The organism is Leclercia sp. M-A074-M, from assembly GCF_965195605.1.
Classification (GTDB): Bacteria; Pseudomonadota; Gammaproteobacteria; order Enterobacterales; family Enterobacteriaceae; genus Enterobacter.
In genome coordinates, this window is sequence record NZ_CBDAHM010000003.1 from 169,218 (window position 1) to 284,560 (window position 115,343).

At 57.4% G+C, this 115,343-nt stretch carries 97 protein-coding genes and 1 riboswitch (1 of these 98 only partly in view); of the genes, 32 read left to right on the plus strand and 65 right to left on the minus strand.

Annotation, left to right across the window (positions count from 1 at the left end; all coding sequences use genetic code 11):
- From wzxC to ACOKCT_RS07645, 17 genes are all read right to left on the minus strand, one after another.
- Nucleotides 1-116: the start of a colanic acid undecaprenyl disphosphate flippase WzxC gene (wzxC, locus tag ACOKCT_RS07565; protein ID WP_103180213.1), read on the minus strand. 1,363 nt of this gene lie to the left of the window's left edge; the window shows 116 of its 1,479 coding nt (coding positions 1-116); it begins with the start codon at nucleotides 114-116; its stop codon lies off the left edge, out of view.
- Nucleotide 117: 1 nt separating this feature from the next.
- Nucleotides 118-1,512 (minus strand): undecaprenyl-phosphate glucose phosphotransferase, encoded by a 1,395-nt coding sequence (gene wcaJ, locus ACOKCT_RS07570; RefSeq protein ID WP_103180214.1) that lies wholly within the window; start codon nucleotides 1,510-1,512, stop codon nucleotides 118-120.
- A gap of 49 nt (nucleotides 1,513-1,561) precedes the next feature.
- A complete protein-coding gene (gene cpsG / locus ACOKCT_RS07575; RefSeq protein WP_263951655.1) occupies nucleotides 1,562-2,932 on the minus strand; it encodes a colanic acid biosynthesis phosphomannomutase CpsG in 1,371 nt (456 codons plus the stop codon).
- A gap of 111 nt (nucleotides 2,933-3,043) precedes the next feature.
- Nucleotides 3,044-4,480 (minus strand): mannose-1-phosphate guanyltransferase, encoded by a 1,437-nt coding sequence (gene cpsB, locus ACOKCT_RS07580; RefSeq protein ID WP_103180216.1) that lies wholly within the window; start codon nucleotides 4,478-4,480, stop codon nucleotides 3,044-3,046.
- Between the two features lie 3 nt (nucleotides 4,481-4,483).
- The gene (wcaI, locus tag ACOKCT_RS07585; protein WP_103180217.1) at nucleotides 4,484-5,707 is read right to left on the minus strand and encodes a colanic acid biosynthesis fucosyltransferase WcaI; all 1,224 of its coding nucleotides are present in this window, start codon (nucleotides 5,705-5,707) and stop codon (nucleotides 4,484-4,486) included.
- Nucleotides 5,704-6,177: a GDP-mannose mannosyl hydrolase gene (locus ACOKCT_RS07590; RefSeq protein WP_103180218.1), complete on the minus strand. Its 474-nt coding sequence runs from the start codon at nucleotides 6,175-6,177 to the stop codon at nucleotides 5,704-5,706. Before ACOKCT_RS07590 ends, wcaI begins: the two co-directional genes overlap by 4 nt.
- A gap of 2 nt (nucleotides 6,178-6,179) precedes the next feature.
- Entirely contained in the window at nucleotides 6,180-7,145 is a 966-nt protein-coding gene (gene fcl, locus ACOKCT_RS07595) for a GDP-L-fucose synthase (protein WP_420193336.1), read from the minus strand.
- A gap of 2 nt (nucleotides 7,146-7,147) precedes the next feature.
- Entirely contained in the window at nucleotides 7,148-8,269 is a 1,122-nt protein-coding gene (gene gmd / locus ACOKCT_RS07600) for a GDP-mannose 4,6-dehydratase (protein ID WP_103180220.1), read from the minus strand.
- Between the two features lie 27 nt (nucleotides 8,270-8,296).
- Nucleotides 8,297-8,845 carry a colanic acid biosynthesis acetyltransferase WcaF gene (wcaF, locus tag ACOKCT_RS07605; RefSeq protein ID WP_156654872.1) on the minus strand — a complete coding sequence of 183 codons (549 nt, stop codon included), beginning with the start codon at nucleotides 8,843-8,845 and terminating at the stop codon, nucleotides 8,297-8,299.
- A 15-nt stretch (nucleotides 8,846-8,860) separates the two neighbouring features.
- Nucleotides 8,861-9,607 carry a colanic acid biosynthesis glycosyltransferase WcaE gene (gene wcaE, locus ACOKCT_RS07610; protein WP_103180222.1) on the minus strand — a complete coding sequence of 249 codons (747 nt, stop codon included), beginning with the start codon at nucleotides 9,605-9,607 and terminating at the stop codon, nucleotides 8,861-8,863.
- 11 nt (nucleotides 9,608-9,618) lie between these two features.
- On the minus strand, nucleotides 9,619-10,839 hold the full coding sequence (wcaD, locus tag ACOKCT_RS07615) for a colanic acid polymerase WcaD (protein ID WP_420193337.1): 1,221 nt from the start codon (nucleotides 10,837-10,839) through the stop codon (nucleotides 9,619-9,621).
- On the minus strand, nucleotides 10,814-12,031 hold the full coding sequence (gene wcaC / locus ACOKCT_RS07620) for a colanic acid biosynthesis glycosyltransferase WcaC (RefSeq protein WP_420193338.1): 1,218 nt from the start codon (nucleotides 12,029-12,031) through the stop codon (nucleotides 10,814-10,816). Before wcaC ends, wcaD begins: the two co-directional genes overlap by 26 nt.
- On the minus strand, nucleotides 12,028-12,516 hold the full coding sequence (gene wcaB / locus ACOKCT_RS07625; RefSeq protein WP_103181109.1) for a colanic acid biosynthesis acetyltransferase WcaB: 489 nt from the start codon (nucleotides 12,514-12,516) through the stop codon (nucleotides 12,028-12,030). The genes wcaC and wcaB overlap by 4 nt, the downstream gene beginning before the upstream one ends.
- A 2-nt stretch (nucleotides 12,517-12,518) precedes the next feature.
- On the minus strand, nucleotides 12,519-13,358 hold the full coding sequence (gene wcaA, locus ACOKCT_RS07630) for a colanic acid biosynthesis glycosyltransferase WcaA (RefSeq protein WP_420193339.1): 840 nt from the start codon (nucleotides 13,356-13,358) through the stop codon (nucleotides 12,519-12,521).
- Between the two features lie 20 nt (nucleotides 13,359-13,378).
- On the minus strand, nucleotides 13,379-15,541 hold the full coding sequence (gene wzc / locus ACOKCT_RS07635; protein ID WP_420193340.1) for a tyrosine-protein kinase Wzc: 2,163 nt from the start codon (nucleotides 15,539-15,541) through the stop codon (nucleotides 13,379-13,381).
- Nucleotides 15,542-15,543: 2 nt separating this feature from the next.
- Nucleotides 15,544-15,987: a low molecular weight protein-tyrosine-phosphatase Wzb gene (wzb, locus tag ACOKCT_RS07640; RefSeq protein ID WP_103180226.1), complete on the minus strand. Its 444-nt coding sequence runs from the start codon at nucleotides 15,985-15,987 to the stop codon at nucleotides 15,544-15,546.
- Between the two features lie 5 nt (nucleotides 15,988-15,992).
- The gene (locus tag ACOKCT_RS07645; protein ID WP_103180227.1) at nucleotides 15,993-17,129 is read right to left on the minus strand and encodes a polysaccharide export protein; all 1,137 of its coding nucleotides are present in this window, start codon (nucleotides 17,127-17,129) and stop codon (nucleotides 15,993-15,995) included.
- A 691-nt stretch (nucleotides 17,130-17,820) separates the two neighbouring features.
- On the opposite strand from ACOKCT_RS07645, the gene ACOKCT_RS07650 reads away from it, so the two are divergent.
- Entirely contained in the window at nucleotides 17,821-19,404 is a 1,584-nt protein-coding gene (locus ACOKCT_RS07650) for a TerC family protein (protein ID WP_420193341.1), read from the plus strand.
- 39 nt (nucleotides 19,405-19,443) lie between these two features.
- Here ACOKCT_RS07650 and asmA read toward each other — a convergent pair whose 3' ends face one another.
- The 3 genes from asmA to udk all read right to left on the minus strand — a co-directional run bounded on the left by asmA (nucleotide 19,444) and on the right by udk (nucleotide 22,637).
- Nucleotides 19,444-21,297, minus strand: a complete 1,854-nt coding sequence (asmA, locus tag ACOKCT_RS07655) for an outer membrane assembly protein AsmA (protein WP_420193342.1) — start codon at nucleotides 21,295-21,297, stop codon at nucleotides 19,444-19,446.
- A 27-nt stretch (nucleotides 21,298-21,324) separates the two neighbouring features.
- Nucleotides 21,325-21,906 (minus strand): dCTP deaminase, encoded by a 582-nt coding sequence (gene dcd, locus ACOKCT_RS07660; RefSeq protein ID WP_103180230.1) that lies wholly within the window; start codon nucleotides 21,904-21,906, stop codon nucleotides 21,325-21,327.
- An 89-nt stretch (nucleotides 21,907-21,995) separates the two neighbouring features.
- On the minus strand, nucleotides 21,996-22,637 hold the full coding sequence (gene udk, locus ACOKCT_RS07665; protein ID WP_032612454.1) for a uridine kinase: 642 nt from the start codon (nucleotides 22,635-22,637) through the stop codon (nucleotides 21,996-21,998).
- Nucleotides 22,638-22,980: 343 nt separating this feature from the next.
- Between udk and ACOKCT_RS07670 the strand changes: the two genes are divergently transcribed.
- Complete coding sequence (locus tag ACOKCT_RS07670) at nucleotides 22,981-26,310, plus strand: diguanylate cyclase (protein ID WP_159339567.1); 3,330 nt, start codon at nucleotides 22,981-22,983, stop codon at nucleotides 26,308-26,310.
- Here ACOKCT_RS07670 and alkA read toward each other — a convergent pair.
- Nucleotides 26,278-27,144, minus strand: a complete 867-nt coding sequence (gene alkA / locus ACOKCT_RS07675) for a DNA-3-methyladenine glycosylase 2 (protein ID WP_159339568.1) — start codon at nucleotides 27,142-27,144, stop codon at nucleotides 26,278-26,280. The genes ACOKCT_RS07670 and alkA overlap by 33 nt on opposite strands.
- A 133-nt stretch (nucleotides 27,145-27,277) precedes the next feature.
- Here alkA and yegD point away from each other — a divergent pair, with 133 nt between their 5' ends.
- The 7 genes from yegD (at nucleotide 27,278) to baeR (ending at nucleotide 39,827) form a co-directional block, all read left to right on the plus strand.
- Complete coding sequence (gene yegD / locus ACOKCT_RS07680; RefSeq protein WP_103180233.1) at nucleotides 27,278-28,630, plus strand: molecular chaperone; 1,353 nt, start codon at nucleotides 27,278-27,280, stop codon at nucleotides 28,628-28,630.
- Between the two features lie 224 nt (nucleotides 28,631-28,854).
- On the plus strand, nucleotides 28,855-30,087 hold the full coding sequence (locus tag ACOKCT_RS07685; protein WP_103180234.1) for an MdtA/MuxA family multidrug efflux RND transporter periplasmic adaptor subunit: 1,233 nt from the start codon (nucleotides 28,855-28,857) through the stop codon (nucleotides 30,085-30,087).
- Nucleotides 30,087-33,212, plus strand: coding sequence for an MdtB/MuxB family multidrug efflux RND transporter permease subunit (locus ACOKCT_RS07690; protein WP_420193343.1), 3,126 nt, complete (start codon nucleotides 30,087-30,089; stop codon nucleotides 33,210-33,212). Before ACOKCT_RS07685 ends, ACOKCT_RS07690 begins: the two co-directional genes overlap by 1 nt.
- The gene (gene mdtC, locus ACOKCT_RS07695; RefSeq protein ID WP_420193344.1) at nucleotides 33,213-36,290 is read left to right on the plus strand and encodes a multidrug efflux RND transporter permease subunit MdtC; all 3,078 of its coding nucleotides are present in this window, start codon (nucleotides 33,213-33,215) and stop codon (nucleotides 36,288-36,290) included.
- Entirely contained in the window at nucleotides 36,290-37,705 is a 1,416-nt protein-coding gene (locus tag ACOKCT_RS07700; protein ID WP_156654879.1) for an MFS transporter, read from the plus strand. The genes mdtC and ACOKCT_RS07700 overlap by 1 nt, the downstream gene beginning before the upstream one ends.
- Nucleotides 37,702-39,105: a two-component system sensor histidine kinase BaeS gene (gene baeS, locus ACOKCT_RS07705; protein ID WP_103180238.1), complete on the plus strand. Its 1,404-nt coding sequence runs from the start codon at nucleotides 37,702-37,704 to the stop codon at nucleotides 39,103-39,105. Before ACOKCT_RS07700 ends, baeS begins: the two co-directional genes overlap by 4 nt.
- Nucleotides 39,102-39,827, plus strand: coding sequence for a two-component system response regulator BaeR (gene baeR / locus ACOKCT_RS07710; RefSeq protein WP_103180239.1), 726 nt, complete (start codon nucleotides 39,102-39,104; stop codon nucleotides 39,825-39,827). Before baeS ends, baeR begins: the two co-directional genes overlap by 4 nt.
- 37 nt (nucleotides 39,828-39,864) lie before the next feature.
- Here the strand turns inward: baeR and ACOKCT_RS07715 are convergent, their stop codons facing one another.
- Together ACOKCT_RS07715 and ACOKCT_RS07720 are read right to left on the minus strand one after the other, a co-directional pair.
- The gene (locus tag ACOKCT_RS07715) at nucleotides 39,865-40,608 is read right to left on the minus strand and encodes a MerR family transcriptional regulator (protein ID WP_420193345.1); all 744 of its coding nucleotides are present in this window, start codon (nucleotides 40,606-40,608) and stop codon (nucleotides 39,865-39,867) included.
- Nucleotides 40,609-40,716: 108 nt separating this feature from the next.
- On the minus strand, nucleotides 40,717-41,943 hold the full coding sequence (locus ACOKCT_RS07720) for a diguanylate phosphodiesterase (protein WP_103180241.1): 1,227 nt from the start codon (nucleotides 41,941-41,943) through the stop codon (nucleotides 40,717-40,719).
- Between the two features lie 305 nt (nucleotides 41,944-42,248).
- Between ACOKCT_RS07720 and ycgZ the strand changes: the two genes are divergently transcribed.
- The 5 genes from ycgZ to yegS all read left to right on the plus strand — a co-directional run bounded on the left by ycgZ (nucleotide 42,249) and on the right by yegS (nucleotide 46,520).
- Nucleotides 42,249-42,488 carry a regulatory protein YcgZ gene (gene ycgZ / locus ACOKCT_RS07725; protein ID WP_103180242.1) on the plus strand — a complete coding sequence of 80 codons (240 nt, stop codon included), beginning with the start codon at nucleotides 42,249-42,251 and terminating at the stop codon, nucleotides 42,486-42,488.
- Nucleotides 42,489-42,625: 137 nt separating this feature from the next.
- Nucleotides 42,626-42,943 carry a hypothetical protein gene (locus ACOKCT_RS07730; RefSeq protein ID WP_156654881.1) on the plus strand — a complete coding sequence of 106 codons (318 nt, stop codon included), beginning with the start codon at nucleotides 42,626-42,628 and terminating at the stop codon, nucleotides 42,941-42,943.
- A gap of 39 nt (nucleotides 42,944-42,982) precedes the next feature.
- Nucleotides 42,983-43,261 carry a biofilm development regulator YmgB/AriR family protein gene (locus tag ACOKCT_RS07735; protein ID WP_103180244.1) on the plus strand — a complete coding sequence of 93 codons (279 nt, stop codon included), beginning with the start codon at nucleotides 42,983-42,985 and terminating at the stop codon, nucleotides 43,259-43,261.
- A 172-nt stretch (nucleotides 43,262-43,433) separates the two neighbouring features.
- A complete protein-coding gene (yegQ, locus tag ACOKCT_RS07740) occupies nucleotides 43,434-44,795 on the plus strand; it encodes a tRNA 5-hydroxyuridine modification protein YegQ (RefSeq protein ID WP_103180245.1) in 1,362 nt (453 codons plus the stop codon).
- Between the two features lie 825 nt (nucleotides 44,796-45,620).
- A complete protein-coding gene (gene yegS, locus ACOKCT_RS07745; RefSeq protein WP_159339571.1) occupies nucleotides 45,621-46,520 on the plus strand; it encodes a lipid kinase YegS in 900 nt (299 codons plus the stop codon).
- A gap of 85 nt (nucleotides 46,521-46,605) precedes the next feature.
- On the opposite strand, the gene ACOKCT_RS07750 is transcribed toward yegS, so the two are convergent.
- The 9 genes from ACOKCT_RS07750 to thiM form a co-directional block, all read right to left on the minus strand.
- Entirely contained in the window at nucleotides 46,606-47,379 is a 774-nt protein-coding gene (locus tag ACOKCT_RS07750) for an ABC transporter ATP-binding protein (protein ID WP_103180249.1), read from the minus strand.
- A 9-nt stretch (nucleotides 47,380-47,388) separates the two neighbouring features.
- Nucleotides 47,389-48,252, minus strand: a complete 864-nt coding sequence (locus tag ACOKCT_RS07755; protein WP_103181111.1) for an ABC transporter ATP-binding protein — start codon at nucleotides 48,250-48,252, stop codon at nucleotides 47,389-47,391.
- Complete coding sequence (locus ACOKCT_RS07760) at nucleotides 48,224-49,129, minus strand: ABC transporter permease (RefSeq protein WP_103180250.1); 906 nt, start codon at nucleotides 49,127-49,129, stop codon at nucleotides 48,224-48,226. Before ACOKCT_RS07760 ends, ACOKCT_RS07755 begins: the two co-directional genes overlap by 29 nt.
- The gene (locus ACOKCT_RS07765; RefSeq protein WP_103180251.1) at nucleotides 49,126-50,163 is read right to left on the minus strand and encodes an ABC transporter permease; all 1,038 of its coding nucleotides are present in this window, start codon (nucleotides 50,161-50,163) and stop codon (nucleotides 49,126-49,128) included. Before ACOKCT_RS07765 ends, ACOKCT_RS07760 begins: the two co-directional genes overlap by 4 nt.
- Nucleotides 50,160-51,776, minus strand: a complete 1,617-nt coding sequence (locus tag ACOKCT_RS07770) for an ABC transporter substrate-binding protein (protein ID WP_290503208.1) — start codon at nucleotides 51,774-51,776, stop codon at nucleotides 50,160-50,162. Before ACOKCT_RS07770 ends, ACOKCT_RS07765 begins: the two co-directional genes overlap by 4 nt.
- 36 nt (nucleotides 51,777-51,812) lie before the next feature.
- Nucleotides 51,813-52,967 (minus strand): mandelate racemase family protein, encoded by a 1,155-nt coding sequence (locus tag ACOKCT_RS07775; RefSeq protein WP_103180253.1) that lies wholly within the window; start codon nucleotides 52,965-52,967, stop codon nucleotides 51,813-51,815.
- A 309-nt stretch (nucleotides 52,968-53,276) separates the two neighbouring features.
- Nucleotides 53,277-54,329: a class I fructose-bisphosphate aldolase gene (fbaB, locus tag ACOKCT_RS07780; protein ID WP_103180254.1), complete on the minus strand. Its 1,053-nt coding sequence runs from the start codon at nucleotides 54,327-54,329 to the stop codon at nucleotides 53,277-53,279.
- Between the two features lie 118 nt (nucleotides 54,330-54,447).
- Nucleotides 54,448-55,248 (minus strand): bifunctional hydroxymethylpyrimidine kinase/phosphomethylpyrimidine kinase, encoded by an 801-nt coding sequence (thiD, locus tag ACOKCT_RS07785; protein ID WP_156239338.1) that lies wholly within the window; start codon nucleotides 55,246-55,248, stop codon nucleotides 54,448-54,450.
- Nucleotides 55,245-56,015, minus strand: coding sequence for a hydroxyethylthiazole kinase (thiM, locus tag ACOKCT_RS07790; protein ID WP_420193346.1), 771 nt, complete (start codon nucleotides 56,013-56,015; stop codon nucleotides 55,245-55,247). The genes thiD and thiM overlap by 4 nt, the downstream gene beginning before the upstream one ends.
- A gap of 35 nt (nucleotides 56,016-56,050) precedes the next feature.
- Nucleotides 56,051-56,147: riboswitch (TPP riboswitch) on the minus strand.
- Nucleotides 56,148-56,480: 333 nt separating this feature from the next.
- Between thiM and ACOKCT_RS07795 the strand changes: the two genes are divergently transcribed.
- From ACOKCT_RS07795 to ACOKCT_RS07805, 3 genes are all read left to right on the plus strand, one after another.
- The gene (locus tag ACOKCT_RS07795; RefSeq protein ID WP_103180263.1) at nucleotides 56,481-56,942 is read left to right on the plus strand and encodes a hypothetical protein; all 462 of its coding nucleotides are present in this window, start codon (nucleotides 56,481-56,483) and stop codon (nucleotides 56,940-56,942) included.
- 242 nt (nucleotides 56,943-57,184) lie between these two features.
- Nucleotides 57,185-58,567: a diaminobutyrate--2-oxoglutarate transaminase gene (locus tag ACOKCT_RS07800; RefSeq protein WP_156654884.1), complete on the plus strand. Its 1,383-nt coding sequence runs from the start codon at nucleotides 57,185-57,187 to the stop codon at nucleotides 58,565-58,567.
- Between the two features lie 18 nt (nucleotides 58,568-58,585).
- Nucleotides 58,586-60,052, plus strand: coding sequence for a pyridoxal phosphate-dependent decarboxylase family protein (locus ACOKCT_RS07805; RefSeq protein WP_103180267.1), 1,467 nt, complete (start codon nucleotides 58,586-58,588; stop codon nucleotides 60,050-60,052).
- A 42-nt stretch (nucleotides 60,053-60,094) separates the two neighbouring features.
- Here the strand turns inward: ACOKCT_RS07805 and ACOKCT_RS07810 are convergent, their stop codons facing one another.
- The 3 genes from ACOKCT_RS07810 to ACOKCT_RS07820 are packed head-to-tail and all read right to left on the minus strand — an operon-like array spanning nucleotide 60,095 to nucleotide 63,881.
- Nucleotides 60,095-62,296 (minus strand): polysaccharide biosynthesis tyrosine autokinase, encoded by a 2,202-nt coding sequence (locus tag ACOKCT_RS07810; RefSeq protein WP_159339579.1) that lies wholly within the window; start codon nucleotides 62,294-62,296, stop codon nucleotides 60,095-60,097.
- Nucleotides 62,278-62,742, minus strand: a complete 465-nt coding sequence (locus tag ACOKCT_RS07815; protein ID WP_103180270.1) for a protein tyrosine phosphatase — start codon at nucleotides 62,740-62,742, stop codon at nucleotides 62,278-62,280. The genes ACOKCT_RS07810 and ACOKCT_RS07815 overlap by 19 nt, the downstream gene beginning before the upstream one ends.
- Nucleotides 62,742-63,881: a polysaccharide export protein gene (locus tag ACOKCT_RS07820; RefSeq protein WP_156654886.1), complete on the minus strand. Its 1,140-nt coding sequence runs from the start codon at nucleotides 63,879-63,881 to the stop codon at nucleotides 62,742-62,744. The genes ACOKCT_RS07815 and ACOKCT_RS07820 overlap by 1 nt, the downstream gene beginning before the upstream one ends.
- A gap of 499 nt (nucleotides 63,882-64,380) precedes the next feature.
- Here ACOKCT_RS07820 and ACOKCT_RS07825 point away from each other — a divergent pair, with 499 nt between their 5' ends.
- Complete coding sequence (locus tag ACOKCT_RS07825) at nucleotides 64,381-64,713, plus strand: RcnB family protein (protein WP_103180272.1); 333 nt, start codon at nucleotides 64,381-64,383, stop codon at nucleotides 64,711-64,713.
- Between the two features lie 81 nt (nucleotides 64,714-64,794).
- On the opposite strand, the gene apbC is transcribed toward ACOKCT_RS07825, so the two are convergent.
- The gene (gene apbC / locus ACOKCT_RS07830; protein ID WP_103180274.1) at nucleotides 64,795-65,904 is read right to left on the minus strand and encodes an iron-sulfur cluster carrier protein ApbC; all 1,110 of its coding nucleotides are present in this window, start codon (nucleotides 65,902-65,904) and stop codon (nucleotides 64,795-64,797) included.
- Nucleotides 65,905-66,069: 165 nt separating this feature from the next.
- On the opposite strand from apbC, the gene metG reads away from it, so the two are divergent.
- Nucleotides 66,070-68,103, plus strand: coding sequence for a methionine--tRNA ligase (metG, locus tag ACOKCT_RS07835; protein WP_156654887.1), 2,034 nt, complete (start codon nucleotides 66,070-66,072; stop codon nucleotides 68,101-68,103).
- 105 nt (nucleotides 68,104-68,208) lie between these two features.
- Here the strand turns inward: metG and ACOKCT_RS07840 are convergent, their stop codons facing one another.
- From ACOKCT_RS07840 to ACOKCT_RS07850, 3 genes are read right to left on the minus strand one after another with little or no spacing between them, the layout of a single operon-like run.
- Nucleotides 68,209-68,679, minus strand: a complete 471-nt coding sequence (locus ACOKCT_RS07840; RefSeq protein ID WP_103180277.1) for a DUF1456 family protein — start codon at nucleotides 68,677-68,679, stop codon at nucleotides 68,209-68,211.
- Between the two features lie 46 nt (nucleotides 68,680-68,725).
- On the minus strand, nucleotides 68,726-69,445 hold the full coding sequence (gene btsR, locus ACOKCT_RS07845) for a two-component system response regulator BtsR (RefSeq protein WP_103180279.1): 720 nt from the start codon (nucleotides 69,443-69,445) through the stop codon (nucleotides 68,726-68,728).
- Nucleotides 69,439-71,127, minus strand: coding sequence for a sensor histidine kinase (locus tag ACOKCT_RS07850; RefSeq protein WP_103180281.1), 1,689 nt, complete (start codon nucleotides 71,125-71,127; stop codon nucleotides 69,439-69,441). Before ACOKCT_RS07850 ends, btsR begins: the two co-directional genes overlap by 7 nt.
- A 219-nt stretch (nucleotides 71,128-71,346) precedes the next feature.
- Here ACOKCT_RS07850 and mlrA point away from each other — a divergent pair, with 219 nt between their 5' ends.
- Entirely contained in the window at nucleotides 71,347-72,081 is a 735-nt protein-coding gene (mlrA, locus tag ACOKCT_RS07855; protein ID WP_103180283.1) for an HTH-type transcriptional regulator MlrA, read from the plus strand.
- 59 nt (nucleotides 72,082-72,140) lie between these two features.
- Complete coding sequence (locus ACOKCT_RS07860; RefSeq protein ID WP_072036698.1) at nucleotides 72,141-72,254, plus strand: protein YohO; 114 nt, start codon at nucleotides 72,141-72,143, stop codon at nucleotides 72,252-72,254.
- Here the strand turns inward: ACOKCT_RS07860 and ACOKCT_RS07865 are convergent.
- The 8 genes from ACOKCT_RS07865 to bglX all read right to left on the minus strand — a co-directional run bounded on the left by ACOKCT_RS07865 (nucleotide 72,229) and on the right by bglX (nucleotide 82,870).
- Nucleotides 72,229-72,966 carry an ABC transporter permease gene (locus ACOKCT_RS07865; RefSeq protein ID WP_159339581.1) on the minus strand — a complete coding sequence of 246 codons (738 nt, stop codon included), beginning with the start codon at nucleotides 72,964-72,966 and terminating at the stop codon, nucleotides 72,229-72,231. The genes ACOKCT_RS07860 and ACOKCT_RS07865 overlap by 26 nt on opposite strands.
- Nucleotides 72,963-73,898: an ABC transporter ATP-binding protein gene (locus ACOKCT_RS07870; protein ID WP_103180286.1), complete on the minus strand. Its 936-nt coding sequence runs from the start codon at nucleotides 73,896-73,898 to the stop codon at nucleotides 72,963-72,965. Before ACOKCT_RS07870 ends, ACOKCT_RS07865 begins: the two co-directional genes overlap by 4 nt.
- The gene (locus ACOKCT_RS07875; protein ID WP_103180288.1) at nucleotides 73,891-75,048 is read right to left on the minus strand and encodes an ABC transporter permease; all 1,158 of its coding nucleotides are present in this window, start codon (nucleotides 75,046-75,048) and stop codon (nucleotides 73,891-73,893) included. Before ACOKCT_RS07875 ends, ACOKCT_RS07870 begins: the two co-directional genes overlap by 8 nt.
- Before the next feature lie 19 nt (nucleotides 75,049-75,067).
- Nucleotides 75,068-75,985 (minus strand): ABC transporter substrate-binding protein, encoded by a 918-nt coding sequence (gene osmF, locus ACOKCT_RS07880; RefSeq protein WP_103180290.1) that lies wholly within the window; start codon nucleotides 75,983-75,985, stop codon nucleotides 75,068-75,070.
- A 70-nt stretch (nucleotides 75,986-76,055) separates the two neighbouring features.
- On the minus strand, nucleotides 76,056-77,291 hold the full coding sequence (locus ACOKCT_RS07885; protein WP_159339582.1) for an MFS transporter: 1,236 nt from the start codon (nucleotides 77,289-77,291) through the stop codon (nucleotides 76,056-76,058).
- 50 nt (nucleotides 77,292-77,341) lie between these two features.
- Nucleotides 77,342-78,901, minus strand: a complete 1,560-nt coding sequence (locus ACOKCT_RS07890) for an MFS transporter (RefSeq protein ID WP_159339583.1) — start codon at nucleotides 78,899-78,901, stop codon at nucleotides 77,342-77,344.
- The gene (locus tag ACOKCT_RS07895) at nucleotides 78,898-80,250 is read right to left on the minus strand and encodes a glycoside hydrolase family 28 protein (RefSeq protein ID WP_159339584.1); all 1,353 of its coding nucleotides are present in this window, start codon (nucleotides 80,248-80,250) and stop codon (nucleotides 78,898-78,900) included. The genes ACOKCT_RS07890 and ACOKCT_RS07895 overlap by 4 nt, the downstream gene beginning before the upstream one ends.
- Nucleotides 80,251-80,572: 322 nt before the next feature.
- Nucleotides 80,573-82,870: a beta-glucosidase BglX gene (gene bglX, locus ACOKCT_RS07900; RefSeq protein WP_156654890.1), complete on the minus strand. Its 2,298-nt coding sequence runs from the start codon at nucleotides 82,868-82,870 to the stop codon at nucleotides 80,573-80,575.
- Nucleotides 82,871-83,059: 189 nt separating this feature from the next.
- Between bglX and dld the strand changes: the two genes are divergently transcribed.
- Nucleotides 83,060-84,817, plus strand: coding sequence for a D-lactate dehydrogenase (dld, locus tag ACOKCT_RS07905; RefSeq protein ID WP_103180298.1), 1,758 nt, complete (start codon nucleotides 83,060-83,062; stop codon nucleotides 84,815-84,817).
- Nucleotides 84,818-84,920: 103 nt separating this feature from the next.
- Nucleotides 84,921-85,475 carry a GNAT family N-acetyltransferase gene (locus ACOKCT_RS07910; RefSeq protein ID WP_103180299.1) on the plus strand — a complete coding sequence of 185 codons (555 nt, stop codon included), beginning with the start codon at nucleotides 84,921-84,923 and terminating at the stop codon, nucleotides 85,473-85,475.
- A gap of 99 nt (nucleotides 85,476-85,574) precedes the next feature.
- On the opposite strand, the gene pbpG is transcribed toward ACOKCT_RS07910, so the two are convergent.
- A complete protein-coding gene (gene pbpG / locus ACOKCT_RS07915) occupies nucleotides 85,575-86,495 on the minus strand; it encodes a D-alanyl-D-alanine endopeptidase (protein ID WP_103180301.1) in 921 nt (306 codons plus the stop codon).
- Nucleotides 86,496-86,662: 167 nt separating this feature from the next.
- Complete coding sequence (locus ACOKCT_RS07920) at nucleotides 86,663-87,250, minus strand: Yip1 family protein (RefSeq protein ID WP_103180303.1); 588 nt, start codon at nucleotides 87,248-87,250, stop codon at nucleotides 86,663-86,665.
- A 155-nt stretch (nucleotides 87,251-87,405) separates the two neighbouring features.
- Between ACOKCT_RS07920 and ACOKCT_RS07925 the strand changes: the two genes are divergently transcribed.
- Complete coding sequence (locus ACOKCT_RS07925; protein WP_159339586.1) at nucleotides 87,406-87,966, plus strand: DedA family protein; 561 nt, start codon at nucleotides 87,406-87,408, stop codon at nucleotides 87,964-87,966.
- Nucleotides 87,967-87,969: 3 nt separating this feature from the next.
- Here the strand turns inward: ACOKCT_RS07925 and ACOKCT_RS07930 are convergent, their stop codons facing one another.
- From ACOKCT_RS07930 to dusC, 3 genes are all read right to left on the minus strand, one after another.
- Nucleotides 87,970-88,743 carry an SDR family oxidoreductase gene (locus ACOKCT_RS07930; protein ID WP_103180306.1) on the minus strand — a complete coding sequence of 258 codons (774 nt, stop codon included), beginning with the start codon at nucleotides 88,741-88,743 and terminating at the stop codon, nucleotides 87,970-87,972.
- Between the two features lie 52 nt (nucleotides 88,744-88,795).
- Nucleotides 88,796-90,214, minus strand: coding sequence for a multidrug resistance outer membrane protein MdtQ (gene mdtQ, locus ACOKCT_RS07935; protein ID WP_420193347.1), 1,419 nt, complete (start codon nucleotides 90,212-90,214; stop codon nucleotides 88,796-88,798).
- A 197-nt stretch (nucleotides 90,215-90,411) separates the two neighbouring features.
- Nucleotides 90,412-91,344, minus strand: coding sequence for a tRNA dihydrouridine(16) synthase DusC (gene dusC / locus ACOKCT_RS07940; protein ID WP_159339588.1), 933 nt, complete (start codon nucleotides 91,342-91,344; stop codon nucleotides 90,412-90,414).
- 233 nt (nucleotides 91,345-91,577) lie between these two features.
- Between dusC and ACOKCT_RS07945 the strand changes: the two genes are divergently transcribed.
- The 4 genes from ACOKCT_RS07945 to sanA all read left to right on the plus strand — a co-directional run bounded on the left by ACOKCT_RS07945 (nucleotide 91,578) and on the right by sanA (nucleotide 94,523).
- Nucleotides 91,578-91,976 (plus strand): CidA/LrgA family protein, encoded by a 399-nt coding sequence (locus ACOKCT_RS07945; RefSeq protein WP_103180316.1) that lies wholly within the window; start codon nucleotides 91,578-91,580, stop codon nucleotides 91,974-91,976.
- A complete protein-coding gene (locus ACOKCT_RS07950; RefSeq protein WP_103180317.1) occupies nucleotides 91,973-92,668 on the plus strand; it encodes a CidB/LrgB family autolysis modulator in 696 nt (231 codons plus the stop codon). Before ACOKCT_RS07945 ends, ACOKCT_RS07950 begins: the two co-directional genes overlap by 4 nt.
- 128 nt (nucleotides 92,669-92,796) lie before the next feature.
- Nucleotides 92,797-93,681 carry a cytidine deaminase gene (cdd, locus tag ACOKCT_RS07955; RefSeq protein ID WP_156654898.1) on the plus strand — a complete coding sequence of 295 codons (885 nt, stop codon included), beginning with the start codon at nucleotides 92,797-92,799 and terminating at the stop codon, nucleotides 93,679-93,681.
- 128 nt (nucleotides 93,682-93,809) lie between these two features.
- On the plus strand, nucleotides 93,810-94,523 hold the full coding sequence (sanA, locus tag ACOKCT_RS07960) for an outer membrane permeability protein SanA (protein ID WP_103180320.1): 714 nt from the start codon (nucleotides 93,810-93,812) through the stop codon (nucleotides 94,521-94,523).
- A gap of 119 nt (nucleotides 94,524-94,642) precedes the next feature.
- Here the strand turns inward: sanA and mglC are convergent, their stop codons facing one another.
- From mglC to ACOKCT_RS07995, 7 genes are all read right to left on the minus strand, one after another.
- Nucleotides 94,643-95,653 (minus strand): galactose/methyl galactoside ABC transporter permease MglC, encoded by a 1,011-nt coding sequence (gene mglC, locus ACOKCT_RS07965; protein ID WP_103180322.1) that lies wholly within the window; start codon nucleotides 95,651-95,653, stop codon nucleotides 94,643-94,645.
- A gap of 15 nt (nucleotides 95,654-95,668) precedes the next feature.
- Nucleotides 95,669-97,189 carry a galactose/methyl galactoside ABC transporter ATP-binding protein MglA gene (gene mglA / locus ACOKCT_RS07970; RefSeq protein ID WP_103180324.1) on the minus strand — a complete coding sequence of 507 codons (1,521 nt, stop codon included), beginning with the start codon at nucleotides 97,187-97,189 and terminating at the stop codon, nucleotides 95,669-95,671.
- Nucleotides 97,190-97,260: 71 nt separating this feature from the next.
- Nucleotides 97,261-98,259 (minus strand): galactose/glucose ABC transporter substrate-binding protein MglB, encoded by a 999-nt coding sequence (gene mglB / locus ACOKCT_RS07975; protein ID WP_103180326.1) that lies wholly within the window; start codon nucleotides 98,257-98,259, stop codon nucleotides 97,261-97,263.
- A 291-nt stretch (nucleotides 98,260-98,550) separates the two neighbouring features.
- On the minus strand, nucleotides 98,551-99,573 hold the full coding sequence (gene galS / locus ACOKCT_RS07980; RefSeq protein WP_103180327.1) for an HTH-type transcriptional regulator GalS: 1,023 nt from the start codon (nucleotides 99,571-99,573) through the stop codon (nucleotides 98,551-98,553).
- A 155-nt stretch (nucleotides 99,574-99,728) separates the two neighbouring features.
- A complete protein-coding gene (gene yeiB, locus ACOKCT_RS07985; protein WP_103180329.1) occupies nucleotides 99,729-100,886 on the minus strand; it encodes a DUF418 domain-containing protein YeiB in 1,158 nt (385 codons plus the stop codon).
- A gap of 17 nt (nucleotides 100,887-100,903) precedes the next feature.
- Entirely contained in the window at nucleotides 100,904-101,572 is a 669-nt protein-coding gene (folE, locus tag ACOKCT_RS07990) for a GTP cyclohydrolase I FolE (protein WP_103180331.1), read from the minus strand.
- Nucleotides 101,573-101,689: 117 nt separating this feature from the next.
- The gene (locus tag ACOKCT_RS07995) at nucleotides 101,690-102,823 is read right to left on the minus strand and encodes a YbfB/YjiJ family MFS transporter (protein WP_420193348.1); all 1,134 of its coding nucleotides are present in this window, start codon (nucleotides 102,821-102,823) and stop codon (nucleotides 101,690-101,692) included.
- A 140-nt stretch (nucleotides 102,824-102,963) separates the two neighbouring features.
- On the opposite strand from ACOKCT_RS07995, the gene fghA reads away from it, so the two are divergent.
- On the plus strand, nucleotides 102,964-103,800 hold the full coding sequence (gene fghA / locus ACOKCT_RS08000; protein WP_156654899.1) for an S-formylglutathione hydrolase: 837 nt from the start codon (nucleotides 102,964-102,966) through the stop codon (nucleotides 103,798-103,800).
- Between the two features lie 100 nt (nucleotides 103,801-103,900).
- Here the strand turns inward: fghA and cirA are convergent, their stop codons facing one another.
- From cirA to yieE, 3 genes are all read right to left on the minus strand, one after another.
- Nucleotides 103,901-105,871 (minus strand): catecholate siderophore receptor CirA, encoded by a 1,971-nt coding sequence (gene cirA / locus ACOKCT_RS08005; RefSeq protein ID WP_159339593.1) that lies wholly within the window; start codon nucleotides 105,869-105,871, stop codon nucleotides 103,901-103,903.
- Between the two features lie 293 nt (nucleotides 105,872-106,164).
- A complete protein-coding gene (locus tag ACOKCT_RS08010) occupies nucleotides 106,165-107,634 on the minus strand; it encodes an amino acid permease (protein WP_103180338.1) in 1,470 nt (489 codons plus the stop codon).
- A gap of 178 nt (nucleotides 107,635-107,812) precedes the next feature.
- The gene (gene yieE / locus ACOKCT_RS08015) at nucleotides 107,813-108,682 is read right to left on the minus strand and encodes a DNA-binding transcriptional regulator YeiE (RefSeq protein WP_103180339.1); all 870 of its coding nucleotides are present in this window, start codon (nucleotides 108,680-108,682) and stop codon (nucleotides 107,813-107,815) included.
- 123 nt (nucleotides 108,683-108,805) lie between these two features.
- On the opposite strand from yieE, the gene ACOKCT_RS08020 reads away from it, so the two are divergent.
- From ACOKCT_RS08020 to ACOKCT_RS08030, 3 genes are all read left to right on the plus strand, one after another.
- On the plus strand, nucleotides 108,806-109,852 hold the full coding sequence (locus ACOKCT_RS08020) for a YeiH family protein (RefSeq protein WP_103180341.1): 1,047 nt from the start codon (nucleotides 108,806-108,808) through the stop codon (nucleotides 109,850-109,852).
- Between the two features lie 65 nt (nucleotides 109,853-109,917).
- Nucleotides 109,918-110,778, plus strand: a complete 861-nt coding sequence (gene nfo / locus ACOKCT_RS08025; protein WP_420193349.1) for a deoxyribonuclease IV — start codon at nucleotides 109,918-109,920, stop codon at nucleotides 110,776-110,778.
- Nucleotides 110,778-111,854: a sugar kinase gene (locus ACOKCT_RS08030; RefSeq protein ID WP_159339665.1), complete on the plus strand. Its 1,077-nt coding sequence runs from the start codon at nucleotides 110,778-110,780 to the stop codon at nucleotides 111,852-111,854. Before nfo ends, ACOKCT_RS08030 begins: the two co-directional genes overlap by 1 nt.
- A 35-nt stretch (nucleotides 111,855-111,889) precedes the next feature.
- On the opposite strand, the gene ACOKCT_RS08035 is transcribed toward ACOKCT_RS08030, so the two are convergent.
- From ACOKCT_RS08035 to ACOKCT_RS08045, 3 genes are all read right to left on the minus strand, one after another.
- Entirely contained in the window at nucleotides 111,890-113,143 is a 1,254-nt protein-coding gene (locus tag ACOKCT_RS08035; protein WP_103180345.1) for a NupC/NupG family nucleoside CNT transporter, read from the minus strand.
- A gap of 90 nt (nucleotides 113,144-113,233) precedes the next feature.
- On the minus strand, nucleotides 113,234-114,169 hold the full coding sequence (locus ACOKCT_RS08040) for a pseudouridine-5'-phosphate glycosidase (RefSeq protein ID WP_180210013.1): 936 nt from the start codon (nucleotides 114,167-114,169) through the stop codon (nucleotides 113,234-113,236).
- Nucleotides 114,162-115,097: a pseudouridine kinase gene (locus ACOKCT_RS08045; RefSeq protein WP_159339595.1), complete on the minus strand. Its 936-nt coding sequence runs from the start codon at nucleotides 115,095-115,097 to the stop codon at nucleotides 114,162-114,164. The genes ACOKCT_RS08040 and ACOKCT_RS08045 overlap by 8 nt, the downstream gene beginning before the upstream one ends.
- Between the last annotated feature and the right edge of the window lie 246 nt (nucleotides 115,098-115,343).

The window sequence follows — 115,343 nt, forward strand, 5'->3', positions numbered from 1 at the left end:
TGGCTATCGATAATGCGCGCCAGCACCGTCATCTGCACCAGCCCAAGGCCGATGATGATCACCGTCGCGATAGCCGACCACTTTGCCCCGCTGAGGGTTTTTTCACGTAAGCTCATGTCAGTACGCCGCTTTGTTCACAAAGCCCTTGAAGATGGTCAGAAAGACGATCTTGATATCGAACCAGAGGCTCCACTCGCGGATGTACTCGAGGTCGAACTCAATGCGTTTTTCCATTTTCTCCAGGGTGTCAGTTTCGCCGCGCCAGCCGTTGATCTGCGCCCAGCCGGTGATACCCGGCTTCACCTTGTGGCGCAGCATGTAACCTTCGATAAGCTGACGATACTGCTCGTTATGCGCTACCGCGTGCGGGCGTGGGCCGACAATGGACATCCCACCGGTAAACACATTGATAAACTGCGGCAGTTCATCAAGCGAGGTGCGGCGCAGGAAGTTACCCACGCGGGTGACGCGCGGATCGTTTTGCGTCGCCTGGGTCACCACGTTGTCGTTTTCCATCACCTTCATGGAGCGGAATTTCCACACCATGATCGGCTTACCATCCATACCGTAACGGGTCTGGCGGAAGATCACCGGCCCCTTTGACGTGAGCTTCACCGCCAGCGCAATGGCGCACAGCACCGGGGAGATCAGCAGCAGGATCAGGGATGACAGCACGATGTCCTCCACGCGCTTCAGCACCCGGTTGAGGCCAGAGAGCGGCGTGTCATACAGGGGCACTACCGGTACGCCGTTCACCTCTTCGATACGGGAATGCAGAATGTTAAAGGTGAACACGTCCGGGATGAGGATCACCGAGCAGGTGGTGTCTGCCAGCTTACGCATCAGGGTTTTGATACGGGCCTCGTCGCTCATCGGCATGGCAATGTAGACGTTATGGATCTTGCCCGCTTTGGCATCGTCAATCAGCTGCGAATAGTTACCGGCCCAGTCCGAAGAGACGCCACCCGGCTGCGCGTCGTGATAAACGCCCACCACGTCAAAGCCCAGCCACGGCTCTTTGCGAAAACCGTCAAGCAGCGCCAGTCCGGCCGGCAGGCTCCCGGCTACCGCCACCCGGCGGGTGTTGTAACCCCGGTTACGCAGCCAGCCCGCGCCAAAGCGGATCAGAGAGCGACAGACCACCATCCCCACGCTGGTTAGCAGATACCAGGCAAAATAGGTAGCAAAGCGATTATCGAAGTCGTTGTTGAAGGCCACCAGCCCGAAGCTGAAGACCAGGCTTAAGGTCCAGTTCTGCAACAGCAGTTGCAGCTCGGTGGTGATTTTGACGCCCCGCCATGAACGGTAGAAGTCGGTCATGCCGCCGATCATCTGGAAGACGACCAGCGCGATCAGCGCCATCAGCAGATGCATGTAGAGGAACGGCAGCCCGCTGATTTTACACACCATCCACAACCCACCGAACATGATGGTGATATCAGAAAAACGCTGCACCATAGAGATTAACGATGCATTCGTTTTGGCTCGCTCGCGCTTTTTTAGATTTGTCATCGTTGTTCCTGTTTCAGGGCCCCCTCCCCCAACGGGAGAGGGGGAAAGGTTACTGATTCAACAGCGCCATAATGTCCTGTGTTCGCGCCGCCATCAGCGCCGCATCGGCACGGGATTCTACGTTCAGGCGCACCACCGGCTCGGTGTTGGACGAGCGCAGGTTGAAGCGCCACTGCGGGAAGGTCATGCTGATACCGTCTGTACGGTCGATCTCCAGCGCGTGCAGGGCAAAGTGATGCTCCACCCGGGCAATCGCCTCGGCAGGTGCCGCCAGCGTGCTGTTGATCTCGCCGCTCGCCGGGAAGGCCGCCATGCGGTCGCGCACCAGTTCACCCAGCGACTGGCCCTTCAGGCACAGCAGCTCGGTCACCAGCAGCCACGGGATCATCCCGCTGTCGCAGTAGGCAAAATCGCGGAAGTAGTGATGGGCGCTCATCTCGCCGCCATAAATCGCGTCTTCTTCGCGCATCCGCTCTTTGATAAAGGCGTGACCGGTTTTGGACATCACCGGTGTGCCGCCTGCCGCGGAGACCACATCCACCGTATTCCAGGAGAGGCGCGGGTCATGAATGATGCGCGAGCCGGGGTTTTTCTCAAGGAAGGCTTCCGCCAGCAGGCCGACGATATAGTAGCCCTCGATAAACTGCCCCTTTTCGTCGAACAGGAAGCAGCGGTCGAAGTCGCCGTCAAAGGCGATGCCCATATCCGCGCCATGTTCAATCACTGCATTGCGGGTATCGTCGCGGCACTCCGGCAGCAGCGGGTTTGGAATACCGTTCGGGAAGGTGCCGTCCGGGGTGTTGTGCACTTTGACGAAGGTGACCGGCACGTTAAGCGCCTTAAAGCGCGCTTCCAGGGTATCCACCACCGGGCCTGCGGCGCCGTTGCCGGAGTTGATGACCAGCTTCAGCGGTTTGAGGTTCGCCACATTGATGTAGCCCAGCAGGTGATCGATGTAAGCATCACGCAGATCGATTTTCTTATAGCTGCCGCGCGTTGACTCGTTCACCGGTGGGAAGTCGTTGGCTTCCGCCAGACGCTGTACGTCGCGCAGGCCGGTATCGCCGCTGATCGGGCGCGCACCCTCGCGCACCAACTTCATGCCGTTATAGTCCATCGGATTATGACTGGCGGTCACTTCGATCCCGCCGTCCACGCCTAAATGGAAGGTGGCAAAATAGATCTCTTCGGTACCGGAAAGGCCGATATCCAGCACATCCACACCCGCGTCCTGCAACCCTTTAGCCAGCGCCAGTTTTAACGCTTCGCTGGTCAAACGGACGTCGCCGCCCAGCACGATGGTTTTCGGCTTTAAATATTCGCCATACGCGCGGCCAATGCGCCACGCAATGTCCTCATTCAGCTCTTCACCGAGCTTGCCGCGAATGTCGTAGGCTTTAAAACAGGTTAACTTTTGCATCATTACCCCTTTTTCAGGCAACAGTTGGCCCGCCCGATATACAGGCCAATTTGATTTTTTTGTTTTCGTAGGCCCGGTAAGCGCAGCGCCACCGGGCAAAATGCGTGAGTGCTACACCCTGCCGTATCTGTCCTCAAATCGGACGATATCGTCCTCTTCCAGATAGGAGCCGGAGCGCACTTCAATCAGATCGAGAGGGATTTTCCCAGGGTTTTCCAGGCAGTGCGTCGCCCCCAGCGGGATATAAATCGATTCGTTTTCACCGAGCAGGGTTTCAACATTGTCGATAGTGACTTTGGCGGTACCTGCCACCACTACCCAGTGTTCCGCCCGGTGATGATGCATCTGCACCGACAGCCCCTCGCCCGGTTTAACGGTGATGCGTTTCACCTGATAACGGTCACCTTCGTCGATGGAGTCATATTTGCCCCACGGACGATAGACTTCGCGGTGAATGTGGTGCTCATGGCGGCCATCGGCCTTGATCTGCTCCACCACTTTTTTGACGTCCTGCACCGCGTTGCGATCGGCAATCAGCACCGCGTCTTTGGTCTGTACTACAACCAGATCTTTAACGCCGACGGTGGTGACCAGGCCCGATTCGGCATAGACATAGCTGTTCTCGGTTTTATGGCTGATCACATCCCCGTGATGGACGTTACCTTCCGGCGTGTGCGCGCTGATCTCCCACAGGGATGACCAGGAGCCGACGTCGCTCCAGCCCGCATCCATCGGCACCACCACCGCATCGGCGGTACGTTCCATTACCGCGTAATCCACCGACTCCTCCGGGCAGGCAAGGAACGCGGCTTCGTCCACGCGGATAAAGTCCAGATCCGGGTCGACGGTGGCCATTGCGCGTTCGCAGGCTTCCAGGATGTCCGGGCGATACTTTTGCAGCTCTTCCAGATAGCGTCCGGCGCGGAACAGGAACATACCGCTGTTCCAGTAGTACTCGCCGCTGGCGACGTAGGCCTGCGCGGTTTCCAGATTCGGTTTCTCAACGAACTGCGCGACGTCAAAGGCCAGGCTGTCGCCCTCCCCCGGCGTGACGTTACCGCGACGGATATAGCCATAGCCGGTCTCCGGCAGGTCCGGCACGATGCCGAAGGTGACCAGCTTGCCGCTTTCGGCATAAGGGATGGCGGCACGCACCGCATCGCGGAACGCCTCTTCCTGCTGGATGACGTGATCCGCCGCCAGCACCAGCATCAGCGGATCGCAATCCGGGCTGCTGCGCTTCGCCGCCAGCGCGGCGAGAGCGATGGCCGGGGCGGTATTGCGTCCGGCCGGTTCAAGAATGATATTTTCGGTGAGCTTGTTCAGCTGTCGCAGCTGCTCGGCGACGATAAAGCGGTGCTGTTCATTACAGATCACCACCGGGCTTTCGCAATCGACGCCATTAAGACGGTTTACCGTGGTCTGCAGCATGGTGAGCTCCCCTTTCAGGCAGAGGAACTGTTTCGGATAGAGCACGCGGGAGAGTGGCCATAACCGGCTACCTGAGCCACCCGCCATCACAACCGGGTACAACGTATTCTTATTCATGATTTATCCCCGAATATCTGCAATAAACTGGTTCAGCACGTTCTCTTTCTCGAGCGTGCGTTCGGCATAGTCACGCGCGATGGCGTTCTCTTTGGGCATATTCAGCGCCTGTTCGATCCCGCCCACCAGGGCGGATACCGACTCCGGCTCAACGCACACCGCGATCCCCGGCAGGGTGTCGCACAGCTGGCCCAGCTCGGTATGGGCCTCGGCGGTGATCACCGCGTTGCCGCCCACCGCCAGAATGTTGGTCAGCTTGGAGGGCAGAACGGCATCCGCCGCGCCGCGCTTTTGCACAACCAGATGGCAATCGGCCATCTTCAGCAGCGCCGGTAAGGCCTCGTAGGGCTGCAGCGGCAGGAAAGTGATGTTCTGCAGGCCACGTTCCTGGGCCATCTTTTGCAGCCGCGCTTTGCCACCCCCCTGGCCGACAATCACAAACTGCCAGGGCTGGTCGCGGAGCTGCTCAGCGGCATCAATAACGTTCTCAAGCCCCTGCTTCTCACCGATGTTGCCCGAATAGAGAATGATTTTTTTGGCTTCTGGCAGACCCAGCTGCTCGCGCAGGGCCGCCGCCTCAACAGCAGTCACATCGCGAAAACGGGCCACTTCCGACCAGTTTGGAAAGAAGATCACCTTCTCCGCTGCCACGCCCTTCTCCTGCGCTTTGTTCATCATCGAGCGGGAGATGGTCGAGACGTAATCGACGTTATGCAGGCTGCTGCGCTCGAAGGCGCTGGCCAGTTTCGCCACTTTGCCGCCCTTGCCTTTCCCGGCCATTCCCAGGCCCAGCATGGCGTCCACTTCGTAATCCTGAATGTGCAGCAGGGTGCGGGCGCCTGAGAGCTTGCCCAGCAGGCGCATACCTGGGGTGCAAAACAGGGTCGGCACCACGCCGATAATGCGATCCGGCTTCCAGCGACGTTGCGCCATCAGCGGGAAGAAACTGCTCAGGGCAAAGCTGCCCAGATGAATCAACCGCTTTAAGGTCGAGGGCTGCTTTGGCACGTAAAGCGGACAGCGCCAGACGGTCGCGGCCCCCTCTTCGCGGCGGTAGCGCCAGCTGGAATAGTGCTCGTCCACCTGCCACTCCGGGTAATAAGGTGGTGCGGTAATGACCCGCACCTCATGACCCTGACGGGCCATCCACTCCACCATCTCGCCGGTGTACTTACCGATCCCGGTCAGCTCCGGGGAGTAGTTAATGCCGTATACGAGAATTTTCATAAACCCGGCACTCCGGCCTGCTTCAGAAAATAGGCCCGGCTGTTGTCATGGACGTTATCGCTGGCCAGCAGCGCGTCGGGCGTCAGCCAGCGATAGTCGTCATGCTGCGCATCAGGCAGATGCAGCTCTGCCTGATTGACCTTCAGGCGAAAACCGAGCACCACATAGTGGGTGGTGAAATCGGTGCCGGAAAAGTTGTCGTCATAGAAGTGCTGCCAGACCCCGTAGAACTGCCCTGCCGTCATCGGCAGACGGAGCCCCAGCTCCGCCTGCGTCAGACGCGCAAAGGCATTTTCCAGCGTCTCATCTTTCTGCACCCGCCCACCTGGCACGAACCAGTAGCCCTGTGCCGGACGATTGGTGCGCTGTCCGAGCAGGAACTCGCCACGCTCGTTCTCCACAATCAGATCGATGGAGATCAGCGGCGTGGAACGCACTACCGTGGCAAAATCTTCCTGACTTAAAAACATAGTTACCCCCGGAAGCGGTGCTGATTTTCCAGGAACCACTGATAGGTGCTGGCCAGCCCCTGGGCCAGCGTCACCTCGTGGAACCAGCCCAGCTGGTGCAGATGGGTCACGTCCAGCAGCTTGCGCGGGGTGCCGTCGGGTTTAGTGGCATCGAAGGCCACGCGGCCCTTGTACCCCACCACCTCAGCGATGGTTTCAGCCAGTTCGCGGATAGTGCAGTCCACCCCGGTGCCAACGTTGATATGCGACAGCATCGGCTCGGTATTCTCCTGCCACACCTCGCGGGCCAGCTCCATCACATGAATGCTGGCGGCAGCCATATCATCCACGTGCAGGAATTCGCGCATCGGCGTACCGCTGCCCCACACCACCACTTCCGGTGCGTTGCTGACGGTGGCTTCATGGAACCGGCGCAGCAGCGCCGGGATCACATGGGAGTTGCTCGGGTGGAAGTTATCGTTCGGGCCGTACAGGTTGGTCGGCATCACCGAACGATAGTCGCGGCCATACTGGCGGTTGTAGGACTCGCACAGCTTGATCCCGGCAATCTTGGCAATCGCGTAGGGCTCGTTGGTTGCCTCAAGCGTGCCCTGCAGCAGCTCGCTCTCGGCAATAGGCTGCTTCGCCATCTTCGGGTAGATACAGGATGAGCCGAGGAACAGCAGCTTGTTCACGTTGTGCAGGTGCGCCGCGTGAATGATATTGCTCTCGATCATCATGTTCTCGTAGATGAAATCCGCCGGATAGGTATTGTTGGCGACAATCCCACCCACTTTTGCCGCCGCCAGATAGACCTGGTCGATGCGCTGTTCAGCAAAGAAAGCCTCGACTGCTTGCGCATCCAGCAGGTTAAGCTCGTCACGGGTGCGCAGCACCAGCTCGACGTTGCCACGCTGCTCCAGCTGGCGAACAATCGCCGAACCCACCATCCCGCGATGTCCGGCAACAAAAATACGTTGTTTGGTCATTCTCAGGACTCCAGCGCGATGGCAACCTCGTAGCCGTGGGATTTAAGCAAGGAGTGTTTTTTCGCCGCTTCGAGATCTTTTGCCACCATCTCGGAGACCATCTCCTGCAGCGTGGTTTCTGGTTTCCAGCCCAGTTTTTCGTGCGCCTTGGTCGGGTCGCCCAGCAGGGTTTCTACCTCGGCAGGACGGAAGTAGCGCGGGTCAACTTCCACAATCACGTCGCCCGGCTGTACGCCCGGTGCGTCGTGGCCGGTGACGGAGACCACAATGCCTTTCTCGTCCACGCCGGTGCCTTCGAAGCGCAGCTTGATGCCCAGCTGAGCAGCGGCCATCTCAACGAACTGACGCACGGAGTACTGCACGCCGGTGGCGATAACGAAGTCTTCCGGTTTTTCCTGCTGCAGCATCATCCACTGCATTTTTACGTAGTCTTTGGCATGGCCCCAGTCACGCAGGGAGTCCATATTGCCAAGGTGGAGCTTCTTCTCCAGGCCCTGGGCGATGTTGGCGATCGCGCGGGTGATCTTACGGGTCACGAAGGTCTCGCCACGGCGCGGAGACTCGTGGTTGAACAGGATGCCGTTGCAGGCGTACATGCCGTAGGATTCACGGTAGTTAACGGTGATCCAGTAGGCGTACATTTTTGCCACTGCATACGGGGAGCGCGGGTAGAACGGCGTCGTCTCTTTCTGTGGGATCTCCTGCACCAGGCCGTAGAGCTCGGAGGTGGAGGCCTGATAGAAACGGGTCTTCTTCTCAAGACCGAGGAAACGAATCGCTTCCAGCAGACGCAGGGTGCCGATGGCATCCACGTCAGCGGTATATTCCGGGGATTCGAAGGAGACGGCCACGTGGCTCATCGCGCCCAGGTTATAGACTTCATCCGGCTGGACTTCCTGCAGAATACGGGTCAGGTTGGAGGTATCGGTCAGATCGCCGTAGTGCAGATGGAATTTCGGGTTCGCCGCGTGCGGATCCTGATAGATATGATCCACGCGCTCGGTGTTAAAAGAGGAGGCACGACGTTTGATTCCGTGCACTTCGTAGCCTTTTTCCAGCAGGAGTTCCGCCAGATAAGAACCATCCTGTCCGGTTACGCCGGTGATGAGAGCGACTTTAGACATGTTTATTTTCTCCAGACTTATCAGAAGTTATTCAGTTTCAACGCGTTCGCGTATCACCACTGCGGGATTGCCACGGCAAAGTTTGTTTGCCGGTAGCGACTTAAAAACACTGCTGCGCGCACCAATAACGGTGCCATTGCCAATGGAGACGCCGGGGGCGACAAATACGTCGGTCGCCAGCCAGCATTTCTCGCCAATGGTGATTGGCTGCGCGTTAATATCAAAATGTTGACTCATATAATCGTGGCTGCCGGTACAGAGGTAGCATTTCTGAGATACCACTGCATTCGCGCCAATCGAAATTTCACCCAGCGTATATAACACCGCGTCGTCACCAACCCAGGCGTTATCCCCAAGGGTTAATTTCCATGGGTAAGTAATTTTTACCGACGGGCGAATCACTACGTTTTTTCCGATTTTTGCACCGAAGCTGCGTAATAAAAATGCGCGCCAGCGATACATAATTTGTGGGGACCAGGCAAATAATGTCGCCTGTACCGCCCACCATAACTGCACCTTAATCCCCCCTGCGCCACGGAATCCTTTTGGCACAGAGAAGCCGCTTAATTCCTGCATACTTTTTCCTTATATTCAGACTTTGTTATATAAGGCTTTGGTTTTACCCGTGGTTTTAAGGCGCAATAAATAAGATAATTCCGCCCATACGCCCGGCACGCGTAATATGTCGCGCTGCACCTTGCGGGCATCCTGGCATAATTCCAGATTATTCGACGTTGACACGCCGCCCATCGAAAATTCAGAAACCAGACCTGGCAGACGTTTAAAAGGATATCCGGCTTTATACAGCCGAGCGGCCAGTGCGTAATCCGATGAAACGCGGTACTGCAGATCGTACGGGTACGTTTTTAACCCGCTCAGCGGGAAGAAAATCGCCTGATGGCTGGCCGGCAGGCTGTGATAAATATACCAGCCCGGTTTCGCCGTACGGCGTACTTTATTTCCATCACCGAAATCAAGTAACGCATCGCCCATGTACATGGCGTTATCCTGAACTCGAACGAGTTGACGAACAAACTGCGCTACGTCGTCATGAAAAATATCGCCAGAATTAAGGAAGATGGCATAGCGCCCCTGCGCCATGTCGATACCTTTATTCATGGCATCGTAGATACCGCGATCTTTCTCGCTGATGTAGCGTAAGTTATATTCACCATTCAGTTTTTCGAGGAATTCTGCGGTGCCGTCGTTCGAACCACCATCCACCACAATCCATTCAAAGTTGAGGCTGGGATCGCCTGCCAGATTACGCAGCGACCGCCAGGTTTTTACCACGCCCTCGTAGTTACGAAAGGCGACAGTAATAACGCTTAGTAACATAAACCACCTCGTTATGAATGCGTAATATTAAGCGCCTTGCGCAAAATAAACGGGCATACAATCAAAAATGCATACTCTGGGCTAAATATTGACCCGGTAAAAAACAGCGATACTGGCGTAAAGAGGTAAAGCTGTACGCGAAAATTCTGATTATCACCAAAGGCGCTGATCATCATTTTGAAAACTTTAAACAGATACCACGCCGTGAATAATACTGCGAACCATGAAAAATAAATAATCAGCAGATACAAGCCATTGTCTATTGTTTTTCCGACGTCCGCACCGTTAAAGATTCCGAATGATGCGACATATTCATAAAGTGAGCCAAATCTGACTACACCGTCAATATGGGTTAAAGAGTACCCCACCATCACCAGCGGACCGATAATACGGTAATAAGAGGATGATCCTTCGGTGCCCAAATCACCCAGACGCTCGGAAATATACGGAAAGGCAAATACCACCCCGACTAAAAAGACGGACAATGAAATGATCGCTAAAGGTAACTTTTTCCTGATCGCCTCTTTATTCAGATACTGGAACGCCCACTCCAGAAGGTAAAACAGAATAAACGTCATAACCCCGGAGAACGATCCTGACAGAACGATTCCTGTAAGAATCATAGCATCGCTCTTGGGCGTTTTGATACCAAACTGTTTGATGCTGAGCCAAATTGAGATTAACGCCAGAGCGAAGAATGCCGGTTCAAAATAGAGCGCTGTGGTACGTTTGCCGCCAAATTTAATGAAATTCAGTACATAGCTATTACTGTAAATAAGATATTTCGAAATTATTTCCATCAGGCTACTGCCACCGGTCAGAATAATTTGCGCCATCTCCAGTGCGGCGAGGGTGACAATGATTCCAATGACCAGATAAAAGAACCTGAGGATCTTCCGATAATTGTGCGGCGAGACGGTTTTAAAGCGGATACTCCACACCATGCCGATAATGATGACGATATAAACAAACAGCATGGTGGAAGTAACGTATTTACTGGCATCCAGCGACTGACCAAAAATGTAGTTGAAGGCCGTCAGCCCCGCCCCCAGCCCCAGCGCTATCATCAGCTTTTTCACGCTGATTTTGTCGACAAACAGCAACAGCAGCAGCGGTAAAAAGGTCACGATAGTGATGGGGAAGCTCTCTCCCAGCTGGGCAATCTTGACGTTGACCAGCAGGTAGATGAGCGGCAGCAGCAGATAGCTACAGATTCTGATAGAACGAGACATACTCCTCCAGCATCTGTTGTCCACTGTAGGCCTGGCGGCTGCGGGTGCGGAATGCCTCAAGGGAGGTGCCAAATACCGCCTGGGCGATATCCGCTTTCGCCAGCTGCACCAGAGGCAGCACTTCCTCTTCGCTGAAGGTTTTGCCCCCCGATTTTTCCAGTACTTCCCGCGCGGCGTCGCTGTGGGTGGCGATCACCGGTACTCCGATGGAGAGCGCTTCGCACAGGATCAGCGGGTAGTTATCCACCCTGGAGCTGAACACCAGCGCATCCATCCCGTTCAGGGCGCTCATCAGTTTGCGTTTGTCGGTTTCGAAGCCGTGGTTCACCACGTTCGGCCCTTCAAACGGCGAGAATTTGCCGAAGGTGTGCAGCTCGATCTTGCCGCCAAGCGCCATCATATCCCGCACCAGCTGCTGGTTGGTTTTGCCGTCGTAGCGCAGATCGTGAGCGACGACGGCAATTTTCGGCTTGCCGGCGGTAACGGCGACCGGGGTCAGCTCTGCCAGAATCGCCTCTGTCGCCACGTCGATACCGTTATTGATGATCCGGCAGCGCCCTGCCCCGTACAGGCTGTTAAAAGCGTCGGCCACATGCTGGCTGGGGGAGATGAACTGGCAGCCCAGCGCCAGCATGTCACGGAACAGCTGACGCTTGCCATCTACCAGCTTATGGGCGCGATCCACCTTCACCGGCGGATAGTTGCTGAGCGTCGGGCACTTCTGGCAGTTCGTTTTCCAGCCTTCGCAGCCGTCGGTAAAGGCGCAGCGGCCAGTGACGCTCCAGTGATCGTGCAGGGTCCAGACGAACGTGGTGTCGGGTTTGTGCGCCTGCACCTTCTGGCAAAACGCCACGACCTCTTCCAGTTTCAGCCAGTAGCTGTGCAGGACGTGAAAATGGAGCACTACCGGGCCCGGCGTGCGGGTAACGGTGCGATAGAGGCGGTTAAGATTGCCAAAGAGATCGCGGTTAAACAGACGGAACAGGGCAATATTGGCCACCGAGGTCAGGCGCGGGGTATGTTTCACCACCTGCGGGTAGCGATCGTGGCTGACGCTTTTTTTACCGCCCTTGCCGTAGCCGTAGATAAAGCGCGACTGAAGTCCTTTTTGCAGCGCGCGCTGGTGCAGATCCAGCGCCACACCTGCCGCCCCGCCCTCGGCGAGACGGACATTAAATTGCAGAATGTTCATTTGATCACCTTCACGCGGGCCTTCTCGCCCACCACCAGCGCGTTGTCGGGGATGCTGTCCAGCACTACGCTTCCTGCCCCCACGGTGACGTTATTACCGACGGTGATATCACCGATCATCACCACGTTGGCACCCAGCTCAACGTTATTGCCGATGACCGGACAGGCCAGGCTGTCCGGGCCGCGGTTACCGAGGGTCACCCCGTGGCGGATGGTAAAATCATCCCCGGCGACCACGAATTTATTGATCACCACGGCATAGCCGTGGTGAATGGTGAAGCGGCGGCCGATGGTGGCCGCAGCCTGGATTTCGTAGCCGAAAATGCACTCGGTGATGAGGCGGTAAAGCACCAGAACCGGCGCCGCCCAGAGATTGTTAAGGACGTTTTTTTTGCGCCACACCGAGCAAAAATGGGCCACCCGGTAGGCCAGCACCATGCAGCAGGGGCGCAGGCTCCAGCTGTTTGCGCGACAATCTTCCAGCACCATTATTTCCCCCGCAGTCCGTCGGCCAGACGCTTACCGTTACGGACCGAAATCAGCGTCAACAGGGTGCGCCAGTTCATCCGCTTATTGCGGATCTGATACAGCGTAAAGAGCTGATACTTGCGGCTGGCGCGGTCGAACTTATCCCGGTGCTTGCGGTAGAAGTGGAAGTAGCCGGAAAACTTCTTCGGCGACGAGGTGATCTGCATTTCACCATGATTGATGTGCAGGATCTGGGTGGCTTCTTCTACCTTCCACGGCTCGCCATACTCCACCACCATCCGCAGGAAGATGTCGTAATCCTGGGCGGCGGCCAGTGACGTATCGAACAGGCACTCCTTGAAGCGCCACGCCCAGGTAAAGACCTGATTGCCGATAATGTTGCGCTTGTAGAACAGGCTGCGGGAGTACGGCGATTTTGGGTACAACGGCAGGCTGGCGGGCTGAGAGTAGACCTCCCCCTCGCAAACATAGTCGTTGGCGTACAAAAAGGCGTGGGTAACCAGGTGATGCTGATGCGCCAGGAAGGTAGACAGCCGGTTTGGCGTCCACTCGTCGTCATCGTCAATACCGGTCAGATACTGGCCAGAGGCCTGCAAAATAGCCTGATTGCGGACCGCGCAGGCGCCGGAGTTAATGGCGTTATGGGTGTAGATCACCCGCGGGTCGTCCAGGTCAGCGACAAACTTCTGGAGCTGCTCGTACGAGGAGGAGCAGTCATCGACGATGATCAATTCCCAGTGGTCATAATCCTGGCGTAATACCGATTTTATCGCACGGATCGCCAGCTGCTGACGGTTCCATGTCGGCATATAAATGGAAATCAAAGGACGTGGTGTCATGGTGTTCCCCGAATGGCTCATTACTTGCTGTCCGACTTATATTCGTACTCGTAATACCCGTAATCCTGATACCCGGTGGCGCGGCGGAAGATGGAGTTGAGGATCACCCCTTTCACCGCAATGCCGTTCTGTTCGAAGCGGCTGAGGCTGGTTTCGACCTCTTTCAGGGTGTTCACCGCGTAGCGCGCCACCATCAGCGTGGTGCCCGCATGGCGACCGACAATTGCCGCATCCGTTACCGCGAGGATTGGCGGGGTGTCGATCAGCACCAGGTCATAGTTTTCACTGGCCCACTTCACCAGCTGGGTAAAGCGTTCGCTCATCAGCAGTTCCGATGGGTTCGGCGGCACCTGTCCGCGCGTGACCAGGTCAAAGTTAGGGATGGAGGTCGGCTTCGCGCACTGGCTGATATCGCCCTTGCCCAGCAGGATGTCCGACAGACCGTTTACGTTGTTCGTGCCGAGCAGCTCGTGGGTATAGCCCTTACGCATATCGCAGTCGATCAGCAGCACGCGCTTGTTGGTCTGGCTGACTACCGCCGCCAGGTTGGCGCAGACAAAGGTCTTGCCGATGGAGGGGCTGACCCCGCTGAGCATCAATACGTTGTTGCTGGCTTGCATCATGGCGAAGTGCAGGCTGGTGCGCAGGCTGCGGATAGCCTCGATAGCCAGATCCGTCGGATTGCCGACTGCCAGCAGCTGGCTCTGCTTGTAACGTTTGATGCCATTGGACGTTTTGACGCTGTCACGCGATTTCTGCCACTCCGACAGCGGGATGCTGGCGTAGACGTTGATGCCGTGCTCCTCCAGAACCTGCGGGCTTTCGATCCCACAGTTAAACAGGGAGCGCAGCAGTACGCCGACGATGGAGAGCATCAGACCGAGAATAATGCTGCCGAGAATAATCAGCGCCTTCTTCGGCTTCAGCACGCCCGGCTGGGTGATGGCCGGGTCGACAATACGCACATCGCCAACGGTGCTCGCCTCGGTGATCTTCAGCTCCTGCTGTTTGTTCAGCAGCTGCATATAGACCTGCTGGCCAGACTCCACGTCGCGGGTCAGACGCAGGATCTCCTGCTGAGTCTTTGGCATCGCGGTGACGCGGTTATTGAGTTTGGCTTTTTCCTCTTCCAGCGTCTGGCGTTTTTCCAGCAGCGTACGGTAGGCCGGATGGCGTTTGGTGTAGAGTTTGGAAATTTCCGCCTCTTTAAAGGTCAGCTCGTTGATCTGGGCGTCGATATTGACCATCGAATCCAGCACCGACTTCGCTTCGAGCGGCAGGTCGACGGAGTCTTTATCCTGACGGAAAGCGTTGAGCTTGTTCTCGGCCTGATCCAGATGGGCGCGCACTTCCGGGAGCTGTTTCGCGAGGAAGTCGAGGCTTTTTGACGCCTCTTCCGACTTACGCTTCACGTTCTGCGCCTGGTAGTTGCGGGTAATGCTGTTGAGAATGTCGCGGATCTTGTCCTTATCCTCGCCGGTAAAGGTCAGTCTCAGCACCCCGGTATCCTTTCCGGTTTCGGTGACCGACAGGTTGCCCTGCAGATTATTGATCATCCCGAGCATTGAGAATTTGCTGACGGTGAACTCGCTGCCGCTCTGGGCATGGATGTCGCTGACCATCATGCTGACGCCATCTTTATTCAGCATCTCCCCCACCTTGCCGCGGGCGCTAAACCCGGCGTCGCTGGTAAGCTGATACTGATCTTTCCCCAGCACTTCAAGGGTAAACTCCTGGCTGGCGCCCCCGGCAGGAAGCTGGAAGGTGGTCACTTTAACCGTATCATTCTGACGGCCCATCAACCGGTCCCAGCCCGCACCAAACACCGGGAAGGTGTTTTTAGTGACGCCGATGTCGAGATCCAGATCGTCCACGGTTTTTCCCAGCACCAGGCGGGACTGGATCAGCTCAATTTCCGCCTGTGAGGCGGGCGGCTTGTTTGCCAGCGCCGAACCGATGTCCTGCACCAGCGAATTGCCGGTGTTTTGCTCTATTTGTACCAGCGCGTCGGCGCTGTAGATCGGGGTGGCAAAAAAGGTGTAAATCACCGCCGCAACGGCAAAGAGCGCGGTGATGCCAATCACCCACCAGCGCGCCTCGACCACGGTTCCGATCAGACGACCAATATCAATTTCATCACTGCCCGCACTCGGGGCGGCAGAAGGTTTTACGTTTGCTGTCATTATTATCCCTGCTGAACGTTCAGTGCCTCTGCCCACTGGCGGGCAGACTGGTCGAGTAAGGTGTAAACCGCCTCAAACGCTTCATGGCTTTTGCGGTACGGGTCGGGGATCTCACGCTCGTTGTCCCAGTGACCAAACAGCATCACTTTGCCGCGCATCTCCGGTGCGATATCGCACAGGGCATGAATGTGGCGTTTTTCCATCGCGAGGATCAGGTCGTAGTCCCGGCACAGGCTGGCCGTCACCTGACGGGCGCAATGCCCGTCGAGTGAAAGCTGATGCTCTGCCGCAACCTGACTTGCACGCTCATCGGCCCCTTTGCCCACCAGCGCGCCCAACCCGGCTGACGCCACGGTGAGCTGCGGTTGGTACTGCTTAAGTAGCCGCTCAGCGGTAGGGGAACGGCAGATATTCCCCACACAAACCACCAGAATTTTGTTAAACATCGTTATCACCAGTTGTGGTACTGATGTACCGTGTCGGTCATGGTATGGATATTGTTGATGGTCGGCATCAGCTGGTTCATCACACGGTTCCAGCGCGTTATCGGCGCGGTGGTGACATAGACCACGTCATACGGCTGGAGGCGGAAGCCGGTCGCCATCACCAGTGAGGTGGCATCAGACATATCCAGCTGGTAGACGTTGGCAATCTTGCCCTTCGCATTGTTTCCTGTAATCGGACGGATCACGAAGATACCGCTGGCGTCGGAGGTGCTCATATCCAGCCCTTCCGCGTTGCCCAGCGCTTCGGTCAGGGTCATACCGCTCAGGTCCATCTTGAGGGTGCTCTGTTTCTTCACTTCACCCATCACGAACACTTTCAGGTCGTCATTGCGCGGCACGAACAGGATGTCGCCCGGATAGAGCAGACGGTTCTGGCTCAGATCGCCGTTCTGCATCAGCGCCTGCAGGGAGATACGCTCCTCTTTGCCTTTATGGGTCAGCACCACATTGCGCCAGTCGGCGCCATCAGTGAGCCCGCCCGCGGAGTTGATGGCGTCAAGCACCGTCAGCGGCACGTTGGTGATCGGCTGTTGGCCGGATTTATTCACCTGGCCGGAGACATAGACTTTCTGCGAACGGAATGCGGCGATATTAACGTCCACCTGCGGGTCAGCGATGTACTGCGCTAAACGGCCGGTAATATCACTACGGATCTGTGCGAGCGTTTTGCCCGCCACGCGAAGTTTGCCGACATAGGGATAGAACATGGTGCCATCTGCCTGAACCCAGTTACCGGTATCGCTGGAGCTACGATACTGCCCCGCCGGGGTGGTCAGCTCCGGGTGATCCCAGACGGTGACGTTAATCACGTCCCCGGGCCCGACGCGGTACTGGTAGTTGGCGATCTCCTGGTCGAGATCGACATTCGGCCGTGCGACAATCGGGCGAGGGCGTAATTGTTCAACCAGCTGCGGGGTCATGGGATAAACGTTAACCATGCGGTTGATGTCAAAATCAGCATCCTGCTGTTTAATCACATCCTTACCGGAAGTTGAGATATTGCTGCCGGGGAAGATCGTACAACCACTCATCAAGGTCACAGAGACCAATAATGGCATCAATTTCATTTTGGATTTCATCATTGATTATTTATCACTATGGCAGAGTAATTATCCTGTGCATTTAAATAAGTGCGAAGGCGTATTACTTTTAGCATGCAGTCAATAAAAGAGAAATATAACTGGCATCAGTCCTAAAAGAAGCTTATTCGCTCTCAGGCTATTGACAGAATAATCGAGGCTGATTAACACGCTTTCAGGCACGCTACCGCCCTTGGCTTTCAGTTACCAATCTACTGTTTAAACAGCTAGTTAGGGGCAAGCACCCTCTTTGACAGGGTTTAATGAGAAAATATAACGGGCAGGATTAATCCGAACACGATATACATTTTTCAGGTCATTAAACCGACACAGAAATAGCACCAAAAACGACCGCTATTTGATGCTGAAAGAATTGTTGCAGCTATCTGAAAAGCAGGCAAGGAATCATCAACGAAGGCGTGGCTTTTAAGAATAATATTAACGGTCGCATTTCCGTGTTTTTAGGAATAGCTTTATATTGACATTATTAAATAACACCATTGACCCTGCGATATTTCTTATTTTTATTGATTCGGAGTTATTCCGATATTAACGCACAGAATGCAGGGTTTATTACCGGCCAGATAAGGAAAATCTATGCAGATAAATGCCTGGCCGGCATTGCATTTTTCTGGCGCAGTATCCATGATCGAAATGTGACAATTGTCATATAACGAAAGGTATTACGCTCACTATGGAATGGATAGCAGATCCATCAATATGGGCCGGTCTGGTCACCCTGGTGGTGCTGGAACTTGTGCTCGGTATCGATAACCTGGTCTTTATCGCCATTCTCGCCGAAAAACTGCCCCCTGCTCAGCGCGACCGCGCCCGCATCACCGGTCTGTTAATGGCGATGGTCATGCGCCTGCTGCTGTTGGCCTCTATCTCCTGGCTGGTGACCCTCACCCGCCCGCTGTTTACCGTCCACGGCTTTGGCTTCAGCGCCCGCGATCTGATCATGCTGTTTGGGGGATTTTTCCTGATCTTCAAAGCCACTGTCGAACTCAACGAAAGGCTGGAAGGCAAGGACAGCGAGAACCCCACCCAACGCCGTGGGGCGAAGTTCTGGGCGGTGGTGGCGCAAATCGTGGTGCTGGACGCCGTCTTCTCGCTGGATTCAGTCATCACCGCCGTGGGGATGGTCGATCATCTGCCCGTCATGATGGCCGCCGTCATTATTGCCATTGCGCTGATGGTGATGGCCAGCAAGGCGCTGACGCGCTTCGTTAACGACCACCCGACCATTGTCATTCTCTGCCTGAGCTTCCTGCTGATGATTGGCTTTAGTCTCGTGGCGGACGGTTTTGGTTTCCATATTCCGAAGGGGTATCTCTACGCCGCGATCGGCTTCTCGGTGATAATCGAGGCGCTGAACCAGCTGGCGATTTTCAACCGCCGTCGCTTTCTCTCCGCCAATCAGACGCTGCGCCAGCGCACCGCCGAGACGGTGATTCGTCTGCTGAGCGGTAAAAAGGAGGATGCCGAGCTGGATGCGCAGTCCGCCTCCCTGCTGGCCGACCATGACAACAGCCCGATCTTCGCTCCTCAGGAGCGGCGGATGATTGAGCGGGTGCTCCACCTGAACCAGCGCTCCGTCAGCAGCATCATGACCTCGCGCCATGATATCGAGCATATCGACCTCAATGCCCCGGAGGCGACCATCCGTGCGCTGCTGGATAAAAACCAGCACACCCGCATTGTGGTCACCGGTAGCGACCGGGAAGAGGAGCTGCTGGGGGTGGTTCATGTGATTGATCTGCTCAATCAGCAACTGCGCGGCGAGCCGTTAAACCTGCGGGTGCTGATCCGTCAGCCGCTGGTCTTCCCGGAGGTGCTGCCGCTGCTGCAGGCCCTGGAGCAGTTCCGCAACGCGCGCACCCACTTTGCTTTTGTGGTGGATGAGTTTGGTTCCGTGGAGGGGATTGTCACCCTTAGCGACGTGATGGAGACCATCGCGGGTAACCTGCCAAACGAAGTGGAAGAGATCGACGCCCGGCATGATATCCAGAAGAACGCCGACGGAAGCTGGACCGCGAACGGCCATATGCCGCTGGAAGATCTGGTGCAGTATGTGCCGTTGCCGCTGGATGATAAGCGCGAATATCATACCATCGCCGGGCTGCTGATGGAGAACCTGCAGCGAATCCCCCAGCCGGGGGAAGAGGTGAAGGTGGGTGATTACGCGCTGAAAACGCTGGAGGTGGAGAACCACCGGGTGCAGAAGGTACAACTAATCCCGCTGATCACGGAGGATGATGTGGATTACGAGGTGTGATGCGGTTCCCCTCACCCTCTCGGGTGAGGGGAGATAGCGCTACTGAAGCTTATCCAGCAACTTCTTCACATCTTTCCCGTTCTTCGACTCTTTATTCTTCACTGCCCAGTCGCTCAGACGACGTTTCGCTTCATCCTGGAGATGCTTACGCAGCAGCTGATCCACCTGCAGGGTGTAGTTCAGCGCCTGCCATTTGCCGTAGACATTCAGCGGGATCGGCGTCGTTTTCAGGAAATCGACCAGCTTACCTTCGCCAAGCCAGCCCTCCAGCACCCGAACTTTGAAGCGGGTGTCGGCGGTCTCCTTAACCAGATCCAGCGTGCCGTTGCCTTCGAGCATCAACATTGGTGATTCGCCCTGCATCCCCTCCAGCGTCACCTGCCCCTTATTGAGGGTCAGATCGGTGACAAAGCTGTCCAGACGGGTCGCATTGTCAAAGTTGTCTTTGACCTTCACGTTACTGCTGCGCTCCACCGCCTGCTGCACCAGCTGCTGGAAGTTAAGCCCTTCCATGCGGGTATTGTGCATTTCCAGATGCGCCTTACCCTGCCAGTTATGGCGGAAGGCTTCCGCGTCAATCTTGCTGCCGGAGAAGTCCCCGGCCAGGTTCAGGCTGCCGGTCAGCGCAATCGGATAATTAAAGGCCTTCAGGATGGTGCCGATCTCAATGTTATCGAGACGCGGCTGGAAGGTGGTCTGGGCGGTGGCTTTACGCACGTCGAGCGTACCGGGCAAGGAGAGCTGCCCTTCCCCCAATTTACCGCTCAGTTCCGCAATGGTCAGAAGCCCGTTCTCGTTGCTCATCTGGCTGCTGACCTGGGTGAAGTCCATCCCACGCCAGCGTACGCTGTTGGCTTTGAGCTGGATATCGGCACTGAAGCCACGCAGACCGTTGTAATCAGGCTGGTCCAGACTGGAGGCGATAACCGGGCGCTGGGCTCTGGCCTGATTTTGCCCCTGCTGTACCGCCTGATTGTTTGCCGCTGCGGTCGCCTGCGCCGGGAGCAGATTTTCCAGATTAAGCCTGTCGAACTGCAGATTCATGTTCCACTGCGGGTCGGTACCCAGGATCACGCGGGCCTGCCCAGTGAGGGCACTGTCATTAGCCTGCAAATTGAGTTGATTGAGCGCGAGCTGTTTCTGCTCCTCGCGCCACTGAACCTGTAAGGTGCCCTGCCCGCTGATGCCCTGCGCCGGCAGATCGACGCCGGTCAGTTGCCAGGTGAGCTGCTCAATGTCGGCGCTCAGCAGATGCGGATAGTCAGAGGCGTTGACGTTAGCGCTAAATGCGAGGTTCAGATCGCGCTGATTGCGGTTCACGCGGGCGCTAAAATCGATTTTGCCTTTGTGGTGTTCATCCTGTTCCATCTGCAGGTTGAGATTGCGAACCGTGACCTGCTCGTCCCCCTCGTGCTGGAACACCAGCAGGCTGTCAGCCACCTTCAGACGGCCAATATCGAATGACCAGCCGGTATCCTCGGCTTTATCCGGCAGCGTGTTTTCACGCGGGGCCACCGGCGCATCGGCATTACGTACCGCTTCAGACTGCGGGGTCAGCTGGATCACCGCCCCTTTGAGCATCACCTCATTGACCTGCAACTGATGCGACAGCAGCGGCATTAACGCCACGTCAAGGCGCATATTGTCGGCAGTCACCATCGGCACCGACGCCCCCGGCGCGGTGAGGGACATGCGTCCGGAAAGGATGCTAAGCTGCGGCCAGACGTGCCAGCGCAGCGGGCCATCCAGCTTCAGGACATAGCCGCTGCGCGCCTCCACCTGACGCACCATGTAGGTGCGAAAGTCATTGGGATTGACCAACAGAACCAACGCTGACAGGCCTGCAATCAGCACCACCAGCAAAATCATCAGCGTTGTCAGAACTCTTCTCATGGCTTCCTCAATGGACCGGATTTAAGCTCAATCTTTATCAATACGACTGGCGACAGCACCCTGCTGATCGCGATATTTAGCATCCTGGCGGCGGTTGTAAGGACGTGCCGCCGGGCCGGTTAACGGCTCGAAACTCAACGCGCCAATCATCATGCCCGGACGCAGCGCCAGGGGCAGTTTACCGGCGTTGAAGAACTCCAGCACGATACGCCCTGACCAGCCCGGATCGATACGGTGCGCAGTCACGTGTACCATCAGCCCCAGACGCGCCAGCGACGAACGTCCGTCGAGCCAGCCAACCAGATCCGCAGGCAGGGTGATGGATTCAAAGGTGACGGCCAGCGCCAGTTCACCCGGATGTAAATAGAACGCCTCGCCGTCGTCCAGCACGATTTCGTCGCTCATCACCCGATCGAGTGCGGCGCTGACTTCATCTTTCGGCCCACTGAGGTCGATAAAGGGCGCGGTATGGCCGCTAAAGGTACGAAACTTATTCCCCAGACGGACATCGACAGTCACGCCGTTAATGCGCTCGACTGGCGGGCGCGGGGTAATGCTCAGACGTCCTTCGTCCAGCCAGGCTTCAATATCTCGGTCACAAAGACGCATCACTTTCTCCTTTCGTGCAGCGCGCCCTCAGGCCACCAGAGCCGGAGGGCGAGCCCGGTTATCTTTGAACGGTACACAATTCGCGCGTGTTATTCAAAAAACTGGCTGATTTTCGCTTTCAGAATATCAATAGCGATGCGGTTTTTACCCCCGCGCGGCACGATGATATCGGCGTACTGTTTGGACGGTTCAATAAACTGCAGGAACATTGGGCGGACCGTTTTCTGGTATTGCGCCATCACCGAATCCATTGAGCGGCCGCGTTCGTTCACGTCGCGTTTGATGCGGCGCATCAGGCAGATATCCAGCGGGGTGTCGACAAAAATCGAGAAGTTCATGGATTCGCGCAGACGGGCGTCGGTGAGCAGCAGGATCCCTTCGAGGATAATGACCTTTTTCGGCGCAATGCGCACGGTTTCCTGCAGACGGGTGTGTTCAACATAGCTATAGACGGGCAGCTCAATGGCAGTGCCGTTCTTCAGGGCCTGAAGATGCTGGAATAACAAGCTGTGGTCCATCGCGCTGGGATGGTCATAGTTGGTCTTGACACGCTCTTCCATCGACAGATGGCTTTGATCTTTGTAATAGCTGTCTTCTGGAATAACGCCGATGTGCTCATCACCGACCTGTTCACGTAATTCACGGTAAAGCGTACTGGCAATGAGACTTTTACCTGAAGCCGATGCGCCGGCGATGCCTATAATGACGCACTGATGAGACTTATCAGTCATAAATTTTGCGACCTGAGTAACCTGGATGTAAGGAAGGACGACGCCTGAGCGTCAAACGCGGCAATTATAGGGATTTCATCGGCCTGATACCAGCCGAATAGAAATGTTATGCGAGACACGTTCAAAGTCCGTGCAGATTACTCCTGATACAAATTTTTTCGGCTACTTTTCCAGCGCCAAAGATGAATTTTTTGCAGGATAAGTATTTAATAATGCTGTGATGTCAATTTATGAGCGCATACCATATAAATTGTAAATTGTTTGTACTAGCATGATCAAAATTAAAAAATGAACTCGTCTGGAGAAGACTCCTGGCGGCATGGTGTCTTCGGATAGAGCGGTAATGAATAAAAAATACCAGCGCGTTTTGGTCACTACGCCACATCCTTTACTACGGCTTGTCAGTCTTGGACTGGTTACCTTTATATTCACACTTTTCTCGCTCGAATTAACGCGTTTAGGCACTTTTTTAGCACCTTTATGGTTCCCGACCTCAATTATGATGGTGGCGTTTTACCGCCACGCCGGAAAGATGTGGCCCGGGATCGCCCTCGCCTGTAGCGTCGGGAATATCTTCGCCACCTGGCTTATCTTCTCCTGGGACACCGTCAACCTGTGGTACACGGGCATCAACGTTGTGGAGGCCTTTGCCGGTGCTTTACTGCTGCGCAAACTGCTCCCCGCCTACAACCCCTTACAGAATCTCGGAGACTGGATCCGTCTGGCGATCGGCAGCGCGCTTATCCCGCCCCTGCTGGGCGGCGTACTGGTCTGGCTGCTGGTCCCAAGCGACGAGCCGCTGCGCACCTTTATGGTCTGGGTGCTGTCAGAATCTGTCGGCTCGCTGGCGCTGGTGCCATTAGGCCTGCTGTTTAAGCCGCACTATCTGCTGCGCCATCGCAACCCGCGCCTGCTGTTTGAAACCCTGCTGACCATGGCAGTGACGCTGATTCTGAGCTGGATCGCTCTGCATTTTTTGCCCTGGCCCTTTACGGCCATCATTGTTCTGCTGATGTGGAGCGCCGTGCGTCTGCCGCGTCTTGAAGCCTTCCTGGTCTTCCTGGTGACGGTAATGATGGTGTCGTTGATGATTGCCAAAAATCCGGTTCCGCTGACCACGCAAAATTTTGGCGCGATGACCAACGCCCCATGGTTGCCCTTCCTGATGATGCTGCTGCCCGCCAACGTAATGACGATGGTGATGTACGCATTTCGCGCCGAGCGTAAGCACATTACCGAGAGCGAAGAGCGTTTTCGCAACGCGATGGAGTATTCCGTTATCGGTATGGCGCTGGTCAGCACCGACGGGCAGTGGCTGCAGGCGAACAAAGCGCTGTGTCAGTTCCTCGGCTACTCCCAGTCCGAGCTGCGTTCCCTTAGCTTCCAGCAACTTACCTGGCCGGAAGATTTAGAGAGCGATCTGGAGCAACTGGATCAACTGCTGCAAGGCAAAATCAACAGCTACTCGCTGGAAAAGCGTTACTACACCCGTAGCGGCGAGGTGGTCTGGGCTCTGCTCGCGGTCTCCCTGGTACGTCACGCCGATGGTACCCCGCTCTACTTTATTGCCCAGATTGAAGATATTAACGACCTCAAGCATACCGAGTGGGTGAACAAGCGACTGATGGAACGTATTACGCTTGCCAACGAGGCTGGCGGAATTGGTATCTGGGAGTGGGACGTCAAACCCAACGTTATCAGCTGGGATAAGCGCATGTTCGAGCTGTATGAAGTGCCTGCCCATGTTAAACCCACCTGGCAGCTCTGGCATGAGTGCATGCTGCCGGAAGATCGTGCCATGGCGGAACAGGTGGTACGGGATTCGCTGGCGGCCCGCGTTCCGTTCAAGCTGGAGTTCCGTATCCGGGTAAAAGACGGTATCCGCCATATTCGCGCCCTGGCGAACCGGGTGCTGAATAAGCAGGGTGAAGTGGAGCGCCTGCTTGGTATCAATATGGATATGACCGAGGTGAAAGAGCTGAACGAGGCGCTGTTCCAGGAAAAAGAGCGCCTGCATATTACCCTCGACTCCATCGGCGAAGCGGTGCTCTGTACCGATATCAATATGAACGTCACCTTTATGAACCCGGTGGCGGAGAAGATGAGCGGCTGGCTGCAGGAAGAGGCGCTGTCGCAGCCGATCCTCTCGGTCCTGCATATCACCTTTGGCGATAACGGCCCGCTGATGGAGAACATCCATAGCGGAGATATGTCCCGTAGCGATATCGAACAGGATGTGGTGCTGCACAGCCGCAACGGCGGCAGCTACGATATTCACTACAGCATTACCCCGCTAAGCACCCTCGACGGGCAGAACATCGGCTCGGTGCTGGTTATTCAGGACGTTACCGAATCGCGTAAAATGCTGCGCGAGCTGAGCTATAACGCTTCTCATGATGCCCTTACCCACCTGGCGAACCGCGTCAGTTTTGAGGCTTCCCTTAAGCGGATGTTGCACACCGTGCAGGAGACGCGCCAGCGTCACGCGCTGGTGTTTATCGATCTGGACCGCTTTAAAGCCGTCAACGACACCGCAGGCCACGCGGCGGGGGATGCGCTGCTGCGGGAGCTCTCCTCCCTGATGCTGAGCATGCTGCGTTCTACCGATATGCTGGCCCGTCTGGGCGGGGATGAGTTTGGCCTGCTGCTGCCGGACTGCAACACCGAAAGCGCGCGCTATATTGCCGGTCGCATCATCGACGCCATCAATGGGTATCACTTTATGTGGGAGGGCCGCCTGCACCGCATCGGCGCCAGCGCCGGGATCACCCAGATCGACGAGCGCAATAACCAGGCCTCAGAGGTGATGTCCCAGGCCGATATCGCCTGCTACTCGTCGAAGAACAGTGGCCGTGGCGTGGTGACGGTGTATGAACCGCAACAGGAGCGAATGCTGAACGCGCCGGGCACCATCTCGCTGGACGAGCAGTGGCACATGATCAAAGACAATCATCTGCTGATGATTGCCCGCAGCGTCGCCTCGCCGCGTATCCCTGAAAGCAGCACCTTCTGGATGCTTGCCCTGCGCCTGTGGACCAACGACGGCGAGATGCTCGAAGAGCAGGCTTTCAGGGCGGGGCTGGCGGAGCCGGAGTTAATCCACGCCCTGGACAGACGTATTTTGCAGGAGTTTTTCCGCAACTTCGCCACCCCATTGACCAACAAAGGCACCGGGGTCGCCCTGCCGCTCTCCATGGCCGGTCTTGCCAGCGCCACGCTGGTGGATGAACTGCTGGAGATGCTGCGCGCCTGTCCGCTGCAGCCGCGACTGCTGCATCTGATCGTTAACGTCAGCGTCCTGACGCAGGAGGATGACAATACCCACCACAATCTGCAGAAGCTGCGTGAAGCCGGATGCCGTATCATCCTGAGCCATGTGGGCCGCGATATGGAGGTGTTCAACCACCTGAGCGCGCAGATGGCCGATTATCTCCTCCTCGATCCCGAGCTGGTGGCGAACGTTCACGGAAATCTGATGGATGAGATGCTGGTGACCATTATCCAGGGCCACGCCCAGCGGCTGGGCATCAAAACAATCGCCGGGCCGAGCAATCAACCGATCATGATGGATACCCTCTCCGGCATTGGCATCGACTATATCTACGGCAATACCATTGGCGAGCCGCAGCCGCTGGAGCTGCTACTGAATACCAGCTATTTCGGCATCAACTGACGGCGACCAGCCGTCGGTATACCAGATATGCAGCAGGGCGTACGAGCGCCACGGCTGCCAGCGTTCAGCATAGCGGCGGATTTGCGCCGGCGTCATGCCGGCAAAGCGCTGCTTAATCAGATAATCGTCCGCCAGAAAGACATCTTTTGCCTGCCAGCCGCGCAGGGCAAAGTAGTTTGCCGTCCAGCGGCCAATTCCGGGCCGGGTCTGTAACCCTTTAATCGCGCTTTCAATATCGGCCGGGGTCTCTGTCGGGAAATCCCCTGCCATGACCGACCGGGCCAGATGGATCAGCGACTCTGCGCGTTTCAGCGGCATGCCCAGCGCTTTCAGTGCCAGCGGATCGGTTTGTGCTACCGCGGCAGGCGTCGGGAAACAGCAATAGCCCGGCGCCTCCGGCAGGGGGTCACCACATAGCGCCACCAGCTTCGCAGTGAGTTTCGCGGCCATGGCCACGCTGACCAGCTGCCCGAGGATGGCGCGCACGCCCTGCTCCCAGGTATCCATCGAGCCCGGCAGGCGCAGGCCAGGCCGCGCGGCGCCGAGCGAGCCCAGCGCCTGAGCGATCTGCTGCGGATCGCAGTGCAAATCGAACAGGCGGGTAAGCCGTGCCAGGCACAGTTCAGCGATGGGCAGCAGGCCCTCGCTGAGCACTACTTCCAGCGTGCCCCCGGGCTGTGGCGTAACGCGGATCAGCCCCCGGTGTCCCTGGCAGGCAAAGCTGCGGGTGTAGTCGGTGGGGGTCACGGTTTCAATCCCGGCGACCGCGCGATCGCCAAGAAATTTCAACATCCATTGCCAGTCATAGGGCGGCTGCCAGGTGAGGGTAAACATCGTCGCTCCTTATTTTGTCCTGTCACAGCATAAACGGAGATTGCCACCTGCGCCTTGCTTTCATATTCCTGTTGTCGCCAGCCAGACATTTCGCTACAGTCTCGCCCCTTCTCAATGGCATGGGGACGCTGAAGTGTTTATCGGATTTGACTATGGCACCGCCAACTGTTCAGTTGCGGTGATGCAAAACGGGCAGCCGCAGCTGCTGAAAATGGAAAATAACAGCACGCTGTTGCCGTCGATGCTCTGCGCGCCGACCCGCGAGGCGGTGAGCGAGTGGCTGTACCGCCATCATCAGGTGCCGGCTACCGGCACAGAAACCCAGGCGCTGCTGCGTCGGGCTGTGAGCTTTAACCGCGAAGAAGATATCGACGTCACCCCGGCCAGCGTACAGTTTGGCCTCTCTTCCCTGGGTCACTACATTGAGGATCCGGAAGAGGTCTACTTTGTGAAGTCGCCAAAATCTTTCCTCGGCGCCAGCGGCCTGAAGCCGCAGCAGGTGGCGCTGTTTGAAGATCTGGTCTGCGCCATGATGCTGCATATTCGCCAGCAGGCCCAGACTCAGCTGACGGATACGATCACCCAGGCGGTGATTGGCCGGCCGATTAACTTCCAGGGGCTGGGCGGCGATGACGCGAATCAGCAGGCGCAGGGGATTCTGGAACGCGCCGCGCAGCGTGCCGGTTTCCGCGATGTGGTATTCCAGTATGAGCCAGTCGCTGCCGGTCTCGATTTTGAGGCGACGCTTGAGAGCGAAAAACGGGTACTTGTCGTGGATATCGGCGGCGGAACCACCGACTGCTCGCTGCTGCTGATGGGCCCGCAGTGGCATCAGCGCCGGGATCGCGAGAACAGCCTGCTGGGGCACAGCGGCTGTCGTATTGGCGGTAATGACCTGGACATCGCCCTGGCCTTTAAGAGCCTGATGCCGCTGCTCGGCATGGGCGGGCAGACAGAAAAAGGCACCGCGCTTCCGATCCTGCCGTGGTGGAACGCCGTGGCGATAAACGATGTGCCGGCGCAAAGCGAATTCTACAGTGTCGCCAATGGCCGTTTTCTTAACGATCTGATCCGCGACGCTCAGGATGGCGACAAAGTGGCGCTGTTGCATAAAGTGTGGCGTCAACGTCTGAGCTACCGGGTGGTACGCAGCGCGGAAGAGAGCAAAATTGCCCTCTCCGAGGCCGCAGAACACGCCGTAACGCTGCCGTTCATCAGCGATGAGCTGGCGACGGCCATCAGCCAGCAGGGGCTGGAGGCGGCGCTGGCGCATCCGTTACAGCGCATCCTCGAGCAGGTGCAGCTGGCGCTGGATAACGGCAATGAGAAGCCGGACGTGATCTACCTGACCGGCGGCAGCGCCCGTTCGCCGCTGATCAAAAAAGCCCTGGCGCAGCAGTTGCCGGGCATCCCGATTGCCGGGGGTGATGATTTTGGCTCTGTCACCGCCGGGCTGGCGCGCTGGGCGCAGGTGGTCTTCAGCTAGGCTGGAAATGCCGGGCGGCTACGCCTTACCCGGCACGCAGACCGCATCCAACCCGTAGGCCGGGTAAGGCGCAGCCACCACCCGGCATGCAGACCGCACCGGCCTTGCCCCGCGCCATTCGGACAATTCCCGACAGTCTTTCATATTTCCTCCATTTTTCCGCTCAATTGCCTCACTAAACTAGTATTATTTTCCGCACTGTTTCAGGACGAGAACATATAACGATGAAAGGCCGCAATAAATCCCGCTGGGTAATCGCCGCTGGCATCATTGTGGTGGCCCTTGCCGCCGCGTGGTACTGGCATCAACACGCTTCGGCTCCTGCCGGTGCATCCAGCCAGGCGCAGCGCCCGGCAGGCGGTGGACGTCACGGCATGCGCGGCGGCGCTCTGGCGCCGGTTCAGGCCGCCACCGCAGTCAGTAAATCCGTGCCGCGTTATCTCTCCGGGCTCGGCACCATTACCGCCGCCAACACCGTCACCGTGCGCAGCCGCGTCGACGGGCAACTTATCGCCCTGCACTTCCAGGAAGGACAACAGGTGAAGGCTGGCGATCTGCTGGCCGAAGTCGATCCCAGCCAGTTCAAGGTTGCGCTGGCCCAGGCCCAGGGACAGCTGGCTAAAGATCAGGCCACCCTTGCTAATGCCCGCCGGGATCTGGCCCGTTATCAGCAGCTGGTGAAAACCAACCTCGTCTCCCGCCAGGAGCTCGACGCCCAGCAGGCGCTGGTGAGCGAAAGCATGGGGACCATTAAGGCAGACCAGGCCGCTGTCGCCAGCGCGCAGCTCCAGCTCGACTGGAGCCGCATCACCGCCCCTATCGACGGACGCGTGGGATTAAAACAGGTGGATATCGGCAACCAGATCTCCAGCGGCGATACCACCGGGATCGTGGTGCTCACCCAGACCCACCCTATCGATCTGGTGTTTACCCTGCCGGAGAGCGATATCACCACCATTATCCAGGCGCAGAAAGCTGGTAAAAGCTTAACCGTGGAGGCCTGGGATCGCGCCAACAAGCAGAAGCTCAGCGACGGCACCCTGCTGAGCCTCGATAACCAGATCGACACCACCACCGGCACCATCAAGCTGAAAGCACGGTTTAACAATCAGGACGACGCCCTGTTCCCGAACCAGTTTGTTAACGCCCGCATGCTGGTCGCTACCGAAGAGAATGCGGTGGTGATCCCAACGGCAGCGTTGCAGATGGGTAACGAAGGCAACTTCGTCTGGGTGCTGAACAGTGACAACAAGGTCAGCAAGCACCTGGTGAAACCGGGCATTCAGGACAGCCAGAGCGTGGTCATTGCCGCCGGGCTGTCGGCAGGCGACCGCGTGGTGACCGACGGCATCGACCGTCTGACCGAAGGGGCAAAAGTGGAGGTCGTAGAATCCCACGCCGACACCCCTGCCGATCCTGGCAAACGCGAAGCTAAAAAACAGGGAGAGAACGCCTGATGCAGGTGATGCCCCCGAGCGCTACAGGCGGGCCGCCGCGTCTGTTTATCCTGCGCCCTGTCGCCACCACCCTGCTGATGGTGGCGATCCTGCTGGCGGGGATCATTGGCTACCGCTTCCTGCCGGTCTCTGCCCTGCCGGAAGTGGATTACCCCACCATTCAGGTGGTGACGCTCTACCCCGGCGCCAGCCCGGATGTCGTCACTTCCGCCATCACCGCCCCGCTGGAGCGCCAGTTTGGGCAGATGTCGGGCCTGAAGCAGATGTCCTCCCAAAGCTCCGGCGGCGCGTCGGTGGTGACGTTACAGTTCCAGCTCAGCCTGTCGCTGGATGTCGCCGAGCAGGAGGTGCAGGCCGCTATCAACGCTGCCACCAACCTGCTGCCGTCCGACCTGCCTAACCCGCCGGTCTACAGCAAGGTGAACCCGGCGGATCCGCCGATCATGACCCTCGCCGTCACCTCCTCTGCCATGCCGATGACCCAGGTGGAAGATATGGTGGAAACCCGCGTGGCGCAGAAGATCTCCCAGGTCTCCGGCGTCGGGCTGGTGACCCTCTCCGGCGGCCAGCGTCCGGCGGTTCGCGTGAAGCTCAACGCCCAGGCGATCGCCTCCCTGGGGTTGACCAGCGAAACCATCCGCACCGCCATCACTAACGCCAACGTTAACTCGGCGAAAGGCTCGCTCGATGGTCCGACCCGGGCGGTGACCCTCTCCGCTAACGACCAAATGCAGTCCGCGGATGAGTATCGTCAGCTGATTGTCGCCTACCAGAACGGGGCGGCGATCCGGCTTGGCGACGTGGCGACCGTCGAGCAGGGGGCAGAAAACAGCTGGCTCGGGGCGTGGGCCAACAAACAGCAGGCGATTGTGATGAACGTCCAGCGCCAGCCGGGGGCTAACATCATCGATACCGCCGACAGCATTCGTGCGATGCTGCCCACCCTTATCGATAGTCTGCCAAAATCGGTGAGCGTTAAGGTGCTGTCGGATCGCACCACCAACATTCGCGCGTCGGTGAGCGATACCCAGTTTGAACTGATGCTGGCGATTGCGCTGGTGGTAATGATCATCTACCTGTTCCTGCGCAACGTTCCGGCGACCATTATTCCGGCGGTGGCGGTGCCCCTGTCACTGGTGGGCACTTTCGCCGTTATGGTGTTCCTCGACTTCTCGATCAATAACCTGACGCTGATGGCCCTGACCATCGCCACCGGCTTTGTGGTGGATGACGCTATCGTGGTAATCGAGAACATCTCCCGCTATATCGAAAAAGGCGAGAAACCGCTGGCGGCGGCGTTGAAGGGGGCCGGTGAGATCGGCTTCACCATTATCTCCCTCACCTTCTCGTTAATTGCGGTGCTGATCCCGCTGCTGTTTATGGGCGATATCGTCGGGCGTCTGTTCCGGGAGTTTGCGGTGACCCTGGCGGTGGCGATTTTAATCTCAGCGGTGGTGTCGCTCACCCTGACGCCGATGATGTGCGCCCGCATGCTGAGCCATGAATCTCTGCGCAAGCAGAACCGTTTCTCCCGCGCCTCGGAGCGGATGTTCGAGCGGATTATTGCCGCTTACGGACGCCTGCTGGCCAAAGTGCTGAACCATCCGTGGGCGACCCTCGGCGTGGCGCTGGGTACCCTGGCCCTGAGCGTGCTGCTGTGGGTGATGATCCCAAAAGGCTTCTTCCCGATCCAGGATAACGGCATTATTCAGGGCACGTTGCAGGCCCCGCAGTCGGTGTCGTTCGCCAGCATGGCCCAGCGCCAGCAGGCGGTCTCAGAAGCGATCATGAAAGATCCGGCGGTGGAGAGCCTGACCTCGTTCGTCGGCGTTGATGGCACCAACCCGTCCCTCAATAGCGCTCGCCTGCAAATCAACCTCAAGCCGCTGGACGATCGCGACGACCGGGTGAACACGGTGATCGACCGACTGCAAAATGCAGTGGCGAAGGTGCCTGGCGTGGAACTCTACCTGCAGCCGACGCAGGATCTGACCATTGACACCACGGTGAGCCGCACTCAGTATCAGTTTACGTTGCAGGCCACCAGCCTCGATGCGCTCAGCACCTGGGTGCCACAGCTGGTGGATGAGCTCCAGCAGCTGCCGCAGCTCTCGGACGTCAGCAGCGACTGGCAGGACAAAGGCCTGGCGGCCTATATCAATGTCGATCGCGACAGCGCCAGCCGGCTGGGCATTAGCATGGCGGATGTGGATAACGCCCTGTACAACGCCTTCGGCCAGCGACTGATCTCCACCATCTATACCCAGGCTAACCAGTACCGGGTGGTGCTGGAGCACGATACCCGGCAGACGCCGGGGCTGGCAGGACTGGATTCGGTGCGCCTGACCAGCAAAGATGGCGGGATTGTGCCCCTGAATGCAATTGCCAAAGTGGAAGAGCGCTTTACGCCGCTGGCGGTGAACCATCTGGATCAGTTCCCCTCCACCACCATCTCGTTTAACGTGCCGGACGACTACTCGCTGGGCGAAGCGATTCAGGCCATTACCGATACGGAAAAACGTCTCAGCTTCCCGACCGATATCCAGACCCACTTCCAGGGCAGTACGCTGGCGTTCCAGGCGGCGCTCGGGAGCACCATCTGGCTGATCGTGGCCGCGGTAGTGGCGATGTACATCGTGCTGGGGGTGCTCTATGAGAGCTTTATTCATCCCATCACCATCCTCTCGACCCTGCCCACCGCGGGTGTGGGTGCGTTGCTGGCGCTGATGCTGGCGGGCAACGAGCTGGATGTGATTGCCATCATCGGCATTATCCTGCTGATCGGCATCGTCAAGAAGAACGCCATCATGATGATCGACTTTGCCCTTGCCGCCGAGCGCGAACAGGGCATGCCGCCGCGGGAGGCGATCTATCAGGCCTGTCTGCTGCGTTTCCGTCCGATCCTGATGACCACCCTCGCCGCGCTGCTCGGCGCCCTGCCGCTGATGCTCAGCACCGGGGTCGGGGCCGAACTGCGCCGTCCGTTGGGGATTGGCATGGTGGGCGGTCTGCTGGTGAGCCAGGTGTTAACTCTGTTTACCACACCGGTGATCTATCTGCTCTTTGACCGCCTGGCCCTGTGGAGCAAAAGCCGCTTCCCGAAACGTGAAGAAGAGGAGGCGTAAGTGAAGTTTTTCGCCCTCTTCATTTACCGCCCGGTGGCGACGATTTTAATCTCCCTCGCCATCACCCTCTGCGGCGTGCTCGGCTTCCGGCTACTGCCGGTGGCCCCGCTGCCGCAGGTGGATTTCCCGGTGATCATGGTCAGCGCCTCGCTCCCCGGCGCCTCCCCGGAAACGATGGCCTCGTCGGTGGCAACGCCGCTGGAGCGCTCGCTCGGGCGCATCGCCGGGGTCAACGAGATGACCTCCAGCAGCTCGCTCGGCAGTACGCGCATCATTCTGGAGTTTAACTTTAACCGCGACATCAACGGCGCGGCGCGCGACGTGCAGGCGGCGATCAACGCCGCGCAAAGCCTGCTCCCGAGCGGCATGCCGAGCCGTCCGACCTACCGCAAAGCCAATCCGTCCGATGCGCCGATTATGATCCTGACGCTCACCTCGGACACCTACTCCCAGGGGCAGCTGTACGACTTCGCCTCCACCCAGCTGGCGCAGACCATCGCCCAGATCGAGGGCGTGGGCGATGTGGACGTCGGCGGTAGCTCCCTGCCCGCGGTGCGCGTGGGGCTGAACCCGCAGGCGCTCTTTAACCAGGGCGTCTCGCTGGATGACGTGCGCAGCGCCATCAGCAACGCCAACGTGCGCAGGCCGCAAGGGTCGGTGGAGGATGGCAGCCGCCGCTGGCAGATCCAGACCAACGACGAGCTGAAGACCGCGGAGGAATATCAGCCCTTAATCATCCACTACAATAACGGCGCGGCGGTGCGCTTAAGCGACGTGGCAAGCGTCACCGACTCGGTGCAGGACGTGCGCAACGCCGGGATGACCAACGCTAAGCCCGCCATTTTGCTGATGATCCGCAAACTGCCGGAAGCCAACATTATTGAGACGGTGAACAGCATCCGCGCCCGTCTGCCGGAGCTGCAGGAGACCATTCCGGCGGCCATCGATCTGCAGATTGCCCAGGATCGCTCCCCCACCATTCGTGCCTCGCTCGAAGAGGTAGAGCAAACGCTGATTATCTCGGTGGCGCTGGTGATCCTGGTGGTATTTCTCTTCCTGCGCTCCGGGCGGGCGACGCTGATCCCGGCGGTGGCGGTCCCGGTGTCGCTGATTGGCACCTTCGCCGCCATGTACCTGTGCGGCTTTAGCCTCAACAATTTGTCTCTGATGGCCCTGACCATCGCCACCGGCTTTGTGGTGGATGACGCCATCGTGGTGCTGGAGAACATCTCCCGCCACCTCGAAGCGGGGATGAAACCGCTGCAGGCGGCGTTGCAAGGCTCGCGTGAGGTGGGCTTTACGGTGCTCTCCATGAGTCTCTCCCTGGTGGCGGTGTTCCTGCCCCTGCTGCTGATGGACGGACTGCCGGGGCGTCTGCTGCGTGAGTTTGCGGTCACGCTGTCGGTGGCGATCGGTATATCGCTGCTGGTGTCGCTGACGCTCACGCCGATGATGTGCGGCTGGATGCTGAAACGCAGCCCGCCGACGTCGCAGCCGCGCAATCGGGGCTTTGGTCGGATGCTGATGGCGTTGCAGTCAGGCTACGGTAAATCGCTGAAGTGGGTGCTGAACCACACCCGGATCGTCGGGCTGGTGCTGATCGGCACTATCGCCCTCAACGTCTGGATGTATATCACCATTCCAAAAACTTTCTTCCCGGAGCAGGACACGGGGGTGCTGATGGGGGGAATTCAGGCCGACCAGAGCATCTCCTTCCAGGCGATGCGCGGCAAATTGCAGGATTTCATGAAGATCATCCGCGAAGACAAAGCCGTGGATAACGTCACCGGCTTTACCGGCGGCTCGCGGGTCAACAGCGGGATGATGTTTATCACCCTCAAGCCCCGTGACGAGCGTAACGAAACTGCGCAGCAGGTGATCGACCGCCTCAGGGGCGCGCTTTCGAAAGAGCCGGGAGCAAATATGTTCCTGGTGGCGGTGCAGGATATCCGCGTGGGCGGGCGCCAGTCGAATGCCAGCTACCAGTACACCCTGCTGTCAGACGATCTTGCCGCCCTCAGAGAGTGGGAGCCGAAGATCCGCAAAGCGCTGGCAGCGCTGCCGGAGCTGGCGGACGTTAACTCCGACCAGCAGGACAACGGCGCGGAGATGGCCCTGACCTACGATCGCGAAACCATGTCGCGGCTGGGGATTGACGTCAGCGCCGCCAACAGCCTGCTGAACAACGCCTTTGGCCAGCGGCAGATCTCCACCATCTATCAGCCGATGAACCAGTACAAGGTGGTGATGGAGGTCGATCCCCGCTATACGCAGGATATCAGCGCTCTGGATAAGATGTTTGTGATTAATAACGACGGTAAGGCGATCCCGCTCTCCTATTTCGCCCGCTGGCAGCCCGCTAATGCGCCGCTGTCGGTCAACCATCAGGGGCTGTCGGCGGCCTCGACCGTGTCGTTTAACCTGCCGACCGGGAAATCCCTCTCGGAAGCGAGCGACGCCATCAACCGCGCCATGACCCAGCTTGGGGTACCGTCCACCGTGCGTGGCAGCTTTGCCGGTACCGCCCAGGTGTTCCAGGAGACCATGAACTCACAGGTGATCCTGATTCTGGCGGCGATCGCCACGGTCTATATCGTGCTTGGGGTGCTGTATGAGAGCTATATTCATCCGCTGACGATCCTCTCCACCCTGCCCTCGGCGGGCGTGGGCGCATTGCTGGCGCTGGAGCTGTTTGGCGCCCCGTTCAGCCTGATCGCGTTGATCGGTATTATGCTGTTAATCGGCATCGTGAAGAAAAACGCCATCATGATGGTCGACTTTGCCCTGGAGGCACAGCGCAACGGCAACATGACGCCGCAGGAGGCGATCTTCCAGGCCTGTCTGCTGCGTTTTCGCCCGATTATGATGACCACCCTGGCGGCGCTGTTCGGCGCTCTGCCGCTGGTAATTTCCAGCGGGGATGGCGCGGAGCTGCGCCAGCCGCTGGGGATCACCATTGTTGGCGGGCTGGTGATGAGCCAGCTGCTGACGCTCTATACCACCCCGGTGGTCTATCTGTTCTTTGATCGCTTACGGGTGCGTTTTTCACGTAAACAGAAAGAGACGGTAACAGGCTAATGACGGATCTCCCCGCGAACGTTCGCTGGCAGCTGTGGATTGTCGCCTTCGGCTTCTTTATGCAGTCGCTGGATACGACTATCGTCAACACCGCCCTCCCCTCAATGGCGAAAAGCCTTGGGGAGAGCCCGCTGCATATGCATATGGTGATTGTCGCCTATGTGCTGACGGTGGCGGTGATGCTCCCCGCCAGCGGCTGGCTGGCGGACAAAGTGGGGGTGCGCAATATCTTCTTTACCGCCATCGTGCTTTTTACCGCAGGCTCCCTGTTCTGCGCCCGGGCGGAGACGCTCAACGAGCTGGTGATGGCCCGGGTGTTGCAGGGCGTCGGCGGCGCGATGATGGTGCCGGTAGGCAGGCTGACGGTGATGAAGATCGTCCCGCGCGAGCAGTACATGGCGGCGATGACCTTCGTGACCCTCCCCGGCCAGGTGGGGCCGTTGCTGGGCCCGGCGCTGGGCGGTGTTCTGGTGGAGTACGCCTCCTGGCACTGGATCTTCCTGATTAACCTGCCGGTGGGGATTATCGGGGCGATTTCCACCCTGATGTTGATGCCGAACTACAAAATGCAGACCCGGCGTTTCGATCTGGGTGGCTTTTTCCTGCTGGCGGCGGGGATGGCGACCCTGACCCTGGCGCTGGATGGGCAAAAGGGGCTCGGGATCTCCTCCCTGGCCCTCGCCGGACTGGTGGCCATCGGCGTGGTGTCGATTCTCTGGTATCTGTGGCACGCCCGGGGCAATGACCGGGCGCTGTTCAGCCTGACGCTGTTTAAGAACACCACCTACCGGCTGGGGCTGCTCGGCAGCCTGGCCGGACGCATCGGCAGCGGCATGCTGCCGTTTATGACCCCGGTCTTTTTGCAGATTGGCCTCGGCTTTTCGCCGTTTCACGCCGGGCTGATGATGATCCCGATGGTGCTCGGCAGCATGGGGATGAAGCGCATTGTCGTGCAGGTGGTGAACTACTTCGGTTATCGCCGGGTGCTGGTCGCCTCCACCCTGGGGCTGGCGCTGGTGAGCCTGCTGTTTATGGGCGTTGCGCTGCTGGGCTGGTACTACGTTCTGCCGCTGGTGCTGTTCTGCCAGGGGATGATCAACTCCATCCGCTTCTCCTCCATGAATACCCTGACGCTGAAAGATCTGCCCGATGAGCAGGCGAGCAGCGGCAACAGCCTGCTGTCGATGATCATGCAGCTGTCGATGAGCGTGGGCGTGACGATTGCCGGGCTGCTGCTGGGCTTGTACGGGCAGCATCAGCTCACCGCCGACAGTGCCGTCGTCCATCAGGTATTCCTCTACACCTACCTGAGCATGGCGCTGATTATCGCCCTGCCAGCCTTTATTTTCGCCCGGGTTCCGGATGATACCAGCAAGAATGTCGTCATCAGGCGGCGCAAAAGGAGTGAAAGATGAAGTTCTGGCGACCGGGTATCACCGGCAAGCTGTTTCTGGCCATTTTCGCCACCTGTATGGTCCTGCTGATCACCATGCACTGGGCGGTGCGGGTCAGCTTTGAGCGCGGCTTTATTGACTACATCAAACACGGTAACGAGCAGCGTCTGCAGGGCCTGAGCGATGCCCTGGCCGAGCAGTACGCTCTCCACGGCAACTGGCGCTTTTTACGCAACAACGACCGCTTTGTCTTTCAGATCCTGCGCTCGCTGGAGCACGACACCGACAGCGATCGTCCCGGACCCGGCATGCCGCCCCACGGCTGGCGCACCCAGTTCTGGGTGATCGACCAGGAGATGCGCGTGCTGGTCGGCCCGCGGGCTCCGGTGCCGCCGGACGGCACGAAGCGGGCCATCACCGTCAACGGCGCGGCCGTGGGCTGGGTGATCGCCTCCCCGGTCGAGCGGCTGACGCGCAATACCGACATCAATTTTGATCGACAGCAGCGCCAGACCAGCTGGCTGATAGTGGCGCTCTCCACCCTGCTGGCGGCGCTGGCGACCTTTCCGCTGGCGCGCGGCCTGCTGGCCCCGGTTAAACGGCTGGTGGACGGCACCCACCAGCTGGCTGCGGGGAATTTTTCCACCCGCGTCGATACCCGCAGCCAGGACGAACTGGGCAAGCTGGCGCAGGACTTCAACCAGCTCGCCAGTACCCTGGAGAAAAACCAGCAGATGCGCCGGGATTTTATGGCGGATATTTCCCACGAGCTACGCACCCCGCTGGCGGTGCTGCGCGGCGAACTGGAGGCGATCCAGGATGGCGTGCGTAAGTTCACCCCAGAATCGGTCGCCTCTTTACAGGCGGAAGTGGGCACCCTCACTAAACTGGTAGAGGATCTGCATCAGCTGTCGATGTCCGACGAAGGGGCGCTGGCCTACCAGAAAGCGCCGGTGGATGTGATCAACATTCTGGAAGTCGCCAGCGGCGCCTTTCGGGAACGCTTTGCCAGCCGCGACCTGCGCATTGAGCTCTCGCTACCGGAAAACGCCGTAGTGTTTGGCGATCGCGACCGGCTGATGCAGCTGTTTAACAACCTGCTGGAAAACAGCCTGCGCTATACCGACGCGGGCGGCGCGCTGCGGATCGCCGGCAAGTGCGAAGAGCAGCGCTTTACGCTGACCTTCGCCGATACCGCCCCTGGCGTCACGGACGACCAGCTCAACAAGCTGTTTGAGCGTTTTTACCGCACCGAAGGCTCCCGCAATCGTGCCAGCGGCGGCTCCGGCCTGGGACTGGCGATCTGCGTCAACATCGTTGAAGCCCACGGCGGCACCCTCCGCGCCGCCCATTCGCCTTTTGGCGGGGTTAGCATTACAGTAGAGCTACCGCTGGAACGCGATTTATCGAGAGAAGCATGACTGAGTTACCCATTGACGAAAACACACCCCGCATTCTGATTGTGGAGGACGAGCCTAAGCTTGGGCAGTTATTAATCGACTATCTGCGGGCGGCGAGCTACGCTCCGTCGCTTATCAGCCACGGCGATCAGGTCCTGCCATATGTACGCCAGACCCCGCCGGATCTGATCCTGCTTGACCTGATGCTGCCGGGCACCGACGGCCTGACCCTGTGCCGCGAAATCCGCCGCTTCTCTGAAGTGCCGATTGTGATGGTCACCGCCAAAATTGAAGAGATTGACCGCCTGTTAGGTCTTGAGATCGGTGCCGACGATTACATCTGCAAACCCTACAGCCCGCGCGAAGTGGTGGCCCGGGTGAAAACCATTCTGCGCCGCTGTAAACCGCAGCGTGAGTTGCAGGTGCTGGATGCCGAAAGCCCACTCATCATTGATGAAGGTCGTTTTCAGGCAAGCTGGCGCAGTAAGTTACTGGATCTCACCCCGGCGGAATTTCGTCTGCTGAAAACCCTCTCCCATGAGCCGGGGAAGGTGTTCTCCCGCGAGCAGCTGCTGAACCACCTGTATGACGATTACCGGGTGGTGACGGACCGCACCATCGACAGCCATATCAAAAATCTGCGCCGCAAGCTTGAAGCGCTGGATGCCGACCAGTCGTTTATTCGCGCAGTGTATGGCGTGGGGTATCGCTGGGAAGCGGATGCGTGCCGGATTGGCGGGTGATAAGAGAGAACGTTACCCGCTGCGGCGGGTAATGGCATCAGACGGCGTCAGCCGCCCCGTGTGCCGTAATGACATACCCCTGATTTTGCCAGTGCTCCAGCTGCTGGCGCTGTTCGTCTGATAATGTCTCGCCTGCCCAGACGAGAATATGTTGGCCCGGGAAGAACTCCGGATGGGGTAACGCCAGAGGTTCAGCAAATACGTTGATGCGCCAGCCCCGATGCGAAAGGCGCCACGCTTCCAGCCACAGGCGGGTTCGGTCCTCAATACCCCAGCCTATCAGTAACGCATCCCTGCCTGCTTTCGCACGCGACTCCGTCAGGCTGGTGACCGCCTGCTCGATCAGAATACCGTCCAGCAGGCTGCCCATCGCCCGCGCGGTGGCGTGATCGAGACGGAGAGTGGCCCGCACGGGAATAAATACATGGTCTACCAGCGCATCCACGGAGTGGTGCTGACAGAAAATCGCGATCTGCGCGCGGGATTTTGCCGGGTTGACCTGCCTCAGGGTGGCAATCATCTCTTCCCGCAGCACGCGCCAGTCTCCCTGCTCGGGGGCTTTATCCCCGTCAAGCAGGGCTTTTACCTTACCAACCGGTACGCCACGCTCAATCCAGCGCTTGATCTCCTCAATGCGCTGGAGGTCGTCATCATCAAATTGTCGATGTCCGCCTTCACTGCGCTGCGGTTTTAGCAGGCCATACCGACGCTGCCATGCACGCAGGGTGACGGGGTTGATGCCGCAACGTTCTGCCACATCGCCAATACTGTAAAAGGCCATCGATTCCTCATGACTGATCGATATATTCATTGTTCAAGGTAACGAATCTCGCCGGGCTGTACAACTCGTTATATTGTACAACAGAATTGTAACACTGCCCGGCGAAGGTTAGCGCACGACTTCCTCGCGCGGCTCAGGCCACGAAACTGGCGGGATGCCGGCCAGTTCAGGGTGGGCAAACAGGTGCCCCTGGAACTGCGAAACGCCGGCAGATTCGAGCCACATCCACTCTTCTGGCTGCTCAATGCCCACCGCGGAGATCAATATTTCCAAAGCTGTACAACATTTGATGATGGCGAGCACAATCGCCTGCCTTGGACCACTCTTGTGCACGTCGCGGATCAGGTCCCGGTTGATCTTAATTCTGTCTGGCTGGAACTGCGCCAGCAGCAATAAGCCGGCAAACCCGCCACCGAAGTGATCGATCGCCACGCCGATACCTGCGGCTTTTAGCTCACGTACCGCGCCGGTGAACTCGTCCAGACGGGAGATAACCTCGTGCTCGGTAAACTCTACCACAATCTGCTCGGCTACCAGCCCGTTGGCTTCTATCTCCTGGAGCAGATAGTTGACCGCATTGGGAACATTGACCAGCGTCATCGGTAAAAGGTTCACTGACAGGCTCTGTTCCCCCAGCCCCAACTCGCTTGCCATCGCGAAAGCAACGCTCTTGCTTTTGAGGTCAGCTTCGTAGACAGCATCCCCTTCGAGCCCCTCAAACCAGTGCTGGGCAGACTCCCCGTCCGGGGTGCGGATCAGGGCTTCGAAGGAGACAATTTCACGGGCCAGCGGGTCGATAATCGGCTGGAACGCGAAGTTGCACGTATTGCTTAAACGCCCCTGCAGCGCGCGTACGCTGGGAGCGTCATTATCCGGGACAAATACCCAGTGATCCCCTGACGGCAGCTCAAAGTAGTTCTCTTTCTCACTCTCCTCGACGAAGGTTCTGAAGAACTGCAGCGCCCTGTCGTTGTAGGTCATCTGGTACTTTGTGGTGCCCTTATCCAGCACGTTTTGCATCACCTCGTGACGGTCATAGTGGCGCAGATCGAAGAGTTCCATGCCGTACTTGCCGAAGCGTCGGGCGCGGGAGTAATCGCACAACAGTTCCACCACGTTGTGGTGACGCGGGTCTTCACAGATCGCGCGGTAAATGGCTCTTACCTTCTCCTCAGGTCCTTCGAGCAGCTGAAAAAAGAGCTTGCCGGTAAACAGGAGAATGCCGCTTACGCCGGCCTCTCTGTTTTTTACATTCGCTGCAACAACCATGTCTTCCAGCACGGTAACCGGTACGTCGTCACGAAAATGACTACGGTAAATGATGGTAGTGAGCATCGGGTTTCCAATAAGAGGAGGTGAATGAAAGTCCACAGTATCAGATGGTTGGCTGCACGTCTTGGCAGCCTGCCCAGACGGGAAAATAGCCCGTCACCTGTACCCGCCTTAATGACGAAAATCGTCGACAATGTACAATCTTTTTAGACTGTTTTACACAATTTGTATTTTTTAAGATGTTGAATAGAAACACTTAGCACGTATTGATCAAAATATATTTGTTAACTTGTACAATTAGTATGTACAGTATTTACCAGTTAACAAGATATTAACCATTTAAATACAGCGGAATTCAGGAGTGACATATGCGCGAGAACGGGTACACACCGAACACAGCCAATGCCATTGCCCAGTACTTTAACAAAGCAAACCAGCCCTCCCAGCAGGAGACGCTGGGTCAAATTGTGGTTGAAATTCTACGGGAAGGAAAAATCCTTAACCGAAAGGCGATTTGTACCCGTCTTCTTCACCGCATGGAACAGGCGTCGGATCGGGAAGAGGAGAGCCGATATCAAACTCTGGTTGGCCTGCTGTTTGAACGTTAAGCGATACGCCACAGCAGCTGATTACCTTGTTTTTTGAGTCAGTTTTTTCTTTGCAACAGTTTTTTTATACTGTCGCCACAGACTGACTTTATGCCGCTTCTCTCCTGGCAGGAAGATGCGGCGACAGAGACGTAGTTATGAACAGAAGTGACCATGAACGACTGACTGATGAACTTATTGGCGAAGCCACGTTTTCTTTACTGAAAGATAATGGCCCCATCAGCATGAAGCTGTTGCTGGAGAGGCTGCAGCAGATGTTATCGGTAGAGCAGGACGGGCAGCGCCGGAATGCGCTTTCCCAAATTATTCTGGAAATTTCCAATGATGGAAAAGGGAGCGCCCGGCGTAATAACCAAAGTGAACAACAGGCGTGGGACACGGATGGTCGACACAGCAGCAGCAATGTCTATCCTCTGTTTGGCAATAGCCCGCAAGCCAACAGAAATAAGCATTAACTGCATAATTAACTTATATAACTGAACCGGTGTGACACTATGAGCCAGGCTATGCTCCAGAATAATGATTTTTACGACGAACTGCCCAATGCTGCATTGTCCAACTACTTTCGCAGTGCTGGCGGTTTGCTGGCCGAAGAGTGGGCGCTGCTTCAGACTGTAACGGGTGCCATTCTGGATGCGAAGGAACCGCTGACTAACAAAGCGATTATTTTACGTTTGATCCGCGAAATTGAATCGACGCGCGACGTTGTCCGTGCCGATGTCATTCGTAAGACCCTGGAAATCATTGTCGATCACACCCAGGACGACCTCTGATTCCCCACGCCTGAGCTGATGCCGACGGTACTGTCCTGCCGTCGGCGTTTACTCACTCAATGGTTTACCTCCCCTTCCCGCAGCGCTACAATGCCCGCCCTTAATGTATGGGATCTCCTCCCGGCGCCCACCTTGTGCGCGCATCTGACCTGTCATCAGAACGAGAACGAACATGTTTAAACCGGAACTCCTCTCCCCGGCGGGAACGCTGAAAAATATGCGTTACGCTTTCGCCTACGGCGCCGATGCCGTTTATGCGGGCCAGCCGCGCTACTCCCTGCGCGTGCGTAATAATGAATTTAACCATGAGAATCTGCAGCTCGGCATCAACGAAGCCCACGCGCAGGGTAAAAAATTCTACGTGGTGGTCAACATCGCGCCGCATAACGCCAAGCTGAAAACGTTTATCCGTGACCTGAAGCCGGTGGTGGAGATGGGGCCAGACGCGTTGATCATGTCGGACCCGGGTTTGATCATGCTGGTGCGGGAGCACTTCCCGGAGATGGACATTCATCTCTCGGTACAGGCCAACGCCGTAAACTGGGCGACGGTGAAATTCTGGAAGCAGATGGGGCTGACCCGCGTGATATTGTCCCGCGAGCTGTCGCTGGAAGAGATCGAAGAGATCCGCACCCAGGTGCCAGACATGGAGCTGGAGATATTCGTTCACGGCGCGTTGTGCATGGCCTACTCTGGCCGCTGCCTGCTCTCCGGGTATATCAACAAGCGTGACCCGAACCAGGGCACCTGCACCAACGCCTGCCGCTGGGAGTATAACGTTCAGGAAGGTAAGCAGGATGAGGTAGGCAATATCGTGCATAAGCACGAGCCTATTCCGGTGCAAAATATTGAACCGACGCTGGGTATCGGGGCTCCGACCGACAGCGTGTTTATGATTGAAGAGGCCCAGCGCCCGGGTGAATACATGACCGCGTTCGAAGACGAGCACGGCACCTATATTATGAACTCCAAAGATCTGCGTGCCATTGCCCACGTGGAGCGCCTCACCCAGATGGGTGTGCACTCCCTTAAAATCGAAGGCCGCACCAAGTCCTATTACTACTGCGCGCGTACCGCCCAGGTTTATCGCCAGGCGATTGACGATGCGGCTGCAGGTAAACCGTTCGACAGTACCCTGTTGCAAACGCTGGAAGGGCTGGCGCACCGCGGTTATACCGAAGGCTTCCTGCGACGCCATACCCATGACGATTACCAGAACTATGAATATGGCCACTCGGTTTCTGAACGCCAGCAGTTTGTCGGCGAGTTCACCGGCGAGCGCAAGGGCAACCTTGCGGCGGTGGCGGTTAAAAACAAGTTCCTCGTAGGCAACAGCCTGGAGTTGATGACCCCGCAGGGCAATATCAACTTTACCCTGGAGCATATGGTGAATGGCAAAGGCGAGTCGGTCACCGTCGCACCGGGAGATGGACATACCGTCTGGCTGCCGGTCCCGGAAGAGATTGCCCTGGATTATGCGTTACTGATGCGTAATTTTAACGGCGAAAATACCCAGGCGCCGCACGTTAAGTAATGAAAGCGGGTTATTTTTTGGTATGAGATGATTCTTAGAATTCGATCACATACCGCTGCGTTTGATGAGGGTATTATTGCCAACGCTGAAAAACATAACCCATAAATGCTAGCTGTACCAGGAACCACCTCCTTAGCCTGAGTAATCTCCCTTACGCAGGCTAATTTTTTTGTCTAAAAACCCCTTCTTTTTTCTACCCAGTATCGTAACGACCTCAAAGCCCGCCCTTAACGTAAATTTCTTTCTTTTTTCGCCGGGAAGTGACTTAATTTATCAATTTATTAAAGTCAGGTTATTCATAAACATGTCTGATGCTATTCTTCTTATGAAGGAAATTTCACTTAAGGAGAAGGAGGAAATATGTACTGGGTGGTTGAAAAAAGGATGGTTTGCCCTCGTACTGGAACAATTTTTATACATGTACTCACCGTTAAAAATCTCAGGCTGATAATCTGGTACAAGGGAGATTATTTTATCAGCGTCGGCTCGGTCCTTGTGACAAGTCCCTTCGGTATTGTTATCGACGGTAAAATCAGAGCACTAAACATTCTTCGTACATTCCCTTATAACCCCACGCTTTGGTCATCATTTCTGAAAAGTTCCGGCTGCCCTGGCAATGAGGGGGCGCTGATCACCCGCTGTATGCATCGTCGCGACTGCGTCTTTGCATTATGTCCCTATGGCGCGATAACGTCTTAATATCCTGACCGAGTGGCGCAAACTTAGGATCGCCACTCATTTAATTTTTCGCCTTTCGTCCTCTTCTTACCCGCTTTTCTCCGCGCTGCGATACACTTCTTGAAGATCAGCACAGGAGCAACGTGGATGGCGACCTATCCGGCAAGTTTATTAATTCTCAATGGTAAAAGCGCGGGCAACGATCTTTTGCGCGAGGCGGTTACACTGTTACGCGACGAAGGCGTTCAAATCCACGTGCGCGTCACCTGGGAAAAAGGCGACGCGGCACGCTATATCAATGAAGCCCGCACGCTTGGCGTCGAGACGGTCATTGCGGGCGGTGGTGATGGCACCATTAACGAGGTGGCGTCCGCATTAATTAATCTGCAGGGCGATCACCGTCCCGCGCTGGGTATACTGCCCCTCGGCACAGCGAACGATTTTGCCACCAGCGCAGGCATCCCGGAGGCGCTCGATAAAGCCCTGCAGTTGGCTATCGCCGGAAAAGCCACGGCGGTAGATATTGCCCGGGTCAACGACAAAACCTGCTTTATCAATATGGCGACGGGGGGATTTGGCACCCGTATTACCAGCGAAACCCCGGAAAAACTGAAAGCGGCATTGGGTGGGGTCTCGTACCTGATCCATGGTCTGGCGCGATTAGATACCCTGAAACCCGATCTGTGCGAAATCCGCGGCGAGAACTTCCACTGGCAGGGTAACGCCCTGGTGATTGGCATCGGCAATGGCCGTCAGGCAGGCGGCGGTCAGCAGCTTTGCCCGGAGGCGCTGATCAATGACGGGCTGCTCGGGGTGCGTATCATCACTGGCGATGAGCTACTGCCTGCCCTGTTCACTACTCTGACCAAAGCGGAAGAGAGCCCGCATCTTGTGGATGGCGAGTCGGCGTGGTTCGAAATTCAGGCGCCGCACGGCATGACCTTTAACCTGGATGGCGAGCCGCTGAGCGGGGACCACTTCCACATCGCCCTTTTGCCGGGGGCGCTCAATTGTCGGTTGCCGCCGGACTGTCCGCTTCTGCGCTGAGTTGCCCGGCGGCGCTGCGCTTGCGCGAGTCTACGGGTTTTGTAGGCCGGGTAAGGCGAAGCCGCCACCCGGCAAACAGACCGCACTAATAGACCGCCACCTCCCTCGCCATCTCGCGGCTGTACTGCTGGCTGGCGCTGACCAGCATTCGGGTGTAATCGGTTTTAGCCTGCCCCGCCACCAGGTCATCCACCGTCAGCGTTTCCAGAATTTTGCCGTACTGCATCACCGCCACCTTCTGGCAGAGATGGGCGATCACCCCCAGGTCATGGGTCACCATCAGGTAGGTGAGTTTCGACTCGCGCTGCAGTTCCGCCAACAGGTTTAAGATTTCTGCCTGTACCGAGACGTCCAGCGCTGAGGTAGGTTCATCCAGCAACAGCACCTGCGGCTCCAGGATCAGTGCCCTGGCAATGGCCACGCGCTGGCGCTGGCCGCCGGAGAGCTGATGCGGGTAGCGGTCGCGGAAAGCGCGATTGAGACCAACCTTGTCCAGCAAGCCGTGAATACGTCGCTCCCGGTCGTTGATGCCGTGAATTTGCAGCGGCTCTTCCAGAATATCGCCGATGGTGTGCCGGGGGTGCAGCGAACCGTACGGGTCCTGAAATACCATCTGCACCAGACGGCAGCGTTGCGGGCTGATGCGCCGCTCCAGCGCCTGGCCGTTAATCGCCAGCGCCCCCTCCCAGTGGGTGAATAATCCTGCCAGGCACTTTAACACCGTGGTTTTACCGGAACCCGACTCCCCTACCAGGCCATAAATCTCCCCTGGCTGCACGCTGATATTGACGTCGTACAGAACCTGGCTGCGTTTTTCCCCTTCACCAAAAGCCAGATTCAGGTTTTTTACCTCGATCATCTTCGCTCCTTATTCGGTCAGCCAGCTGGCCTGGCGCTGCAACACCGGCAGCACCGGACGGCGGTGATTCATCTCAGGCAGGGCATTGATCAACCCCTGCGTGTAGGGGTGCTTCGCGTTGTGCAGATCGTGGGCGGCGATGGACTCCACCACCCGCCCGGCGTACATCACCAGCACCCGGTCACAGAAGCTGCGCACCAGGTTGATATCGTGACTGATAAAGATCAGCCCCAGCCCGCGGGACTGGACTAAATCGTCCAGCAGGCCCAGCACCTGTAGCCGCACCGAGACGTCCAGCGCTGACGTCGGCTCATCGGCAATCACCAGCTCCGGGTCGGTGATCAGCATCATGGCGATCATGATGCGCTGCCCCTGCCCGCCGGAGATCTCATGCGGATAGAGCTGATAGACCCGCTCCGGCTGGCGAATGCGCACTACATCGAGCATCTCCAGCACTTTGGCTTTCGCCTCGGCCTTACGCCCAGGATGATGAGTCAGCCAGGCCTCGGCAATCTGATCCCCAACGCAGACCACCGGGTTCAGGGAGTACTTCGGATCCTGCATGATCATCGAGATGCGCTTGCCGCGGATGCCGCGCATCTGCGCCTCGCTGACGCTGCGTAAATCGACATCGCCAAACTGCATTCGGGTGGCAGTGATCTGCGCCTTTGCCGGGTGCAGGCGCAGCAGCGCCCGCCCGACGGTGGATTTCCCGGAGCCCGACTCACCGACAATCGCCAGCTTCTCGCGCCCGAGCTGAAAGGAGACGCCGCGCACCGCGTGGGTGACCGCGCGTCCGTTGATAAAATCGACGTGCAGATCGCGCACGTCGAGCAGCGGCGCATCAGGCGCTGCGAGGATCGAGGATGTCACGTAAGCCATCTCCTAAGAAGTTGAACGCCAGGCTGTTAATCAGGATCGCCAGCCCCGGAATTGTCACCACCCACCAGCACTCCATCATGTAGGTGCGGCCGCTGGAGATCATCGCCCCCCACTCCGGCTCCGGCGGCTGCGCGCCAAGGCCGAGGAAGCCCAGCCCGGCAGCGGTCAGGATGATCCCGGCCATATTCATGGTGATACGGATAATCACCGACGGCAGGCACAGCGGCACGATGTGGCGCCACAGCACCCGTACCGGGGAGGCCCCCTGCAGACGCACGGCGGAGATAAAGTCGGCCTGGCGTAACGACAGGGTTTCAGCGCGAGCCAGTCGGGCTATCGGCGGCCAGGCGGTGAGCGTAATGGCGATCACCACATGTTCCAGCCCCGGGCCGAGCGCTGCGACAAACGCCAGCGCCAGCACCAGGCTCGGGAAAGAGATAAAGATATCGGTGACGCGCATCAGGACCGCATCCACCTTGCCGCCAAAGTAGCCGGCGGTAACACCCAGCAGCAGCCCCAGCGGGCCAACGGTGACCGACACCAGCAGTACGATATAGAGCGTGATGCGCGAGCCGTAGACCAGGCGGCTGAAGATATCCCGGCCAAATTCGTCAGTGCCGAACCAGTGCTGCGCGTTCGGCGCCACCAGGGCGTTGTTGAGATCCTGCACCAGCGGGTTGTACGGGGCGATCCAGGGCGCGAAGGCCGCCACGATCAACAGCAGCAGAATAATGCCGCCGCCAATGGCCGTCAGCGGGTTACGCGCCATCTGCCCGGCAAACCCAAAGGTGCGGCGGGCCATCCGCGCCAGACGCTGGCGCCCTTCGCTGCGGGAAGCGCGCAGCGGTGTATCCAGAGAAACGGTCATGATTTCGTCCTCGGGTCAAAGAGTTGATACAGCATGTCGGAGAGCAGATTGAGCATCACGAAGATCATCCCCACCAGCAGCACGCAGCCCATCACCGCATTCATATCCCCCAGCAGCAGGCTGCCGGTGAGATAGGAGCCAAAGCCCGGCCAGGAGAAGACGGTTTCAATCAGCACCGCCCCTTCCAGCAATGAGCCGTAGGCCAGCGCCACCACCGTCAGCAGCTGCACGAGGATGTTGCGAAACGCATGGTTCCAGATCACCTGGCGCTCGGTTAAGCCTTTTACCCGGGCGGTGATAATGAACTCCTGCGACAGCTGGGCCAGCATAAAGCTGCGGGTCATGCGGCTAATGTAAGCCAGGGAGTGGAAGCCCAGCAGCGAGGCGGGCAGCACCAGATGGTTAATGGCGTTCCAGAAGACCGCGCTATTACCCGCCAGCAGGGCATCGACGGTCATCAGTCCGGTGCGACGCGGCACCAGGCCATCCAGCCCTAAATCCAGCCGTCCGGCGCCCCCTACCCAGCCAAGCCAGGCGTAGAACAGCAGCAGCCCCATCATTCCCACCCAGAAGATTGGCGTGGAGTACCCGGCCAGGCTGATGATGCGTACCACATAATCCGAGACGCTGTTACGGCGCGCGGCCGCCAGCACCCCAAGCGGGATCCCTAAACCGGCGCCGACAATAATCGCCATGGTTGCCAGCTCCAGGGTGGCCGGGAAGACGCGCAGAATATCATCCAGCACCGGTTTGCCGGTCAGCAGGGCATTGCCAAAATCGCCGTGCAGCAGGTTATTGAGGTAGATCCCGAACTGGGTCAGCAGGGATTTATCGAAGCCCAGCTGTTGATAGACCTGCTGATAGGTGCTGTGGTCCGCATCCGGGCCGACAATGGCCAGCACCGGGTCGACCGGCATGACGCGGCCAATGAAAAAGGTCAGCACCAGCAGGCCGAACAGGGTCACCAGTACCTGGGTCAGGCGTTTTGAAAAACGCCGGGTGCGGGAGCCTGGGGCGAGGATCGCAACACTCATTTTTCACCTCCGGTTTTGTAGACTTCCCGCAGGAAGGTGGTGGCGGAGGGATGCGACTGGAAGTTTTTCACCTCGTTACGCACCACCACCGAATCGACCATCTGGGAGAGCGGGATCAGCGCCGGGATCAACTGGTCGTAACGCACCTGAATCTGCTGATAGTCGGCGATCTGTTTTTGCGGATCGCGCTCCAGCAGCGCTTTATCGATCATCTCGTTCAGCGTTTTGTCGTAAAAACTGGTGCGCCAGCCCTGGAAGTTTGTCAACCGGGCTTCATCGCTGTTGTCCGGGTTATAGACCAGCGCGCGCAGGCTGGAGTGCGGGTGCGGCTCCACGCCGCTGCCGCCGCGCCCCACCAGCATGTCGAACTTACGCTCGCGCATCGCGCCGTAGATCTGATTCCCGGTGCCGGTAATGATTTTGGCGTTGATACCCGCCTGCATCAGGGTGGACTGTACGGCGATGGCGATATTGAGGAACGGCTGATCCGCCAGCACCCGCAGGGTGGTGTCAAAACCTTCCGGATAGCCCGCCTCCGCCAGCAGCTTTCTGGCGCGCGGAATATCAAGTTTGTAGCCCGGATCCGGCAGCGTCGACGGCATTCCCGCTTTGATGGGCCGCTGGTGCAGCACGCCATAGCCCGGCATCAGCGCCTTGTTGATACCCTGATAGTCAATGAGATAGCGCACCGCCTCGCGCACTTTCGGGTTGGCGAAGTGTTTCTCCTTCATGCTCATCGCCACGTAGTAGACCGTGCCCTTTTGCACGGCTTCGACGGTGAGCTGCGGATCCTTGCGCAGGGCGTTGATGTCAGCCACCGCCATGTTGCTGGCGATATCCAGATCGCCTTTCTCCACCATCAGGCGCAGGGTTTGCGACTCCTGGAAGTGGCGCAACACCACGCGGTTCATCTTCGGCTCTTCGCGCCAGTAGTGCGGATTGCGCTGCATGCGCAGCACATCTTTTGCCTGCCAGGTCTCCAGCATAAACGGTCCGGATCCGGCTTCGTTGGTGGTGAGCCAGCGGTTGCCCCAGTCGTTGTTCACCTCGTGGCCGAGCACCGTTTTGCGGTCCAGCACGCCAAGGTTGCCCAGCGCCCCCAGGGAGTAAATCACCAGCTGTGGATCGTTGGCCTTAGGCAAGGTGAGCTGCACGGTGTAGTCATCCAGGGCCTTAATCTGCTGGTCGATGTTCTTCTTACTGAAACCGTAAGATTTCCATACCGAGGCCTGAGCGAGGTTGAGGTGCAGCAGGCGGCGCATGGACCACACCACGTCTTCGGCGGTCAGCGGGTTACCGGAGTGGAAGGTGACGTTATCGCGCAGGTGGAAGGTCAGGGTTTTGCCGTCCGGCGAGATATCCCATGATTTCGCCAGCGCCGGTTTGACGTTGGTGAGCGTGTTAGGATCCAGTTCCACCAGCGAATCGTAGAGATTGACCACAATGCCCACCACCTCGTTGCCGGTCATCGCGGCCGGATCGAGGGTCAGCAGGTTGTTCATATTCATACCGATGATGAGCTGATCGGGCGGCGTTTTCGCGTACGCCGCACCGCTCCCCATCATCAGCGAGAGCGCGAGTAAACACGCCCTCGTGAGGGAGTTTTTCTTCATCTGTGTATACCGTTTGTAGGGTAGAAGTTTTATTTATCAGTCGTGGCTGACGGTATTGGCTTCGATATACGCAAAATTAATCTCTTCGCCGAGTCCCGGGCGCGTCGGCAGGCTGACCATGCCCTCATCATCCATCGGGTCGATCAGGCTGTGCAGGTACGCAGCTGGCTCATCGTAATCGAGGAACGGGTGCAGCAGTCCGCGCTCGTACCAGCGGCAGTTCTTGATCGCGCCAATCACCGCCAGGCTCGCCGCGCCGTTGCCGTGCACTTCGCAGTCCATACCAAATGATTCGGCCAGGTTGGCCACTTTCAGGGTTGGCGAAATGCCGCCCACGCCATTGGCACCGGCGCGCAGGATGTCGCACGCCCCGGCTCTAACCCAGTCGGCGCGGCTGTGGTGTTTACCGCCCAGGCTTTCCGGCCCGATAATCGGAATGGAGAGGTTTTCCGCCAGCCAGGCATAGGAGGCCATGCTCTCCTCTTCCATCGGCTCTTCAAACCAGGCGAAATTGAGTTTTTCCAGCTCCTTACCGATCCACAGTGCTTCCGCGCGGCTGTACCAGTGGTAGCCGTCGATCATCAGGTCGATATCCGGCCCGACCGCTTCACGCACCGCGGCGCAGGCTTTGATATCCATCTTCGGGTTGGGGGCGAAAGAGACTGGCGGCATCCAGGTGTGGAGCTTGATCGCTTTGTAGCCGCGGGCAACCAGTTTTTCCGCGAAGCTGGCGTACTCTTCCGGGGTGGAGAGACCGCCCGGCAGGTCATCGCCGCACATGGTACTGCCGTAGGCGGGGACTTTATCGCGATAGCCGCCGAGGAGTTTCCACACCGGCATATTCAGCTTGCGGCCAATCAGATCCCACAGCGCCTGCTCGACAAAGCCCAGCGCGCGCTCGGTCAGCTGATGAGCGCTGCCGCGCTGCCAGTGCGCCAGCTCCTGCCAGATCTTTTCGCGATTAAACGCATCCTGGCCGATCAGCACCTTACGGAAGAAGGTATTGACCACAAAGGGGCGCACCACTTCCGGCGGTGCAAAGGCGTACCCTTTAGTGCCATCGTCTGCGGTAATGGTCAGCATCGCCATTTTCGCCAGGCTTTCCGGTCCCGGATGGGAATGTCCGGCGCTGTCAGAGACCCGGCGGGTGGGATACTGAAAGACGGTGACGTTTACAGATTCGATTTTCATTTTTTGTCCTTAAAACGGCGTAGGTTCAGCGTGTTCTTTCATTTTGAAAAGCTGTTTCGAAACTAACTTTAAGCGCAAAATTCGTCCACTGCCTTAGACAAATTCCGCTAAGCGCTGACCATTTTTTGTGCATCTGCACGGGAGGGAGTGATACTTTTCACAAAAGAGAGGGGAAATGTGAAGTGGATCGGAAGGGTGATTTGAATGAAATGAAACAAGGTTTCGTTAGCAGTTCTCGTCGCTGTAGGCCGGGCAAATAAAGTGCCGCCCGGCATCTGCCCCTCTTCCAACGGAAGAGGGGCAGAATGGCTAGGCGATAGTGACTTTTTTATCGAGATAGACGTCCTGCACGGCGTTAATCAGCTTCACGCCGTCGGCCATCGATTTTTTAAACGCCTTACGGCCAAGGATCAGCCCCATACCGCCCGCGCGTTTATTGATCACAGCCGTGCGCACCGCATCGGTGAGATCGGTCTCGCCTCCTGCCGCACCGCCTGAGTTGATCAGCCCCGCGCGGCCCATATAGCAGTTCGCCAGCTGGTAGCGCACCAGGTCGATGGGGTTATCGCTGGTCAGTTTGCTGTAGACCCGATCGTCGGTATAGCCAAACTTGACCGCCGTATAGCCGCCGTTGTTCTCGGCCATTTTCTGCTTAACGATATCCGCCCCGATGGTGGCCGCCAGATGGTTGGCCTGCCCGGTTAAATCGGCAGAGACGTGGTAATCCGTGCCGTCTTTATTGAAGGCCGGGTTACGCAGATAGGCCCACAGCACCGTCACCATGCCCAGCTCATGGGCACGCTCGAAGGCGGCGGAGATCTCTTCTATCTGGCGGCGCGACTGCTCCGAGCCGAAATAGATGGTCGCCCCTACCGCTACCGCACCCATGTTGAACGCCTGCTCGACGCTGGCATACAGGGTCTGATCATATTCGGTAGGGTAGCTCAGGGTTTCGTTGTGGTTGAGCTTGACGAGGAACGGGATGCGGTGGGCATAACGTCGCGAGACCGAGGCCAGCACGCCATAGGTGGAGGCCACGCAGTTACAGCCCGCCTCGATCGCCAGCTCGACGATATTCTTCGGATCGAAATAGAGCGGGTTAGCGGCAAACGACGCCCCGGCCGAGTGCTCCACCCCCTGGTCCACCGGCAGGATCGACAGATAGCCGGTTCCCCCCAGACGCCCGGTGTTATACAGGGTCTGCATATTTCGCAGTACCGCTGGCGGGCGGTTGTTGTCGACCATCACGCGGTCAACGTAGTCGTGGCCAGGCAGATAGAGCTGGTCGGCTGGAATGGTCATACAACGATGCTGTAACAGGCTTTCGGCATCTTTGCCAAGCAACTGCGCAATATCAGTCATAGTTTTGCTCCCCTTAGTGCCGACGGGCTGTCGGCATGTTTTCTCCAGGCTCACAGGATTGCGAGCTCCCTAAGCCTGGTCCGTGGGTGGCGATTTTTCCAGCGATAAGCGCTAACCTTCACCACCAGGCATGGAAATGGTGGACCGGACCAATGCCCTGCCCCACTTCCAGCGTGTCCGCCTCTGCCAGCGCGCAGGAGAGCCAGGCTTTGGCCTCGCGCACCGTATCCGCCCAGCTATCATGCCGCGGGCGCAGCGCAGCCAGCGCGGCCGAGAGCGTACAGCCGGTGCCGTGGGTATTTTTAGTATTGATGCGCGGGGCGGTAAAACGCAGGGTTCCATCCCGGGTGAACAGCCAGTCGGGGCTTTCAGGATCGTCCAGATGCCCGCCCTTCATCAGCACCGCTTCACACCCCATCGCCAGCAGGGCATCGCCCTGGGCTTTCATCTCCTGCTCATTGCGGGCATGGGGCGCATCCAGCAACGCCGCGGCTTCGGGTAAGTTAGGGGTAATGAGCGCCACCTGCGGCAGCAGTTTCTTACGCAGCGTATCGACGGCGGAAGGTGAAAGGAGCGGATCGCCACTTTTCGCCAGCATCACCGTATCCAGTACCACGTTTTTAACCTGATGACGCAGGAGCTGCTCCGCGACGGCCTCGACGATATCGGCCTCCGCCAGCATGCCAATTTTGGTGGTGTCGATGCGCACATCGCTGAACACCGACTCCAGCTGCGCCGCTACAAAATCAGGCTCAATGCGATAGACCGACTGCACCCCCCGGGTATTCTGGGCTACCAGGGCGGTGATCACCGAGCAGCCGTATGCGCCGAGCGCGGAGAAGGTTTTCAGGTCAGCCTGGATGCCAGCGCCGCCGCTGGGGTCGGTACCGGCAATGGTCAGGGCATTAATGCGTTTCATCGCTGTGCCCCCAGTGCCCACAGGGCATCAAGGAACGCTGCCGCAAAACTGCCCGGCCCGCGGCTTTGAGCAGCCGCAAGGGTACCGGCCCGTTTCATCCAGCCACAGGCCGCCGCGATGTTATCCAGCCGGTCACCCGGCAGCGAACAGCTGGCCGCCACCACCGCCGACAGCGCACAGCCGGTGCCCACCACCCGGGTCATCATCGGGTCGCCCCCCGTCAGGGTCTGGGTGCGCAGTCCGTCAGTGACGTAATCCACCTCCCCCGTCACCACCACAATCGCATTGGTTTGCCGCGCCAGAGCCTGGGCAGCGGGCAGCGCGCTGGCCGCCGTGTCGGTGGTGTCCACCCCGCGCCCGCCCGCGCTCATCCCGGCGAGCGCGAGAATTTCCGAGGCATTGCCGCGAATGGCCGCCGGTTTCAGGGTGAGAATTTGCTGGCAAAAACGGGTGCGGTACGCCAGCGCACCAACGGCTACCGGATCGAGCGTCCAGGGCTTGTCCGCCGCCACCGCGCTTTCAATGGCCCGGCGCATCGCCTGGGCGCGGGGCGCGGTTAACGTCCCGACGTTAATCAGTAAGGCATCAGCAATCGCAGAGAATTGTTCCGCCTCTTCGGCTTCAATCACCATGGCCGGTGATGCACCAAGGGCCAGCAGGACATTGGCGGTAAAGGTCTGCACCACGTCGTTGGTCATGCAGTGGGTCAGCGGAGAACGGGTTCGGAAATGGTGTAAGGCGTGTAGATTAAGCAGGTCAGGCTGCATGGTATCGCTCCTGCCTTGCGCGAAGAAGCGATAGCCCGGAGGGCATCTGACTTCCCTACGCTGGCATTATCCAGATCAGGTGGTACGGGTATTTCTCAGCCTTCACAAAGAAGGGCACCCCGAGTCAAATTACATACTGTAATGGAGGCAGCGTAGAGGATGCGTCTGGCAATAGCAAGATCCTTTCTGGCCCCTCTTTACTACATTCCCGTCACCACCCGGCTTACATCTGCAAAACCATTTTCTGACCTCCGGATAACCTTCAGCCAGGATAACTCTCAAGTTTTTAGCTATTCGTGCTAAATGTGATCTCCGTCAACCTGATAACGCATCTCTTCCGCGATAGTCATCCCGAGCCATCGCTGCGTTTCTATTATAGACGCACGCAAAGAATGGCCAGACCAACAATAATGAACTTATCAACCCCGGGGAATATCGGTTCCTCAACTTATTTAAGGTTAATGTATGAAAAAGATTCTGTTAGTCGGGATAGTGGCTACGCTTCTTGCGGGCTGCGTCTCAGAAGAGCAGCGCTTGGCGCAGTGTCAGGCCAAAGGCGTAAGCCGCGACGCCTGCTACGTTGCCGACCAGAACCGTCAGGCCGCCATCAATGCCGCGGCGGAAAAACAGGCCCTCGAGAATGCGCATGAAGCCGTACAACACGGTCAGGCGGCACACGTTGCCGACCCGCTGCGTGAAGCGTCATTTAGCGCCAACGGTATCAAAGCCAGCATCAATAACGGCTTTACCCAGGCGACCATCAACGGCAAAAAAGCCACGGTGAAACGCTTTAATGCTAACTTCTACGAAGTCAGAGGCGCAGGTTACGTCCTGTCGATCTCACTGGATGCGGACGGCGTGACCGATGCCTCGTGGAATAAAACCCATGGGCGCGACAACGGCATTCTGAACGTCGTTCAAAAGTAGTCCAAAAGTATTCTAAAACGCCCCTCTTTTTTACACGAAGCGCCCCCCACAAAACCTCAGCTACCATGCGGGGTTACGCCTTACGCGCGTTGATTCAACGCGCGTTACAAAACGATAAACAATTAACCATTGAGCCCCGGGCAAAAAGGCTCTATATTGGCCGCGTTTTTTGAGGCCCTTCTCATTTTTTTCATTAATTATTCAATCGGAGCCACGTGCTGAGCTGCGGTTGTAGGAGTGATATGATGACGGATAAAGTCCGTATTGATACTTTGAATGCTTCTTCTTTCAAAACCAACGAAACCTATCTGGCCCGTCAGGCCGAAATGGAATCCAATGTCAGGAGTTATCCGCGCAAACTGCCTTTAGCTATTACGAAGGCGGAAGGGGTGTGGATCACCGATGCGGATAATAAAGAGTATCTTGATTGCCTGGCCGGTGCGGGAACGCTGGCGCTGGGTCATAACCATCCTGATGTGCTGAAAAGCATTCAAAGTGTCATTACCAGCGGCTTGCCGTTACATACCCTGGATCTGACTACGCCGTTAAAAGACGCGTTCTCAGAATACCTGCTCTCCTTGCTGCCAGGTCAGGGTAAAGAGTACTGCCTGCAGTTTACCGGCCCATCCGGTGCAGACGCCGTTGAAGCCGCGCTGAAGCTGGCGAAAAAAGTAACTGGCCGCAGCGGCATTATCAGCTTCTCCGGTGCTTATCACGGCATGACCCACGGCGCACTGTCTGTAACCGGCAACCTCTCTCCGAAAGAAGCGGTTGACGGCATGATGCCTGAAGTCCAGTTCATGCCTTACCCACACCAGTACCGCTGCCCGCTGGGTATCGGTGGTGAAGCGGGCGTGAAAGCGCTGACCTACTACTTCGAAAACCTGATCAACGACGTGGAAAGCGGCGTGCGTAAACCTGCTGCCGTGATCCTGGAAGCGGTCCAGGGCGAAGGCGGTGTGAACCCGGCGCCGGTTGAATGGCTGCAGCGCATCCGTAAAGTGACTGAAGAGCACGGCATTCTGCTGATCCTCGACGAAGTTCAGGCTGGCTTTGCCCGTACCGGTAAATTCTTCGCCTTCGAACACGCAGGTATTCAGCCAGACATCGTGGTGATGTCCAAAGCTGTAGGCGGCGGTCTGCCGCTGGCCGTTCTGGGTATCAAAAAGCAGTTCGATGCCTGGTCTCCGGGTCACCATACCGGTACTTTCCGTGGCAACCAGCTGGCGATGGCTACTGGCCTCACCACCCTGCAGATCCTCAAAGAGCAGAACATCGCTGATAAAGTTGCCGCCCAGGGCGAGTGGCTGAAAGCGAAGCTGGTTGAGCTGCAGAAACGCTATCCGGTTATCGGTCACGTGCGCGGTCTGGGCATGATGATCGGCATCGAGATCGTTAAACCGCACGAAGCTGCCGACCATATGGGCTGCTTCCCGGGCGACGGCGAGCTCGCTGCGCTGATCCAGAAGAAGTGCTTCGAAGCGGGCCTGATTCTGGAGCGTGGCGGCCGTAACGGTAACGTTGTGCGTCTGCTGCCTTCCCTGCTGATCAGCGATCAGGAGCTGAATGTGTTCCTGGACAAATTTGAGCAGGCGCTGCTTGCTGCGGGCGTTCGCCCAGTTTAACCGGAGACAATGGATAGAATGTCAGATTTAAACCCGATTTTGTCGTCCTCGGCGCAAAGCATCGAAGCCTACCAGCAGGCGATCGAGCAGAGCACCCAGGCGGTCATGCAGTGGCTGAAACAGCCGGAAATGTACCAGGGTAAAACGGTCGCCGAACTGCGCGAGCGTATCAACCTGGAATTCAGTCCGGAAGGGCTGGGCAACGAAACTGCTATCGAGCGTGCCGTTGAATATTTCCTGAAAGACAGCCTGGCGGTGCATCATCCGCAGTGTGTGGCGCATCTGCACTGCCCGAGCCTGGTGGTAAGCCAGGCGGCGGAAGTAATGATCAACGCCACTAACCAGAGCATGGACTCCTGGGATCAGAGCCCGTCCGCGACCATTATCGAGATAAAACTGATCGAGTGGCTGCGTACCCGCCTGGGTTACCAGGCGGGCGACGCTGGGGTCTTCACCAGCGGCGGCACCCAGAGCAACATGATGGGTCTGATGTTGGCGCGCGATGCCTTCTTTGCGCGTCAGGGCCACTCCGTCCAGCAGGATGGTCTGGTGGGCGATCTGCGTAAGATCCGTGTGCTCTGCTCCGAGAGCGCGCACTTCTCTGTGCAGAAGAACATGGCGCTGATGGGCCTCGGCTACCAGTCCGTTATCCAGGTAAAAACTGACGAATGTTCGCGCATGGATCTTAACGATCTGGCCGCGAAAATTGAGCAGTGCAATGCCAACGGCGAACAGATTCTGGCGATCGTTGCCACCGCAGGAACCACCGATGCGGGTGCTATCGATCCGCTGCGTGCGATTGCAGAGCTGGCGGCGAAGCAGAATATCTGGGTTCACGTCGATGCGGCATGGGGCGGCGCGCTGCTGATGTCCGAGAAGTATCGCGATTACCTCGACGGTATCGAGCTGGTGGATTCCGTTACTCTGGACTTCCACAAGCAGTTCTTCCAGACCATCAGCTGCGGGGCGTTCCTGCTGAAAGAGGCGCGTCACTATGAGCTGATGCGCTATCAGGCGGCGTACCTGAACTCTGAGTTCGACGAAGAGGCTGGCGTACCAAACCTGGTGTCCAAATCCCTGCAGACCACCCGTCGCTTTGACGCGCTGAAGCTGTGGATGAGCCTGGAAGCGCTGGGCGAGAAGAAATACGCTGAGATCATCGATCACGGTGTCACCATGGCCCAACAGGTTGCGGCGTATGTCACTGAGCAGCCGCGACTGGAACTGGTCATGCCGCCGCAGCTGGCGAGCGTTCTGTTCCGTTTCCGTCCGGAGCATCAGCTGGATGACGCGGCCATCGCGCTGCTCAACCAGAAGATTGGCGATGCCCTGCTGGAATCAGGCCGCGCTAACGTGGGTGTTACCGAGCATAACGGTGTCACCTGCCTGAAGCTGACCCTGCTGAACCCAATTGTGACCCTGGAGGATGTTAAAGTCCTGCTGTCACTGGTGGAACGCACGGCGAACGAGCTGCTGGCTAAGTAAGTTGTCCCACCCGGCAGCGTTCGCTGCCGGGTCTCTCTTTCGTTATCTCGCTTTACTCTTCTCGTTTTCGTGCTGTCCGGCAGAATAACCATAAGCATTGTAACCGGAAGCATAATAGCTGGCCGCCGATTTCACGACGTCGTTCAGAATTGCCCCTTTGATGTTGACCCCCATCTGCTGTAAACGGTGCTGGCTGACCTCCATCTCGCGAACGCTGGTCACGTTAAACCGGGCTACCAGCAGGGTAGAGCCAGCGATCCGACCTACCAGCGCAGCATCGGTGACCGCCAGAACCGGCGGAGCGTCGACAATCACTATGTCGTACTGTTCGCTGGCCCAGGTCATGAATTCACGAAAACGATCGTGCGTTAGCAGCTCTGAAGGATTAGGCGGATACTGCCCGCAGGTCACGACATCAAACTGTCCGCTGGTGTAAGTCTGAATCGCCGCCTGGAAGGTCACTTTACCTGACAGTACATCCGACAAACCGGCATCATTGCGCAACCCAAAGATGTTATGCACGTAGCCTTTACGCATATCAGCATCAATAAACAGCACCCGTTTATCAACCTGCGTCACCAGCGCCGCCAGTGAGGTACTGACCAGTGTTTTACCGCAGTCCTGAGTCGGGCCGCTGAACATGAGAATATTATTTACGGCATCCATCATCGCGAAGTGCAGGCTGGTGCGTAATCCGCGCACGGCTTCGACAAAATTATCCAGCGGCCTGTCGACGGGCAAGAATGGCACATCTTTGATTTTATGCCGCCTGGAGCAGTGGAAGAAATAGCGGTTGCCCACCCGGGTTTTGCTGTGCAGCCAGACCGAATGGGGCAAGGTGGCATAAACGTTAATACCCTCTTTTTCAAGTTGTTCCGGTGCGTTAATGCCGCGTCGTAACGCTGCTTTTGCCAGCACGCCAGCGGCAGAGATAAAGAATCCGAACAGGGTCATAAAAGCGACAATTAACGCCTTGCGCGGCTTGATAGGCCCAGGGTTTGTGGCTGCCGAGTCGATAATGCGCGCATTGCCAATCGTGCTGGAGCGGGAGATATTGAGCTCCTGCTGACGGGTCAGAAGCTGAAGATAAACCGCCCGATTGGTATCCACGTCGCGGCTAAGGCGCAAAACCTGCTGCTGCGTAGACGGCATCGTCTCAACACGTTTGTTCAGTCGTTCACGTTCGCTCTCTAAAGTCTGCCGCTTTTCACGCAGCGCCCGATAGGTGGGGTGGTCTTTTTTAAAGTGCTGAGAGACCTCCGCCTCGCGGAAAGTAAGCTCATTCAGCTGATTGTCAACGTTAACAATCTGTTCCAGCACTGACTTGGCTTCCAGGGTTAAATCCACCGAGTCCCGCTGTTTACGATAGGTATTGAGACGCTCCTCGGCCTGCTCCAGCTCTTGCCGCACCAGCGGCAGCTGGCGTTGCAGAAAGACGAGGCTCTGTGAATCCTGTGCGGCCTGGCGGGCAATATTCTGCTGCAGATAATTGTGCATGATATGATTGAGCGTGTTTTTAATCTGCACAGGATCGTGGCCTGTCAGACTCAGCATCAGGATCCCGCTCTCTTTGCCCTGCTCTGTCACGCTAAACTGACGGCTCAGGGCATTTATCACTTCCAGTGGGCCACGTTGCCGAACCCGGAATTGCGTGCCAGGCGGTGCTGACAATTCACGAACGGTAATGCTCACCCCGCCATGCTGCAATGGTCTACCTACCGTGCCGTGCGCGCTGATACCCTCTCCTTCCAGCAGAAAACGGCCTTTAACTTCAGCGGTCAAGGTCAAAATAATCGGCTCGCCCGCGGTTTCGGGAAGCGTCAGATTATCCAGAATCAATGTGCCGTCGGGTTGACCAGTCAGCTTCGCCCATGCTTTGCCTATCAGCGGCAGGCGAACCTGAGTGATTTCATCGCGTAAGCGCAGCGCTTCCACCGTTTCACCCAGGATCATTCGCGATTTTAGTATTTGAATTTCGGCGCTGGAATCTGGTGAAAGCGCCGGTGTCAGCTGATTTAAGGTTTTGAGAATACTGTTCTGCTGCTTATTTTCTATTTGCACCATCGCATCGGCAAGATAGACCGGTGATGCAAAGAGTGCGTATAACGTTCCGAAGAGCGCAAAAATTAGCGTAATGCCGAGAATAGCCACGCGATGATCGATTAACTCTCCCAGAAGACGTGCCAGATCAAGCTCATGTTGGCTATCAGCCTGACCCTGAGTATTTACAATGTTCGACGACATGTACGTAATCCCTTAACGGTAAGTCGGTTGGCCCATTCCTGGCTTGCTTCGCCAAGCAGGCGAAAAACATATTCAAAAGCTTCCATGCTTTTGCCGTACGGATCGGGTATCTCCTGTTCCCTCAGCCATTGCCCAAACAGCAAGGCTTTGCCACGCACCTCAGGGGCGATAAGCGAGATCCGGTTTATTTGATCTGACTCCATGGCAAGAAGCAGATCGTATTCCCGCATCATTGCTATCGTCAGCGGCCGTGCAACATGATCCGCCAGCGACAGGCCATGCCTGGCAGCAATTTTTTGCGCATAGCGATCCGCCGGGTACCCGGCAAGCGCGCGGATACCTGCGGATGCGATGGTTAACGAGGGGAGCTGTTGCTGTAACAGCCGCTCGCCAATCGGGGAACGGCAAACATTTCCCGTACAAATCACCAGAATGGATCGGATCATTATTCAGGCCACGATTTAATGAAGCGCACTGTTTCGGTCAGATCATGCACGCCGCTGATCGTCGGCACCAGCTGCGTCAATACCCGGTTCCAGCGTGAGACAGGCGCGGTGGTGACATAGACGATATCGTAGGGCTGGAGCTGAAATTCTGTGCCAAGCACCATCGCAGACGCATCGCGGGCATCGAGTTGATAGATACGCGCGATTTTGCCGTCCTGACTGTTGTTGCCGTTGGAGCGAATGACGAAGATACCGGTCGCATCGGCCATGCTTTGGTTCAGGCCACCCGCGTTCGCCAGGGCTTCTGCCAGCGTCATGCCGCTGCGATCCATCTTGAGGGTGCTCTGTTTCACCACTTCACCCATGACAAAAACTTTCAAGGCATCATTGCGTGGTACAAACAGAATATCCCCCGGCCACAGCAACCTGTTTTGCGTCAGGTCCCCGTGCTGCATCAGGGCATAGAGTGAGATCCGGGTGTCCTTACCCTTGTGCGTCAGTACCACATTTCGCCAGTCCGCGTCCGGGGAGAGGCCACCCGCCGCATTGATCGCATCCATAATGGTCAGCGGAATATTGGTAATTGGCTGCTGCCCTGACTTTACCACTTCGCCAGTAACGTAGGCTTTTTGCGAACGAAACGCCGCGATACTGACGTCAACCTGCGGGCTTTCAATCACTCTGTCCAGGCGGGCGGTGATCTCTTCGCGCACCTGGGCGAGCGTTTTTCCGGCCACGTGCAGTTTACCGACGTAAGGATAAAAGAGCGTTCCGTCTGCGCCGACCCAGTTTCCGGTGTCGCTTGCGCTACGGTACTGCCCGGCAGGGGTTGTAAGTTCAGGGTGATCCCAGACGGTGATCATCAGCACATCTCCGGGGCCGATACGGTACTCCCAGTGCTTTAATTGCTCATCCAGATTCGGATTTGCCTGAGATTTCACCTGGCTTGTGCGAAGCTGTTCAATCACGGAGGGCGTTAATGGCCAGACATCCATTTTTTTATTTAAATCATATGGATTGTCAGTAACCGCAATATTATTTTTCCCGGAAGTATTTATATGCTGGCCAGGCGTAATGGTGCAGCCTGTCAATAATAGCGCGCAAATAAAACTTACACTGGTGCGGAGTGGTATTGTCATTAATAAGAGGTGCTCTATTATATTCCGTTAAATGCCCACGCATTTCCCTGTAGCTCTCATTAAATTTGCTACATTATTAAATTTAAAAATATTAACTATAGTCAGAGAGTTACAGAAAAATAACCTAATAAAAAAACACTGGCCGTACTGGAGATTGTCTGTTGATATCTTTTAAAAAAAGCAAATCAAAAACAGCACAAATTAATCAAAAGGCATCATAAACATTCCACAGAAAAAATAACATAGCACGTTGACGACTATTATGTCTGAAGGCAGTGATTTAAGAATTTATAAAAAGAAAGATAAACACTATAAATCTAAATCAGGAAATAAATTCACAATGTAAATATTTAAAGCTGATGCGATTAGCGGGGGGATGTGTTGATTTGTTACATTTTTTACACCCTTAGCCAACCGGCAAAACATAAAATAGACTATCTGTTGCTCAGCCACGAAACGGCAGAACAAGAGTAATGGCCACGGTAAATCTGGAGATAAAATGACTAAAGGTAAAATTCTACTTCTGGGCGTATTGATGTCACTGGCGAGCGCAGCATTTGCTGCCCCACAAGCCGCAGCGGCCCCCTCTGGCATCCAGGCCTATGAGGAACAGGAGTTTGTAGCCGATTTTACGAAATACAAGATTGGTGATTTCGCCCCGGCGCAGTACCTGACACCTGAGTACACCATCAAGCAGTATAAGCTGCGTAACCTGCCTGAACCGGATGCGGGGACCCACTGGACTTACATGGGCGAGAACTACGTACTGGTGGGTGATACGGACGGTAAGATCTACAAAGCGTATAACGGCGATATCTTCTACCACCGTTAATCGCTTAATGCGCCAGGTGGCGCTTCGCTTACCTGGCCTGAGGTGTAGGCCCGCGCAAGCAAAGCGCCACCCGGCAAAGGCTTACACCGCGCGGAACGCGATGTCGCCCGGGATCACCTCACCCTGCCAGTAAAGCTGTGCGGCAACGCGATCTGCCAGCTGACGATACATCTCAGCGAACTCACTTTCAGGGCGGTTGACGACGGTCGGCTTGCCGCTATCCAGATCTTCACGCAGCGTAATGTGCAGCGGCATCTGTCCCAGCAGCTGGGTATGATACTGCGCAGCCAGTTTTTCTGCCCCGCCGGTGCCGAAGATGGCTTCATGATGACCACAGTTGCTGCAAATATGCATGCTCATGTTTTCAACGACACCCAGCACCGGCACCTCAACCTTCTCGAACATCACAATGCCTTTTTTGGCATCAATCAGCGCGATGTCCTGCGGAGTGGTGACGACCACCGCGCCGGTCACCGGGATGTTCTGCGCCAGGGTCAGCTGAATGTCACCGGTGCCAGGCGGCATATCGAGCACCAGATAATCGAGATCCGGCCACATTGTCTCCTGCAACATCTGCATCAGCGCCTTGCTGGCCATCGGCCCGCGCCACACCATGGCGTTGTCGTCGGTAACCAGATAGCCAATGGAGTTGGTCGCCAGACCGTAAGCCATAATCGGCGCCATATGGGTGCCATCCGGCGAGGTCGGGCGCTGATTTTCCGCGCCCAGCATGTTAGGAATTGACGGGCCATAGATATCGGCATCCAGAATACCGACCTTCGCCCCTTCAGCGGCCAGCGCCAGCGCCAGGTTCACGGCGGTGGAGGATTTCCCTACCCCGCCCTTGCCAGAACTGATCGCAATGATATTTTTCACGCCATTGATACCCGGATGGTTCTTCACCCGTTTCAGCGTGGCGATGGTATGGGTTAATTTCCAGTCGATGGCTTTCGCCCCGGTGATGCGCAGCAGCTCGGCGCTGGTTTGTTCTTTCAGCGTCTCGAATGCATGGCTCCAGACGAAAGGCATATGCAGTTCGACATGCAGGGTATCATCCAGCCACGCCACGTGATGTAACGCTTTCAGCGTGGTGAGATTGTGCTTCAGGGTGGGGTGCTGAAAATTAGCCAGCGTCCCGGCAACCATTGCGCGCAAGGCTTCCGGTGATTTGGCCTGGGATTGAGAACTCATCCCGACTCCTTTGTAGTTGTTCTGAAAAAGAGATGTAATTACCAAGTTTACCCCAGAGGTAACAATTATTCATTTATGGATTAATGCCCTTATCACTTGGCGTAGTTATTCCCTTTCGGGTAACATCAAAAACCCTTTTTACAGCTAAAAGAAGTAATACCTACTATGACTCAAGTCGCGAAAAAAATTCTGGTGACGTGCGCTCTGCCGTACGCTAACGGCTCAATCCACCTCGGCCACATGCTGGAGCATATCCAGGCTGATGTCTGGGTCCGTTACCAGCGAATGCGCGGCCACGAGGTAAACTTCATCTGTGCAGACGACGCGCACGGCACGCCAATCATGCTGAAAGCGCAGCAGCTGGGTATCTCCCCGGAGCAGATGATTGCCGAAATGAGTCAGGAGCATCAGACCGATTTTGCTGGCTTCGACATCAGCTATGACAACTATCACTCCACGCACAGCGACGAAAACCGCGAGCTGTCGGAGCTGATCTACACCCGTCTGAAAGAGAACGGTTTTATCAAAAACCGCACTATTTCTCAGCTCTACGATCCGGAAAAAGGCATGTTCCTGCCGGACCGTTTCGTGAAAGGCACCTGCCCGAAATGTAAGTCGCCGGACCAGTATGGCGATAACTGCGAAGTGTGCGGCGCGACCTACAGCCCAACCGAGCTGATTGAGCCGAAGTCCGTGGTATCCGGCGCGACCCCAGAGATGCGTGACTCCGAACACTTCTTCTTCGACCTGCCTTCGTTCAGCGAAATGCTGCAGGCGTGGACCCGCAGCGGCGCGCTGCAGGAGCAGGTGGCGAACAAGATGCAGGAGTGGTTTGAATCCGGCCTGCAGCAGTGGGATATCTCCCGCGATGCACCCTACTTCGGCTTCGAAATCCCGAACGCGCCGGGCAAATACTTCTACGTCTGGCTGGATGCGCCTATCGGCTACATGGGCTCCTTCAAGAACCTGTGCGACAAGCGCGGCGATACCGTAAGCTTCGACGAATACTGGAAAAAAGATTCCACGGCCGAGCTCTATCACTTCATCGGCAAAGACATCGTTTACTTCCACAGCCTGTTCTGGCCAGCCATGCTGGAAGGCAGCGGTTTCCGCAAGCCGACCAACCTGTTTGTCCACGGCTATGTCACCGTGAACGGCGCGAAGATGTCCAAATCGCGCGGCACCTTCATTAAAGCCAGCACCTGGCTGAACCACTTTGATGCCGACAGCCTGCGCTACTACTACGCGGCGAAGCTTTCGTCCCGTATCGACGATATCGACCTGAACCTGGAAGATTTCGTGCAGCGCGTCAATGCCGATATCGTGAACAAAGTGGTCAACCTGGCCTCCCGTAACGCCGGCTTTATCGCCAAGCGTTTCGACGGCGTGATGGCGGCGGAACTGGCCGATCCTGAGCTGTACAAAACCTTCACCGACGCGGCTGCCGTGATTGGCGAAGCGTGGGAGAGCCGCGAGTTTGGTAAAGCGGTGCGTGAAATCATGGCCCTGGCCGACCTGGCGAACCGCTACGTTGACGAGCAGGCACCGTGGGTAGTTGCCAAACAGGAAGGCCGCGACGCTGACCTGCAGGCGATCTGCTCCATGGGTATCAACCTGTTCCGCGTGCTGATGTCTTACCTCAAGCCGGTTCTGCCGCAGCTGGCCGCGCGTACCGAAGCGTTCCTGAACACCAAACTGAGCTGGGACAGCATCAATCAGCCGCTGCTCGGCCATAAGCTGAACGCCTTCAAGGCGCTCTACAACCGCATCGAGATGAAGCAGGTTGAAGCCCTGGTTGAAGCCTCGAAAGAAGAGGTGAAAGCCGCCGCCGCACCGGTAACCGGCCCGCTGGCGGACGATCCGATTCAGGAAACCATCACCTTTGACGATTTCGCGAAGGTCGATCTGCGCGTGGCGCTGATCGAAAACGCGGAATTTGTGGAGGGCTCCGATAAGCTGCTGCGCCTGACCCTCGATCTGGGCGGCGAGAAGCGCAACGTCTTCTCCGGCATCCGTTCCGCCTACCCGGACCCGCAGGCGCTGATTGGTCGCCACACGGTGATGGTGGCGAACCTTGCGCCGCGCAAAATGCGCTTCGGCATCTCTGAGGGGATGGTGATGGCCGCAGGTCCTGGCGGGAAAGATATTTTCCTGTTAAGCCCGGACAGCGGTGCGCTGCCTGGTCACCAGGTGAAATAAATAAAAAAGCCGGAGATAATCTCCGGCTTTTTTTATGCCTTTTTGCCGGGTGGCGGCTTCGCCTTACCCGGCCTCCATAACCTGTAGGCCCGCCGCCGGGCAATATTACGGCTTCGCGGCATGCACCCGGTTGGTGAGCCCACGCAGGAAGTAGCGCAGGAATTGATCCCCACACTCGCGGTAGTTTTTATGGTCCGGCGCGCGCATCATGGCGGTGATTTCCGGCATTGAGACGCGGAACTTTTGCTCGCTCATGATGGCCAGAATATCGTCGGTTTTCAGTGAAAAGGCGATGCGCAGCTTCTTCAGCACCGTGTTGTTGTTTACACGACGCTCCAGCGACAGCTCAGGCGCAGATTCATCTTTGCCACGCTTGTGGTAGATCAGGCCGTTCAGAAAACCGGAGAGGATGATGTCCGGGCAGCGAACAAACCCCTCCTCGTCCTCTTTGGTCATCCAGGTGTCGAACCCGGCAGAGGTGGATTCCATGTCGGCAAGCGCAAGAATGCGCACCATGTCGTTGTTATTTGCTTTCAGGGTGTAGCGCAGGCTACGAAGAATATCATTACTGAGCATAGAGCCTTCGAGTGTCGATGATGCAATGGCGCGCAGTGTAGCAGTTTTACAGCCCTATCGCCTCTTTCAAACTTTTCAGGTAGCGACGGCTGACCGGCACCGTCTGTCCGGCGCGCAGCACCAGTTCCGCCTGACCGTTCTCTTCAAGGCGGATCTCTTTCAGATGCGCCATGTTCACCAGGTACTGGCGATGGCAGCGCAGCAGCGGCGTGCGGCTCTCCAGAGTACGCAGCGTCAGCTCGGTAAAGCCCTCTTTGCCTTCGTGGCTGGTGACAAACACCCCGCTCATCCGGCTGCTGACAAAAGCCACGTCCTCCATCTGCAGCAGATAGATCCGGCTGTGGCCGGTACAGGGGATAAACTTCAGCGGCTGCTGGTGTTCCGCCAGCAGCGATACGTCCTGCACGTTGCGCTCCTGGCGCAGGCGGTTAAGCGTTTTTTCCAGCCGCGGCTCTTCGATGGGTTTCAGCAGATAGTCAAAGGCGTGCTCTTCGAACGCTTTTACCGCGTATTCATCAAAGGCGGTGAGAAAGACAATGTAGGGTCGATGTTCCGGGTCGAGCATGCCCACCATCTCCAGGCCGCTGATGCGCGGCATCTGGATATCCAAAAACAGCACGTCGGGACGCAGCTTGTGCACGGCGCTAATGGCTTCAATGGCGTTAGCGCACTCGCCGACAATCTCAATATCGCTGTGCTCCTGCAGCAAAAATCGCAGGTTTTCTCGCGCTAACGGCTCGTCATCGACAATCAGCACATTCAACATGCGTGTTCCTCCAGAGGCAGTCGTAAGGTTATACGGGTAAAGCTGTCGGGCTCACAGGTGACGGTAATGCCGCAATCTTCGCCAAAATGGGCGCGCAGACGCTTGTCCACCAGCCCCATTCCCAGGCCTCCCCCCTCTTTTGCACCGCTATAGAGCCCGGCATTGTCTTCAATATCCAGCACCAGATAGCGGTTAAAGCGGCTGGCGGTGATGGCGATCTCGCCGGTGCCCAGCAGCTGGGAGGTGCCATGCTTGATGGCGTTTTCCACAATCGGCTGCAGGGTAAAGGCTGGCAGCTGCTGCCAGGCCAGCTCATCCGGCACCGACAGCGTCACCTGCAGGCGCGACTGGAACCGGGCCTGCTCGATTTGCAGATAGGCATTCACATGCTCAATTTCATCCGCAAGGGTGACAATTTCCGAGGGCCGCTTCAGGTTCTTACGGAAAAAGGTCGAGAGAAACTGCACCAGCTGCGTTGCCTGATCGCTGTCCCGACGGATCACTGCCTTCAGGGTATTGAGGGCGTTAAACAGAAAATGCGGGTTCACCTGAGCGTGCAGGAGCTTGATCTCCGACTGGGTGAGCAACGCCTTCTGCCGCTCATACTGCCCGGCGAGGATCTGGGCCGAGAGCAGCTGGGCGATCCCCTCTCCTAATGTTCGGTTGATGGAGCTGAACAGACGGTTTTTCGCTTCATACAGCTTGATGGTCCCCATCACCCGCTGGTTTTCACCGCGCAGGGGGATCACCAGCGTCGAGCCCAGCTTGCATTGCGGATGCAGCGAGCAGCGGTACGGCACCTCGTTACCGTCGGCGTAGACTACCTCACCAGTCTCGATGGCGCGAAGCGTATAAGCGGACGAAATCGGTCTGCCTGGCAGGTGATGGTCATCGCCGGTGCCGGTAAAAGCCAGCAGCTTTTCGCGATCGGTAATGGCGACCGCGCTGATATCCAGCTCCTGGTGCAGCACCTGCGCCACCTTCATGCTGTTCTCTTCGTTAAAGCCCTGACGCAGGATCCCCTCCGTCGAGGCCGCGACCTTCAGCGCCGTTGCCGAAAAGGCCGAGGTGTACTTTTCAAACATGGCCCGCTTATCAAGCAGGATGCGCATGAACAGCGCGGCGCCTACGGTGTTGGTGACCATCATCGGCGCGGCAATGCTGCCCACCAGATGCAGGGCATCCTCGAAGGGACGGGCGATCAGCAAAATGATCAGCATCTGCACCAGCTCGGCCACCAGGGTTATCGCGCCTGCAGTAAGGGGACTGAAGACTTTATCCGGGCGACCGCGACGGATCATCACGCTGTGGACGAGGCCGCCAAGCAGCCCTTCGACAATGGTCGAAATCATACAGCTCAGCGCCGTCATGCCGCCCATTGAGTAGCGGTGCAGTCCCCCGGTCAGCCCCACCAGTCCGCCGACAACCGGGCCGCCGAGCAGGCCGCCCATCACCGCGCCGATCGCACGGGTGTTGGCAATGGAGTCTTCGATATGCAGGCCCAGATAGGTGCCGAGAATGCAGAAGATAGAGAAGGTGACGTAGCAGAGCAGCTTGTGCGGCAGACGAACGGTGACCTGCATCAGGGGGATGAACAGGCGTGTTTTACTCATCAACCACGCGATGACCAGAAACACACACATCTGCTGAAGCAGCAGCAACACCAGATTAAATTCGTACATACCCACAAACCGCAAATTCTTAAAGCGCGTAACATACACCGAAGCGCAATAACTTTCTTTGCAGTCAAAGCACGAAAATGTGTTTTCGTGTGAGCCATCACACCTTTAGCCGAACATAATCTGATATTCGCATTTTTTTTGGGAAAAAAGAGCGAAACTTCCTGGTTCAGCATTCTCCGTCTACAGTTAATCTGGGCATGCGCAAGCCGGAGGGAAAACATGGCGCTCTACACGATAGGAGAAGTGGCACTCCTGTGTGATATCAATCCTGTGACGTTACGGGCATGGCAGCGACGTTACGGATTACTGAAACCGCAGCGAACCGACGGTGGCCACCGGCTGTTTACGGATGCGGATATCGACCGGATCCGTGAGATCAAAGGCTGGATCGATAATGGCGTCCAGGTCGGGAAGGTTAAAACGCTATTGAGCCCGGAAGGTCAGAAGGAGCAGGACATCTGGCGCGAACAACAGGAGGTGCTGCTGCGTTATCTGCAATGCGGCCATCTGCACCGTCTGCGTATATGGATCAAGGAACGAGGCAGTGAATACCCTGCGCAAACCCTTATTACCCAACTGTTCATCCCGTTACGAAGGCGTCTGCAATCGCAGCAGCCCACGCTCCAGGCACTGCTGAGCGCGCTGGACGGCGTGCTTATCAACTATATCTGTATTTATCTTGCTACGGCGCGAAAGAAGAACAGCAAAGATGCGCTGGTAGTCGGCTGGAACGTGCACGACACGACTCGCCTGTGGTTTGAAGCGTGGATTGCCGCCCAGCAGGGCTGGCGCGTCGACGTGCTGGCGCATTCGCTGGCTCAGCTGCGCCCGGAGCTGTTCGACGGACAGACGCTGCTGGTCTGGTGCGGAGAATCACCGACGGCGGCGCAGGAGCAGCAGCTGACCCAGTGGCAGGCGCACGGCTATCCCGTCTTCCCGCTGAAAGGCAATTAATGGTTCATTAACACCCGCGCTTCACCGTATAATCGCCCTGTTAACATCAGGAGCACATTATGAAGGCAACCAAAGTCGCGGTTATCACCCTCTTCTTTCTCATGGCCGTCAGCGGTATTGGGGGCGTGATGCTGGCAGGTTATTCGTTTATTGTCCGTGGCGGTGTTGGCTGAGGCTTCGTGCCAGCCGTTCGAAGGCGCGATCGACCACAATCGCCGCCAGCGCCACCAGCAGCGCACCCTGGATAATATAGGCGGTATTAAAGCCACTTAAGCCGATAATAATCGGCGTCCCCAGCGTGTTTGCCCCTACCGTTGAGGCAATGGCTGCGGTACCGATATTCACAATCACCGAGGTGCGGATCCCCGCCAGCATCACCGGCGCGGCCAGCGGCAGCTCGACGTTGCGCAGGCGCTGCCAGCCACTCATCCCCATCCCTTCGGCTACGCTGATGGCCGCCGCGGGCACTGCCGCCAGCCCCGCCAGCGTCGCCTGTAAAATCGGCAGCACCCCATAGAGGATCAGCGCGATAATCGCCGGCTGCTGGCCAAAGCCCATCACCGGTACCGCAATGGCCAGTACCGCCACGGGCGGGAAGGTCTGCCCGACGGCGGCGATGGTCTCCACCAGCGGGCGAAACTCCCGGCCCGCCGGCCGCGTTACGGCAATCCCGGCGCCTGCCCCCACCACGATGGCAAAGAGGCTGGAGATGCCGACCAGCCAGAAGTGGGCGAGCGTCAGGCTAACGAAGCTCTCCTGCTGGTAGACCGGGCGCGGCAGCTCCGGGAACAGCGCGCTGAAGAGCGGCGCGCTGTAGGGCATCAGGAACAGGAGCGCCACAAACAGCGCCACCAGCCACAGAAGTGGATCGCGTAATAGCCTCACGACGCCTCCCGGGCCAGCAGATCGCGAAACCAGAGCGTGCCGCACGGCCTTTCCTGATCGTCCACCACCGGCAGACGCTCACAGCCCTGGCTGACAAATGCCGAGAGCGCATCCCGCAGGCTCATGGAGGCCCGCAGCGGGCTGGACTCGCCCGAGGTGATTTCCGGGCGCATCGACTCGCCGACCGTGCGCAGCGACAGCAGGCGTACGCCCAGTTCGCTGCGGCCAAAAAACTCGCGCACAAATCCATTCGCCGGTCGGGTCAGCAGCGCCAGCGGCGTCCCCTGCTGCACTACCCTGCCGCTGTCCATCAGCACCAGGTGGTCTGCCAGCCGGAGCGCCTCGTCGATATCGTGCGTTACCAGAACAATGGTCCGCCCCAGAATGCGATGGATGCGGGTCATCTCCAGCTGCAACGCGCTACGGGTGACCGGGTCGAGGGCGCCAAAAGGTTCATCCATCAGCAGCACCTCCGGGTTAGCGGCCAGTGCCCGCGCCACACCGACCCGCTGCTGCTGCCCGCCTGAAAGCTGGTGCGGATAGCGCTCACGCAGGGCAGGATCCAGCCCCAGCAGCGCCATCAGTTCATCCACCCGGTCGTCAATCTGTTGCCGAGGCCATTTTTGCAGCTGCGGCACGGTGGCGATGTTGCGCGCCACCGTCCAGTGCGGGAAGAGACCGATGGACTGAATGGCATAACCCATCCGCCGACGCAGCTCCAGCACCGGCAGGCTGCGGATCTCCTGCCCGGCAAAGCGGATCAGACCGCTGTCATGCTCCACCAGTCGGTTGATCATCTTCAGGGTGGTCGATTTGCCCGAGCCCGAGGTGCCCACCAGCACCGTGAAGGCCCCTTCGGCAAAGGTCAGATCCAGATTGCTGACCGCGGGCTCGCCGGCAAAGGTTTTACTTACATCATCAAACTCAATCATCGGTTCTCCTTCGCAGCAGGGCGATCCACAGCGCAAACAGCGCGTCCACCACCACCGCCATCACGATGGTCGGTATAACGCCCAGCAGCACCAGATCCAGGGCGCTGCTCAGCAGCCCCTGGAACACCAGCGCGCCGAATCCTCCGGCGCCAATTAAGGCCGCTATCACCGCCATCCCCACGGTCTGCACCGCCACTACGCGCAGGCCGCGCAACAGCACCGGCAGGGCCAGCGGGAGCTGGATCTGCCAGAAACGCTGGCGGCTGTTCATCCCCATCGCGTCGGCGCTCTCCAGCACCTCGGCGGGCACCTGGCTGAGCCCCGCCAGCACCCCGCGCGCCAGCGGCAACAGGGCATAGAGCACCAGGGCGATCAGCGCGGGCGTCAGGCCGGTTCCGGCAATGCCCAGCGAAGACAGCCACGGCCAGGCGCGGGTCAGCCCGGCAAGCGGGGCAATCAGCAGGCCGAACAACGCCACGGAAGGGATGGTCTGAATGATATTCAGCACCGCAAACACTGGCCCCTGAGAGGCCGGACGGCGATAACAAAGCAGCCCCAGCGGCACGCCAATCAGCAGGGCCGGGATGAGGGTGCCCAGCAGCAGCGTGAGGTGCTGCTGCCCGGCATCGTTAAAGACATCCTGCCGGTTGGCGTACTCTTTCATCAGCGAGAGGGCGTTGAGTTCGCCGCTGAACAGCAGCAGCAACGGCAGGATCCAGATTTGCGCCTGCAGCAGCCAGCGCCAGAGCGGCGGCAGGTTAAGCCGACGAATGGCATCGCTGCAGGCGAGCAGGCAGAGCGCCAGCCAGAGCCACAGGCCGCTGCCCACGGCAGTGCGCGCCAGCGGACTTTCGCTGCTGGCAAGATGCGTGGCGGCAAGCCCCGCGCTCCAGACCAGCCCGGCGAACAGCAGCTCGCACACCACAAGCGTCGCCACCACTGCCCCGCGACCACGCATCAGTGCAAGCACGATTAACAGACCCGGCACAATAAGCAGCAGTGCAGGCGAGAACGCCCACACCTGCCAGACGGCACGCCCTTCCCCGGACACCAGCCGGTTCGGGGCAAAATTCACAAAGGGTAGCGCGGCTGCAGCCAGGGCAATGAGAGCCATCAGCAGCAGCACGCGGTTATGACATCTTATCGGCACAGCACAGTCCTGCGGCGGGTTATTTCACCAGCCCTTTTTGCTTCAGGTAATCTGCCGCCACTTTTTTGGCATCCAGCCCCTCGACTGCAATGCTGGCGTTCAGCTGTTGCAGGGTTTTCTCATCCAGCGTTTCAAATACCGGCTTCAGCCAGGCGTCCAGCTCCGGATAAGCCTTCAGCACCGCCTCGCGCACCACCGGCGCCGGGGCATAGATCGGCTGAACGCCTTTTGGATCGGTGAGGGTTTGCAGACCCAGCGCCGCTACCGGGCCGTCGGTACCGTAGGCCATCGCCGCGTTCACGCCCGAGGTTTGCTGAGCGGCTGCTTTGATGGTGACGGCGGTATCACCCCCCGCCAGTGAGAGCAGCTGGCTCTGATCGAGCTTGAAGTCATAGGCTTTTTCAAAGGCAGGCAGGGCATCCGGGCGTTCGATAAACTCGGCTGAGGCGGCGAGTTTGAAATCACCCTTCTCTTTCAGGTAGCGGCTCAGATCCTCAAGGGAGGTGAGTTTGCCTTTCTCCGCCACATCCTTGCGTACCGCGATGGTCCAGGTGTTATTCGCCGGAGCCGGGGTAAGCCAGATTAGCTTGTTCTGTTCGGCATCGAGTTTTTTCACTTTCTCGTAGCCATTGCTGGCATTTTTCCACGCCGGGTCATTTTCATCTTTGAAGAAGAAGGCCCCGTTGCCGGTGTATTCCGGGTAGATATCCAGTTCGCCGGAGGTGATGGCGCCACGCACTACCGGGGTAGTACCCAGCTGCACTTTATTGACGGTTTTGACGCCATGGCTCTCCAGCACCTGCAAAATAATATTGCCCAGCAGCGCCCCTTCCGTATCAATTTTCGACCCGACCTTTACCGGCTCCGCTGCCTGTAATGGCAGGCTCAACGCCGCCAGCAGCGCCGCTGAACCAACAATCCCCTTTAAAATAGTCATTCCGCTTTCCTCATGATTTTGCCGCCTTTTTCAGAGGCTTGAGAGAAAAGCGTAGTCGATAAGTGGCGTTTTAGCGCGTCTCAGGCAGTTTTAACGGCAGGGTAAGCACGCTGGCGGCAAAGTAGAGCATGGCGATCACCCACAGCGTTCCCTCCACGCCGAGGGGAGCCACGCAGAGGGTGATAATCAGCGGCCCGACAAAGTTGCTCAGGCCGGAGCCCAGATTGAGGCAGGCGATCGCCGCGCCTTTGTTATCAGGAAGCAGGGAGGGGATCAGCGCGCTGAGCGGCCCGAACGCCCCGAGCCCAATGGCATAGAGCGCTAAGGCGCAGAACAGCGCGGGCTCGCTGTTACCAGACAGCACCGGGGCGTAGCATACCGCCACCATCGCCAGACCACACAGGGTGCCGGAGAACCAGACCACCGTGTTACGCCAGCCGATGGTGTCCCCCAGCCAGCCAAAGAAGTAGCTGGCGAAAATATTAACAACGTTCACCAGCCCCCAGATGGTGAGCCACGTCGCGATACTGAAGCCAAAGCGCGGCAGGTAGACCGGCATCAGGATCACCAGCGAAAATTTGCCGATGTCGTTGATGGTTTTGACGATCACCGCGAGACGCATTTTAGGCTCCCGCAGCATCACCATGATCCCTTCGGTGAGTGCCGCCCCCATGCTGCCGCCCTGCGCCGTCTGCGGCCGATCGGGATTGAGCACCAGCGCGCAGAACGCCCCCAGTACCACAAAGATAAAGCCGCTCAACAGGGTGGCGGTTTCGCCGATCCGCGGCAACATCAGGCTGGCGTACCACGGTCCGATAATGGTCATCCCCACGCCAAAGGCGATCCAGAACCAGGAAACCGCCCGCCCCAGGATACGCGGCTCGCAGCGCTGGTTAATCCAGACCAGAAACGAGTAGGCAAACAGCGGGTAAGCCACGCCGCGCAGGGTGTAGCTGGCGACCATCAGGGGGTAGTTTCCCTGCGGCAGGGCATAGCCGATAAACGGGATCGAACCGAGAAAGTAGATCGCCGTGGCACTCCACATCAGACGACGCAGGCCCAGTACCCCCGCGCCGATCCCCGCAAACCAGGAGATCACCGCCACGCACAGGCCGAACACCGATGAGAGCAGGCTGATGTGAAACGCATCAAAGCCGCGGTTTTGCAGCATCGAGGCCAGCCAGCTTTGCTCGATGGTGGCACCGGTAATAAACAGAAAAATGCCGATAAAACCCCAGCTCAGTTCCCGGGGCAGACCCAGTCTGGCCCAGATCCCTTGCTGAATATATACGCTGTGTTCTGTCATGTGCTTCGTCCTGAAAGACCGGGGGCCCGGACCCGGTCAGGCTGTGAGGATCAGGCGTTGGTGAATTGCGGAGGGCTCTGACGCGCCATCATCCGTTTGCGGTTGAGATAGCCAACGCTGTTCTCGCCCCAGCAGTGCTCATACGGCATACCGGTCAGGCTTTCGATAACCGCACGGTTTTCCGCGCTGACGGTCGCCTTGCTGCCGCCCTGCTTCAGGCGCGCCACCTCTTCGTTCAGAATGGCGTGGGTGCGGCTGTTGATGCGGAACTGGCAGGCCGACCAGATCCCCCAGACGGTGAGGATCATCGGTAGCACAATCATGATCACTATGATCATGTTGATGGCCGACTGCGGCTGCGCGGACTGCCCGGAGACAAAGCCCGACATCTGCAAAGCCACGCCAACAAGGAAAATCGACATCGCCTGAGAGGCCTTACGCAGCAGACTCATAAAGCCGGCGAAGATCCCCTCCCGACGCTGACAGGTGAGGATCTCGTCCACGTCTGCCACGAAGGTGTAGTTATTCCATGGAATGGCGTAGATCCCGCCGCGCGCCAGGCCGGCAATCGCCGCCCCGGCATACAGCAGTACCATCCCACCGGTCTGGTGGAAGTACGCTGACACCAGCAGGGCAAAGGCCACCAGAGCCATTGAGGCCTGGGTGGCGAAGGCCCGGGACGGGGAGTAACGCAGGGTCAGCCAGGTGGCGATCCCGACGCCAAAGAATTGCAGGGCATTGATCACGCCGAGCAGGTTAGAGGCCATCACCGACGAGGTCATCAGGGCGAAGACCACGAAGTAGGTAAAGACGGAGTTGAAGATATCCTGCGCCACTGAACCGCCCAGATACATCCCGAGGTGCGATCTGAACGTTTTGATTTTCAGGGTGGAGAGGAAATCGTAATAGATATGGTACGTCCGGGTTGCCAGCGGCTCCTTCTCTTCCTCTTCACTGTGGGCTTCGCTCTGCTGGATCTCCTCCAGCGAACGTTCCCAGGTGCCGAAGTAGACAAAGAACAGTACGATCATAAAGGAGACGGTGAAAATGGCGCCGGTATAAAAGAATGACGCTGACGACTCCGGCCCGAAGTATGCCACCAGACGTCCCGGCAGGAAGGCGGCAGCAAAACCGGCCAGTTGGGCGATATACATGCGGGCGCTGGTGAGTTTTGAGCGCTTTTTGAAGTCGGAGGTCATCTCTGCCGACAGGGTGTCGTACGGGATGATGATCATGGTGTAAACGATCTCAAACAGGATGTAGAACAGCAGGTACATCCAGTAATTGAAGCCCTCCACCCACAGCAGGCTGTAGACCGACACCAGCGGAATGCTGGCCAGCAGGAAGAAGCGGCGACGGCCAAAGCGTCGGCCCAGCGCCGTCTTATGGAAGTTATCGGAAATGTAGCCGATGACCGGACACATGATCACATCGACAATACGCGCCACCGCAAACAGCGAGCCCGCCTGAATCGGCGTCAGCCCGCAGAAGGTGGTTAAGAAAAACAGCAGCCAGGCGCTGACCAGCGTGAAGGCACCGGAGCCAATCACATCTGCCAGCCCGTAACAGACATAGTTACGCAGTTTAATTTCTCGCACTTTTTTTATCATTTTGTATTCCCTGTATTCGCCGGGTAAGTTCGGATGCTCTCTTCATCCCAGCCCGCAGGTAACGGCAGCGGACGGGCAATCTGGATGACGTGCAGCTGTAATCCCTCAACACCTGCGGCATAGAGCGCGGGCAGTCCGTGCGGATAGCGTTCTACGCCGTAGGCGCGCCCCGTTTGCGGGTTAACGCGCCAGGCGTTATCCAGTCCCATCCCTGTCGGGCGCGCGGGGTTACAGGGAGGGCGCACGTCATAGCAGCCCTGCTCCTCGCTGGCGCTCAGGCGCTGAGAGAAGCTCAGCCCGTTAAAGGTGATGTCGTGAATGGCGCCCGGCACGTCGCTGTGTAGGTTGATAGCCCCTTCCCCGCTTCCGCTGAGGCTTAAGAACGTGACCTGGCTTATCTCGCCGGGCGCGACGTTGGGCGCGCGGTGGCGGACGGAGACAAAGACCGGATCGGCTTTTCCCCAGTGGCAGGGATCGCCGTGCCGGCAATCAAAGACGATATTGCTGAACAGCATCTGGCTGAACCGTCCGCCGTCGCGGGAGACCAGGCCGATGGCGCGGTTGGATTCGAAAATGACGCAGTTGCTGACCACCAGGTTGCGGATGTCGGCAAAGGTCTCGGTGCCCACTTTGATGGCGCAACTTTTTGAGCGAATGATGCAGTTATTGACCGTGACGTTCTCCATCGGCTGCTGCAACGCTGCGCTTTTGGCGGTGGTCTTCAGGCAGATGCCGTCGTCGGCGGCGCTGAAATAGCTGTCGCTGAGGTGCACATGCTGGCAGCTGTCGAGATCCAGCGCATCGGTATTGGAGAGCGCCAGATCGTTATCAATGGTGATCTGTTTGATAAAAACATGCCTGCAGCTGACCAGGTGCACGGTCCACATGGGTGCGTCGTACAGCGTGATATCGGCGATCCGCACCTGCTCGCACCCTTCCAGCACCAGCATGCGCGGACGATGGGTTTTCGGCTGACGGTAGCCCTGGGCGTCCGGCGCTGGCGCAAACCAGGCGCTGGCATTGCCGTCGATGCAGCCTGGACCGCACAGGGTCAGGTGATGGGCATCACGCGCATAGAGGAGCGCCATTCTGGAAAGCTCGGCCATGCTTTGGGTTTCGCAGGCCTGGTAGTCCGCCTCATGGGGGCTCGCCAGCAGACGCGCACCGGCTTCCAGATGCAGGGTGAAGTTTGACGGTAATACCAGCGTGCCCGTCAGGTAGGTACCCGGCGTGATCACCAGCGTACCGCCACCGGCCTGGGCGAGGGTCGCAATCAGCCCCTGGAGGAGATCGGTGACGGGAGTCAGACCGCTGCGGTCGAGAACGACATTTTCTAACGAGAGCTTCATGTTGATACCTGTCAGCTGTTAAGTGACAGGCATTTAACGCCGTTTTATCCCCCTGCTCGCGGGCCCTGTCTGGGGATTTTGAGCGAAGAGTGAAGATCGTCACGCCAGGATAAGGCGGTAGAAAGGGCTTTTGATGGGGTTCACGTTTTATCAGGGGCGGCAAAAATGAAGTGTGAAAATCATCACAAATCACCCGCCGGTGAGGAATAAAAAAGAGGGAATCAGGTCGGTTTCAGGCGGGACGGGAAAAAAATTGCGGGGCCGATCACGAATCAGGTGAGGCGGCCCCGTCTGGATATTGCCCGGCAGCGCCGGGCTATTTTTACAGCAGTTCGAACTCACCCTTGTTTACGCGGGCAGAATCCGTACCGATAAAGACGTTGAACTTGCCTGGCTCAGCGTCATATTTCATCTGCTGATTCCAGAACTTCAGCGCATCCACGTCGATCGGGAAGCTGATGGTCTTCGTTTCACCCGGTTTCAGGTTGACCTTCTCAAAGCCACGCAGCTGTTTCACCGGGCGGCTCATGGAGGCGGTAATATCCTGAACGTACATCTGAACCACCGTCTCCCCTTCACGTTTGCCGGTGTTGGTGACATCCACGCTGGCGGTCACCGTGCCGTCCGCCTTCATGGTCGGGGCCGACATTTTCACCTCAGAAACCTTAAAGGTGGTGTAGCTCAGGCCATAACCAAACGGATAGAGCGGGCCATTGGCTTCGTCAAAGTAGCGCGAGGTGTACTTGTTCGGCTTGTCGGCGTTGTAAGGACGGCCGGTATTCAGGTGGCTGTAATAGACCGGGATCTGCCCCACCGAGCGCGGGAAGGACATCGGCAGTTTACCCGACGGGTTGTAGTCACCAAACAGCACGTCGGCAATGGCGTTACCGCCCTCGGTACCGGCGAACCAGGTTTCCAGAATCGCGTCAGCCTGCTGATCTTCTTTCACCAGCGCCAGCGGACGGCCGTTCATCAGCACCAGCACCAGCGGCTTGCCGGTGGCTTTCAGCGCGGCAATCAGATCGCGCTGGCTTTGCGGCAAGGTGATATCGGTACGGCTCGAGGCTTCATGCGCCATCCCCTGAGCTTCACCCACCACGGCCACGACCACATCAGACTGCTTCGCAGCATTCACCGCTTCGTCAATCATCTCCTGGGCGGAGCGCGGATCGACCTTCACGGCCTCTTCATACTGGTTGAGGAAGGTGACGATGTCTTTATCGTTGGTGACATTGGCCCCTTTGGCGTAAATCACTTTGCCTTTGTCGCCCAGCGCATCTTTAATGCCCGTCAGCACCGTGACGGACTGATCCGCCACGCCTGCCGCAGACCAGCTGCCCATCACATCGCGTTTGCTGTCGGCCAGCGGGCCCACCACCGCCACGGTGCCAGATTTCGCCAGCGGCAGGGTCTCGAGACGGTTTTTCAGCAGCACCAGGCTCTCACGCGCCACTTCACGCGCCTCTTTGCGGTGCAGGCGGCTTTCAGCGTTGGTGTCTACCGGGTCAGACTCTTTTGGCCCCAGGTGGCTGTACGGATCGTTAAACAGCCCCATATCATATTTGACGTTCAGAACATGGCGCGTGGCGTCATCCAGCTCCGCCATGGTGACCTTACCGCTCTTCACCAGACCCGGCAGGTACTTGCTGTAGTACTCATCGCTCATGCTCATGTTGATGCCGGATTTCAGCGCTACCCGCACCGCATCTTCCGGATCCGCCGCCGTGCCGTGCTTGATCAGCTCCTTGATCGCCCCGTGATCGGAGACGGTGATGCCCTTAAAGCCCCACTTGTCGCGCAGAACCTCTTTCAGCAACCAGCTGTCGGAGGTGGCCGGCGTCCCGTTCAGGGAGTTCAGGGCCACCATTACCGCGCCGCTGCCGGCATCCAGACCCGCTTTGTACGGCGGCATATAGTCGTTAAACAGGCGCTGCGGGCTCATGTCGACGGTGTTGTACTCTTTACCGCCCTCCACGGCGCCATAGGCGGCGAAGTGTTTGACGCTGGTCATCACCGAGTAGCGATCTGCCGGGCTTTTGCCCTGCATCGCTTCTACCATGGTTTTACCCATCGTCGCGGTGAGATAAGTATCCTCCCCGAAGCCTTCTGAGGCGCGGCCCCAGCGTGGATCGCGGGAGACGTCCACCATCGGGGCCCAGGTCATGTTGAGGCCATCATCCGCCGCCTCGTATGCAGAGACGCGACCGACGGTTTTCACCGCCTCGAGGTTAAAGGAGGAGGCCAGGCCGAGGCTGATCGGGAAGACGGTACGCTGGCCGTGAACCACGTCATAGGCGAAGAATAACGGGATTTTCAGGTGGCTGAGTTCCATCACCTGATCCTGCATCTTGCGGATATCCTGGCGGGTGACGGTGTTGAAAATCGCCCCTACCTGCCCGTTTTTAATCATCTCGCGAATGGCTTCTTTCGGATTATCCGGCCCGACGCTGATGAGGCGCAGCTGGCCGATTTTCTCATCAACCGACATCTTAGTAAGCAGGTCGGTTACAAATGCGTCCCGGGCTTCCGGCGTGAGCGGATGATTGCCAAACAGGTCGTCAGCCAGCGCGGGTTGCAGCGCCAGACTTACAGCCACACCTACAGAACAGAGCCATTTCATTTCGTTTACTCTCTCATCAATAACCGCCGGATAGTCGCGGCCAGACCGTACGAAAAGCGCAGTGTGCCATAAACCCTCTGAACGTTGCAGGGTTTATTCTCTGATTTTTCTGGTGAATAGTCGTTCGCTTAAACATTAATCGCGCTATGATTTTCGACGACGCATTTGAATAACCACAAGGGGTGGATGATGTCTTCTGTACAACTGCACGATAACACCAGCTTCATTAACGAGTTGTCACGTCTGGTAGGCCAGGCGCACCTGCTTACCGACGCCGCAAAAACCGCCCGCTACCGCAAGGGCTTTCGCTCCGGCCAAGGGGACGCGCTGGCGGTGGTGTTCCCGGGCACGCTGCTGGAGCTGTGGCGGGTACTTAATGCCTGCGTCGCGGCAGACAAAATCATTCTGATGCAGGCGGCCAATACCGGCCTGACCGAAGGCTCCACGCCGAACGGCAATGATTACGATCGCGACATTGTCATCATCAGCACCCTGCGCCTCGATAAGCTGCATCTGTTGGATAAGGGCGAGCAGGTGCTGGCCTACCCGGGCACCACGCTCTACTCCCTGGAAAAGGCGCTCAAGCCGCTGGGCCGGGAGCCGCATTCGGTGATTGGCTCCTCCTGTATTGGCGCCTCGGTGATCGGCGGGATCTGCAATAACTCCGGCGGCTCGCTGGTGCAGCGCGGCCCGGCCTATACCGAAATGTCGCTGTTCGCCCGCATCGATGAGCAGGGCAAGCTGACGCTGGTGAACCATCTGGGTATCGATTTAGGGGTCACGCCGGAGCAGATCCTCAGCAAGCTGGATGATGACCGCGTTAAAGATAGCGATGTCCTGCATGACGGGCGCCACGCTCACGACCATGATTACATCAGCCGGGTACGTGAAATTGATGCCGACACCCCGGCGCGCTATAACGCCGACCCGGACCGTCTGTTTGAATCTTCCGGCTGTGCCGGCAAGCTGGCGGTCTTTGCCGTACGCCTGGACACCTTCCCGGCCGAGAAACGCCAGCAGGTGTTCTATATCGGCACCAACCAGCCGGAGGTGCTGACCACTATCCGTCGCCACATTCTCGGGGAGTTTACCCATCTGCCGGTCGCCGGCGAGTATATGCACCGGGATATTTACGACATCGCCGAACGCTATGGCAAAGACACCTTCCTGATGATCGACAAGCTCGGCACCGACAAGATGCCCTTCTTCTTCACCATGAAGGGGCGCACCGATGCGATGCTGGAGAAGGTGTCGCTGTTTAAGCCTAACTTTACCGACCGCTTCATGCAGAAGCTGGGCAGCGCATTCCCGGCACACCTGCCGCCGCGGATGAAAAGCTGGCGGGATAAGTATGAACATCACCTGCTGCTGAAAATGGCGGGCGACGGCATTGCCGAAGCGCAAAGCTGGTTGAGCGAATTCTTCAAAACCGCGGAGGGGGATTTCTTTGCCTGCACCCCGGAAGAGGGCAGCAAGGCCTTTTTACACCGCTTTGCCGCTGCTGGCGCCGCGATCCGCTATCAGGCGGTTCACGCCGACGAGGTAGAGGATATTCTGGCGCTGGATATCGCCCTGCGCCGCAACGATACCGAATGGTTCGAAAAACTGCCGCCGGAGATCGACAGCCAGCTGGTGCATAAGCTCTATTACGGCCACTTTATGTGTTACGTCTTCCACCAGGATTACATCGTTAAAAAAGGGGTCGATGCCCACGCCCTGAAGGCGCAAATGCTGGCCCTGTTGAAGGCGCGCGGCGCGCAATATCCGGCGGAACACAATGTCGGTCACATTTACGAAGCACCGGATTCATTAAAACAGTTTTATCGCGCTAATGACCCAACTAACAGTATGAACCCGGGGATTGGCAAAACAACCAAGCATAAAAACTGGAAAGAGGAGTCAGAAACAGTGCGTAATGGCTCGCAAGCTACTGATCACACCAGTTAGCCCGAACGGACCTACTATTAAGCCCCTATAAATCGTACTAGAGTAGCCACGGGTCGCCAGAGAAACGTTTCTCTGGCTTTTTTTGATGAGGAGCGGACATATTATGTCGGCTGTTGAAACTTTCTCCGAAACTGACGTTCAGGTTCGCGATGCCGAGCTTGAGGATGCGCATGCCATTGCCGCCATCTATGCCTGGCACGTGCTGAACGGACGCGCATCGTTTGAAGAAGTGCCTCCTACCGTTGACGAGATGCGCGAGCGCATACATGCGGTGACCAGTCAGGGGTTGCCGTGGCTGGTGGCGCTCTATCGGGGTATCGTGGTGGGTTACTGCTACGCCACCCACTATCGTGCACGCCCCGCCTACCGTTATACCCTTGAAGAGTCGATTTACGTCGAGGCCAGCACGCCCGGACGCGGCTTTGGCAGCGCGCTGCTGAGCGCCCTGATTGCCCGCAGCGAAGAGGGGCCGTGGCGCCAGATGATCGCCGTGGTGGGCGACGGGCCAAACAACGCCGGGTCGTTACGCCTGCATAAAAAGCACGGTTTTGAAGTGGCGGGGCAGCTCAGAAGCGTGGGATATAAGAAAGGTGACTGGCGCGATACGCTAATTTTGCAGCGCCCCCTTAACGAGGGTGACTGGACGCTGCCGGAGTAATCTATTTCAACGCGGTATTGCCGGGTGGCGCTGCGCTTACCCGGCCTACACAACCCGTAGGCCCGTGCAAGCGAAGCGCCGCCGGGCATTAAACGCGATTCAATCGTTCTGCGCCGTCGCCATCTGGGCGGCTTTTTGCTTTTTGTAGCTCAGGGCCGCGGCGGGAACCGGGGTGACTTTTCCGGTTTCAATCCAGGTCCGCAGCCGGCTGGCATCGGCAAAGTGGGTATATTTGCCAAAGGCATCCATCACCACCAGCGCTACCGGCTTGCCATTAAAGACCGTGCGCATCACCAGACAGTGGCCCGCCGCGTTGGTAAAGCCGGTTTTAGTCAGCTGGATATTCCAGTTATCGCGGTAGACCAGATGGTTGGTGTTACGAAACGGCAGGGTATAGGCCGGATGCGAGAAAGTGGCCATCTCTTCGCGGGTGGTGCTGAGCTGGCCGAGCAGCGGATACTGCTTAGTGGCAATCAGCAGCTTCGTCAGATCCTGCGCCGTCGAGACGTTATGAATCGACAGACCGGTTGGCTCCACAAAACGCGTCTGGGTCATGCCCAGCGCCTTCGCTTTGGCGTTCATGGCGCGGATAAAAGCGTCATAGCCGCCCGGATAGTGGTGGGCCAGGCTTGCCGCGGCGCGGTTTTCCGAGGACATCAGCGCCAGCAGCAGCATATTTTTACGGCTGATTTCGCTGTTCAGACGCACGCGGGAATAAATCCCTTTCATCTCTGGCGTATGGCTGATGTCGACGCGCAGTTTTTCATCCAGCGGCAGCCGTGCATCCAGCACCACCATCGCGGTCATTAATTTGGTAATCGAAGCGATCGGGCGCACCAGATTCGGGTGGCTGGAATAGATCACTTTGTTGGTATTCAGATCGACGATCATAGCGCTGCCGGAAGCAATCTCCGGCTGTGTCGCCGTAGCCACAGCGGCAGTGTTGGCGATTGCGGGGGTCGCCACTGGCACAGCCAGCAACAGAGCAAGACTCAGTAAAGAAACGCGGAATTTCAGCATGGTGAGATTTCGGATAATTATTCACGCACGTAATAACGTACGCCGCCCGGGCCGAAGCGAGAACACGGGCTGGCTAAGGCATCATAGCCGTCCGGATGCCTTGCTACCAGTAGTTAATCGTGAACAGATGCTGCATTGCTGGCAATTCCGCCAGCAATGCAGTGACGTCAGAAGAGACGATATCCATAACCCCAAAGAATAACCGTCAGCGCCAGTAACACTTCCAGCAACAGCACGCCGATGGCGAGCGTAGAACCGGAAAAGCTGCGGCCCTCCTCTTTATTGATATTCAGGAAGGTAGGAATACCGATATAGAGCAGATAACCGGTATAAAACAGCGCCAGGGTGCCCACCAGCGCGCAGAGCCAGACAATAGGATAGAGCGCCACAATCCCGCTTAAAAATAGCGGCGTTGCCACGTAACCGGCAAACACCATGCAGTGCGCCAGGGAAGGACGCTGCGGATAGCGACGCGCCATCCAGTAAATCACCCGCCCCATTACCGCCACCCCTGCCAGCATCAGCGCGTAAAAGACCGCGGCCAGCGCCAGTCCGGTTGTCCACGAAAGTTTTACAATATTGCCGTCGTCAAAATCCCAGCCAATTTGCGTGGTACCAATGAACGCGCAAATTACCGGTACGGCGGCCATCAACAACACATGGTGGGTATAGTGATGGCTGACCGTTTCGTTTTCGCTTCTGATCACGTGCATTTCACGATCGGGATGGGAAAAGAGTCCCCAGACATGGTTCATAACGCCCCCTTGTTGTCGGCCCGCTAGCGATAACTCAAGTATAATGCAGCCTGAGATTATTTTTTGAGCAACACAAGGAAATGGTCATTGTCGGTTCATTGACAGAGGGAGTGTATGATTAGGCAGACTTTCTCAGGACAGCTACGCTTACCCCTATGGACATTAATACTCTCATTGCACAGTATGGCTATGCCGCGTTGGTTATTGGCAGCATAGCGGAAGGCGAGACTATCACCCTACTGGGTGGCGTGGCGGCGCATCAAGGGCTGCTGCGTTTTCCCCTGGTCGTGGCCGCAGTAGCGCTGGGGGGCATGATCGGCGATCAGCTACTCTATCTGCTTGGCGTCCGGTTTGGTCCGGCGATCCTGCGGCGCTTTTCCCGCCATCAGAAGAAAATCAACCGCGCCCAGCAGCTGATCCAGCGCCACCCTTACCTTTTCGTGATCGGCACCCGCTTTATGTACGGTTTCCGCATCATCGGCCCGCTGCTGATTGGGGCCAGTCACCTGCCGCCAAAAATTTTTCTGCCGTTGAACATTGTGGGCGCCATCATCTGGGCGCTGATCTTCACCACTTTAGGCTACGTGGGCGGTGAAGTGCTGGAGCCCTGGCTGCACGCGCTGGACCAGCACCTGCGCCACTGGATCTGGCTGATTGGGGTGCTGGTGCTGGTTTTCGCGGTGCGCTGGTGGCTTAAACGCCGGGATCGCAGCTAAGCATTACTGCTCCGGTTTAAACTGCGGATTGCCCAGCATAAAGCCGCCATCGACGATAAATGACTGTCCGGTGGCGTAGCTGGCGTCGGTGTCACATAGCCAGGCGACCAGGCTGGCAATCTCTTTGGTATGCCCCGGCCTTGCCAGTGGAATGTTGGGCATGGAGCCGGGCTTCACTTCGCTGTCGTCCATGTCATTCATCGGAGTGGCAATGGCGCCCGGCGCCACGGCGTTCACCAGAATGTTATGGTGAACCAGCTCCATCGCCATCGACTTGGTCAGGCCGCCGAGGGCGTGTTTGGCTGAGGTGTAAGCGCTGGCCTCCGGCAGCGGCGTGTGTTCATGCACCGAGGTGATATTGACGATACGTCCCCCCTCCCCCTGCTTCACCATCTGCCGGGCGGCGATCTGCGAACAGAGAAATGCCCCGTCCACATCGACGCTAAAAATGGATCGCCACTGGTCATATTCCATCTCAAGAAACGGCGCTTTGGTCATCGCTCCGGCGTTATTGACCAGCACGTCAAGACGGCCGAAACGTTCAATCAGCGTCTCGATGGCTTTCGCCCCGTCCGGCAGTTGGCTGAGATCCAGATGGATGGCCTCTGCCCGCTGCCCGCGCGCCTCGATCTCGCGACAGGTTTTCATCGCCCCTTCTTCATCCGAGTGCCAGGTCACGCCAATATCAAACCCACGCTCCGCCAGCATCAGCGCTGTGGTTTTGCCGATTCCCGAATCTGATGCCGTTACAATAGCCACACGATTGGTTGAACCCATACTCACCTCCAGAAAAGAAGACAAAGAGATAAGTATAGTTACTTCTCACTTTTCACCCGTGGTGATAGCCGCCGCCGAGCGCAGAGGTGAGTTGCAGGGTGGCATCCACGTATTGCCCCTGCAGCGCAATCCCGGCGAGTTGTTCCTGCAGGGCGGGGATTCTGGCCTCGCTGACGCGCGAGCCTGCGACAATCCCGGCGTTGAAACGCGCCTGCGCCAGGGCCACGACCCGGGCGGCATCGGCTTCCACGCGCTGCTGATGTTTATTTTTTGCCATCAGCGTTTCAACGTCGCTGGCGCAGCGGGTCACCTGATTGACCGCCTCCACCACCGCTTTGTTGTAGTGGGCAATCGACAGATTGCTTTGCGCCTGGGCAATATCAAGATTCGCATTCAGGCGTCCGCTGTCAAAAATTGGCAAGGTCAGACCGGCGGTGACGCCCATCTGCTGCGCCGAGGAGCGGAACAGATCGCTTAGGTGCAGCGCATCCTGTTGCAAGAAGGCCATCAGGTTTACATCGGGATAGAAGGCCGCTTTCGCCGCATCCACCTCATGCAGGGAGGCTTCGATATACCAGTGCGCCTCATGTAAATCAGGGCGGCGAGCCAGTAATTCATAGCCGAGGGTCGACGGCAGATTGCTCTCCACAGTGGGCAAGGCATGCGGGGTGAGCTTCACCGTCGGGGAGTTGGTGAGCGCCGCCAGACGTGCCTCGATGGCTTTCATTTTCCCCTTCACCTCCGCCAGTCGCTCATCGGTTTTACTGGCGCTAATGTCGGTTTCCACCCCTTCCACGGAAGAGGTAATGCCATGCTGGTATAGCTCCCGGTCGGTACCGATAATCTTGAGCTGCTCCTGTTTGATGGCGGTTAAGAGATGCCCGATGGCCGCCTGGGTCTGCCAGTCCCAGTAAAGACGCGCCACGCTGCTGGCAAGCAGTTGACGGGTCTGCTGCAGCTCCGCCTGTTGTGCATTGACCTTCCCGATGCGGGCTTCCACCTGGGCGCGGTTTTTACCCCACAGATCCAGATCCCAGCCGGCGGTCAGGCCAAAGGTGCCGTTGGTATACCAGGGGCCGGTGGTTCCGGCCGCCGGATCGGTTATCGCGAAGGGGCCCATTAGCCCTTCGGCTGACATCTTCTGGCGCTCTGCATCGGCAGAGAAATTAACCTCCGGGCCATCGGCAGCCATGGCCATTTTGGCCTGCGCTTCGGCAAGGGCGATGCGCTGACGGGCAATGGTCATATCCGGCGCATCGGCCAGGGCTTTGGTAATCAGCTTATTTAATTCTGGATCGTGAAAATCTTCCCACCAGCTATCTTTAGGCCACTGGCCGGCAGCCAGGCCGGTATCGATTTTCGCAGCGGGGATCTGTTGATTAAGCGAGGCTGCGGTATCGTGGCCCGGGGCGCAGGCAACAAGAAGCAGGGAGAGAGGCAGGCAGCAAAAATAAAAAGTCGAACGATTCATGACGTTATTCACCGAAAAAAGAAGGGTGCAAAATACGCCCGCCTCGCCTCCTTTGTTTAGGAATCGGTGGCAATCCACAATTTGTCATACCTTTACATATCCAGCAAAGGCCCGGACTGGCATCCCGTTTGCGCAATTTCACTGTGTCGTTCGGTGCCACAATGCGCGCCGCAAAAAAGGTGATGCTGACCGTACTGCTATTTCCCCTGAATCACCCGGGCGATATCGGCCGAGGTTTGCAGGGTACGGATCTCCTGAAACAGCGCCAGGGCTTCGTCATACTCTTTGCGCAGATAGCTTAGCCACTGCTTGATACGCGCCACGTGATACAGGCCGGTGTCGCCCTGCTTTTCGAGGCGGGAGTACTTCTTCAGCAGCGTGACGACATCCGCCCACGGCATGCGCGGCTCATCGTATTTAATCACCCGGCTGAGGTTAGGGACGTTGAGCGCCCCGCGCCCGATCATGATGGCATCGCAGCCGGTGGCGGCCATGCAGGCCAGCGCGCTCTCGCGATCCCAGATTTCACCGTTAGCGACCACCGGGATGGTCAGCCGCTTACGGATCTCGCCGATAGCCTGCCAGTTAATGCGTTCGGCTTTGTAACCATCTTCTTTAGTGCGCCCGTGAACCACCAGCTCAGTCGCCCCCGCCTGCTGCACGGCGTCGGCAATTTCAAACTGCCTGTCGCCACTGTCCCAGCCGAGGCGTACCTTCACGGTCACCGGCAGATGCGAGGGCACCGCCTCGCGCATCGCTTTTGCGCCACGGTAGATAAGCTCGGGATCTTTCAGAAGCGTGGCGCCGCCGCCGCTGCCGTTGACCATTTTCGACGGACAGCCGCAGTTAAGATCCACGCCCCAGGAGCCCAGCTCGACGGCACGCGCGGCGTTTTCTGCCAGCCATTCGGGGTATTGTCCCAGAAGCTGGACGCGCACCAGCGTACCGGAGGCGGTGCGGCTCTGGCGATGCAGCTCCGGACAGAGTCTGTAAAACGATTTTACCGGCAACAACATATCCACCACCCGCAGGAACTCGGTGATGCAGAGATCATAATCGTTAACGTCAGTCAGCAGCTCGCGCACCAGCGAATCGAGCACGCCTTCCATCGGTGCCAGTAATACACGCATATCAATATCCGTAAAAAAAGAGGCGCTATGGTATCTGCTCTGTGTAACGGTGGAAAGCCCTGTTTCAGGGCTCGTGGAACCGGGCTGATTTATAATGTTTTTACCCTTCTGGCTGGGGGAATGCCCGAGGTTCCAAATGGGAATGTCTGGTATGCTCAAAAGTCATGATGTGATCCGTAGCACGTTTCCGGTTTTAATTGTATGATGAATGCGTTCCATTAAGGGCTTCCACCATGAATAAATCACTGATCGTTGTCTGGCAATACCTGCGCGCCTTCATCCTTATTTATGCCTGCCTCTATGCAGGTATCTTTCTTGCCTCTCTGCTGCCGATCGCCATTCCCGGCAGTATTATCGGCATGCTGATCCTGTTTGTGCTGCTTGCCTTGCAGATCCTTCCGGCAAACTGGGTCAAGCCAGGCTGCTCGGTCCTGATCCGCTATATGGCCCTTCTGTTCGTCCCCATCGGTGTGGGCGTGATGCAGTATTACGATCTGCTGAGCGCGCAGTTTGGCCCGATCTTCGTCTCCTGCACGATCAGTACGCTGGTGGTGTTTTTAGTGGTGAGCTGGAGCACCCATCTGGCGCACGGGGAGCGCAAAGTGATTGGACAGAAAGGAGAGAAAAAATGATGGCGAATATCTGGTGGTCGCTGCCGCTCACCGTGGCGGTCTTCTTCGCCGCCCGCAAGCTGGCGGTGCGCCTGAAGTTTCCTCTTCTTAATCCCCTGCTGGTAGCGATGGTGGTGATCATCCCTTTCCTGCTGTTAACCGGCATCCCTTACGCTCACTATTTCCAGGGCAGCAAAGTTCTCAACGATCTGCTCCAGCCTGCGGTGGTCGCGCTGGCGTTTCCGCTTTATGAGCAACTGCACCAGATCCGCGCCCGCTGGAAATCGATTATTACCATCTGTCTCGCCGGGAGCGTGGTGGCGATGATCACCGGCACCTCGGTGGCGCTGCTGATGGGGGCGACACCCGAAATTGCCGCCTCCATTCTGCCCAAATCGGTGACCACGCCGATTGCAATGGCGGTGGGCGGCAGCCTCGGCGGCATTCCGGCGATCAGCGCCGTGTGCGTCATTTATGTCGGTATTCTGGGTGCGGTGTTAGGCCATACGCTGCTGAATGCCATGCGCATTCGCACCAAATCTGCCCGTGGGCTGGCGATGGGCACCGCCTCACACGCCCTCGGCACCGCCCGCTGTGCGGAGCTGGATTATCAGGAAGGTGCCTTCAGTTCGCTGGCGCTGGTGATCTGCGGGATTTTGACCTCGCTAATCGCCCCTTTCCTGTTCCCGATAATTCTGGCTGTGGTGGGCTAAAATTTGCGACGCGTCGCGCATTTTTAATCTGAGTTTCATAAGTTGCACACATAATGAGATCTAAGTCACATATAAAGCCCCAGCGGCTCCGTAAACTACCGATCCATTAACCTTTATGAGGCAACGCCATGCATCCACGTTTTCAATCAGCTTTTGCCGAGCTAGCAGAGAATTTGCAGTCAGCCCTGGCCCCGGTACTGGCGGATGCACACTTCCCCGCCCTGCTGACGGCTGAACAGGTCGCCGCACTGAAACGTGCCACGGATCTGGATGATGACGCGCTGGCCTTTGCGCTTCTGCCGCTGGCAGCGGCCTGCGCCCGCGCCGATCTTTCCCATTTCAACGTCGGCGCCATTGCCCGGGGCGTGAGTGGCACCTGGTACTTCGGCGGCAATATGGAGTTTCTCGGCGCTACCATGCAGCAGACCGTTCATGCGGAACAGAGCGCCATCAGTCACGCCTGGCTGCGCGGCGAACAAGCCCTGGAGGCGATCACCGTCAACTACACACCATGCGGCCACTGCCGTCAGTTTATGAACGAACTCAACAGCGGATTAGCGCTGCGCATCAACCTGCCGGGCCGCGCCCAGCATACGCTGGCGGATTATCTGCCCGATGCCTTCGGACCGAAAGATCTAGAGATCAAATCACTGCTGATGGACGAGCAGGATCACGGTTATGCCGTGAGCGGAGATGAACTGACCCAGGCAGCTATCCTTGCCGCCAATAAAGCACACGCGCCATACAGCAACGCGCCGAGCGGCGTGGCGCTGGAGTGTCGTGACGGGCGAATCTTTACCGGCAGCTATGCCGAAAACGCCGCCTTTAACCCGACGCTGCCGCCGTTACAGGGTGCACTGAACCTGCTCAGCCTTAACGGTTATGACTACCCGGATATCCAGCGCGCCATTCTGGCGGAAAAAGCCGATGCACCGCTGATCCAGTGGGATGCCACTGCGGCCACGCTGCGGGCGCTGGGTTGTAGCAACATTGATCGTGTCCTGCTGGGCTAAGCGTATGATGCGGGCAGCCATGCCCGCACAACTGATGAAAATCCCCCCAATTAAATCGCCCTTTCTTGCGCTTACCAGACGGGTAAAGTAGCCTGAGTGAAATTTCACCTTTGGTAAGAGTCATCTGTATGTTAAAGCGCGTGTTTTACAGCCTGGTTGTCCTGATCGGCATCGTGCTGTTGACTGCGCTGGGCCTCGACCGCTGGATGAGCTGGAAAACGGCTCCTTATATCTTTGATGACCTTCAGGATCTGCCCTACCGGCAGGTCGGCGTTGTGCTGGGCACCGCCAAGTATTACCGCACCGGGGTGATCAACCAGTATTACCGTTACCGCATTCAGGGGGCGCTCAACGCCTATAACAGCGGCAAAGTGAATTATCTGCTGCTGAGCGGTGACAACGCGCTCCAGAGCTATAACGAGCCGGTCACCATGCGTAAGGATTTGATTGCCGCAGGGGTTGATCCAGCCGATATCGTGCTCGACTACGCCGGTTTCAGAACCCTCGATTCGATAGTTCGCACCCGTAAGGTATTTGATACCAACGATTTCATCATCATTACCCAGCGCTTCCACTGCGAACGCGCGCTGTTTATCGCCCTGCATATGGGCATTCAGGCCCAGTGTTATGCCGTTCCATCGCCAAAAGATATGCTCACCGTGCGGGTACGCGAGTTTGGCGCACGCCTGGGGGCGCTGGCGGATCTCTACATCTTTAAACGCGAACCGCGCTTCTTAGGCCCGCTGGTGCCGATCCCGACGATGACGGAAGTCCCGGCCGATGCCCAGGGTTATCCGGCGGTCACGCCAGAACAGCTGCTTGAGATGCAGAAGAAGAAGTAACCCCCGCCGGGTGGCGGCTTCGCCTTACCCGGCCTACATTACCCCGTAGGCCCGCGCAAGCGCAGCGCCGCCGGGCATAAAAAAACCCGCACAAGGCGGGTTTTTTGCTAACCGAAATCTTACTTCTTACGCGCGTACTTCAGGGAGTCCAGCGCTACCGCAAAGATAATGATGGCGCCCTTGATAATGTACTGCCAGTACGGGTTGACGCCGATATAGGTCAGGCCGTAGTTGATAACGGTGAAGATGATCACACCGGTTACCACACCCAGCACGGTACCCACACCACCACTGAACGACACGCCACCCACGACGCACGCGGCGATGGCATCCAGCTCATACATAAAGCCGAGGTTGTTGGTGGCAGAGCCGATACGGCCCGCTTCCAGCAGACCACCGAAGGCGTAGAACACGCCCGACAGGGCATAGATAACCAGCAGGTTCAGCGCCACGTTAACACCAGAGACTTTTGCCGCTTCCGGGTTACCCCCGATAGCAAAGATGTTCTTACCGAAGCGGGTTTTGTTCCACAGCACCCAGACGAACGCCACGGCAATCAGCGCGTAGAAGGTGATGTAGGAGAGGCGGAAACTGCCCATCGCGATAAAGCCCTGCGTAAAGGTCGAGAATCCACTGTCGAAACCGGAAATCGGTGATGCGCCCACGAAGTCGTAGTACAGGGAGTTAATACCGTAAACGATGATCATGGTACCCAGGGTGGTGATAAACGGCGTTACGTTCAGGTACGCAATGATGATGCCGTTAATCAGACCGATGACCGCGCCAATGGCACAGACAATCAGGATCACCAGGAAAATAGGCATGGTTGCCATTTCCGGGAAGACCTTGTTGGCGTTTTCCATCGACTGCAGAAGCGTTGCCGCAACAACCGCCGCCAGACCAACCTGACGGCCAGCTGACAGGTCAGTACCCTGGGTGACAATAAGACCTGCCACGCCGAGGGCGATAATAATACGCACCGAAGACTGGGTCAGAATGTTACTTAAGTTCAGCAGACTTAAGAAAGTCGGATCCTGGAAAATAATAATGGCCAGTAAGACTAAAAGAACAACGTAAATACCGCCTTCTTTCAGATAAGTAAGAAAACTTTTCTTATTTAACGCACTCATGAGGAGCCCCTGATCTTAAAGGTGCAAAGACGCAAGACGCAAAATTTCGTTTTGCGTTGTCGTTTTGGTGTCAACAATTCCGGCAACGAGACCATTGCTCATAACCAGAATACGATCTGTGATCCCTAACAATTCCGGCATTTCGGAAGAAATAATAATAATCCCTTTATCTTTCTTAGCTAATTCAGCAATCAGCTGATAAATTTCAAATTTTGCACCAACGTCGATACCGCGGGTTGGTTCATCCAGCATCAGAATTTCTGGCTGGGTTAACAACCAGCGTCCAATAATAACCTTTTGCTGGTTACCACCGGAAAGCGAGCCAATTTGCGTGCGGTGTCCTGGGGTTTTTACGCGCATGGAGTCAATCACCCACTGGGTATCGCTCTTCATGCGGGAATTATCCAACAAACCGATTTTATTTTTATAATTATGAATATTAGAAATTAAGGAGTTAAAGTTAATATCCAGATAGGCATAAATACCGGTCGAGCGACGCTCTTCGGTAACCAGCGCAAAGCCGTGGTTAATAGCTTCGTTGGCGTTATGGTTATTAATCTTTTTACCGTGCAGGGTAATGGTCCCGGCGGATTTCTCGCGGATACCAAACAGCGTTTCGACGATATCGGTACGCTTGGCGCCCACCAGACCGGCAATCCCGAGGATCTCCCCTTTATGCAGATCGAAGGAAACATCGCGAATGGAAGGCTGACGCAGTGAAGTCAGGTTGCGCACTTCCAGAATCACTTCGCCCGGCTTGTTCTCTTTGTTCGGGAAGCGCTGGTTCAGGGAGCGGCCAACCATCATGGCGATGATCTTGTCCATGTCCAGCCCTTCCAGTGACTGGGTGGCGATCCACTGCCCGTCGCGAAGCACGGTGATTTCATCACACAGCTGGAAGATCTCTTCCATTTTGTGAGAGATATAAACGATGCCGCAACCGCGCTCTTTCAGTTTACGGATAATGGTGAACAGGTGGTTCACCTCTTTCTCCGTTAACGAAGAGGTAGGCTCATCCATAATCACGATTTTGGCGTTATAGGAGAAGGCCTTGGCAATTTCGATCATCTGCATTTGTGAAACAGACAATGTACCGACGCGCGCCCGGGGATCGATATCAATATCCAGTTCATCAAAAATAGCTTTGGTGTCGCGATACATTTTGTCCTGATCAACAAATACGCCTTTGGTCGGATAACGACCCAGCCACATATTGTCCATAACAGAACGCTGAAGTACCAGGTTAAGCTCCTGGTGAACCATCGAAATACCGTTTTCCAGCGCCTCTTTGGCGGAATGGAAATCGATCTCTTTCCCCTGAAAAAGAATGCTGCCAGAATCTTTTTGATAGATCCCAAATAAGCATTTCAATAATGTTGATTTACCCGCACCGTTTTCACCCATTAAGGCGTGAATGGAGTGAGGCCGTACTTTTAAATTAACATTATCCAGTGCTTTAACACCGGGAAAAGACTTGTTGATACCGCTCATTTCCAACAAGTATTCACCGGACGACTGAGTCGTTGTGCTGACCATAATTATACCTTCTCGGCCTCGCGTCGCGTGATAAAAGGGCGCAGAAACTGCGCCCAGTGGAATGCTATAACTTATTTACCGGTGAACTGCGCCAGGTTTTCCTGATCTACGCCAACGTACGGTACACGAACAACTTTGTTGTCAATTTTCCAGTTAGTACCGTCAGCCGCGCCTTTGCCTTCTGCCAGGTTTTTCGCCAGATCGAAGGTGGCTTTCGCCTGGTTGTTTGCATCGTTCAGTACGGTACCCGCCATTGCGCCAGATTTAACCAGTGCCAGCGCTTCAGGCAGGGCGTCCACACCAAATACCGGGATAGAGGATTTGTTGTGTGCTTTCAGGGCTTCTACCGCACCCATTGCCATCGCGTCGTTGTTGGCGATAACCACTTCAATTTTGTTCGCGTTCGGGCCGGACAGCCATGCGTCCATCTTGTCTTTCGCCTGAGCGGTATCCCACATTGCGGTATCTAAAGCCAGCTGCTGGGTTTTCAGACCCTTGTCGTTCAGCTCTTTGATAACGTAGGTGGTACGTGCTTCAGCGTCCGGGTGGCCTGGCTCGCCTTTCAGCAGTACGAACTGTACCTGACCGTCTTTGTTCAGATCCCAGTTCGGGTTAGCGGCCCAGTGTTTGGCAATCAGGTCGCCCTGAATAATGCCGGATTCTTTGGAGTCGGTACCGACGTAGAAGGCTTTGTCGTAGCTATCCAGCGCTTTGCGGGAAGGTTCTTTGTTGAAGAACACAACCGGCACGTTCTGGCCGCGTGCTTTTTCAATAACAGTGCCTGCTGCTGCCGGGTCAACCAGGTTGATTGCCAGAGCTTTTACGCCTTTCGCCAGCAGAACGTCGATCTGGTCGTTCTGTTTGGACTGGTCATTCTGGGAGTCATTCATCAACAGCTGTACGTCTGGTGCGCCTGTACCCTCTTTCTCGATTGCCTTACGCACAACGGACATGAAGTTGTCGTCATACTTATAGATAGTCACACCAATACGGCTATCTGCAGCGTGCGCGGCGGCACCGAAAAGCATGCTTGCCATAACAGCAGACAGAGTCAACACCTTCTTATTCATGATATCTCCGATTTTTATGCAGGGTAGTTCGTGTGAATAACGCTCGGCGGGCACATGTTAAAGAAACGTTACTGCCGGCCGAAGTCCACTTATAAAATTTCTATCTTCCTTGGTCGGTAACGCTCCAGAATGCGTTTTTTTGGATGTTTAACGGACCTCAGCTATGGTCAAAGTGATTAATCACCGTTACATAGCGTTTCAGTTGCTAAAACGCTGACATCATAGACAGCGCATTGTTAAGTTACTGTGAATTTACTCACAAATTGAAAACGGTTACATCACGGCGAATTATTAGTTAGTGATCGGCACCACAGTTTGCCGAATGGCAACGGAGTGGCGACGCACTAAAGTTGGCATGAAACAGTGTGTTGCATCGATATCCAGCTTCCCGGCGGCCCCCTGTAATGCCAGCTCCGTGGCCAGCCGGGCCATGGAGGCGATGGGGTAGCGAACCGTCGTCAGCTGAGGGTCCGTGTAACGGGCAATCGGTATATCATCAAAACCAATCAATGACAGATGCTGCGGCACCGCAATGCCGTTGTCTTTCAGCGCCGTGAGCGCGCCCGCCGCCATGCTGTCGTTGTAGGCAAAGACCGCGGTCAGCTGCAGGTTGCGCCCGAGCAGCTCCACCATCGCTGCCTCTCCGCCCTGCATGTCCGGAGCGCCGGTGCCGATCCAGCTTTCCGACCCCGTAATGCCCTGTTCCAGCAGCGCTTTCTGCCAGCCTTCCCGGCGCATATCGTCGTCCTCGATGCGATGGCTGGAGGCCAGATAGCCGATACGCTGATGCCCGTTGTTCATTAGCATCCGCGTGGCCATCATCGCTCCGCTGACGTTATCGAGGCAGACGCAGCGGTGGGCATAGCCGGGAACGATGCGGTTAATGAGCACCATGCCGGGGATCTGCTCCATCAGCGCGGAAAGTTCCTCATCGCTTAACGCTTTTGAATGCACGATCAATGCGTTACAGCGTTGACGAATCAGCACCTCAATGGCGTTGCGCTCTTTTTCCGCCTCGTGATAGCTGTTGCCGATCAGCACGTTTTTCTGGTGCTCCTGCGCCACCATATCGACGGCTTTCACCAGCGCGCCAAAGAACGCATCTGACACGTCCATCACCACCACACCGATGGTGTCGCTGACCTGGGTCGCCAGCGCCTGGGCGTTCGCATTAGGCCGGTAGCCCAGCGCCGTGACGGCTTTCATCACGCATTCACGCGTCTCCGGGCTGACCAGTGCGCTATTGTTAAGAACCCGGGAAACGGTGGCGACAGAAACGCCCGCCTGACGCGCGACGTCACGAATGGTGATCATATTCACCACCCTTATTTAGATTGCAGCGACTCACAGACACCCCCTGTGTTTAGCAAGGTGCCTATTCTGGCAGCGACAAGGCGAGGACTACGTGAAGAAGGTCACAAGGATGAAAACGGTTACATCGGTTTTGTTAATGATTGTGATCCAGATCGTTATCCGGATGTATGGCTTGATGAAACGCCTGACGCACGTATGGTCAATTGTCGCCATACCCATTCCAGCGGCCCCTGACGGAAATGGCGCAGCCAGAGGACGGAGAATAGAATATTAACCAGCCACACCGGCAGGACAATCCCCAGCAGCTGTAGCCGGTCGAACTTCATAAATAAGCCAAGCTGATAGAACAGGGTGGTACAGATCAGCGTCTGTAAAATATAGTTGCTGAGCGCCATGCGCCCCACGCAGGCCACCGCCGTCACCAGCCTGAAACGGCAGAGCTGCGGCCAGTAACCGTAGATGAGCGCGGCATAACCAATCGTCTGAAACGGCGCGCTCAGCTCACGCGGCGCCTGCAACAGGAATGCGCACCAGCGATAATCCCAGTGCAGATACCACTGGGCGATCACCGCCGGAAGGTTGATCGCCAGCCCCACCAGCACCAGCCACATCCCGGTACGGCGATAGTGGCGCGGGCTGAACTCGCCCTTCAGCCAGCCGGTACGCATCAGCGCGGCGCCGATCAGCATCATCCCCGCCAGCTGCCAGCCATACTGTGCGCCGAGCGCCAGTAAACTGTTGCCGATCATATCCGCCCGGTTGCTGATGGCTTCCAGTCCACCGCCCAGCTTCCAGTACTGCTCATATTGCAGGTTCGCCGCATCCGGCACCCAGGAGCGGTTGGTCGAGCCGCCGGAGATAACCCCCAGCAGTAGCAATATAGCCACGCCGATAAGAAACAGCACCACGCCGGTATTGAAGAGATTTTTGACGTCGTGTGCGTCGCGGATGATGCGCCAGCAGATCAGCCCTACCAGCCCATAGGCCAGCAGAATGTCGCCATCCCAGAACAGCAGCCCATGAATAAACCCGAACAGCACCAGCAGAGAGAGCCGGGCCTGGATCCAGCGTTTACCACGTTTCAGTAACAGCTGAAGACCTGCCCCGAACAGCAGCGCAAACAGGGTGAGGAATTTGACCTGAGCAAAGAGATCCAGTATCGCCCATGTCCAGGCGTCGCGGAGAGTGATATCGCCATACCAGGCGGGATTGAGGTAAGCGGCCTTCGGCAAACCGAAGGCGCTTATATTCAGAAGCAGAATACCCAGAATCGCGACGCCACGAACGAAATCCAGCGTGACATTTCTTTCCATGTACCCTGCCCTGACGATTAGCTAACGTGACGGACGGCGCGCAGGAACTCCTGGCGGGTATTCTGGCTCGATTTGAACAGGCCGCCCAGCGAGGTGGTAGTGGTGGCGCTGGTCGCATCACGAATGCCACGCGCTTTCACGCAGTAGTGTACCGCATCAATCGATACCGCCACGTTGTTGGTGCCCAGCAGCGTTTGCAGCGCGATGAGGATCTGCTGGGTTAAACGCTCCTGCACCTGCGGACGCTGGGCAAAGAACTGTACGATACGGTTGATTTTGGACAGGCCAATCACCGCGTCTTTCGGGATATAGGCCACGGTCGCTTTACCGTCGATGGTCACAAAGTGATGCTCGCAGGTGCTGGTCAGGGTGATATCGCGCACCGTCACCATCTCATCGACCTTCATTTTGTTTTCAATGACGGTAATTTTCGGGAAATTGGCGTAATCAAGCCCGGAGAAAATCTCATCGACATACATTTTGGCGATGCGACGCGGCGTCTCCATCAGACTGTCATCACTCAGATCGAGATTGAGCAGCTGCATGATTTCGGTCATGTGCCCGGAAATAAGACTTTTACGTGTTTCGTTGTCCATCTCCTGAACCGGTGGGCGCAGCGGCGTTTCAAGGCCGTGTGCTACCAGCGCTTCATGGACGAGGGCAGCTTCTTTACTCATTGATGACATTCTTTTCTCCTGCAGGTGTGGCGCTCTTCTGCCCTCCGTGGGGCAAAATGTGCACTCATTGTGCGCGAGGCGGCGAGCATAATCCAGTATTCACCGCGATAATTATTCCAATTGTCGTTACCTTTCAACCTGACGCTGCCAGACCAGTCCACCCGCAACAAACAATGCGATACCCGCAAGGCCCAGCGCAGGCTCAAGCTGATGGGTAAGCCAGCTCGACAGTGCCGATGTCATCGGGCCAATTAGCTGCCCGATGGCATAGCCGGTCGTCAGTAATCCGGCCATGTAACGCGTATGATTCGGTGCCAGTTCACGCCCATAGAGCAACGAGAGCTGCACCGCACATAAAAATCCGCCGCCGACCAGCAGCGCACCGGTCACAAGCCCAGCCATCCCCGGCATCAGCCAGGCGGCAATCACCCCTACCGCCTGCAACCAGAGCACGATCGCCAGCCGACGATGGGTCGACGCGACGTGGCGCAGGGCGATGCTGAGAGCAATCCCCACCATCGAAGCGACACCAAAAACCGGCCAGACAAACTGGGCAAAGGCGCTACCGGGAAAGCGCAGCGCCGCCATCTGCGACAGAAAGGTCGCCGGGAGGATGTAGCCAAACCCGGCGAGGCTGTAGCTCCAGACCAGACGGCGCAGATGGCGGGTTAGCGTCAGCGGCTCCGGCGTGGTGCCCGGACGATGCAGCTGTCCGGCTCGCGGCAGGTAGCGGGCCACCAGCGCGACGAGCACCAGCGCCAGCAGGCCGTAGATTTGCCAGGCGGCGCTGGCGGAGAGCGCCTGCGCCTGGATCCAGACCGCCAGCAGACCACTTAAGGCGATCCCCGCCCCCGGCCCGGCAAACACCGCGGCACTCAGGCCCGGCTTGCCATAATGGGCCAGCCGCTCGTTGGTCCAGGCGGCGACCAGCACCATCGACCAGCCGCTCATGCAGCCAATCACAAAGCGCAGCAGCCCGTGGATCACCGCATTATCCGCCACGGCGGAGAGCAGCGTCAGCGCCACTGCGCCCCCGATCCCCAGCCATAAACGTCCTTCAACGAAGCGGTGCGCGCGCATGGCATCCCATGCACCCGCCAGATAGCCGAGGTAGTTCATCGCCGCCACCAGCCCGGCGCTGGTCAGGGTGAGCTCCCCTGCCGTAATCATCAGCGGCACCTGGGGCGTAAAGGCAAAGCGCCCTATTCCCATCGCCACCACCAGAACCACAAATCCGCTGAGCGCGATACGCAGCGCCATGACCACCCCGATTGTTAAAGTTTCGTAAATTCATGATGCAGGATATGAGGCGAATGCGGAAGTGAAAGTTGCTCACACGTTACTGAATAATCTGTATTATGGCTTTCAATCCCGATATCACCTTCCTGAAGGAGCCCTGCATGGAACTGCTCGAAGAGCACCACTGTTTTGAAGGTCGACAGCAGCGCTGGCGTCACGACTCCACGGTGCTGAACTGCGCGATGACGTTCAGCATTTTTCTTCCTCCGGCGACCGACGGGGCGAAACCGCCGGTGCTTTACTGGCTCTCCGGCCTGACCTGCAATGATGAGAACTTCACCACCAAAGCGGGCGCCCAGCGCGTGGCGGCCGAACTGGGGATCGCCCTGGTGATGCCGGATACCAGCCCGCGCGGTGACGACGTGGCGGACGATGCCGGGTATGACCTGGGCAAAGGCGCCGGGTTCTACCTGAACGCCACCCAGCAGCCGTGGGCGCGTCATTACCGGATGTATGATTATCTGCGCGACGAGCTGCCGGCGCTGATCCAGGCGGAGTTTGCGGTAGCCGATCGCTGTGCCATCAGCGGCCATTCGATGGGCGGTCACGGTGCGTTGGTGATGGCGCTGAAAAACCCGGGTAAATATGTCAGCGTCTCGGCGTTTGCGCCAATCGTCAACCCGACGCAAGTGCCGTGGGGGCAGAAAGCCTTTAGCCACTATCTGGGTGAGGATGCTGCAAACTGGCAGGCGTGGGACAGCTGCGCTCTGATGCTGAACAGCCAGCCGGAACAGGCGATTCCGACGCTTATCGATCAGGGCGATGCCGATCAGTTCCTGGCGACCCAGCTCCAGCCAGCCGTACTGGCGGAAGCGGCACGGCAAAAAGCCTGGCCGCTGACGTTACGTATCCAGCCGGGGTACGATCACAGCTATTATTTCATTGCGTCGTTTATTGAAGATCATCTGCGCTTCCATGCGCAGCAGCTGTTGAAGTAAGTGCCAGCCTCATGCCCGGTGGCGCTTCGCTTACCGGGCCTACAAAACCCACACCAGCCCTTAGGCCGGGCAAGCGCAGCGCCGCCCGGCGTTTCAACCATCAGAACTGGTAATCCACCGCCATAAAGTAACGGCGTCCCTCTTCGGTATAGGTGTAGTCGTCGCGGCTGAGATCTTTATCCAGCAGGTTCATGACGCCCGCACGCAGCTTAACGTTTTTGGTTGCCTGCCATGCACCACCCGTGTTCCACACCACATAGCCACCCGGCGTTGCCGCGCCCTCGGTAATCGCGCGTTTCTCACCCGTGTAATTCCCCTGCACGTAGAAGGACCACGCCTGGGTCGCCTGCCAGTCCAGCGTGCCATTTGCGGTATGGAACGGCAGCTCGGAGAGCGGCTTGTTGCCGCCGTTGCTGATATCACGCCCGTCGTTATAGGTGTAATTCAGCGTCATTCGCCAGTCTTCGGCAATGGGGAATTTCAGCTCCGTCTCCAGGCCGCGGATACGCGCCTTATTGACGTTGTAATAGCGGAATACCGGCTCACCGTCACCGTTCAGCCCGACATAGTTAGGGTAGCTCTGCGCCTGGCTAACGCTGGCGGTACGGCTGATGCTGATCCGGTCATCAACGTCGTTCTGGAAAGCGGTGATGCTCCCCTGAACGCCCTCTAACCAACCCTCTTCCCCGCTGTAGTACAGCCCCAGCTCGAAACTTTCGCTGGTCTCTGGTTTCAGATCCGGGCTACCGACAATTTCACAGGCACCGCGGCAGGAGCCGGTGGTCCAGTCCGGACTCAGCTGCAACAGCGACGGCGCTTTGAATGCCGTTGCCCAGCCGCCTTTTACCGTTACGGTATCGGTGGCGTTATAAACCAGGTAAGCACGCGGGCTCCAGTGATCGCCGTAGGTTTCATGGTCATCCATGCGCACGCCGGTGGTCAGGGCCAGCGGCTCGAAGATCCGCCATTCATCTTCCAGGAACAGCGCATACTGGCTGGCCGAGGTATTGCTGCTGCTGCCGCCGGTAAGGTTGACCGGATCTTTCAGCTTGTCGTGACGCCACTCTCCGCCAAAGGTCAGCAGCTGGTTAATCTCCCCCAGCGGCAGAACATATTTGCCGTCAATGGAGTTGCTTTCGGACGTAATCGGGTTGGCATTGCCCGGGTTTTTGTTATCCACCTTCTCGCCGTAGAATTTTAGCTCGCTGTTGCCCAGCCCCCAGCGGCCATTGTGGCTCAGGGAGTAGTTCTGGCGCTCCAGGCGGTTTTTATCCAGCGAGTCGGAATCCCGATCCTGACGGTCGAAACCATACCCGGCGGTGAAATCGTGGTTTTCGTTCGGGGTCCAGGCAAATTCCACGTTGGCATCACGGCTGGTGAAGCCTTCGATACGCGGGGTTTCGCCCGTGGCGCTGGTGGAAGAGGACTGCGGATCGTCTTTATCACGCTGGGAGACGCTGCCGAAGGCTTTCAGGCCGAGGAGGCCATCCACCAGCGGGCCGCTGGTATAGAACTGCCCGCCGTAGGTGTCGCCGCGATCGCGATGTTCCTGAATAGTGGTGTCGGCAGTGAGGGTGCCGGTCCATTTCTGGCCGATCTTTTTGGTGATGATATTGACCACGCCGCCCAGGGCATCGGAGCCGTAGAGGGAGGACATCGGCCCGCGCACCACTTCGATGCGCTCGATGGCATCCACCGGAACCCAGTTGAGATCAAAGTCGTTATGGCGGAACACGGCATTGCGCGAGTTGACGCGTTTGCCGTCGATCAGGATCAGCGTATAGCTGCTGTCCAGCCCGCGGATACTGACCCCCTTGCGGTTGTCCCCTTCGTTGGTTAACTGTACGCCCGGCACGTCCTGTAACACATCTTTCAGGTTCTGCACCGGCTTACGCTGCAGATCCTGCTGGGTGATGACGCTGATACTGGCGGGGGCATCCTTCAGGTTTTGCTCGTTGGCCGAGGCGGTAACGACCATCGTGTCGCCAGATTCCACCGCCGCAACCGGCAGCGCCAGGGAAAGAGCAGACGCGCACAGCCCTCCCCGAACGAAGGGATTCAACCTAAACATTCCATTTCTCCATGAGGTAAACACAGCAAAATCAAATATGTACTGCTCACATTGCATTGCATACCGCCCGCTTCTTTGGGCGGGTCGGTCTGGTAATTATTTGCAGGTGTGGCCGCAACCCCTCCCCTGACCAGGGCTAGAAAGTTGACTCCTTCATCCTTTTGATTACTTTGCTAATGATAAAGCAAACGATAACTATTATCAATTAAATTGTTAAAAGTTATGTCAAGAGAGCATACTGTGGAGAAATAAAAAACCCGCTCGGCTGAGCGGGTTAGAGAGAGGCGGTACGCTTATTTTTTAAAGCTATTCGGGAATTCCATTTCGCTGTAGCGCACAAACTTCGTTCCCTTCGCCAGCTTGTAGCCAAACCAGATGATCAGGAACAGCGGGATACCGATATAGGTGGCCGCAACGCCGCCCCAGTCGATGGTGTCGGCCAGGAAGGCTTCGTAGTTCTGGCCGAGGGTGATGATCAGACAGAGCACAAAGGCGAAGATCGGACCCAGCGGGAAGAAGCCGGAGCGGTATGGCAGGTTGTTAATATCGTAACCCTGCTTCACGTAGCCGCGACGGAAACGGTAATGGCTGATGGCGATGCCCAGCCAGGCGATGAAGCCCGTCATCCCGGAGGTATTCAGCAGCCACAGGTAGACGGTCTGGTTGCCGAACATCGAGGTCAGGAAGCACAGGCAGGCAATCACGGTGGTGGCATAGAGCGCGTTGCGCGGCACACCGCCCCGGGAGAGCTTCGCGAAAATACGCGGCGCTTTGCCATCGCAGGCCAGAGAGTAGAGCATACGGGTAGAGGCATACATCCCGGAATTACCCGCCGACAGCACCGCCGTCAGGATCACCGCGTTCATAACCGCTGCCGCAGAGAGCAGACCGGCATGCTGGAACACCAGGGTGAACGGGCTGACGCTGATATCTTTCACATCGTTACGCAGCAGGCTCGGATCGGTATATGGAATGATCAGGCTGATAATCAGGATGGCGAACACATAGAACAGCAGGATACGCCAGAAGACCTGACGCACCGCGCGCGGGATGTTCTTCTCCGGGTTTTCGGATTCACCGGCGGCAATGCCGATAAGCTCCGTCCCCTGGAAGGAGAAGCCGACAATCATCGCCACACCAATCATCGCCGATAATCCCCCCGCAAAGGGTGCATCGCCAACCGTCCAGTTGCTCCAGCCCGCAGGCTCGCTGCCCTGGAAGATACCGACGATCATCGCCAGGCCGACGATAATAAAGATGATCACGGTCGCCACTTTGATCAGGGAGAACCAGTATTCGGCCTCACCAAAGCCGCGCACGGAGATGTAATTGAGCAGGAAGATCACCGCCAGGAAGAGCGCGCTCCAGATCCAGCCCGGCGTGTCCGGGAACCACCATGTCATGACCAGCTGTGCCGCCACCAGGTCCACGGCGATGGTCACCGCCCAGTTGTACCAGTAGTTCCAGCCCAGCGCGAAGCCAAAGCCTTCTTCAACGTATTTCTGGCCGTAGGTAGAAAAAGAACCGGATACCGGCATGTACGCCGCCAGTTCACCCAGGCTGGTCATCAGGAAGTAGACCATCAGACCGATCAGGATATAGGAAAAGAGCGCGCCGCCAGGACCCGCTGCTGAAATCGTCGCGCCAGAGGCGACAAAAAGGCCTGTACCGATAGAGCCGCCAATGGCGATCATCGTCAGGTGACGCGCCTTGAGTTCGCGACGTAGCGCGGGCGCTTCTGTGGTTTTAGTTTCGGAAACCATGTGAAAATGCTGTCCATTCAAAAAATGAGGCGCGATTGTAGCAGACGATCGCCGGCTCTTCCGGCACAAATGCCCTGTTATAAGAGAGCTTCATGACCGGTCCAGGATTATAAGTAAAGCAGAGAATAGTATTGATGCGAGTAATGACTACCGGCGGACAAAACGCCGCCGGGCAGGATTACATTTCGCAGTAACGCAGAAAACGCTGGAGGGAATTAGAGAGGTGCTTCTGGCGGTGATGGATGCGCCACAGGGTGCGCACCAGCTTATTAGGCAACGGCACGGGGATCTCTACCAGCGTTCCGCTCTCCAGCTGTTCGGCAATCACCCGCCGCGACAGGCAGCTGATGCCAAGACCGTGGCGCACCGCATGTTTGATGGCCTCTGAATTGCCGAGCTCCATGCCCATATGGAACTGCGGCAGATGGGAGAGCAGCAGATAATCGACGATCTCACGCGTGCCTGAGCCCTGCTCGCGTAAAATCCACGGCGCCTGAGCCAGCCGCTCCAGGGTCACCTCCTGCTGTAATAAAGAAGAGGCCGGCGAGGCGAAGACCACCAGCTCATCCTCCAGCCAGGGCTCAGCAATAATGTCGGCGTTGTGGCATGGCCCTTCGATAAGGCCAATATCCACCCGAAAATCGATCACCGCGGTGATCACATCCTGGCTGTTGCCAACGCTCATCTCCAGCGGCAGGGTCGGGAAATCCCGGCGATAGCGGGCAATCACTTCAGGCAGGATATAGTTGCCAATGGTGCTGCTGGCGTAGACACGAATGGCGCCGTTATCCTCGCGAAAGAGCTGTTCAATTTCGACCGTTTGCTCCAGCAGCGCCAGCGCGCGCGGGTAGAGCAAACGTCCATGCTCGTTCACCACCAGCCGCTTCCCTACCCGGTCAAAGAGCTGAACCCCCAGCTGACCTTCAAGATCGGTTAACGCGGCGCTGACGGCGGACTGAGAGAGTGCCAGCATCTGAGAGGCCTGCGTAGTCGATCCGCTTTTCAGCACTTCGGCGAAGACTTCAAGCTGGCGTAAGGTAATGTGCATAGTCGCTATCCGGTAAGGTAAGCACCCTGCTTACCACTTATAAAGATTAATTATAAATATATAATCAATTTTATTTTTAAGCCAGCGCACCGTAACCTTTTAGCCAGAGAAAAGGAGACGGTTATGACAACACTCACCCTACAGCATCATCGTACCGTGTGGCACTACATCCCGGGCCTGGCGCTCAGCGCGCTGGTCACCGGTGTCGCATTATGGGGCGGCAGCATCCCGGCGGTTGCAGGCGCCGGATTCAGCGCCCTGACCCTGGCTATCCTGCTGGGGATGGTGGTCGGAAATACGGTTTATCCGAAGATTTACAAGCCGTGCGACAGCGGCGTCATCTTCGCCAAGCAGCACCTGCTGCGACTCGGGATCATCCTGTATGGCTTTCGTCTGACCTTCGCGCAGATTGCCGACGTCGGAGTAAGCGGTATTGCGATTGATATCTTAACCCTCTCGAGCACCTTTTTACTGGCCTGCTTTATCGGCCAGAAGGTGTTCGGGCTCGACAAACAGACCAGCTGGCTGATTGGTGCAGGCAGCAGCATCTGCGGCGCCGCGGCGGTGCTGGCCACCGAGCCGGTGGTAAAGGCCGAGTCCAGCAAGGTGACCGTGGCGGTGGCGACGGTGGTGATCTTCGGTACCCTGGCGATCTTCCTCTATCCGGCCATGTATCCGCTGGTAGCCCACTGGTTTAGCCCGGAAAACTACGGCATCTATATCGGCTCGACGATGCATGAGGTCGCCCAGGTGGTCGCGGCGGGTCACGCCATCAGCCCGGACGCAGAAAATGCCGCGGTGATCGCCAAAATGCTGCGGGTGATGATGCTGGCCCCGTTCCTGCTGATCCTGGCCGCAAGAGTGAAACAGCTTGCGCCAGCGGGCAACGGTGAGAAGAGCAAAATCACCATCCCCTGGTTCGCCATTCTGTTTATTGTGGTCGCGGTGTTTAACTCGTTCCATCTGCTGCCCAAACCGGTCGTGGATATGCTGGTGACGCTGGATACCATCCTGCTGGCAATGGCGATGGCGGCGCTGGGCTTAACCACCCACGTCAGCGCCCTGAAAAAAGCCGGAGCGAAACCGCTGCTGATGGCGCTGCTGCTCTTTGTCTGGCTGATTGTCGGCGGGGGCGCCATCAACCTGGCGGTGCATAGCCTGATGGCATAAACCGCTGTAGCCTTATCCTGTTAACCCGCTATCATATGCGTTTGCGGGTTAACAGGAGTCCCTTTATGAAATATGTTGGAGCGCATGTCAGCGCTGCCGGCGGTCTGGCAAATGCCGCTATTCGCGCCGCCGAAATCGAGGCGACCGCCTTCGCCCTGTTCACCAAAAATCAGCGCCAGTGGCGCGCCGTGCCGTTAACGACTCAGGTGATTGATGAGTTCAAAGCGGCCTGCGAAAAATACCATTTCTCCCCCGGCCAGATCCTGCCCCACGACAGTTTCCTGATTAACCTCGGTCACCCGGTACAGGAGGCGCTGGATAAATCCCGCGCGGCCTTCCTCGATGAGGTACAGCGCTGCGAGCAGCTCGGCCTGACGCTGTTGAACTTCCATCCCGGCAGCCATCTGTCGCAGATCGACGAAGATGCTTGTCTGGCGCGGATCGCCGAGTCGATCAACATCGTGCTGGCACAGACCCAGGGGGTGACGGCGGTGATTGAAAATACCGCCGGACAGGGCAGCAACCTCGGTTTCCGCTTTGAGCATCTGGCCGCCATCATCGATGCCGTGGAGGATAAATCCCGCATCGGCGTCTGCATCGATACCTGCCACGCCTTTGCCGCCGGTTACGACCTGCGCAGCGCGGAAGCGTGTGCAAAAACCTTCGCCGAGTTCGAGCGCGTCGTGGGCTTTGAGTACCTGCGCGGTATGCACCTCAACGACGCGAAAAGCACCTTTGGCAGCCGCGTTGACCGTCACCACAGCCTGGGTGAAGGCAACATCGGCCATGATGCGTTCCGCTTTATCATGCAGGATCCGCGTTTCGACAACATTCCGCTGGTGCTGGAAACCATCAACCCGGATATCTGGGCCGAGGAGATCGCCTGGCTGAAAGCGCAACAGCATGCCGAGGCGACCGCAGAATGATGAACGAAAGGGAAAAGCAGATCCTGAAGATCCTGCGGCGCAACCCCCTTATTCAGCAGCATGAGATCGCCCAGATCCTCGATATCAGCCGCTCCCGCGTCGCTGCGCACATTATGGACCTGATGCGCAAAGGAGCGATCAAGGGCAAAGGCTATATCCTCACCGAACAGGATTATTGCGTGGCGCTCGGCGCCATCAATATGGATATTCGCGGGGTGGCCGATATTCGTTTTCCTGAACCCTCCTCCCAGCCGGGAGCCATTCAGTGCGCGGCGGGCGGCGTGGCGCGTAACATCGCCCATAACCTCGCGCTGCTGGGGCGCGAGGTGCACCTGATCTCTGCCGTGGGCAGCGATTTTTATGGCGAAACCCTGCTGGAGCAGACCCGCCAGGCGGGCGTTAACGTGCAGAGCACCATCCGCCTGCACGGACAAAGCACCGCAACCTATCTGTCGATTGCCAGTCCGCAGGACGACACTGTGCTGGCGATCAATGATACCCATATCCTGCAGGGGCTGACGCCGCAGCTGCTGAATCACTCCCGGGAACTGCTGGCCCATGCGGGCGTCGTGCTGGCCGACTGTAACCTCACTACGGAAGCGCTGGAGTGGGTCTTTACCCTCGCCGGGGATGTGCCGGTGTTTGTCGACACGGTTTCAGAATTTAAAGCCGACAGGATCAAACCCTGGCTGTCGCGCATCCATACCCTGAAGCCGACGCTGAAGGAGCTGCAGATCCTGGCGGAGTGCGAGGATCGCAAGCGCGCCCTCGCCGCCCTGCATGAGAAAGGGGTGCAGCGGATTGTGGTCTGTCTGGAAGATGATTCGGTGCTCTGCAGCGAACAAGGCGCGGAGCCGCTTCTGCTGCCGCCGTTCACCCACCCGGTGGTTGACCGCTTTGGTGCCGATGACGCCTTTATGGCGGGGTTGATTTATGGCTTCCTCGACGGGAGCGATTTTACGGAAAGTGCCCGGTTCGCGGGTGGCTGCGCGGCGCTCTCCCGCGCCAGTGAAAGCATCAATAACCCGACGCTGTCGGTAGATAACGTCCTGTCGCTGCTGGAGAGCCAGCCGTAAACAGGCCGGGTAGTTGCCCTACCCGGCCTGCGTCACTAGCCTGCCAGACCAATAAAGAAGCCCGCAATGGTGGCGCTCATCAGGTTAGAGAGCGTGGCCGCCACCAGCGCCCGCACGCCCAACTGGGCAATCTCCGGGGCGCGCTGGGGCGATACCGCAGAAAAGGCGCCCACCACCACGCCAATCGAGCCGAAGTTGGCAAAGCCGCACAGAGCAAAAGAGATGATGGCGATGGTCTTCACATCCAGCTGACCGGCGGTTTGCAGATATGGCGAGAAGTTGAGATAGGCGACAAATTCGTTAATCGCCAGCTTCTGTCCAATCAGGCTGCCTGCGAGCGTGGCATCCTGCCATTCGACCCCCATGAGCCACGCCAGCGGTGCCAGGGCATAGCCAAACAGCCCCTCAAGGCTCAGGCTTTCAATACCCAACCAGCCGCCAATGCCGCCCAGCATACCGTTCAGCAGGGCGATGATCGCCACAAAGGCCATTACCACCGTCGCAACCCCGGCGGCGATTTTTAACCCGGTCATCGCCCCGGTCGCCGCGGCTTCGATAATGCTTTTCGGCGGCGTGTCGCTGAACGACAGGTTATCGAAGGTGACCTGTGACGCCTCCGTGGACGGGCTCAGCAGACGGGCAAACAAAATCCCGCCAGGAATGGCCATTAACGAGGCGGCGAGCAGGTAATCAATCGGCACTCCCATTCCGGCGTAGCCAATCAGCATCGAACCGGCAATGGACGCCATCCCGCTACAAATAGCGGTAAACAGCTCATTGCGGTTCAGCTTATCGACGAAGGGTTTCACGATCGCCGGGATCTCGTTCTGGCCGAGGAAGATGGTGGTCACCGCCACGAAGGATTCAATTTTACTGATACGCAACGCTTTCTGGAAAATGGAGCCCAGAATACGGATCAGCAGCCCCATCACCCCGATGTAGTAGAGCAGGCTTATCAGCGCGGTGACAAAGATAATGGCGGGCAGCACCCGGAAGGCAAAGACGAACCCGGCACCGTCAAACAGCGTATCCATTTTGGGGCCAACCAGCGCGCCAAAGATAAAAGCACTACCGGCATCGCTGTAGGACATTACCTTGCTCACCCCTATCGCGGCCTGTTCAACCAGCCATTTTCCTGGCGGGAAATAGAGCATGATGCCGCCAATTGCCACCTGCAAAATGAAAGCGGCGCCAACGGTACGCAGACTGATACGGCGTTTATTGACCGACAGGAGGAAGGCTATTGCTAACAGCACCGCCATACCCAGCAGACTTCTCATTACATCCATAATGATTTCCTTACCTGAAAACCCGGCGACTGGCCGGGTATCCGTGATTCCACTGTGAAGACAGGCGACGGCAAACTGCCTGTGAAAAGATTACGCGATGCGCTGGTACGCTTTCGCGATGTCGCAGGCCAGACGGGCGTTGTTAAAGACCAGCTGGATATTGGATTTCAGGCTGTCGCCACCGGTTAATTCCGCCACGCGGGCCAGCAGGAACGGCGTGCTGGCTTTGCCGGTCACACCCTGCTCTTCCGCTTCTTTCACCGCCTGATCGATCGCGGCGTTGATGGTCTCTTCAGGCATCGCAAACTGTTCCGGGATAGGATTCGCCACCACCAGGCCGCCGTTAAGGCCGGTCTGCCATTTCACCGCCATTGCGCGCGCGATGGCTTCAGCGCTGTCGAGACGGATGCTGACCTCAAACGGGCTGGTGCGACAGAAAAAGGCAGGCAGGGACTGGGTCTGATAGCCAATTAACGGTACACCGTTGGTTTCCAGATATTCGGTGGTTAACCCGAGGTCGAGAATAGATTTCGCCCCGGCGCAAACCACGGCGACATTGGTTTTCGCCAGCTCCTGTAAATCCGCAGAAATATCAAATGTGTGTTCCGCACCGCGGTGTACACCGCCAATTCCGCCGGTAGCAAAGACCTTAATCCCGGCCATTGCCGCAATAATCATGGTGGAGGCAACCGTGGTCGCGCCATTAATTCCTGCGGCAACCACAAAAGGTAAATCCCGGCGGCTGACTTTGGTCACCGCATGGCCTTCACGGCCTAACAGTTCAATTTCTTCTTTGCTGAGCCCCACTTTCATTACGCCACGAATAATGGCGATAGTGGCGGGAATAACCCCCTGCTGGCGGATCGCATCTTCAACTTCCAGCGCCGTCTGGGCATTTTGCGGGAAAGGCATGCCGTGAGAAATAATGGTGGATTCAAGGGCCACAACCGGCTTGTTATTATTTAAAGCGTCCTGAACCTCAGGAGAAATTTGCAGGAACTCAGCAGATAATTTTAATTCAGACATGTTCTCTCTCCATTAATGCGTTAACATTTTCAGCCGATAAGTCGGGGCTATTGGTATATACGGAAGCAAGCGCCAGCGACGAGCAGCCCTGGGCAAAACGAACGGAATGGGCAAATGTGGCCCCTTCCAGCCAGCAGAAGGCGAGCCCCGCCATCATCGCGTCCCCCGCGCCGGTGACATTGACAAGCCGGGTTTTAAACGGGGCTGACCAGCCGCTTTCGCCCCCTTTCTCGCTGTAATAAACGCCGTCGCCGCCCATGCTTAATACCAGCCGGAACAGGCCGTGCTGGTGAAACCAGGCCGCGACTTTCGGGGCATCCGCCGCGCAGGAGAGCGGAATGCCGCTCAGGGTTTCGGCTTCAATCCGGTTGGGCTTCAGCGTGTGGATATGGCCCAGCCAGTCGCGCACTTTGTTGCATTTCCAGGCCGAGACGGGGTCAACGAATACCGGTGCCTGGCCTGCATTTTCAAATATCCAGCCCAGCGCAGATTCACTGAGATTGCAGTCCACCACCACCGCGTTTGCCGCACGCAAAAAGGCCAGGTGGTGGGCCAGATAGTCCGGATTGATGTAGTCAGAAATAGCCATATCATTAATGGCTACCAGCATTTCGCCGGTATTATCCAGCAAGGATAAATAACTGGAGGTGCCTTCGCCTGCGATCACCTGACATTTTTCCACCTGTACGCCAGCGGCCTGGGTTTGTGATAGCAGCGACTGACCGTAAAAGTCATCGCCGACCGCCGAAAGTAGCCAGACATTTTTTCCCAGCAGCGCAAGGTTTTGCGCAATATTCCGCCCAACGCCGCCGGGGGTAAATTTAATTTTCCCTGGGTTAGAGTCCGCATAATTAAGCGAGGCGTGTGAATACCCCGCAACATCCATATTCGCAGAACCAATAACAGCAATATAATCCTTTTCACGCATAGAACATCCTCTGGCACGCCGGCCATCGCAATGATAATTAAGCGAGTGAGTGACTTTTAATTCTATTAGAGCACATGTTTATATATGAACACGTGTTTATAGTATGCGCAGTAAGGGTAAAGTAAAGCGGTGGCAAAAAGGGTGTGAAATGGTTATGAACAGAATCACAATTTTTTGTAGAGAGAGTTTTGCTGTCTACAAAAAACTGCGAACAGTAGCACGATAAAAAGCAAAAAAAGGGCAGAG

Bases quoted from the DNA above. Each gene is read 5' to 3' on its own strand.
- yeiB (WP_103180329.1), bottom strand. From the start codon at position 100,886: ATGGAAAGAAATGTCACGCTGGATTTCGTTCGTGGCGTCGCGATTCTG.
- ycgZ (WP_103180242.1), top strand. From the start codon at position 42,249: ATGCGCGAGAACGGGTACACACCGAACACAGCCAATGCCATTGCCCAG.
- galS (WP_103180327.1), bottom strand. From the start codon at position 99,573: ATGATCACCATTCGTGACGTCGCGCGTCAGGCGGGCGTTTCTGTCGCC.
- ACOKCT_RS08030 (WP_159339665.1), top strand. From the start codon at position 110,778: ATGAACGAAAGGGAAAAGCAGATCCTGAAGATCCTGCGGCGCAACCCC.
- thiD (WP_156239338.1), bottom strand. From the start codon at position 55,248: ATGAAACGCATTAATGCCCTGACCATTGCCGGTACCGACCCCAGCGGC.
- ACOKCT_RS07920 (WP_103180303.1), bottom strand. From the start codon at position 87,250: ATGAACCATGTCTGGGGACTCTTTTCCCATCCCGATCGTGAAATGCAC.
- yegS (WP_159339571.1), top strand. From the start codon at position 45,621: ATGGCGACCTATCCGGCAAGTTTATTAATTCTCAATGGTAAAAGCGCG.
- mglB (WP_103180326.1), bottom strand. From the start codon at position 98,259: ATGAATAAGAAGGTGTTGACTCTGTCTGCTGTTATGGCAAGCATGCTT.
- ACOKCT_RS07925 (WP_159339586.1), top strand. From the start codon at position 87,406: ATGGACATTAATACTCTCATTGCACAGTATGGCTATGCCGCGTTGGTT.
- ACOKCT_RS08040 (WP_180210013.1), bottom strand. From the start codon at position 114,169: ATGTCTGAATTAAAATTATCTGCTGAGTTCCTGCAAATTTCTCCTGAG.
- wcaD (WP_420193337.1), bottom strand. From the start codon at position 10,839: ATGTCTCGTTCTATCAGAATCTGTAGCTATCTGCTGCTGCCGCTCATC.
- pbpG (WP_103180301.1), bottom strand. From the start codon at position 86,495: ATGCTGAAATTCCGCGTTTCTTTACTGAGTCTTGCTCTGTTGCTGGCT.
- metG (WP_156654887.1), top strand. From the start codon at position 66,070: ATGACTCAAGTCGCGAAAAAAATTCTGGTGACGTGCGCTCTGCCGTAC.
- ACOKCT_RS07995 (WP_420193348.1), bottom strand. From the start codon at position 102,823: ATGGCGCTGCGTATCGCGCTCAGCGGATTTGTGGTTCTGGTGGTGGCG.
- ACOKCT_RS07805 (WP_103180267.1), top strand. From the start codon at position 58,586: ATGTCAGATTTAAACCCGATTTTGTCGTCCTCGGCGCAAAGCATCGAA.
- gmd (WP_103180220.1), bottom strand. From the start codon at position 8,269: ATGTCTAAAGTCGCTCTCATCACCGGCGTAACCGGACAGGATGGTTCT.
- ACOKCT_RS07950 (WP_103180317.1), top strand. From the start codon at position 91,973: ATGATGGCGAATATCTGGTGGTCGCTGCCGCTCACCGTGGCGGTCTTC.
- ACOKCT_RS07715 (WP_420193345.1), bottom strand. From the start codon at position 40,608: ATGGCCTTTTACAGTATTGGCGATGTGGCAGAACGTTGCGGCATCAAC.
- ACOKCT_RS07720 (WP_103180241.1), bottom strand. From the start codon at position 41,943: ATGCTCACTACCATCATTTACCGTAGTCATTTTCGTGACGACGTACCG.
- dcd (WP_103180230.1), bottom strand. From the start codon at position 21,906: ATGCGTCTTTGTGACCGAGATATTGAAGCCTGGCTGGACGAAGGACGT.
- btsR (WP_103180279.1), bottom strand. From the start codon at position 69,445: ATGTTGAATGTGCTGATTGTCGATGACGAGCCGTTAGCGCGAGAAAAC.
- cdd (WP_156654898.1), top strand. From the start codon at position 92,797: ATGCATCCACGTTTTCAATCAGCTTTTGCCGAGCTAGCAGAGAATTTG.
- mdtQ (WP_420193347.1), bottom strand. From the start codon at position 90,214: ATGAATCGTTCGACTTTTTATTTTTGCTGCCTGCCTCTCTCCCTGCTT.
- yegQ (WP_103180245.1), top strand. From the start codon at position 43,434: ATGTTTAAACCGGAACTCCTCTCCCCGGCGGGAACGCTGAAAAATATG.
- ACOKCT_RS07890 (WP_159339583.1), bottom strand. From the start codon at position 78,901: ATGATAAAAAAAGTGCGAGAAATTAAACTGCGTAACTATGTCTGTTAC.
- bglX (WP_156654890.1), bottom strand. From the start codon at position 82,870: ATGAAATGGCTCTGTTCTGTAGGTGTGGCTGTAAGTCTGGCGCTGCAA.
- ACOKCT_RS07795 (WP_103180263.1), top strand. From the start codon at position 56,481: ATGAAAAAGATTCTGTTAGTCGGGATAGTGGCTACGCTTCTTGCGGGC.
- wzc (WP_420193340.1), bottom strand. From the start codon at position 15,541: ATGACAGCAAACGTAAAACCTTCTGCCGCCCCGAGTGCGGGCAGTGAT.
- ACOKCT_RS07765 (WP_103180251.1), bottom strand. From the start codon at position 50,163: ATGAGTGTTGCGATCCTCGCCCCAGGCTCCCGCACCCGGCGTTTTTCA.
- cpsB (WP_103180216.1), bottom strand. From the start codon at position 4,480: ATGAATAAGAATACGTTGTACCCGGTTGTGATGGCGGGTGGCTCAGGT.
- ACOKCT_RS07735 (WP_103180244.1), top strand. From the start codon at position 42,983: ATGAGCCAGGCTATGCTCCAGAATAATGATTTTTACGACGAACTGCCC.
- ACOKCT_RS07775 (WP_103180253.1), bottom strand. From the start codon at position 52,967: ATGAAAATCGAATCTGTAAACGTCACCGTCTTTCAGTATCCCACCCGC.
- ACOKCT_RS07930 (WP_103180306.1), bottom strand. From the start codon at position 88,743: ATGGGTTCAACCAATCGTGTGGCTATTGTAACGGCATCAGATTCGGGA.
- cpsG (WP_263951655.1), bottom strand. From the start codon at position 2,932: ATGCAAAAGTTAACCTGTTTTAAAGCCTACGACATTCGCGGCAAGCTC.
- wcaC (WP_420193338.1), bottom strand. From the start codon at position 12,031: ATGAACATTCTGCAATTTAATGTCCGTCTCGCCGAGGGCGGGGCGGCA.
- fbaB (WP_103180254.1), bottom strand. From the start codon at position 54,329: ATGACTGATATTGCGCAGTTGCTTGGCAAAGATGCCGAAAGCCTGTTA.
- ACOKCT_RS07690 (WP_420193343.1), top strand. From the start codon at position 30,087: ATGCAGGTGATGCCCCCGAGCGCTACAGGCGGGCCGCCGCGTCTGTTT.
- ACOKCT_RS07815 (WP_103180270.1), bottom strand. From the start codon at position 62,742: ATGATCCGATCCATTCTGGTGATTTGTACGGGAAATGTTTGCCGTTCC.
- ACOKCT_RS07810 (WP_159339579.1), bottom strand. From the start codon at position 62,296: ATGTCGTCGAACATTGTAAATACTCAGGGTCAGGCTGATAGCCAACAT.
- fghA (WP_156654899.1), top strand. From the start codon at position 102,964: ATGGAACTGCTCGAAGAGCACCACTGTTTTGAAGGTCGACAGCAGCGC.
- ACOKCT_RS07590 (WP_103180218.1), bottom strand. From the start codon at position 6,177: ATGTTTTTAAGTCAGGAAGATTTTGCCACGGTAGTGCGTTCCACGCCG.
- ACOKCT_RS08035 (WP_103180345.1), bottom strand. From the start codon at position 113,143: ATGGATGTAATGAGAAGTCTGCTGGGTATGGCGGTGCTGTTAGCAATA.
- ACOKCT_RS08010 (WP_103180338.1), bottom strand. From the start codon at position 107,634: ATGGTTTCCGAAACTAAAACCACAGAAGCGCCCGCGCTACGTCGCGAA.
- ACOKCT_RS07685 (WP_103180234.1), top strand. From the start codon at position 28,855: ATGAAAGGCCGCAATAAATCCCGCTGGGTAATCGCCGCTGGCATCATT.
- wcaE (WP_103180222.1), bottom strand. From the start codon at position 9,607: ATGTTACTAAGCGTTATTACTGTCGCCTTTCGTAACTACGAGGGCGTG.
- ACOKCT_RS07750 (WP_103180249.1), bottom strand. From the start codon at position 47,379: ATGATCGAGGTAAAAAACCTGAATCTGGCTTTTGGTGAAGGGGAAAAA.
- ACOKCT_RS07650 (WP_420193341.1), top strand. From the start codon at position 17,821: ATGGAATGGATAGCAGATCCATCAATATGGGCCGGTCTGGTCACCCTG.
- ACOKCT_RS07800 (WP_156654884.1), top strand. From the start codon at position 57,185: ATGATGACGGATAAAGTCCGTATTGATACTTTGAATGCTTCTTCTTTC.
- ACOKCT_RS07910 (WP_103180299.1), top strand. From the start codon at position 84,921: ATGTCGGCTGTTGAAACTTTCTCCGAAACTGACGTTCAGGTTCGCGAT.
- ACOKCT_RS07895 (WP_159339584.1), bottom strand. From the start codon at position 80,250: ATGAAGCTCTCGTTAGAAAATGTCGTTCTCGACCGCAGCGGTCTGACT.
- ACOKCT_RS07860 (WP_072036698.1), top strand. From the start codon at position 72,141: ATGAAGGCAACCAAAGTCGCGGTTATCACCCTCTTCTTTCTCATGGCC.
- cirA (WP_159339593.1), bottom strand. From the start codon at position 105,871: ATGTTTAGGTTGAATCCCTTCGTTCGGGGAGGGCTGTGCGCGTCTGCT.
- yieE (WP_103180339.1), bottom strand. From the start codon at position 108,682: ATGCACATTACCTTACGCCAGCTTGAAGTCTTCGCCGAAGTGCTGAAA.
- nfo (WP_420193349.1), top strand. From the start codon at position 109,918: ATGAAATATGTTGGAGCGCATGTCAGCGCTGCCGGCGGTCTGGCAAAT.
- wcaJ (WP_103180214.1), bottom strand. From the start codon at position 1,512: ATGACAAATCTAAAAAAGCGCGAGCGAGCCAAAACGAATGCATCGTTA.
- ACOKCT_RS07885 (WP_159339582.1), bottom strand. From the start codon at position 77,291: ATGACAGAACACAGCGTATATATTCAGCAAGGGATCTGGGCCAGACTG.
- ACOKCT_RS07770 (WP_290503208.1), bottom strand. From the start codon at position 51,776: ATGAAGAAAAACTCCCTCACGAGGGCGTGTTTACTCGCGCTCTCGCTG.
- osmF (WP_103180290.1), bottom strand. From the start codon at position 75,985: ATGACTATTTTAAAGGGGATTGTTGGTTCAGCGGCGCTGCTGGCGGCG.
- baeS (WP_103180238.1), top strand. From the start codon at position 37,702: ATGAAGTTCTGGCGACCGGGTATCACCGGCAAGCTGTTTCTGGCCATT.
- mlrA (WP_103180283.1), top strand. From the start codon at position 71,347: ATGGCGCTCTACACGATAGGAGAAGTGGCACTCCTGTGTGATATCAAT.
- ACOKCT_RS07945 (WP_103180316.1), top strand. From the start codon at position 91,578: ATGAATAAATCACTGATCGTTGTCTGGCAATACCTGCGCGCCTTCATC.
- ACOKCT_RS07850 (WP_103180281.1), bottom strand. From the start codon at position 71,127: ATGTACGAATTTAATCTGGTGTTGCTGCTGCTTCAGCAGATGTGTGTG.
- ACOKCT_RS07730 (WP_156654881.1), top strand. From the start codon at position 42,626: ATGAACAGAAGTGACCATGAACGACTGACTGATGAACTTATTGGCGAA.
- wcaI (WP_103180217.1), bottom strand. From the start codon at position 5,707: ATGAAAATTCTCGTATACGGCATTAACTACTCCCCGGAGCTGACCGGG.
- fcl (WP_420193336.1), bottom strand. From the start codon at position 7,145: ATGACCAAACAACGTATTTTTGTTGCCGGACATCGCGGGATGGTGGGT.
- ACOKCT_RS07820 (WP_156654886.1), bottom strand. From the start codon at position 63,881: ATGACAATACCACTCCGCACCAGTGTAAGTTTTATTTGCGCGCTATTA.
- mglA (WP_103180324.1), bottom strand. From the start codon at position 97,189: ATGGTCAGCACAACGACTCAGTCGTCCGGTGAATACTTGTTGGAAATG.
- wzb (WP_103180226.1), bottom strand. From the start codon at position 15,987: ATGTTTAACAAAATTCTGGTGGTTTGTGTGGGGAATATCTGCCGTTCC.
- ACOKCT_RS07840 (WP_103180277.1), bottom strand. From the start codon at position 68,679: ATGCTCAGTAATGATATTCTTCGTAGCCTGCGCTACACCCTGAAAGCA.
- apbC (WP_103180274.1), bottom strand. From the start codon at position 65,904: ATGAGTTCTCAATCCCAGGCCAAATCACCGGAAGCCTTGCGCGCAATG.
- wcaF (WP_156654872.1), bottom strand. From the start codon at position 8,845: ATGCAGGAATTAAGCGGCTTCTCTGTGCCAAAAGGATTCCGTGGCGCA.
- asmA (WP_420193342.1), bottom strand. From the start codon at position 21,297: ATGAGAAGAGTTCTGACAACGCTGATGATTTTGCTGGTGGTGCTGATT.
- ACOKCT_RS07825 (WP_103180272.1), top strand. From the start codon at position 64,381: ATGACTAAAGGTAAAATTCTACTTCTGGGCGTATTGATGTCACTGGCG.
- ACOKCT_RS07670 (WP_159339567.1), top strand. From the start codon at position 22,981: ATGAATAAAAAATACCAGCGCGTTTTGGTCACTACGCCACATCCTTTA.
- folE (WP_103180331.1), bottom strand. From the start codon at position 101,572: ATGTCATCAATGAGTAAAGAAGCTGCCCTCGTCCATGAAGCGCTGGTA.
- dusC (WP_159339588.1), bottom strand. From the start codon at position 91,344: ATGCGTGTATTACTGGCACCGATGGAAGGCGTGCTCGATTCGCTGGTG.
- wcaA (WP_420193339.1), bottom strand. From the start codon at position 13,358: ATGACACCACGTCCTTTGATTTCCATTTATATGCCGACATGGAACCGT.
- sanA (WP_103180320.1), top strand. From the start codon at position 93,810: ATGTTAAAGCGCGTGTTTTACAGCCTGGTTGTCCTGATCGGCATCGTG.
- mglC (WP_103180322.1), bottom strand. From the start codon at position 95,653: ATGAGTGCGTTAAATAAGAAAAGTTTTCTTACTTATCTGAAAGAAGGC.
- ACOKCT_RS08045 (WP_159339595.1), bottom strand. From the start codon at position 115,097: ATGCGTGAAAAGGATTATATTGCTGTTATTGGTTCTGCGAATATGGAT.
- dld (WP_103180298.1), top strand. From the start codon at position 83,060: ATGTCTTCTGTACAACTGCACGATAACACCAGCTTCATTAACGAGTTG.
- baeR (WP_103180239.1), top strand. From the start codon at position 39,102: ATGACTGAGTTACCCATTGACGAAAACACACCCCGCATTCTGATTGTG.
- ACOKCT_RS07870 (WP_103180286.1), bottom strand. From the start codon at position 73,898: ATGATTGAGTTTGATGATGTAAGTAAAACCTTTGCCGGCGAGCCCGCG.
- ACOKCT_RS07760 (WP_103180250.1), bottom strand. From the start codon at position 49,129: ATGACCGTTTCTCTGGATACACCGCTGCGCGCTTCCCGCAGCGAAGGG.
- alkA (WP_159339568.1), bottom strand. From the start codon at position 27,144: ATGTTTACCCTCACCTGGCAGCCGCCCTATGACTGGCAATGGATGTTG.
- ACOKCT_RS08020 (WP_103180341.1), top strand. From the start codon at position 108,806: ATGACAACACTCACCCTACAGCATCATCGTACCGTGTGGCACTACATC.
- ACOKCT_RS07700 (WP_156654879.1), top strand. From the start codon at position 36,290: ATGACGGATCTCCCCGCGAACGTTCGCTGGCAGCTGTGGATTGTCGCC.
- thiM (WP_420193346.1), bottom strand. From the start codon at position 56,015: ATGCAGCCTGACCTGCTTAATCTACACGCCTTACACCATTTCCGAACC.
- udk (WP_032612454.1), bottom strand. From the start codon at position 22,637: ATGACTGATAAGTCTCATCAGTGCGTCATTATAGGCATCGCCGGCGCA.
- ACOKCT_RS07645 (WP_103180227.1), bottom strand. From the start codon at position 17,129: ATGATGAAATCCAAAATGAAATTGATGCCATTATTGGTCTCTGTGACC.